Genomic DNA, 92907 nt, shown 5'->3' with positions numbered 1-92907 from the left:
GGGGGTGGGGGGTGGGGCCCCCCGCCCCTCGGGTCGTCTCAGGTGTGTACCCGCACCTGCTGCGGGCGGACGACGCGCTCGTCCATGACGTAGCCGTGCCGCACGATTTCCGCGACCTGCCCGGCGAGCTCCGGGCTGGGCGCGGGTACGGCCGCGAGCGCTTCCTGGAGCGCTGGGTCGAACGGTCCGGCCTGGGCGGGCAGCCGCCGCATGCCGTACTTCTCCAGGATCGTCAGTAGTTCGGCGGCCACCGAGTCCGCCAGTCCGCCGCTGCCGTCGGCGGACCGCTCCACCCGGTCCAGCAGCAGGACCAGGTCGTACAGGAGCGGCTGGACGGTGCGTCCTTCTGCTGCTCGCCGGTGGTGTTCGAGCTCGGCGTGCAGGGCGTCCGCGGTGCGGCGCGCCTCACGGTCGTTCAGCAGTCTGCGCCGGAACTGGTCGTTCAGTGTGGCGAGTTCCTCGCGAACCCCGTCCACGGCATCGGCGACGACGGCGAGCGGGTCCGGTACGGACGCCGGGGGCGCGTCGGGCGCGGCTCGCGGTGGTGTGGGTGGCGTTGTCAACGAGGGCTCCCATTGGGTGGATTGAGAGAAGCGGCGGGCAGTTTGCGGCGGGTGTGCCACCAGCGGGGCTTCCACCCCATCCAGGCAGGCAGGGCGAAGACGGCGAGGAAGGCGAGCCAACCGACCAGCGTGCTGTCGAAGAGTCCGTTCACCACGAGGCAGGCGATCACGACGAAGACCATGCTCCGCCGCCCCTTCCATGTCTTCCCCATCGCGTGGACCGCCTGGGCCCGCGTGCTGGCGAGCCCCTCGCACAGCGCCTGGTCGGTGGGCTGGACGGCCAGCGCCTGATCGACGATGGGCAGGATGCGCTGTGCGGCGTCGGCGGAGGCGATCACATGCTGTCTGGCCTGCGGACTCCACACCTTCGCGCCCTCCGCGCGCAGCGCCCAGATCCGGGCGATCTGGTTGCGTACGCCTTGGTGTCCCGGCTGCTCGGCGAGGCACTGCTCGTAGTGCTGAAGCGCCTCGTCGTACCGTGCCGCCGCGTACAGCGCGTCGGCCGCCTCGACATGGCGCTCGGTGGTGGGATCCAGTTGCCAGGCCTTCAACCGCCAGTCGCTGGCCACTCGCTGGTTGCCCTGCTGGGCGTGGGCGGAACCGATCAGGGTGTGGGTGAGCGGATCGTCCGGGGCGAGTTCGAGAGCCTGGCGCAGCTCGTGCAGGGCGTCGCCGGTGTTTCCGGCGTCGAGGTTGAGCGCCCCCAACAGCCGCCAGGCCAGCGGATTGCGCTCGTCGTGGTGGACGGCCTGCCGGGCCTGGTAGAGGGCGGCGTCGATGTTGCCCTTGTCCGCCTCCTCGAACGCCTTGGCCAGCCAGTCGCGGGTGGCGTGCGGAGGCTGGGGCGGCGGTGTCCGCGGCGGTGGCTCGGTCGAGGGCTGGTCCTGCGTCCGCGCGCGCCGCTGGTCGTACGCCGCGCGCCGGGCGCGGTCGAGCAACTCCGTGCGGGCCTGGGCGATCAGCGCGACCTTGTCCTCCGCCTCGCGGCGCTTGTCCGCGCTGGGGGCACGGCTGGCCCGTGCGCCCCAGGTGCGCTGCTGGCCGTCGAGGAGCTTGCCGATCTCCTCGGCGGTGGCGTTCTCCGCGATGCCGAACTCGGCGTAGTAGTCGATGAATTGACTGTTCACGTGGCGGCTCCGCCGATCACAGGGCCGTGGTGCGTGCCACGCGGTCGGTCAGCTCGGCCAGCTCCTGGGAGCCGAGGTTGCCGGGGCGCTCGATCTCGAACTCCCCGAGCCACTTGCCCGAGGTGAGGTCCTTCACCTCGACATGGATGATCCCGTCCACGTCGTAGGAGTAGAACACCTCGAACGGCGCGCCCACCGGATACGGCGGAATGTCCAGGGTGCTCTCCCCGACGGTGGTGACGAAGTCGAGGTCCTCGTCATCGCCCTCGGTCACCGCCACCCGCAGCCTGGTCTGCTGGTCGGCGAGGGTGCGGAAGACGTCGCTCTTCCTGGCTGGCACCGTGGTGTTCCGCGGCACGATGACGGCGTTGTACTGGCGGCCGTGGTCGTCGGCGTCGGTGGCGACCATCCCCAGGGACTGCGAGGTGACGTCCTTGATGGACTTCACCCGGCCCTTGGTGAGCCGGGCCAGCCCGTCACCCGGCGAGGACGTCACATCGGCGCCAGCGCCGACGTACTTGCGCTTCTCGGCGGCCTGTTGGGCCCGGACCTGTGCGTCCAGCCCGACCAGCGCCGCGCCGAGCGCGACGACCTCGTCCTGGTTGATGCCGCGCTCGGGTTCCCTGCCGGACAACCGCTGCACGAGGGCGTGCACCATCGGCATCCGGGTCGATCCGCCGACCAGCAGCACTCGGTCGATGCCGTCCCAGGACAGTTTGGCCTCCTCCAGCACCCCCTCGGTGATGACCCGGGTGCGGTCCAGCAGATGCGCGGTGATCTCCTCGAACTTCTCCCGGGTGACCCGGATCTGCTCGTGCCGACCGTCAGCCGAGAGCACCACCACGGCCTGCGGCGCGTTGGACAGTGTTCGCTTGGCGATCTCGGCCTTGTCGCGCAGTTCCGCGAGCAGCGCTCCGTCGTCCGTGAGGTCGCGGCCGCCAGCCGCCATGAAGGTCTGGTTGAGGTGCTCCATCAGCGCACCGTCCCAGTCGAACCCGCCGAGGTTGCGGTCGCCGTCGGTGGCGATCACGTCGTACTCGCCGTCCTCGACGCGCATCACCGTCACGTCGAAGGTGCCGCCGCCGAGGTCGTAGACGAGTACGGTGCCGATCTCGGCGGTGTCCTCGGCCCGCTCGATGCCGTACGCCAGGGCCGCCGCGGTCGGCTCGTTGACGATGCGCAGTACGTCAAGTCCGGCGATCCGCCCGGCGTCCTTGGTGGCGTTCCGCCGCGCGTCGTCGAAGTAGGCGGGCACGGTGATGACGGCCTGGTCGACGGTTTCGCCGAGCATCATCTCCGCGTCCTCCTTGAGCCGCTTGAGGACCAGGGCGGATATCTCCTCGGGGCGGAACGGAACGCCGGACTCCGAGGTGTAGACCGGGTTCGGCTCGCCCATGTACCGCTTGACGAACTGCACGACGTGGTCGGGAGCGGTGGCCGCCGACCGCTTCGCCTGGGAACCGACGATGACGGTCTCGCCCTGGAACATGACGACGGACGGGGTGATGTTCTCCCCTTCGCGGTTGCGGACGATGGCGGCGCTGCCTCCCGCGTCCGCTACGGCGACCGCGGAGTATGTCGTGCCCAGGTCGATGCCGACTACGCGTGACACTCAAGTCCCCCTGAGAGGCTGTGGGTTGGAATAGACGCCCATCATGGCGCATGGCGGGGGAGCGGCGCAGGGGAGATCGGTTGGGGGGTGGGGCGGGGCGGGGTGTCAGTGCGGCGAAGTGCGGATCTCCCCCACCGATCCGGCTGATCCGACTGATTCCCCTCATCGGGCGGCTCGACGGCCGGGGAACGCGGCTGTTGAGGCGGCGACGGACGCGTCACTCTGGCGGCAAGATACGGCCGCGCGAAAGCGATGACCCTGGCGTGGTCGTGACGACCACGCCAGGGTCACTCGGCGCGCTCATACATGCCGTCAAGGCGGGGGAGTTCGACGGTCTCCGATAGGAGGCGAGATCTCTCGCCTCACCCTGTCGGGTGACCTGCACGTCCTTCTCGAGCCCGTCAGGCTGACTACTTCCTAGCGTGGCGGTGTCGCTTGTGCCGCACGGGCACACCTGCCCAAACTTGAGGAGGAGGTGCTTCGCGCCATGACCGCTCTCGCCCACGCGGCTCCGATGGAGGTGCCTGAGGCCATGCCCCCCGCCACGTTGGATGAGGCCCTGTGGCAGGCGTGGAAATCCATGGAACTCCCCGAGGGCTTCCGCGCCGAGATCGTCGAGGGGTTCATCGAGGTGTCGCCGACCGGACGTTCCCGTCATGCCCAGACCGTCAACCGGTTGCGTCGGGCCTTGGAGAGGCATCTGGGCGACGGCGAATACGCGGTGCACCACGACTGGAACGTCATCCGCGGTCTGAAGGCATGGGTTCCGGACCTGTTCATCGCGCCGGAGGACGACGAGGAATTCGTCACCGAGGATGGCCTGGGGTTTGTTGATTCCGCTGTCAGGCTCGTCGTTGAGGTCGTCTCTCCTGGCTACGAGAATCAGCAGCGCGACCGGGTCCGCAAGCGTCGGGCCTACGCCGGGGCGGGTATCCCCGTGTACGTCATCGTGGATGACTTCGACAACCACGGGACCGTCACCATCCTCACCTCACCATCGCCGGAGGAGGGGATCTACGCGGCCGAGTCCCGTACGCCGTACGGCACGGAGGTGCAGATTCCCGAGGGCCCGGCGAAGGGTTTCGCGATCGGCAAGTCCATCACCGGGCCAAGCCGTTCGTGACATCGGCTGCCCGTCGGGGCCGTGATCGTCGAAGGACGCGGCGAGCTTTCTGCCCGACGAGCCCCTGCTGATCGTGGAAGTGATCTCCCGGTCGAACGGGGATACCGACCGGGTGATCATGTGCTGACGGTACGCACAGTGCCGGGCTCCGCTCTACCTGCTGGTGGACCGGCGGGAGCGCAGTTGGACGCTGTACTCGAAGCCAGGCGGGCTCGGCTACGAATCCGCGGACGGGCCGTACCCGTTCGGGACGCCGATCCGGTTGCCGGAGCCGTTCGGGGGCACGGTCGACAGCGGTGGTTTCTGAGCCGGTGGCCTCAGCCAACCCGCCCCATCGCTGAGGTGAGGGCGATCTCGATCGCCACCCGGGCGGGGTTGGGCTGTGTCTTGCGCTGGTAGCGCTCCTCGTAGCGGCGGACCGCCTCCGCGATGGCGGAGGGGTCGGTGCGGACCGTTGCCACGCCCTCCAGGGTGGCCCAGCGGCCCTTGTCGATCTGGCAGAGGGCGACGCGGGCGCCGGACGGTCCGGCGGCCAGGATGTTGTGGACCTTGCGGCTGGTCTTGCGGGTGATGACGCGGGCCAGGCCCGTTTCCGGGTCGTATGTGGCGCCCACCGCGACGACGTGGGGGGTGCCGTCGGGGCGGGGGGTGGTCAGCGTGCAGTAGTGCGGTTCCCGCCAGAAGGCTTCGAAGGCCGCGCCTGGCTCTCGGGGGTTGATCGGCATTCGGTGATTTTCGCATCCGGTCCTCGCGCGGGGCCTCGGTCCGGGTCCGATCAAAGGCTGGCGGCTAATCTTGAGTCCGAGCGACTCAAGTTGTCTTACACTTGTTGCGGCAGGACGATGGCGACGCCACAGAGGAGGTCCGCGCACGTGAACGCAGAGCTGACCAACAAGAGCCAGGAGGCGCTCAGCGGCGCCAACAGCCGGGCGGTGTCCGCGGGGCATGCGGACCTGGTCCCGGCGCACCTGCTCGTCTCGCTGCTGGAGCAGCCGGAGAACGACAACGTCAAGGACCTGCTGGCCGCCGTGGGCGCCGATCCGGACGCACTGCTCAAGGGCGCGAGGGCCCAGCTGGACGCCCTGCCCACGGTGCAGGGCTCCACCGTCGCCCCGCCGCAGGCGAGCCGTGACCTGCTCGCGGTGATCGCCGACGCCTCGCAGCGCGCCAAGGAACTGGGCGACGCCTATGTGTCGACCGAGCACCTGCTGATCGGGCTCGCCGCCAAGGGCGGCCCCACCGCCGAACTACTGGACCGCCAGGGCGCCACGGCCGCGGAGCTGCTGGACGCCTTCGAGACCGCCCGCGGAGGCGCCCGCGTGACCACTCCTGACCCGGAGGCCACCTACAAGGCCCTGGAGAAGTACGGCACCGACTTCACCGCCATCGCCCGTGAGGGCAAGCTGGACCCGGTCATCGGCCGGGACAACGAGATCCGGCGGGTCATCCAGGTGCTCTCCCGCCGTACCAAGAACAACCCGGTGCTGATCGGCGAGCCGGGCGTCGGCAAGACCGCCGTGGTCGAGGGGCTCGCCCAGCGGATAGTGAAGGGTGATGTGCCCGGCGCGCTCAAGGGCAAGCGGCTGGTCCAGCTGGACCTGGGCGCCATGGTCGCGGGCGCGAAGTACCGTGGTGAGTTCGAGGAGCGGCTCAAGGCCGTGCTGGCCGAGATCAAGGAGAGCGACGGCCAGATCATCACGTTCATCGACGAGCTGCACACCGTCGTGGGTGCGGGCGCCGGTGGGGACTCGGCGATGGACGCGGGCAACATGCTCAAGCCGATGCTCGCCCGCGGTGAGCTGCGGATGGTCGGCGCGACCACGCTGGACGAGTACCGGGAGCGGATCGAGAAGGACCCGGCGCTGGAGCGCCGCTTCCAGCAGGTGATGGTGGCCGAACCGAGCGTGCAGGACACCATCGCCATCCTGCGCGGCCTCAAGCCGCGCTACGAGGCGCACCACGAGGTGCGGATCGCCGACTCCGCGCTGGTGGCCGCCGCCAACCTCTCGCACCGCTACATCACCTCGCGCTTCCTGCCCGACAAGGCCATCGACCTGGTCGACGAGGCCGCCTCCCGGCTGCACATGGAGGTCGACTCCTCCCCGGTGGAGATCGACGAACTCCAGCGCGCCGTCGACCGGTTGCGGATGGAGGAGGAGTCGCTGCTGGCGACCTCCGGGGCCAAGGACAAGAAGGCCAAGAAGCAGGCCGAGAAGGAGGAGGCGCTCGCGCCGGACGCCCGTGAGCGGCTGGACGCGCTGCGCAGGCAGCGGGAGGAGAAGGAGGAGGAGCTGCGCGGGCTCACCGCGAAGTGGAACAAGGAGCGTGAGGTCCACAACCGCGTCGGTGAGCTGAAGAAGCGGCTGGATGAGCTGGAGAGCGAGTTCCAGCGGGCCGAGCTGAAGGCCCCGGAGACCGGCGACTGGGTCACCCCCGGCCGGATCAGGACCGAGCAGATTCCGCAGACCGAGAAGGAGCTGGCCGAGGCGATCGAGGCGCAGCGGCAGCTGGAGGGCATGGTCGGTGAGGAGGTCACCCCGGACGACATCGCCCAGGTGGTCGCCTCGTGGACCGGCATCCCGGCCGGACGGCTGCTGGAGGGCGAGACCCGCAAGCTGCTGCGCATGGAGGAGGAGCTGGGCAAGCGGCTGATCGGGCAGAGTGAGGCGGTCTCCGCGGTGTCGGACGCGGTGCGCCGGTCGCGTTCCGGCATCGCCGACCCGGACCGGCCGACGGGCTCCTTCCTGTTCCTCGGCCCGACCGGTGTCGGCAAGACCGAGCTGGCCAAGGCGCTGGCCGACTTCCTGTTCGACGACGAGCGGGCGATGGTCCGCATCGACATGAGCGAGTACGGCGAGAAGCACTCGGTGGCCCGGCTGGTCGGCGCCCCGCCCGGCTACGTCGGCTACGAGGAGGGCGGCCAGCTCACCGAGGCGGTGCGGCGGCGGCCGTACACGGTGGTGCTGCTGGACGAGGTGGAGAAGGCGCACCCGGAGGTCTTCGACGTGCTGCTGCAGGTGCTGGACGACGGTCGGCTGACCGACGGCCAGGGGCGGACGGTTGACTTCCGCAACACCATCCTCATCCTCACCTCCAACCTCGGCTCACAGTTCCTGGTGAACCCCGAGCTGTCCGAGGCGCGCAAGCGCGATGCCGTACTGGAGACCGTTCGGGAGTCCTTCAAGCCGGAGTTCCTCAACCGGCTGGACGACATCGTCGTCTTCCACTCGCTCACCGAGGACGAGTTGGGCCGGATCGCCGGGCTCCAGCTGAACAGGCTGCGCGACCGCCTCAAGGACCGCCGCCTGGAGCTGGACGTCTCCGACGAGGCCCTGGCCTGGCTGGCCCGGGAGGGCAACGACCCGGCCTACGGCGCGCGGCCGCTGCGCCGCCTGGTGCAGACCGCCATCGGCGACCGGCTGGCCAAGGCGATCCTCGCCGGCGAGGTGCACGACGGCGACACCGTCCGTGTGGACCGCGAGGGTGAAGGGTTGACCGTGCGGCCGCTCCGATGAGGGCGGGGCTTGCCATACCCGGGCCGGGATGGGGGAGGATGGCGGCAATCGTCGCGAAGGGAACCACACGGTGAGCATTGACCCGTCCTCCATCCCGAACTTCGGCCAAGGCCCGTCCAACCAGCCACCGGCCGGGCCGCCGGGTGGAGGCGTGATCCGGCCGAACCAGGACCTGGTCAAGCAGTTGCTGGACCAGATGGAGCTGAAGTACGTGGTGGACGAGGAGGGAGACCTCGCCGCGCCGTGGGAGGACTTCCGCACGTACTTCATGTTCCGCGGTGAGGGGGAGCAGGAGGTCTTCGCGGTCCGTACCTTCTACGACCGCGCGTACTCCATCGAGGACAAGAACAAGCTGTTGGAGATCGCCGACGGCTGGAACCGGCAGACGCTGTGGCCGAAGGTGTACTCGCACACCCACGACGACGGCTCGGTGCGGCTGATCGGCGAGGCCCAGATGCTGCTGGGGCTCGGCGTCGGCCTGGAGCACTTCGTGTCGTCCACGGTCAGCTGGGTGCGGGCGTCGGTCGACTTCGACCGATGGGTCACCGAGCAGCTCGGGCTGGAGAAGGACGCAGAGTCCGACGGCGGTGAGGACGAAGGCGACGAGGACTGAGCCCTCGTTGACCAAACGGACGCCGCGGCGGGGAGCTGACCCCTGCCGCGGCGTCCGTCTCGTCAGCGCCCGCTCACAGCGCCAGCGGCGCGATGGTGAGCAGATACGTTCCGTAGAAGAACGAGAACCCGGCCAGTGAGATGACCGCCACCCACGCGGTGCGCGGCCTGGCTCTGGCGAGCGCGATCGCGGCCGGGATCAGCAGCGGGAACGCGGGCATCAGGAACCGCGGCTTGCACTGGAAGAAGCCCGCGCCGCCGATGCCGATCAGCATCAGCACCCCGCAGTACGCCAGCAGCGCCACCGGGATCCGGTCGGTGATGCACAGCGCCAGCAGGATCACCGCGGCGGCCACGATGGCCGCGGCCACGTAGTACGCGAAGTAGTCGGTGCCGGTGACCAGGTGCTTGAAGAACCGCAGCGCGCTCCAGCCGAAGTCGAACCGCGAACCCCAGCGCGCCTGGACCTTGAAGTAGCCCTTGATGTCACCGGTCTGCCAGCCGACCCACAGCACGTACCCGAACCAGCCCAGCGGCGCGATCGCCGCCCCGATCCAGGCCCGCCAGTCCACCGGCTTGCCCGCCCTGCGGCGCCGCCAGTAGTCCATGGCCACGCCCGCCACCACCGCGGCGGCCACCGCGACGCCGTTGGGCCGGGTGCAGCCCGCCAGGGCGGCCAGCACGCCCGCGTACAGCCAGCGGCGGGTCAGCACGGCGTACAGCGACCAGGCGGCCAGCGCGGTCATCACCGGCTCGGTGTACGCCATGGTCTGGATGATCGCGTGCGGCAGCAGCCCGTAGAGCAGTACCAGGGCGATGCCGACCCGGCGGCTGTACAGCCGCGCGCCGATCAGGTAGATCGCCCACACCGACAGCAGCGTGGCGGTCCAGGCGACCAGGATCGCGACGTTGATGATGCCGATCGGGATGATGTACGAGACCACCCGCACGGTCATCGGATACAGCGGGAAGAACGCCAGGTCGTTGTAGAGGATGGTGTGCTGGGTGGCGGACGGGATCAGCGTGCCGTAGCCGTACTCGGCCACCCGGAAGTACCAGCGCGCGTCCCAGGCCAGGCCCAGGATGCTGCGCGGATGCTGGCCCGCGTACCAGGCGTAGGCGGACAGGAACAGCAGGCCGGTGGCCCGCACCGCCGCGTACACCATGAGCGCGGGTGCCGCGCGCCGCAGCGAGGCCCTCGCCCGCTCAAGGCGGGAGCGGACCTCGGGTCTCGGGGCGGTGGATCCCCCCGCCGCAGCACGAGGAGGGGTCGAGACCGGCTCGGCCGTATACACCTGTTCCGCTCCTCCCGGGGCGTCCGTTCATCGGCACCGTACTTGACGACAAGCCTGAATCACTCTGTTCTTGCCTTGCGCGCATTGTCGGGTTGTACGGGTCCGCCGTGCCGAGTAGCGCAGCAATCCACCCCCACGGGTGAAAGACGACCGAAAGTCAGGATGGGTTGCCTCAGGAGCGTAGCTGCTTCAGACGCGAGATCGCATCGTTGAGCACCTCTGTTCGCTTGCAGAACGCGAAGCGTACGTAGGGAGTTCCCCTTTCCTTCGCGTCGTAGAACACCGCGTTGGGGATCGCGACCACCCCGCAACGTTCCGGCAGGGAGCGGCAGAAGTCGAATCCGTCGGTTGCGCCGAGTGGGCGAATGTCCGTGGTCACGAAGTACGTGCCAGCCGGGCGGAAGACCCCGAAACCAGCCTCCCGCAGGCCGTCCGCCAGCAGGTCGCGCTTTGCCCGCAGGTCGGCGGCAAGATCGTGGAAATAGCTGGTTGGCAGCCGCAACGCCTCGGCCACGGCGTATTGGAACGGACCGCCCGAGACGTACGTGAGAAATTGCTTCGCCGTTCGCACGGCGTTCACCAGATCGTGTGATGCGGTGACCCATCCCACCTTCCAGCCGGTGAACGAAAACGTCTTGCCGGCGGAAGAGATGGTCACGGTTCGGTTGCGCATTCCTGTGAATGTGCTGAGCGGCAGGTGTTCGCCGTCGAAGACCAGGTGTTCGTACACCTCATCGGTGATCACCAGAAGATCGCGTTCCACCGCCAGTTCGGCGATGGCGGCCAGTTCGGCACGGGTCAGTACGGTGCCGGTCGGATTGTGCGGCGTGTTGAGCAGGATTAGCCGGGTGCGGTCGGTGACCGCGGCGCGCAGCTCGTCCAGGTCCAGCACGAACCGCGATCCGTCCGGGCGCAGCGTGACCGGCACCCGGGTGCCGCCCGCCATCGCGATGCACGCGGCGTACGAGTCGTAGTACGGCTCCAGCGCTATCACCTCGTCGCCCGGCTCGACCAGCGCGAGCAGCGCGGCCGCGATCGCCTCCGTGGCGCCCGCGGTCACCAGCACCTCGGTGTCCGGGTCGAACTCCAGGCCGTACCGGTCGCGCTGGTGCTCGGCGATGGCGGTGCGCAGCTCGGGCACGCCGGGGCCCGGCGGGTACTGGTTGCCGCGGCCGTCCCGCAGCGCCCGTACCGCCGCCTCGCGCACCGCCTCGGGGCCGTCGGTGTCGGGGAAGCCCTGGCCCAGGTTGATGGACCCGGTGCGGGCGGCGAGCGCGGACATCTCCGCGAAGATCGTCGTGCCGAAACCGTCGAGGCGCCGATTGAGCAGAGGCCGAGTCATGCCAGCTATCCTCCGGCGAACCTCTGGACTTCCTCAACTCCCCATTACCGGCGCGCCGTCGCGGGCATGAACCGGGGCACAGCGAAGCGCCTCGTTTCGGGGGAGTTCGGGGGAGCCGGGGAAAGTGAGGTGGGCGGTATGCCCTACCTGGTGGGACTGATCATCTGTGCGTGCATCGCGTTCATGGTGATCGCGGCCATCGCGTCGGCCACCCGGCCGGATCTCGACGCCGCGGCACCGCGCCCGGAGCGCGCACCGGCCAGCGGCGGCTCATCCGACGGGGCGTCAGGCGCGCGGTAGCCGAAGACCGGCCACAACTGCGGGTGGTCTTTGCCGCTTCGCATATGCCGCACGAGCGGATGTGGTGAACACCTGAACAGGTACGTGCCCGTGGGGATGTAAACCGCACCTGAATGGGTAAAACCGCTACGCGCACTACGAAATTCATGATTCCGTATTGATTCCCGGACCCCCCGTGGACACGGACCGGCGGACGTCCCCCTGGGTCGGTCCTCCACTACATGCCCTCCCGCGCGCCCCCGCGAGGGAGCAGGGGACGGCCTGGCCCACCCGCCCTGCGTGAACCCTCCCGTGCTTGCGGAGCCGACCCATGCTCACGACCCTAGAAACCGCCTATATCGACACCCGTGCCGGGGACCTCGCATGGCGGCTCGGCAAGGAGCCGCTGCCCGCGCTCGCCGTCGTCAACCTGGAACTCGACCTGGGGCGCCGCCGTTCGCGTACCGCTGGAGATTGCCGAATTCAGGTGCAGATGCGGCTGCTTGGCGCCTCCCACCAAGTGCTGCTCAACGCCCCCGACGGCTGTTGTTCGGAGACCGTGGCCTGTATGCCGGGCAGCAGGACCCCGCTGCCGCTGGGCGTCGCGGAGCGCGTCGGGGACTGGGAGTACGAGTTCGCGGCGCGCGTGGAGACGCTCTCGCGCGGCTCGTTCGCGGGCCGCGCCCAGGAGTTGCTGGCGTTGGTCGCCGACCATCCGCACGGGCTCGCCGGGCGCTTCCCCGGCGACCCCAACGCCTTCACCGCGATGCTGGTGCAGCGGGACCCGGACGGCGCGGGCGAGGTGCACTGGCGCACCTGGCACGCCTACCCGATGGAGGGACGGCTGGTGACCACGAGGTCACGGGTGACGGGGTTGCGGTGAAGGCGCCTTCGCCGGGCGTTGCGCGGGGCGCGGCCCGGATTGCGACTGACCGTCAACGCGCCGTCCGCGACGCCCAATTGCACCCCTGTGGGTGACCGGGGCGACGCGCAGAGTGACGTAGCGTGCACTCATGATCGACGTGCCCCCGTCCCTTGCCCGGTTGCCGGTCTCGGTCAGCCTCGGGCGTGCGCTGGTGCTTGGCTCGGTCTTCGTCTGCGCCGCCTGTGGACTGGTCTACGAACTCGAACTCGTCGCGCTCGCCTCGTACTTGGTGGGCGACTCGGTCACCCAGGCGTCCGTCGTGCTGTCCGTGATGGTGTTCGCGATGGGGGTCGGCTCGCTGCTCGCCAAGAGCATCCGGTGCCGGGCCGCCGTCGGCTTCGCGCTCATCGAGTCGCTGCTCGCGCTGGTCGGCGGGCTGTCCGCGATGGCGCTCTACGCGAGCTTCGCCTGGCTCGGCCAGTGCGGCTCGGCGATCACGGTGTTCGCCTTCGCGATCGGGCTGCTGATAGGCGCCGAGGTGCCGTTGCTGATGACGCTCATCCAGCGGATCAGACGGCAGGACGCGGGCGGCGCGGTGGCCGAGCTGTTCGCCGCCGACTACGTGGGCGCGCTGGTCGGCGGGCTCGCCTTCCCGTTCGTGCTGCTGCCGTTCCTCGGGCAGGTGACCGGTGTGCTGCTGACCGGGGCGGTGAACGCGGGGGCTGGCGCGGCGACGGTGCTCGGGCTGTTCCGGCGGGACCTCAGTGGACGGGCGCGCGGCTGGCTGATGGGGGTGAACGTCGCGGTGCTGGTGGTGCTGGCCACCGCCGCGGTGTTCGCCGGGCCCTTCGAGCGGGCCGCGCGGCAGGCGGTCTACGGGGGCGACGTACGGCTGGCGGTGCGCACGGACGTGCAGGAGGTGGTGCTCACCGGCTCGCCCGCGGGGCGCCCGCTGCGGTTATTCCTGGACGGGCGGCTGTCGGACTCCGGGCGCGACGAGTACCGGTACCACGAGGCGCTGGTCCACCCCGCGATGGCCGGGCCGCACCGGCGGGTGTTGATCCTCGGCGGCGGTGACGGGCTGGCGCTGCGCGAGGTGCTGCGGTACGCGGACGTGGCGTCGGTGACGCTGGTGGACGTGGACGCCCAGCTGGTGGAACTGGCGCGCCATGACCCCGGGCTGAGCGCGCTGAACCGTCACTCCTTCGCCGACCCGCGGGTCGAGGTGGTGACCGCGGACGCCTTCGACTGGTTGTGGGAGCGGCGGCGGCTCGGTGCGTACGATGTGGTGATCGAGGACCTGCCGGATCCGCGCATCTCCCGTAGCGCCAAGCTGTACTCGCAGGAGTTCTACGGGTTGGCGGCGGCCGATCTGGCGCCCGGCGGCCGTCTCGCGGTGCACGCGGGGTGCGGGCCGCGGTTCTGGACCGTGGACGCGACGGTCCGCTCGGCGGGGTTGCGCACCACGCCTTACTGGCTCCCGGCGGGCGACTTCCTGCTGGCCGCCCGCACCCCCGTCGCCGCCCGCCTGGCCGCGCCCCGCCTACGCTCCCTCACGCCCGCCGCGCTACGGCACGCCGTCCAGACGGCAGCCCTGTCCCGCCCGCCCGCCTCTCTTCCGCCTTCCACGCTGATGCGCCCGCGATATGGCGGGTGAGCCCTCCGCCGCGACGGCGCGCAATCCGCGCGGCGCAGCCCGGCGGTGAGAAGCGACCGTCCCCCCGGGGTATCGGGGCCGAGCCCCGTGGTCGGTGCTGGGGGCGGAGCCCCGTCAAGGGCGGGCGGGTGGGAGAACGGGGCGACCGGGACCACGCCGGGACGCTGCCCATGTCCGCAGCGTCCCGGTAGGCTCCAGCGGTATGGAGCACGAGTCATACGTCCCATTTCCGGTCGAGACCGTGCGGCGAGCACTGAGCGACCCCGACCGGGTCGCCCGGTGCGTCTCCGCCCTGCAGCGCGACGCGGCCGCCGCCGTGCCCGGCGGCATCGCGGGGCGGCTGCGGCTGCGCATCGGAGGCTCCACCATCACGTACCGCGGCAGCCTGCGGATCGCCGCCTGTGACGGCGGCTTCGAGATCGAGGGCGAGGGCGCCGAAGCCCGCGGCGGCGGCGCGGTCAAGCTGGCCCTGGTCATCGGGCTCGATCCGGAGGGCAACGGCACCCGGCTCGGTTTCTCCGGCGCCGTGCAGGCCGAGGGGCGGCTGACCGAGTTCGACCAGCCGACCGTGGAGGCCTCCGGCCGCCGCCTGCTGGATCGTTTCGTTTCCGACCTCACAACGGATCTGGAAGCCGAACCGCCCGCCGAGTTCGCCCCGCCCGCGCAGGAGGCCTCCGCACAGGGCGTGCTGCTGCCGGACGTGATCGACGTCGAGGACGCTGACGACGCCGTGGACGCCGAGGAGCTGGAGCTCGCCGAGTTGCCCGAACCCGCCGACGGCGAAGAGGAGTTGGAGCTGGTCGAGGTCGATGTGCCGGAGACCCCCGCCGGTCTGGAGGACGAGCCGCGTCCGCGTACCGACGCACCCGCCGAGGCCGCGCACGCCCGCCGCACCATGATCGGCCGCAGCGCGGAGGAGGTCGACCACGCGCCGCCGCGCGGCCGCTACGCCCCGGTGCCCGCACCGGCCACCAGCACGACCAGCGACACCCTGCGCTGGGCCGCACCGGCCGCCGCCGCACTGCTCGCGTCCGCCGTGGTGGTCGGCCGGGTACTGCGGCGCCGTCGCTGAACGGCGCCGTACAAGCCCTAGATTCGTGCGCATGCACCAGACATCAGAATCGGTCCGGCTCATCGCCGGTGACGTCGAACTGACCGTGCGGCCCGAGGCGGGCTGCGGTATCAGCAGTCTGCGCGTCGGCGGTACCGAACTGCTGCGGCAGGGGCCGCGTTACGGCTCGTTCGTCATGGTCCCGTGGTGCGGCCGCACCGAGAACGGCCGATTCCGCAACGGCGGAGTGACTCACCAACTGCCCATCAACGCCGCCCCGCACGCCATCCACGGCACCGGCCGCGACGCGACCTGGACGCGGTCCACGCAAGACGAGCGCACCGCCTCGTTCTACTACGACCTCACCGACCCCTGGCCGTACGCGGGCCGCGTCACCCAGGTCATCGAGCTCGCCGAGAACGAGCTGCGGCTCACCCTGGGAGTGGAGACCGCCGAGGTGTCCTTCCCGGCGCAGGCGGGCTGGCACCCGTGGTTCCTGCGCAACCTCGGCGCGGGCGGCCAGGACGCCACCATCGGCTTCGCGCCCGCCTGGCAGGAGGAGCGCGGCGACAACCACCTGCCGACCGGGCGCCGGATCGACCCCAAGCCCGGCCCGTGGGACGACTGCTTCGGCATGCCGGACGGCGTCGACGTGACCCTGACCTGGCCCGGTGAGCTGCGGGTCAAGGTGACCAGCCCGGCCGAGTGGGTGGTGGTCTACGACGAGCAGCCGGAGGCGATCTGCGTCGAGCCGCAGTCCGGCCCGCCGAACGGTCTCAACACGCATCCGCGGCTGGTCACCCCGATCGACCCGCTGGAGATCACGACGGTCTGGGCGTGGGAACGGCTCGGCTAGTCTCATGGGCATGACTGACGCCCGTGACGCCCTGCTGCAGCAGATCAAGGACAAGGCCGTGGTGCACGGCAAGGTGACGCTCTCCTCCGGCAAGGAGGCCGACTACTACGTCGACCTGCGCCGGATCACCCTCGATGGTGAGGCGGCTCCGCTGGTCGGTCAGGTGATGCTGGACCTGACCGCCGACCTCGACTACGACGCGGTGGGCGGGCTGACCCTCGGCGCCGACCCGGTCGCCACCTCGATGCTGCACGCCGCCGCGGCGCGCGGGCGCAGGCTGGACGCGTTCGTGGTCCGCAAGACCGGCAAGGCGCACGGCCTGCAGCGGCGGGTGGAGGGTCCGGACGTCAAGGGGCGCCGGGTGCTGGCGGTCGAGGACACCTCCACCACCGGCGGCTCGGTGCTGACCGCGGTCGAGGCGCTGCGCGAGGAGGGCGCCGAGGTGGTCGGTGTCGCGGTCATCGTGGAGCGCGGTGCGGCCGGGGCCATCGCCGAGACCGGGCTGCCGTACCTCCAGGCGTACAGCCTGGCCGACCTCGGCCTGGAGTGATCGTCGCAGCACGCCTGTGACCTGCGCTTATCTGTGAGGGGTGGCTGTTTCACGTGAAACAGCCACCCCTCACGCGTAAGACGGCCACCCTCACGCCACAGTTTCTGCGAGCTGAAGGCTCTCATTTGAGGGTGGTGGTGGGCGACGGGCGGGGTTTCTGCGAGCTGAAGGCTCTCATTTGAGGGTGGTGGTGGGCGACGGGCGGGTGTGATAGCTGCCGTATGGAGGTTGGACGGGAGTCTGCGAAGATGAGGGCGACGATGACGTCGCCAACGTCAGTACGACCCGCGGACCCCCAAGGAGCGGACACATGCCCATCGCAACCCCCGAGGTCTACAACGAGATGCTCGACCGGGCGAAGGCAGGCAAGTTCGCCTACCCGGCCATCAACGTGACCTCGTCGCAGACGCTGCACGCCGCGCTGCGCGGCCTCGCCGAGGCGGAGAGCGACGGCATCATCCAGATCTCCACCGGTGGCGCGGAGTTCCTGGGCGGTCAGTACAGCAAGGACATGGTGACCGGCGCGGTCGCGCTGGCCGAGTTCGCGCACATCGTCGCGGAGAAGTACCCGGTCAACGTCGCGCTGCACACCGACCACTGCCCCAAGGACAAGCTGGACGGCTACGTCCGTCCGCTGCTGGCCATCTCCCAGGAGCGGGTGGCCAAGGGCCTCAACCCGCTGTTCCAGTCCCACATGTGGGACGGCTCGGCGGAGATCCTCAACGACAACCTCGCCATCGCGCAGGAGCTGCTGGCCGAGGCGGTCAAGGCGAAGATCGTCCTCGAGGTCGAGATCACCCCGACCGGTGGCGAGGAGGACGGTGTCTCCCACGAGATCAACGACAAGCTGTACACCTCCGTGTCGGACGGCATCCGGACCGCCGAGGCGCTCGGCCTGGGCGAGAAGGGGCGGTACCTGCTCGCCGCGTCGTTCGGCAACGTGCACGGCGTGTACAAGCCGGGCAACGTCGTGCTGCGGCCGTCGATCCTGAAGGAACTGCAGATCGCGGTGGGCGAGAAGTTCGGCAAGGCCAGCCCGTTCGACTTCGTCTTCCACGGTGGTTCCGGCTCGACGATCGAGGAGATCAACGAGGCGCTGGACAACGGCGTGGTGAAGATGAACATCGACACCGACACGCAGTACGCGTTCACGCGGCCGGTGGCGGCGCACATGTTCAAGAACTACGACGGTGTGCTGAAGGTCGACGGCGAGGTCGGTAACAAGAAGACCTACGACCCGCGTACCTGGGGCAAGCTGGCCGAGGAGGGCATGGCCGCGCGCGTCGGCGTGGCCGCGCAGAACCTGCGGTCCGCGGGCAACAAGCTGAAGTAACGCGTGTTTGGGGGGTTCCGCCCCCACCCCCCTTCTGGCGCTTCGTCCCCGGTGGGGAGTGCAGCCTTTCTCCCCGGCCGCTCGCGGCCGGGGAGCAGGCAGACTGGGGGTATGGCCATTCATGAGAACCTGCTCGGGGGGCCGCCCCCGACCCATCTGCCCGACGATCCGGAGCCGCGGGAACTGCTCGCCTCGGGGACCTCGCCGACGGATGTCGCCGCGAAGTACCCCGCATCCTCCCTGGCCTGGGCGCAGCTCGCCGATGACGCCTTCGAGGCGGGCCGGGTGGTGGAGTCGTACGCCTACGCCCGCACCGGATACCACCGCGGCCTGGACGCACTGCGCCGCAACGGCTGGAAGGGCCATGGGCCGGTGCCCTGGGAGCACGAGCCCAACCGCGGCTTCCTACGCGCCCTGCACGCCCTCAGCCGCGCCGCCCAGGCGATCGGCGAGGACGACGAGCACGAGCGCTGCGCCACCTTCCTGCGCGAGTCCTCCCCGACGGCGGCCGACACGCTGACGTGATCGGCACAGCCTGATCCGCCGGGCCTGATCCGCTCGGCCCGAGCCACACCACGAGACCTGCCCGGCCCCGGCCGCCGGGCAGGTCTTGCCGTAGCCCGGCCCTTCCCCGCATGATGCGCATGGGCCAGCGGCACGTCGACCGTGTGTGCGGGCCCGAGGGGACCGGAGCTCCGATGCCGAACAGGAAGGAGCGGACCGCTACCCGGTAGCGCGGATCAAGGAGACAGCGATGTCCCAGCACCCCGAGCCGGACGGAGTCGGCCCGGACACCCCGAATCTGGACTTCGAGGGCACCACCCCGTACGACGACTACGTGAAGGCCGACGTCCTCACCCATCTGCAGCACCCGCTCTCCGACGACCCGGGTGAGATGGTCTTCCTGGTGACCACCCAGGTCATGGAGCTGTGGTTCACCGTCATCGTCCACGAATGGCAGACCGCCGCCACGGCGCTGCGCCAGGACGACCTGCCGACGGCGCTGGCGGCGCTGCGCCGCAGCACCTACGAGCTGGAGTCGCTGAACGCGTCCTGGAAGCCGCTGGCCCACCTGACGCCCGCCCAGTTCAACTCGTACCGCGGCGCGCTCGGCGAGGGGTCCGGGTTCCAGTCGGCGATGTACCGCCGCCTTGAGTTCCTGCTCGGCGAGAAGTCCGGCTCGATGCTGGTCCCGCACCGCGGCGCGCCGCGCGCGCACGCCGAACTGGAGAAGGCGCTGCAGGAACCCAGCCTGTACGACGAGGTGTTGGGCTACCTGGCCCGCCGCGGCCACGCCGTGCCCGCCGCGGCGCTCAACCGCGACCCGGCCCAGCGCTACGAGGCCGACCCGGACGTGGAACGCGTCTGGCAGCGGATATACGCGGGGCCACAGGACACCCCGGAGATGCGGCTCGGCGAGGCGCTGACCGAGGTCGCGGAACTGGTGTGGCGCTGGCGCAACGACCATCTGGTGGCCACCCGGCGTGCGATGGGCGCCAAGCAGGGCACCGGCGGCTCGGCGGGCGTGGCATGGCTGGAGAAGCGCGCCCGCAAGAACGTCTTCCCCGAGTTGTGGACGGCCCGCAGCCATGTCTGACGACCTGCTGAGCCGGGCCGAACGGCTCGACGCCGACGACCAACTGGCCAAGATCCGCGACCGGTTCGCCCTGGACACCCCACCCGATCAGGCGGCTGGCGCCGCGGAGGTCTACCTGGACGGCAACTCGCTCGGTGCGCTGCCGCACGGCGTGTCCGCCCGGCTGAAGGACGTGGTGGAGCGGGAGTGGGGGCGGCTGCGCATCCGCTCCTGGGACGAGAGCGGCTGGTGGACCGCGCCGGAGCGGGTCGGCGACCGGATCGCCCCGCTGATCGGCGCCGCGCCGGGCCAGGTGGTGGTCGGCGACTCCACCAGCGTCAACGTCTTCAAGGCGCTGGTCGCCGCGGTGCGCATGGCGCCGCAGGACCGGGACGAGGTGCTGGTCGACGCGGCCACCTTCCCGACCGACGGCTACATCGCGGCGTCGGCGGCACGGATGACCGGCCGCACGGTGCGCCCGGTGCCCGCCGCCGACATGGCGGCCGAGGTCGGGCCGCGTACCGCCGTGGCGCTGGTCAACCACGTCGACTACCGCACCGGACGGCTGCACGACATGTCCGGCACCACCGCCGCCGCGCACGCCGCGGGCGCGCTGGTGGTGTGGGACCTGTGCCACAGCGCCGGGGCGCTGCCGGTAGGGCTGGACGCGGACGGCGTGGACCTGGCCGTCGGCTGTACGTACAAGTACCTCAACGGCGGCCCGGGCGCGCCCGCCTACCTCTACGTCCGCCGGGAACTGCAACCGCGGTTCGACTCCCCGCTGCCCGGCTGGAACTCGCACGCCGACCCGTTCGGCATGCGGCCCGACTACCAACCGGCGGACGGGGCGCTACGCGGCAGGGTCGGTACCCCGGAGATCTTGTCAATGCTCGCGCTGGAGGCGGCACTTGAGGCGTGGGACGGGGTGTCGATCGAGGACGTTCGGCGCAAGAGCCTGGCGCTGACCGACTTCTTCCTGGAGTGCGTGGCCGCTGAAGTGCCGGACGGACTGGTCGAGTCGATCACGCCCGCCGACCACGCGCTGCGCGGCAGCCAGGTCTCGCTGCGCTGCGAGCGCGCGGGCGAGGTGATGGCGGGGCTGATCGAACGCGGCGTGGTGGGCGACTTCCGGCGCCCCGATGTGCTGCGGTTCGGTTTCACCCCGCTGTACACCCGGTACGTGGACGCGCTGCGCGCGGCGCGCACGCTCGCGGACGTGCTGCGATGAGGCCGCAGGACGAGGAGGCGGCGCTGTTGGCGCTGCCGCCCGCCGCGGCGGAGGACAGCCGCGCGTACGGGCCGCACCCCTCGCAGGTCATCGACTACTACGGGGTGGGCGGCGGGCGTCGGCTCACCGTGCTGCACGGCGGCTTCTGGCGGGAGGCGTACGACCGCGCCCATCTGTCGCCGCTGGCCGCGGAGTTGGCGCGGTGCGGGTACGCGGTGGCGCTGGCCGAGTACCGGCGGGTCGGCGGGGGCGGCGGTTGGCCCGCGACGTTCGACGACGTGGCCCAGGCGGTGGAGACCGCCTGGGACGGCGCGGAACACGTGGTGCTGGGCCACTCGGCGGGCGGTCAGCTCGCCCTGTGGGCGGCCGCGCGGGGCGGGGTCAGCGGGGTGGTGGCGGTGTCGCCGGTCGCGGATCTCGGGTACGCGCGGGAGTTGCGGCTCAGTGACGGCGCCGTCGATGAACTCATCGGCGCCGAGGGTGATCTGGCGGCCGTCGATCCGGTGCGGCTGCCGCCGCTCGGCGTTCCGGCGGTGCTTGTGCACGGTACGGCGGACGTTGACGTTCCCGTCGAGGTCTCACGCCGGTACGCGGGCGTCGCTGGCGCGCGGCTGCGTGAGTTGCCGGACGTCGGCCATTACGCGCCGCTGATTCCGGGGTCCGCGGCGTTTCCGGAGCTGCTGGCGGCGCTGGCCGAGGTGGAGGGTCACGACGTACCGCCCGGCGGTGCCGAAGCAGCCGCGACCCAAGCACCCGTACCGCGTAGCAAGGAGTGACCCGCGATGGAGTTCGATCCCCGGTCGCCCGAGTTCGTCGCTGACCCGTATCCCGCGTACAGGCGGCTGAGGGAGAGCGGGCGGGCGATCTGGTACGAGCCGACGGGCCAGTGGCTGGTCCCGCACTACGCGGACGTCAGCGCCTGTCTGCGGGACCGCCGCCTCGGGCGGACGTATCTGCACCGCTTCACGCACGAGGAGTTCGGGCGCACTCCGCCGCCCGCCGAGCACGAACCGTTCCATGTGCTCAACGACAACGGGATGCTCGACCTGGAGGCCCCGGACCACACCCGGATCCGGCGGCTGGTGGCCAAGGCCTTCACCCCGGCGACGGTACGCGGTCTGACCCCCACCATCGAGAGGCTGGCCGCCGAACTCGTCGCCGACCTGTGCGCCGACGGCGGCGGTGACCTGCTGGCCAGGGTGGCGGAACCGCTGCCGGTGGCCGTCATCGCCGAGATGCTGGGCATACCGGCCGCCGACCGGGGGTTGCTGCGTCCCTGGTCGGCGGCGATCTGCGGGATGTACGAGCTGAATCCGGACGAGGCGACGGCGACCGCCGCGGTCCGCGCGAGCGTCGAGTTCTCCGCGTACCTGCGGGAGTTGATCGCCGCACGGCGCAGGGACCCGGGCGAGGACCTGATCAGCGCGCTGATCGCCGCGTACGACGAGGGGGACCGGCTCTCCGAGCAGGAGATGATCTCCACCTGTGTGCTGCTGCTGAACGCCGGTCATGAGGCGACCGTCAACACCACCGCGAACGGCTGGTGGACCCTGCTGCGCCACCCCGACCAGCTTGAACTGCTGCGCAAGGACCCCCAGTTGCTGCCCACGGCCATCGAGGAGCTGTTGCGGTACGACACCCCGTTGCAGCTGTTCGAGCGCTGGGTGCTGGACGACATCGAGATCGGTGGTACCACCATCCCGCGCGGCAGCGAGGTCGCGTTGCTGTTCGGCTCGGCGCACCGGGACCCGGCCCGCTTCGCCGACCCCGACCGGCTGGACCTGGCCCGCGCCGACAACCCGCATCTGGCGTTCGGCGCGGGCATCCACTACTGCCTGGGCGCACCGCTGGCCCGGATCGAACTGGCCGCGTCCTTCGGGCAGTTGCTGCGTTCGGCACCGGGCCTGCGGCTGGTGCGGGAACCGGAGTGGAAGCCGGGCTATGTCATCCGGGGGCTACGGGAGCTGCTGGTCGAGGTCTGAGACCGGTCACCCGAGGTCGCGGCCAGGGCCTCCGGCGGTTTACCGGTTGGGGTTGCGGTGGGTTGGGGGATGAGCGGCTAACGCGGCACCGTCAGCCGCCACGCGTCGGCCTGGACCGTCCAGGTCCGGGTGCGCACCGGGCCGGTCGGCGACTCGTCGGCGTGGTAGCGGAAGTCCCGGCCGGAGATCGTCACCGCCTGCGCGCGCACCCGCAGCGGGCGGCCGGAGGCATGCTGGACGCAGACGTCGGCCAGACCGCCGGTCGGGGAGCGCACCGACACCTCGTGCACCGGACGGTCCAGGTCGGCCAGCACCACCCCGTCCGCCTCCACCCGCAGCCAGTGGCCCGGCGTCTGGCCGGGGCCGCCGGTCAGGGTGCGCAACAGCGAACGGGCGCCGCGCTCAAGCCAGTTGCCCCGGGACGCCGGTGCGGCGCGGCACGGGATCCGCAGCGCGCCCAGCACGATCCCGCCGCTCTCGTCCCGCAGCAGGTCCAGATCGCGCACCGCCCCGTTCAGCGCCGCCCGGGCCGCGGCCACCGTGGACGCCGGTACCCCGAGCCGCCGTGACAGCGCCAGCGCGGAGCGCTGGCCGACCGGCACCATGGACAGCGCCGCGTCGCTCAGCGCACCCTCCCGATGCAGCAACCGCACGGTGCGCAGCAGGGCGTGGTCGTCGCCGATCACCACCGGGCGGCGGCGGCCGCGATGCGCCAGCGCTCGACGCAGTTCCTCGGCGTCGTCCGGAAGACAGATCTTCAGCGACGACGCGCCCGCCCGCAGGACGTCCTTCGCGATACGCACCGATTCACCGTCCAACGTGCGGGCCGCGGGGTCGATGACCACCAGCAGCGGAAGCCCGGCCGAGGCTTGAGCCGACACCTTCGTCCTTCCTCAGGTAAAATCTCGGTGCAAGAGCCCCTTGCGCCTTTGCGCCAGGGGCTTCGTCTATTCCGGGGCACCGGTTCGACGGCTCTTACGCACGTTGGACATGCCCCGCCCGGAAGGGGTGTACGCCTGTGCCCGCACTTGTGCTGCTCGGTGCTCAGTGGGGTGACGAGGGCAAGGGAAAGGCCACCGACCTGCTCGGCGGCTCGGTTGACTACGTGGTCCGCTACCAGGGCGGCAACAACGCCGGTCACACGGTGGTCGTCGGCGACCAGAAGTACGCGCTGCACCTGCTCCCGTCCGGGATCCTCTCCCCGGGGTGCACCCCCGTCATCGGCAACGGAGTCGTCGTGGACCCGGCGGTCCTGCTTTCCGAGCTGAGCGGGCTCCAGGCGCGTGGCGTGGACACCTCCAAGCTTCTGATCAGCGGCAATGCCCATCTGATCACCCCGTACCACCAGACCCTGGACAAGGTCACCGAGCGCTTCCTGGGCAAGCGCAAGATCGGTACCACCGGTCGGGGCATCGGCCCGGCCTACGCCGACAAGATCAACCGGGTCGGCATCCGGGTGCAGGACCTGTTCGACGAGTCGATCCTGCGGCAGAAGGTGGAGGCCGCGCTGAACGACAAGAACCAGGTGCTGGTCAAGATCTTCAACCGCCGGGCGATCTCCGCCGAGAAGGTGGTCGAGGAGTACCTGGGCTACGCGGAGCAGATCCGCGACTACGTCGCCGACACCACCCTGGTGCTGAACCGGGCGCTGGACGAGGACAAGGTCGTGCTGCTGGAGGGCGGCCAGGGCACGCTGCTCGACGTGGACCACGGCACGTACCCGTTCGTCACCTCGTCCAACCCGACCTCCGGCGGTGCCTGCACCGGTTCCGGTATCGGCCCGACCCGGATCTCCCGCACCATCGGCATCCTCAAGGCCTACACCACCCGGGTCGGCGCGGGTCCGTTCCCGACCGAGCTGTTCGACGAGGACGGCGAGAAGCTGCGCATCATCGGCGGCGAGCGGGGCGTCACCACCGGCCGCGACCGCCGCTGCGGCTGGTTCGACGCGGTGATCGCCCGGTACGCCACCCGGGTCAACGGACTCACCGACTTCTTCCTCACCAAGCTCGACGTGCTCACCGGCTGGGAGGAGATCCCGGTCTGCGTGGCGTACGAGATCGACGGCCAGCGGGTCGAGGAACTCCCGTACAGCCAGACGGACTTCCACCACGCCAAGCCGGTCTACGAGACGCTGCCGGGCTGGAACGAGGACATCACCAAGGCCAAGTCCTTCGACGACCTGCCGAAGAACGCCAAGGCGTATGTGAAGGCGCTGGAGGAGATGTCCGGCGCTCCGATCTCCGCGATCGGCGTGGGTCCGGGCCGGGACGAGACGATCCAGATCAACCCGTTCATCTAGGCCGCTAGGCCGCTAGGCGCTGCCGACCTGTGCTTCGGCCACTTCCGTTGACAACGTGTCGAGGGGAGTGGCCGAAGCCATACAGGCTGGTCGTTCCGGCCTGAACAGGTGGCTCCCTACGCTGGGCGGCATGGCCCACCCCGTTGATGTTCCCGTAGACCCCGAGCGCGGCGCCGCCGTCAAGGCAGCGGACCGTGCGCATGTCTTCCACTCCTGGTCCGCGCAGGCGGTCATCGATCCGCTCGCGGTGGCCGGGGCGCGAGGTTCGTACTTCTGGGACTACGAGGGCAACCGCTATCTGGACTTCTCGTCCCAGCTGGTCAACACCAACATCGGGCACCAGCACCCCAAGGTGGTCGCCGCCATCCAGGAGCAGGCCGGGAAACTGGCCACCTTCGCCCCGGCGTTCGCGATCGACGTGAGGTCCGAGGCGGCGCGGCTGATCGCCGAGCTGACCCCGGGCGACCTGAACAAGATCTTCTTCACCAACGGCGGCGCCGAGGCGGTGGAGAACGCGGTACGGATGGCCCGGCTGCACACCGGGCGGCACAAGGTGCTGTCGACCTACCGGTCGTACCACGGGGCGACCGCCGCGGCGATCAACCTCACCGGTGACCCGCGGCGCTGGGCGTCCGATACCGGCTCGGCGGGGGTCGTGCACTTCTGGGGGCCGTTTCTGTACCGGTCGCAGTTCCACGCCAGCACCGAGGCGGAGGAGTGCGAGCGGGCGCTGAGGCATCTGGAGGAACTGATCGCGTTCGAGGGTCCGCAGACCATCGCCGCGATCATCCTGGAGACGGTTCCCGGCACCGCGGGGATCATGGTCCCGCCGCCCGGCTATCTGGCGGGGGTCCGGGAGATCTGCGACCGGTACGGGATCGTCTTCATCCTCGACGAGGTGATGGCGGGGTTCGGGCGCACCGGCAAGTGGTTCGCCGCGGACCACTGGGGGGTGACCCCGGACCTGATGACCTTCGCCAAGGGCGTCAACTCCGGTTACGTCCCGCTCGGCGGCGTGGCGATCAGCGAGCGGATCGCGGAGACGTTCGCCCATCGGCCGTACCCCGGTGGGCTCACCTACTCCGGCCATCCGCTGGCCTGCGCGTCCGCCATCGCGACGATCAGCGCGATGCGCGACGAACGGATCGTGGAGAACGCCGCCGAGATCGGCGAGCGCGTGCTGGGGCCCGGGCTGCGGGAGCTGGCGGCCCGGCACGAGTGCGTGGGGGAGGTGCGCGGTATGGGCGTGTTCTGGGCGCTGGAACTGGTCAGGGACCGGTCGACCAGGGAGCCCCTCGTGCCCTACAACGCCTCCGGCGCGGACGCGGCTCCCATGGCCCGGTTCGCGGCTGCCTGTCGGCAGGGTGGGCTTTGGCCGTTCGTGAACATGAACCGGACGCATGTCGTGCCGCCATGCAATGTCTCCGAGGCGGAGGCCAAGGAGGGGCTGGCTGTTCTGGACGCGGCGCTGTCGGTGGTCGACGGGGGTTAGCCCACCCGCCCTCGCGCGGGTGCGCCCCAAAGGGGGGCGGGGCTGTCTTCATGTGCGGCTCCGCCGCGTGGGCGCGACCAGCCACAACGGCGCCGCGGACGACCGAAAGCACATCGCCGCACTCCCAGCGGAGCGTCTAGTGCAAGGAGGCCAGGAGGTCTTCCAGAGGGACCGCCGGATACATGTCGACCCGGGCCTTCAGTTCGCGGAACAGCGGTTCCGTCAGCGCGTTCAACTGCGCCGGGTCTGCCAGGTCGAAGACCAGGACGACCGTCCGCATGCCGTCCAGGCACAGGACGTAGGACGCCTCCGGCCGTACCCGGTCGGCCAGCCGCCGCAGCGTCTCCCGTAGCGTCCCGGACTCCAGCGCCCGGCTGCCCGCCTCGGCCTCGATCCGGATCGTCATCAGCGTCCGCACGTAGCCATCGTCAAGCCGCGCCGCGCCCCGCACCTTCCCCGAGGGCCGAACGGGTGGTGAGCCTGGTCACGTAGCGGAGTCCCGCAGGTTATGCGGGGTAGCCGCCTCGCATATCTTGTCCCGGGCGCATCAGGACGCCGGAGACCAGGACCGATCGAGGAGGCTGCATGCCGGGCAGTACACCGGTCCGTCGCAGCAGTCTGCGGCAGCAGATCGCCGACGCGCTCCGCGATGAGGTCCTCACCGGACGGCTGGCCGCCGGACGGCATTTCACGGTGAAGGAGATAGCCGACCTGTACGGCGTCTCGGCCACCCCGGTGCGCGAGGCCCTGGTCGACCTCGCGGCGCAGGGTCTGCTGGACGTGGAGCACCACCGCGGCTTCCAGGTACGGCGGTTCACCCACGACGACTACCGCGGCCTGGTGGAGGCCCGGGTGCTGGTGACCGAGGGGATATTCCGTCGGCTGGCCGCACATGGCCCGCTGCTGCTGTCAGAGGAGGGCATGGCGTCGGTGCGCCGCCGCGCGGAGGCCGCCGCCAGTGCCGCCCGGGCCGGTGCGCTGGACGTACTGATCGGCTGTGACCTGCGCTTCTGGCGGGAACTGGCGGTGCTCACCGCCAACGAGCACGTGTGTGACTTCCTGGACCGGCTGCGGGTGCAGTCCTGGGTGTTCGCGGTCCCGCTGCTGCGCCGCGAGCCGGACCTGGCCGGTGTGTGCTGGACCGAGCACGTCGCGCTGGCCGACGCCATCCGGGACGGCGACGCGCTGGGCGCGCAACGCATCCTGGACGCGTACAACGAGCACTCGCTCTCCTTGATGCGGCAACTCGTCGACCGCCATGGCGACGGACACTGACTGCTGGCTGACTGCCCCCTGACGCACTCACGACGTACCCCTGACGCGACGCCGGGCTCCGGTTACGCTGGCGGCCCTGCCTCCTACCACCTCCTGGAGCGCCCGTGGCCTGCGACCTCTGGTTGGTCCCCCTGGTCGATGTGCTGTGTCACAGCCCGGAAAACCCATTCGCGGAAGAGATCGGCGCCTACAACAAGGCACTTGGCGAGGCCGGGCTGCCACCGGTGCCCATCCATGGGTACATGCCCGGACTGTCGGGGGACGTCGCCCCGGTCGCGGGGTTCGACTACGCCGCGCTGCACTTCCTGCGCCGGGCGCACATGCTGATGCTGTGCGGGCTGGAGGTGACGCCGGTCGGTGAACTCGGCGGTGACTACGAGCAGTTGCTGGAGATGTTCGAGTCGGCCGCGCAGCAGTCGCACCTGGTCTGGCACTACGACCACGCGGGCGCGTACGTACCGATGGACTTCCCCGTTCCGGTGGTGAACGACGAACTCCTCGCGGGCGGCGGCCCGTTGGGGTCGGTCCATGGGCTGCTGCGCGAACTGGAGTCGGTGGCCCCGGCGATCGGCATCGACCCGGCGAACCCGCCCCTGGCGCCCGCCCCGCCGGAGCGGCCGACGGCACTCGACGAACCGGCCGCACAGTTCTCCTACGAGGACCACCCCTTCGCCCGGGAGCGGCACGTCTGGCTGGGCCTGCACGCGGCAGCGACCCGCAGCCTCGCCCAGGGCTCCATGATCATGTTCAGCTAGGGCAACGGGGTTTGGGGCTCATCCCAAGAGGGGTTTGGGGGCTTGCTCCCAGTAAGGGGGTCTGGGGGGCTTGCCCTCCAGCGAGGGGGCCTGGGGGCTCGCCCCCAGCGAGGGGGGCTTGGGGGCTCGCCCCCAAAGAAGATCAGAGGGACCTCTCACCTCACCGGCCAGGCCCCTCGGGCGGCCGCTGCCGCGGCATATTAGGGCGGTTTCCGTGCGGCAACTGAAACCGCTGTTGCTGCCCGCCCTCGCCGCGCCGCCAGGACACCAGCGCCTGGGTGCGCAGCGGCGCGGTCCCGGCGCCGAACTCGACCATCCACTCGGCGGTCTCGCCGCGCACCAGCTCCGAGACGTCCTCGCTGAACCCGCGCAGCACGGCCAGGCACCGCTCGGCGGCCTCGCTCGCGGTGCCCTCCGTGGGGCCCAGCACCTCCCGTACGCTCTCCGACGCCCAGTCGAACCGCAGCTTCTCCAGCCGCCGTTGCACCGCCTGCGCCGTCGCCACGTCGCGCATCCAGCCCGAGGTCAGCCCGAACCACCGGTCGACACCGACGCACACGGCGGCGGCCAGCAGACCGAGATACCCCCAGCCCGCCAGGTCGTTGGCGGTGTGCGTCAACTGCACCAGCGGCAGCGCCAGTCCGGTGGCCACCCCGAGCACGGTGGTGACCCGCAGCGCGCGGGCCCAGCGGCGCTTCCACACCCGGTCCGCCAGGTACCAGTCGGCGGTGCGCAGCGCGCTGTCCTCCGCCCAGCGGTACAGCTCGCCGAGGCGGCGCGCCGGGTCCCCCCAGTCGCCGAGCGGGAACGGGACGCCCCGCAGGTCCCCCTGCGGTGGTCCGCCGCGCCGGGGGGCGCCGTCCACTCGCCCCGCGGGCGGCCGACCGGCCGGTGCCGCCTCGCTCGCCCGGCCGAGCGGCCACAGGCCGCGCCCCGGGCCGTGCCCCGGGCCGTGCCCCTCCTGAGGGGTCCCCTCGGGGTGCTTGTCCGGTTGGCTCACCCGTAGAACTCCCTCGCACTCGTGTTGTCCCCGCCGAAATCCCCTTCTTACCGCCGAACGGCTGACCACGGGGGCGTGATCAGTGGAATTCCGCCTGAAAGTGCCATGTGGTCGGGTATATGCGCCTCGCGCCATTACTCGAAAGAGTGAAGCGAAGGAGAAAGGGCGGCTGGGTGGCGGAAGACCACCACAACTAGGCTGACCCCGTGAAGGTCCTCGTAATCGGCGGTGGCGCCCGCGAACACGCCCTGTGCCGCGCCCTCTCCCTCGACCCCGACGTCACCTCCCTGCACTGTGCGCCCGGCAACGCCGGAATCGCCGAGATCGCCGAGCAGCACCCGGTGGACGTGCTCGACGGCGAGGCCGTCGCCGACCTGGCCGCACGGCTCGCCGCCGACCTGGTGGTCGTCGGCCCGGAGGCCCCGCTGGTGGCGGGCGTCGCCGACGCGGTGCGCGCCCGCTCCATCCCCTGCTTCGGACCGTCCCGCGAGGCGGCCCAGCTGGAGGGGTCCAAGGCCTTCGCCAAGGACGTGATGGCCGCCGCCGGGGTGCCCACCGCCCGTTCCTACGTGTGCACCACCGGCGAGGAGGTCGACGCGGCGCTGGCCGCCTTCGGCGCGCCGTACGTCGTCAAGGACGACGGGCTCGCCGCGGGCAAGGGCGTGGTGGTGACCGAGGACCTGGCAGCCGCCAGGGAGCACGCGCTGGCCTGCGGCCGGGTGGTGATCGAGGAGTTCCTGGACGGCCCCGAGGTCTCGCTGTTCGCGATCACCGACGGCACCACCGTGCTGCCGCTGCAGCCCGCGCAGGACTTCAAGCGGGCGTACGACGCCGACCAGGGCCCGAACACCGGTGGCATGGGCGCGTACTCGCCGCTGCCGTGGGCCGACGCCAAGCTGGTGGACGAGGTCATGGCGACCGTGCTCCAGCCCACGGTGGACGAACTGCGCCGCCGCGGCACGCCGTTCAGCGGACTGCTGTACGCGGGGCTGGCGATCACCTCGCGCGGAGTGCGGGTGATCGAGTTCAACGCCCGCTTCGGTGACCCGGAGACCCAGGTGGTGCTCGCCCGGCTGAAGACCCCGCTGGCGAGCGTGCTGCTGAACGCGGCGACCGGACGGCTGGACGAGGAGCCGCCGCTGCGGTGGAGCGACGGCGCCGCGGTGACCGTGGTGATCGCCTCGCACAACTACCCGGGCACACCGCGCACCGGCGACCCCATCGAGGGTCTGGAGGCGGTGGCGTCCAGCGACCCTCATACGTATGTACTGCACGCGGGTACGAAGCGTGATGCAGAGGGGCGCGTGGTGAGCGCGGGTGGCCGAGTACTGTCCGTGACCGCGACGGGTTCGGATTTGGCCAAAGCTCGGGAGCGCGCCTACGCCGGTGTCGAACTGATCCACTTGGACGGATCCCACCACCGGACGGACATCGCCAAGGCGGCGGCCGGGGGTTGAAAAAGCGGCGGCCGGGGGGTTGAAAGGGCGGCGGCCGGGGGCTGAACCGGAGCTTCCTGCTCCGGAACGGCTGGTCTGAACCCGCCCCTCCCGGCCCGGAGCGCCACCATCGGGTGAGCCCTTGGCCATCCGGCTGACGCGGCCCCCGCCCGCAACTAGGGTGCCCCGCATGCGGACTCCAGCCGTGCCCGTTGGGGCAACTGGCCGCACCACATTGCGATGTCAGTGGGCAGTGCCACAGTGGGTGGATGAAGCAACGCCGTCGGCGTCTCGTTCCTCGCGGGGCCTTCTCAGCTAGGGGGTGAACAGCTCGGTGGCCGGTGAAGACGCAGCACGCACCCGCGCCCTCGCGGTGCTCCGCATCCGCGGCACCGCGCTGGCTGTCGCCCTGCTGCCCGCCGCCTTCGCGGTGGTGCTGCTGGTCGCCGGTGCCACCGGCCGGATCGGCGGCGGGGGCTGGGACGCGCTGCGCTGGACCGTACTGGGCGGGGCGCTGGTGGTACTGGTGCTGGCGGGCGGGGTGGCCGGGGTGGTCGTGCGGGCCAGACCCGCGGTCAGCCCGACCGTCCCGGTGCCCGAGGCGTCCGCGCCCGAGCTGTACCGGATGGTGCGTGACCTGGCCGGACGGCTCCAGGTACCGGCGCCGTCGGCGATAGCGCTCACCCCGGACTGCGACAGCTGGCTGGAGGACCGCAGCCACCAGCGGCGCCGGGCCGGGCGCGGCGGCCGCCGGCTGGTCCGCCGGGTGCCGCAGGCTCCGGTGCTGGTCATCGGGTCGCCGTTCATGTGGTGGATGCGGGTGGCCGAGCTACGCGCGCTGCTCGCCCCGGTCGTCGCGGGCACCGGCCCGTCCGCGGACCCGGACATAGCCGCCGCCCGGCGCTTCGTACGCGGGCTGGACGCCGCCGTAGCGGTGTCGGCGCAGGGCGCCACCGCGCCGGATGGAAACGGCGGGCTGGCCCGGTTGGTGCGGCGCCCCGCGCTGGCGTTCGTCGGCTGGGTGGCCCGGCTGCTGCTGCGCGGCTGCCGGGCGCACATCGCCGAGATGGAGCGCGCGGTCGCGGCGGCGGCCTCGGAGCGCGCGCAGGCGGTGGACTACGGCCTGCGGATCGTCGCCCAAGAGCAGGTCGGCCTGGCGTACGCCGGTTGGGACCGGCTGCTGACCCGGGTCGCGCTGCCCGCCTGGCGCATGGGCCGCTGGCCGTCCCGGCTGGACGCGGGCGTGGTCTCAGCGCTCACCGAGCTGTCCCGGCGGGACCGGCTGGCCGAGGGCTTCGAGAGCAGGCTCGGCGAGAGACCCGCCTGTGACCTGCTGGAAGAGCCCGGCGCGATCGACGAGGCAGCCTCCCTGCTCGCCGCCCGCCTCTTCCACGGCGTCCCGGCGCACCCCGCCACCGGCTGGTCCCCGGTCGCCTGGGAGGCGTACCCGGAAGAAGTGGTCGACCGCATATGGCGCAGCGACGCCGCGCGGCTGCACCGGGTGCTGGACGAGCTGTCACCGCCCGCCGGGGTGTCCGGGAGCGCCGGGGTGACCGAAAGCGCCGGGCTCGCCGAGGGGCCCGGCCCCGCGAAGGCGACCCTGGCCCGGGTGCTGGACCGGCTCTCGCAGGGCGGCAGTGAGGAACTCGCGGCCCGGATCAGCGTGTTGCAGGCGCGCGAGGAGCGTGCGCAGGCCCAGGCCGAGCCCTTGGTGCAGGCCACCGCGCCGACCGCCGCCGTCGGCCCGGAGGGCGACCCGGCCACCCCGGTCTACCAACTGCTTCCGCCGCGCACCGGCCGTGAGCTGCTCACCGAGCACGTCACCGCGATGGTGTGCTGCGCGGCCGTGGACACCGCGGGCGCCGTCCCCGGGCTGGACTGGCTGGACGGCCCGTCGCTGCTGGTCGGCGGCACACCGCGGTCCGACCTGTCCTGGCCGGTGCTGCGGCTGGTGGAGAACGGGGACGCCGCGCCGCTGCGGTCCTGGCTGAACGCGGTCGGGGTGCGCCTGGAGAAGCCGGTGCGGCTTGTCTGATTCAACGGCTGGTGGCCCAGCGGAAGGCCCGCTAGCGGGCGCCTCACTGGCCCATCCGCGTCACAACGGGCCCACCAGTCGCGTTTCCGCACACAGCACGGATGACCGGAACTGGACCCTTCACCGCGAATCTGTTCCGATAATTAGCCACTAAGGGTGATGGACGGACCGCATTGTGTGATGTGCTGGGGCAAACAGCAGGCGCACCGCCAGCAGCACAAGGCGGGGAGGGGATTTTCGTGGGGACGGACCAGATCCGGCGCTGGGACTCCGGGGCCCTCGCGCACGCCGTGACCGACCCCTTCGGCCAGGGGCCACTGCCCTGGCTGCGCGGCCGGGAGTACTACCTGGAGGGATCGGGGCAACTGCTGCCCTGGTACGTCGAGTTGGCGGCCATCGACGCCCTCGACGGCGATCGGGTTCCCGAGCAGCGCTCGGTGCGCAGGCATGTGTCGGGCCCGCGCAACGCCGATGACGTGCGCCTGCAGATCAAGGGCTTCACCTCGTCCGGCTCGGTGGTGCCCGGCGGGAGCGTCGACTTCCACATCACCGTCGACCCACCGCAGCAGTTCAGCGTCGACGTCTACCGGATCGGGCACTACGGCGGCGACGGCGCCGCCCACATCACCACCAGCCCCCGGCTGTCCGGCATCGTCCAGCCGCCACCGCTGGCCGCGGGCCGCACCGTCTCCTGCCACCACTGGTGGCTGTCGTGGCGGCTGCAGGTCCCCTCGTACTGGAACACCGGCGCCTATGTCGCGGTGCTCACCACCGCTGACGGCTACCGCAGCCACGTCCCGTTCACCGTCCGCGACGGCCAGAGCCTCCCGGCCCACCCTTCTGACGAACCGTTCCACACCGCCCCCGGCTACTCCGCCGACCTGTTGCTCGTACTCCCCGACATCACCTGGCAGGCCTACAACCTCTACCCCGAGGACGGCCGCACCGGCGCCAGCCTCTACCACGCGTGGGACGAGGAGGGCCGACTGCTCGGCGAGGAGGCGGCGGCCGTGACCGTCTCCTTCGACCGCCCCTACGCGGGCGCGGGCCTACCGCTGCACGTGGGCCACGCCTACGACTTCATCCGCTGGGCCGAACGTTACGGCTACGACCTCGCGTACGCCGACACCCGCGATCTGCACGCCGGACGCATCGACCCCGGCCGCTACCGGGGCATGGTCTTCGCCGGGCACGACGAGTACTGGTCGGTGGCCATGCGCCGGGCCGTCGAGCGGGCCCGGGACCAGGGCACCTCGCTGGTGTTCCTGTCCGCCAACACCATGTACTGGCAGATCGAGTTGGGTCCGTCTCCCGCGATGGCCCCGAACCGGCTGCTCACCTGCCGCAAGCGGCGCCGCGACCCCGGCGACCCGCGCGGCCGCACCGCGCTGTGGCGGGACATGGGCGAGCCGGAGCAACAACTGCTCGGGGTGCAGTACGCGGGCCGGGTGCCCGAGCCGTCCCCGCTGGTGGTGCGCAACGCCGACCACTGGCTGTGGCAGGCCACCGGCGCGCAGGAGGGCGACGAGCTGCCCGGGCTGGTGGCGGGCGAGGCGGACCGTTACTTCCCGCGCACCCCGCTGCCGGAGTACACCGACCGGATCCTGCTCGCCCACTCCCCGTACGAGGACACCCAGGGCGCGCTGGTGCACCAGGAGACCTCGCTGTACCGGGCGCCCAGCGGCGCGTACGTCTTCGCCTCCGGCACCTTCGCCTGGTCGCCCGCGCTGGACCGGCCCGGGCATGTCGACCCGCGGGTGCAGCGGGCCACCGCCAACCTGCTGGACCGTATCTGCAAGCGGGACTGAACGGGACTGAACGGGGCTGAACGCCGGGTCGGTACGCAGGACCCACCCCGGGCCGCGCGCCCGGACCGGGGGTAGGAAAGAATCAGGGCACTTGGACCAACCTACGTGGAGGAACCGTGTCCGGATTCGTCGAGAAGCCCGAGCCCGAGCAGGTGCCGGGCCTGGTGCATCTGCACACCGGAAAGGTCCGCGACCTCTACCAGGACGCCGAGGGGCGGCTGGTGATGGTCGCCAGCGACCGCATGTCGGCGTACGACTGGGTGCTGCCGACGCCCATCCCGGACAAGGGGCGGATCCTCACCCAGCTCTCCCTGTGGTGGTTCGAGCAACTCGCCGACGTCGTCGCCAACCACGTCGTCTCCACCGACCTGCCGCAGGGCGCGCCCGCCGACTGGGCGGGCCGCACGATGGTCTGCAAGTCCCTGCGCATGGTCCCGGTCGAATGTGTGGCCCGCGGTTACCTGACCGGTTCCGGCCTCAAGGAGTACCAGCGGGACCGTACGGTCTGCGGGCTCGCGCTGCCGGAGGGGTTGGTCGACGGTTCCGAGCTGCCCGCGCCGATCTTCACTCCGGCCACCAAGGCGGCGGTGGGCGAGCACGACGAGAACGTCTCCTACGAGGAGGTCGCCCGGCAAGTGGGCACCGAGACCGCCGCCCTGCTGCGGCAGACGACGCTCGCCGTGTACGGGCGGGCTCGGGACCTCGCCCGGGAGCGGGGGATCATCCTCGCGGACACCAAGTTCGAATTCGGCTACGACGGCGAGGAGTTGCTGCTCGCCGACGAGGTTCTGACGCCGGACTCCTCGCGGTTCTGGCCGGCGGACGGCTGGCAGCCCGGCCGCGCCCAGCCGTCGTTCGACAAGCAGTACGTGCGGGACTGGTTGACCTCGGACGCGTCCGGGTGGGACCGGGGGGCGGACGTGCCTCCTCCGGCGCTGCCGGAGGAGGTCGTCGAGCGCACTCGCGCCAAGTACGTGGAGGCCTACGAACGGCTCACGGGGACGGCTTGGTCCTAAGGGGCTCGGGGATGCCGGGCGCGCTCGCCCGTGGAACCCGTGGCCGGGAGACCTACGTCAGCCCTGACGGGGTCGTCGCGGGGGCCTCGGCGGAGGTGGAATCGAAGCGGATGCCCCGTGCCTCCTTGCCGAACGCGCTCAGGGCGATGACGACGGCCAGCGTCGGGAAGATCGTCATCATCAGGGCCGTCGGGTAGCTGTACTGCTTCGCCAGCGCCTCCTGGATCGGCAGGTTCAGCGCGGCGATGAGGTTGCCGAGCTGATATGTGACGCCGGGATAGAAGCCCCGGATCGCGGCCGGGCTGAGCTCGTTGAGGTGCGCCGGAATGACCCCCCAGGCCCCCTGCACACACACCTGCATCAGGAACGAGCTGAACGCGAGCCACCCGGCGGCGGTCGACAGGGCGAAGACCGGAACGACCAGCAGCCCCGCCGTTGCGGCGATCATGATGATCCGGCGGCGGCCGAGCCGCTCGGAGTACGCGCCCAGCAGCGGTCCGCCGATCATCGCCCCGATGTTGTAGATGATCGCGATCGCGATCGCGGTGTCCGCGGACATCCCCAACCCCTTCTTGATGAAGGTCGGGTAGATGTCCTGCGTGCCGTGCGACATCCAGTTGAACGCGGTCATCAGCGCGACGAGGTACACGAACCGCCGCAGCACGGTCGGGTCGCGGAAGATCTCACGGGCCGGTGTGGTGTTCAGCCGTACCGTGCGCTCCCACACCTCGCTCTCCTCGACCTTGGTCCGTACGAACAGCGCCACCAGCGCCGGGACCAGGCTGAAGGCGAACAGGCCGCGCCAGCCGAAGACCGGTTCGATGAAGAGGAACGCGACGGCGGCGAGCAGATAGCCGAAGGAGTAGCCGCCCTGCAGCATCCCGGACCAGAAGCCGCGCTTCTCGGCCGGGATCTTCTCCATCGCCAGCGCCGCGCCGAGCCCCCACTCGCCGCCCATGCCGATCCCGTACAGCAGCCGCAGCACCAGCAGCACCGTGTAGTTCGGGGCGAAGGCACAGGCGAAGCCGACCACGGAGTAGAACAGCACATCGACCATGAGCGGTACCCGGCGCCCGCGTCGGTCGGCCCACAGGCCGAAGACGAACGCGCCGACCGGCCGCATGACCAACGTGACGGTGGTCAGGAAGGCCATGTCGGTCAGCGAGACGTTGAACTCGTCGGCGATCTCGCTGTAGACGAGGACCACGAGGAAGTAGTCGAAGGCGTCCATCGCCCAGCCCAGATAGGCAGCGACGAACGCGTTGCGCTGGTCCTTGGTCAGGCCGCGCGCTTGCTCCCGCACCGTACTCAGCATCTGCGGAAACTATGCCTGGGTCAGGCCCATGTCAACGCTCTGATCATGGCGGCGCGGAAGCGGAACACACGGAAGGCCCTACCCGACCTTGTCGGCTAGGGCCTTCCTAGGGGAGCGGACGACGAGGCTCGAACTCGCGACCTCAACCTTGGCAAGGTTGCGCTCTACCAACTGAGCTACGTCCGCGCGCGCTGCTGTGCACCATCATAGCCAACCCTGGGACCGTGCGATGCGCACTGCCGCGTGCCGGTTCTCCGCGGAGAGCTTGGCCGCCGCCGCCGACAGGTAGTTACGGACTGTTCCGGGCGACAGCGCGGCGCGCTCGGCGATCTCCGCGATCGGCGCACCGTCCGCCGCCAGCTCCAGCAGCTGGGTCTCCCTGGTGGTCAGCGGGGAGTCGCCCGCGCTGATCGCGTCGGCCGCCAACTCCGGGTCCACATAGCGGCCTCCGGCGTGCACGGTTCGGATGATCTCGGCGAGCCGCTGTGCCGAGACGGTCTTGGGTACGAAGCCGCGCACCCCGGCGGACAGTGCGCGCTTGAGGTGGCCGGGGCGGCCGTGACCGGTGACGATCATGGTCCGGCAGCCGGGGAGTTGGGACCGTAGCGATGTGGCCACCGTCACACCGTCCGCGCCCGGCATCTCCAGGTCCAGTACGGCCACGTCGGGCCGGTGCGCCCGGGCCATCGCCAGCGCCTCGGGACCCGAGGCCGCCTCCGCCACCACCCGTAGGTCGTCCTCGAACGACAGCAGCGCGGCCAGCGCGCCCCGGATGAGGTGTTCGTCGTCGGCCAGCAGCACCCGTACCGGTTCGCCCTGCCCGTTCATCCCGCCCTCCCTGCCGCGTAGTCCCGGTACGGCCCCTGCTCGTCCGGCGAGGCGGGCCGCGGCACCTGGGCGGTGAGCCGGAACACCCCGTCGGAGCGGCGTTCGGCGGTCAGCGTGCCGTCCACCGCGGTGAGCCGCTCACGCAGTCCGTCGAGGCCGTTGCCCTTGCCCGGCGGCCGGTCGTCCACCCCGTCGTTCTCCATCGTCAGCACCGCCGCGCCGTCCGGGCGGGCCCGCAGCCGTATCGCACAGTGCTGCGCCTCGCCGTGCCGCAGCACGTTGGTGGTGCCCTCCCGGACCACCCAGGCCAGCACCGACTGCGCCTCGGCGGGCAGCGCGGAGGCGTCGTCGCCGTGCACCGCGCAGTCCACCCCGGCGGCGCGCAGCACCGACAGGGCGCCCACGAGTTCGGTGTGCAGGTCGGCGGTGCGGTAGCCGCGGACCACCTCACGCACCTCGCCCTGCGACTCCCGGGCGATGCGCTGTACCTCGATCATCTGCTCCACCGCCTCCGGCCGCTGCCGACGGGCGAGTTGGACCGCCAGCTCGCTCTTGAGCGCGATGACCGACAGGTTGCGGCCGAGCACATCGTGCAGGTCCCGCCCGAACCGTAGCCGCTCCTCGGCCACCGCCAGCCGCGCCTGCACGTCACGCGCCTGCTCCAGTTCGCGCAGCACGGACAGGACCCAGCCGCACCCCCGGGAGGAGCAGGCGAACGACAGGCAGCCCACCGTGCCCATGAACAGGCTTCCGGCCAGCGGCGCCACCCCCCGCCCGGTGGCCTCCACCATGACCGACACCGCCACCACCGCCAGCACGCAGACCCACGCGGTACGCCGGATCGGCATCAACAGCGAGAACGGTCCGGCGAGCAGGGCCATGCTGAACATCACGGTCTCCGACACCCACACCGTCGACAGCGCCCCGACCGCCTGCGACGCCGCCGTACACGACAGCGTCGCCGCGGACACCGCGGTCACCCCGACCGTCAACCGGCGGCTCGGAGTCGGGCGAAGCCCGAGGTAGTGGTCGAGCGCCTGGGTGTTCAACACGATGGCCAGCCCGCCCTGGCAGAGCAGCAGGAGCATCGTCAACGGTGTGAGCACCAGAGCGTAAGGGTGCTGCCGTACGGTGCCCAGCCCCGTGACGAGCATCGTCAGCCCGCCCAGCGTGAACAGCCCGAACGACACGTGCAGCGAACAGCGGCTGTACAGCTCCACCCGCCCGGCACCGCTGCGCTTCCCCCAACCCCACACCGGAACTACCCCCTCAACGCCTCGGCTCCCAGCGGAACCACCGTCGCACAGCCCATCCCGCCACACCGAGCCAGACCCCCGCGGTCAGCACGTCCCGCACCACCCGCATCGCGTCGGCGCCGCCCAGCCAGCCAGTGCGGAACAGGTCCACGACCGGGGTCATCGGCAACAGGCGGCAGACATCGGCGAGTTGGTGCGGCATGATCTCCAGCGGCACGAACAGCCCCGATCCGGCGAGTGTGATCATCCACAGCGGCATCGTGGTCAGCTGGGCGACCTCGGCGCTACGGGTGACGACGGTCGTCACCGCGGCGCAGGCCACCATCAGCGGTATGCCCAACGCTGCGCCAAGCAGCAGCAGTTCCGGCCGCTGGGGTGCCGACAGGTCGAGCACCGCGGTTCCGGCGACGACCAGTGCGGCGCACTGCGCGAGGGCCACCACCACCGCGGGCAGTGCGGTACCGGTGAGGATCTCCAGGTCCGTCGGCTCTCCGGTGCGCAGCCGCTTGAGCACCAGCTGCTCGCGGCGGGTGACGTAGGCGGGCACCAGGTTGGCGTAGACGACGAGGACCAGGATCATGCCGATCCCGCCGGTCACCGACACCGCGGTGGCGGTCATGCCGATCTTTCCGAGGTGCATCCGGGCGGTGGTGGAGTGCATCGCGTAGATCATGATCAACGGCATGGCCAGGGCCATGAACGCCGCCGACCGGTTGCGCCACAGCAAGGTCGCCTCGGCGCGGCCCAGCGCCGCCAACCGCCTCATCCTGGTCGTCCTCATGCGGCCAGCTCCTCCCCCTCGCCCGTGGCGATGTCCAAGAACGCCTCTTCGAGCGAGGCGGACCGGGCGTCCAGCCCGACGAGTTCCAGTTGTTTGTCCCTTGCCCACAGCAGGAGTTCGGTCAGCGCCTCCTGCAGCCGTTCGGTCCGCACCTCCACCCGGCGGCCGTGCACCGCCGCGGGTACGGACAGCGGCAGCTCGCCCGCCGAGACCGCGGGCGGCAGTTCGAACCGGATCCGGGCCGGGCGCGCCGCGGTCACCTCGGCGGGGGTGCCGGAAGCCACGATCCGGCCCCTGCGCATGATCGCCAGCCGGTCGGCGAGCGCCTCCGCCTCGTCCAGGTAGTGAGTGGTCAGCACGATGGTGGTGCCCTGGTCGCGCAGGTGCCGCACCAACTCCCAGGTTTCCCGGCGCACTTCGGCGTCCAGGCCGGTGGTCGGCTCGTCCAGGAACAGCAGCTCCGGGTTGCCGAGCAGGGCCAACGCCAGGTCCAGGCGGCGCCGTTCGCCTCCGGACAGCATCTTGACCCGCACCTCGGCGCGGCCGGTGAGGCCGACCATCTCCAGCGCTTCGGCCGCAGGACGGGCGTCTGTCGTGCACCCCGCCCACATGCGGACCGTCTCCCGCACGGTCAGGTCGGACGGGAACCCGCCCTCCTGCAGCATCACGCCGATCCGCGGCCGGACGGCGGCGCGGTCCAGGTACGGGTCGTGCCCCAGCACTCGCACCTGGCCGCCCGAGGGCGCGGCCAGTCCCTCCAGCAACTCGACGGTCGAGGTCTTGCCCGCGCCGTTGGTCCCCAGCAGCGCGAACAGTTCGCCCCGGGCCACGGTGAAGGAGACGCCGCGTACGGCCTCGAAACCGCGGGTGGCGGTGGGGCTGGTGTTCGCGCTGTTGCGTTTGGTGGCTTTGGAGCCGGAGGCTCGATAGCGGCGGCGGAGGGCGGTGGCCTCGATCACATGCCGGTCAGTGGCGGTGTCGGTACGCATGCCTCCAGCGTTCCGCCGTGCCGGGGCGCTGGGCGGTGCGCGGTGTCATCAGTGCTGATGACATTTGTCATTGGGAGAGTGCAAAGGAGCGCAAAGCAGCGCAAAAAAGAAGGGACCCGCCCCTTGCGGGGTGGATCCCTTTCGCTGGAGCGGACGACGAGGCTCGAACTCGCGACCTCAACCTTGGCAAGGTTGCGCTCTACCAACTGAGCTACGTCCGCATGTTGCCGCCGAGCGGCTTTCACCGCCCGGTGCGCTGACCACTCTACCTGATCGAATCGACCGGTAGGGCCGTCGGAGCGGGTGACAGGAATCGCACACTGCGCCTCCCCTTTGGAAAAGGGGCGCTCTACTACTGAGCTACACCCGCGCGGTTCGGTGGCTTCGGCCTTTCGGCCTCGCCCCCGGCGCGCTTCAGACTTTAGCTGATCACCGGGGGCGTCTGTCCAATCGAGCCGCCAACTCCGTGCGGGGAGTTGGCATATGGGGGTGTGCGTCCGGATTCGCCCGGCGCCTGGTCGTGACGCCCCCCACCCTCCGTCGCCCGAAGGCCGGGGCGAAGCCCCAGGACCGCTACCGGGCGGCGTCGAACGCCTCGTACACCTTCTTGGGGATCCGCCCCCGCGGCGGCACGTCGAACCCGTGCGAACGCGCCCAGGCGCGAACCGCCGCCGGGTCCGGCGCGACCGACGTCCGCTGGTAGGTCTTGCCCGACCGGCTGCGGCGGCGCCCCGCCTTCAGGTAAGGCATCAGCGCGTCGCGGAGCTTGTCCGCATTCGCGGCGGACAGGTCGATCTCGTAAGTCTTGCCGTCAAGGCCGAACGCGACCGTTTCCTCTGCCTCGCCGCCGTCGATGTCGTCGGAGAGGGTGACCACCACGCGCTGCGCCATGGATATCGGTCCTTTCGTGCGGCAACGGCTGCATTAGGTGCCTATCGGTACCCATGTCGTCCGCCCTGACGTGCGGAGATGTGCCGCGGCCGGCTGGTCGGGGTCAATGCGTTTTGATTTGCCCAATGGACGGTATTGCGAGTGGAAGCTGTGGCACATTTCCCTGCTTCATCGCACCGCAATCGGGACCATACGGTTTTCCTTGCGTTTTCCACAGAGGTTACCCCGGTCGATGCATAACCGTGATGGGGCGACGGGGATATCTATGCGCGTAGATTTTCCAGGCGGGTACGCTGAGAGCACTTCGGAGGTCGCCACAGCCGTCACCTTCGAGGTCACCTCACGCACCACACCACCGGGAGTGCACGTGGCACGCGTCGTAGTCGACGTCATGCTCAAGCCGGAGATCCTCGACCCCCAGGGACAGGCGGTGCAGCGCGCACTTCCTCGCCTGGGCTTCGAAGGCATCTCGGACGTTCGTCAGGGCAAGCGATTCGAACTCGAAGTAGAGGGGCCGGTCGACGACGACGCCCTCGCACGTATCCACAAGATCGCCGAGAGTTTCCTCGCCAACACCGTGATCGAGGACTTCACCGTGCGGGTGGAGTCGTGAGTCGGGTCGGTGTCGTCACCTTTCCCGGTTCGCTCGACGACCGGGACGCGCTGCGCGCGGTGAAGCTCGCCGGGGCCGAGCCGGTTTCGCTGTGGCACCGCGACAAGGACCTCAAGCAGGTCGACGCGGTCGTGCTGCCGGGTGGTTTCTCCTATGGGGACTACCTGCGCTGCGGCGCCATCGCCCGGTTCTCGCCGATCATGGAGCTGATCATCGAGGGCGCCAAGCAGGGACTGCCGGTGCTCGGCATCTGCAACGGGTTCCAGATCCTGTGCGAATCCCACCTGCTGCCCGGCGCGTTGACCCGCAACGACCACCTGCACTTCATCTGCCGCGACCAGAAGCTGCGCATCGAGAACGCCTCGACCGCCTGGACCGCGGACTACACGCAGGGCCAGGAGATCACCGTCCCGCTGAAGAACGGCGAGGGCGGCTACGTCGCCGACGAGCGCACCCTGGACATGCTGGAGGCCGAAGGCCGGGTCGTCGCCCGCTACCTGGAGCTGAACCCCAACGGCTCGCGCCGCGACATCGCCGGCATCACCAACGAGGCCGGAAACGTGGTCGGCCTGATGCCGCACCCCGAGCACGCCGTCGAGCCGCTCACCGGCCCGACGACCGAGGGCCTCGGATTCTTCACCTCGATCCTGAAGCAGTTGGTGAAAGCGTAATGACCCTCGACACCGTCAAGAACGCGGAGCAGACCCCCGACACCGCCCTGCCGTGGGCCGAACTCGGCCTGAAGCCCGACGAGTACGAGCGGATCACCGGCATCCTCGGCCGCCGCCCGACCGGCGCCGAGCTGGCCATGTACTCGGTGATGTGGTCCGAGCACTGCTCGTACAAGTCCAGCAAGGTGCACCTGCGGCAGTTCGGCGAGAAGGCCCCGGCCAGCTCGGCGATGCTGGTCGGCATCGGCGAGAACGCGGGCGTGGTCGACGTCGGCCAGGGGTACGCGGTGACCTTCAAGGTCGAGTCGCACAACCACCCCTCGTACATCGAGCCCTACCAGGGCGCGGCCACCGGTGTCGGCGGCATCGTGCGCGACATCCTGGCGATGGGCGCCCGGCCGGTCGCGGTGATGGACCCGCTGCGGTTCGGCGACCCCGACGAGGCCGACACCAAGCGCGTCGCGCACGGCGTGGTCGCGGGCATCGGCGGCTACGGCAACTGCCTGGGCCTGCCCAACATCGGCGGCGAGGTCGTCTTCGACCCCTGCTACCAGGGCAATCCGCTGGTCAACGCGCTGTGCGTGGGCGTGATGAGGCACGAGGACATCCACCTCGCCAAGGCCTCCGGCCCCGGCAACAAGGTGATCCTGTACGGCGCCCGCACCGGCGGCGACGGCATCGGCGGTGTCTCGGTGCTGGCCTCCGAGACGTTCGAGTCGACCGGTCCGACCAAGCGTCCGGCCGTCCAGGTCGGTGACCCCTTCCAGGAGAAGCTGCTCATCGAGTGCACCCTGGAGATCTTCCGGGAGAAGCTGGTCGTCGGTATCCAGGACCTCGGCGGTGCCGGACTGTCCTGCGCCACCAGCGAGTTGGCGTCCGCCGGTACCGGCGGCATGCGCATCGAGCTGGACACGGTGCCGCTGCGGGACGCCACGCTCAGCCCCGAGGAAATCCTGATGAGCGAGTCCCAGGAGCGGATGTGCGCGGTCGTCGAGCCGCACAACGTCGACCGCTTCCTGGAGATCTGCGAGAAGTGGGACGTCATCGCCACCGTCATCGGCGAGGTCACTGACGGCGACCGGCTGGAGATCTTCTGGCACGGCGAGCAGATCGTGGACGTACCGCCGCGCACCGTCGCCCACGAGGGGCCGGTGTACGAGCGGCCGTACGCCCGTCCGCAGTGGCAGGACGCGCTGCAGGCCGACGACGCGAACAGGCTGCCGCGCCCGGAGAACGCTGACGAACTGCGCGACGCCGTACTGCGGTTGGTGGCCAGCCCCAACCAGGCGTCGAAGTCCTGGATCACCGCGCAGTACGACAAGTACGTGCTGGGCAACACGGTGCTGGCGCAGCCGGAGGACTCCGGCATGGTCCGCATCGACGAGGAGACCAACCTCGGCGTCGCGGTGGCCACCGACGGCAACGGGCGCTATGCCAAGCTCGACCCGTACGCGGGTGCGCAGTTGGCGCTGGCCGAGGCGTACCGCAACGTCGCGGCGACCGGCGCCAGGCCGCTGGCCGTCTCCGACTGTCTCAACTTCGGCTCGCCCGAGGACCCGGGCGTGATGTGGCAGTTCGCCGAGGCGACGCGGGGGCTCGCCGACGCCTGCCAGGTGCTGGGCACTCCGGTCACCGGCGGAAACGTCTCCCTGTACAACCAGACCGGCGAGACCGCCATCCACCCGACGCCGGTGGTCGCGGTGCTCGGGGTGATCGACGATGTCACCCGCCGCACGCCGATGGCGTTCGCGGAGGAGGGGCAGCTGATCTACCTGCTGGGGGAGACCCGGGAGGAGTTCGGCGGTTCCGCATGGTCGCAGGTCGCGCACGGCCACCTGGGCGGGCTGCCGCCCAAGGTCGACCTTGAGCGGGAGAAGCTGCTGGCCGAGATCCTGATCTCCGGCTCGCGGGACGGGATGATCGACGCGGCGCACGACCTGTCCGACGGAGGGCTGGTGCAGGCGCTGGTGGAGTCCTGTCTCAAGGGCGGCAACGGCGCCCGGATCGTGATCCCGGAGGGGGCTGACCCGTTCGTCGCGCTGTTCTCCGAGTCCGCGGGGCGGGCGGTGGTCTCGGTGCCGCGCAGCGAGGAGCTTCGGTTCACCGACATGTGCCGGGCGCGCGGCCTGGCGGCCACACGCATCGGCGTGGTGGACGGCGACGCGCTGGAGGTCCAGGGTCAGTTCAGCATCACGCTGGCCGCGCTGCGCGAGGCCTACGAGGGCACGATCCCGGCACTGCTGGGCTGAGGCGCTTTCCGGGGTGCGGTGCCCGCGGCCGGAGGCCGCTGATGGGCGCTGCGGCACCGCCGGGCCGGTCGGGTGTGGTTGCTCGCCGTCGCGGCGGAAGGAACTACCCGCCCCGAGCGCGCGGGGTGCCGGGGGCTTGGCCCGTACGCCTTGCGGGGGTGCGGGGGGCAACCCCCCGCACCCCATCCCGCCGCAACGGCGAGCAACCGCGACGGCGGAGACCGGCGGTGCCGAACTGCCATAACCCCGACGGCACTTGGGGCTGGCCCCAAACGGAACCGCACCCCCCGCGGGAGGCGGATACGCTGCGCGTATGCCACCCCGTACGCGCAAAGCCCGGTCCTACGACCCCGACAAGACCCGTCACGCCCTCGTGGCGCAGGCGCGGGCGGTGGCTGAGGCGGTACGGGGGCTGGCCCCCGAGGCGCTCCAGCAGCCGACGCGAGTCGGCGGCTGGACCGTGCGGGAGCTCGTCGCGCGCATCGCGCGGCAAGCGGAGGCGACGTCTCACGCGCTGACCGCGAAGGCGCCAGCCGTAGCCGACCTCGCCGAAGTGCTGGACACCGACACCCGCGAGGCGGCCGAGGAAACCGCGGATGTCACCGATCGGCTGGCCCGTGCCGTGGGCGCGCTGGAAGCCGACCTGACCGGGCCGCTGCCTGACCGGATGGTCCGCTTCGCGGTGACCCGGTTGGCCGAACTCGTCGTGCGCACCGACGACCTCGCCGACGCCACCGGCCTCGACATCCCCCTCGACCGTCAGGCGCTGGCCGCCACCACAAGGCTGCTCGCCGACGCGCTCGCCGAGGCCGTGCCCGGCAACTCCGTCGAGGTCAGGGTGCCGCCGTACGCGGCCGTGCAGTGCGTCGAAGGGCCGCGGCACACCCGCGGCACACCGCCGAACGTGGTGGAGACCGACCCGCTGACCTGGATCCGGCTGGCCACCGGCCGCATCACCTGGGCGCAGGCGCTGGACCGCGCGCTGCTGACGGCCAGCGGTGAACGGGCCGATCTGTCGGGATGCCTGCCAGTGCTGGGGTGACCTGGCGTCCCGGTCGCGTCACCCTCCGGGGTCGCATCGATCCCCGGTTCGGACCATGGGAGGGCCTGCCCTAGACTCGGTGTCGTGCCACGTGGTGACGGACGACTCAACCACGATCTCCTTCCCGGCGAGAAAGGCCCCCAGGACGCTTGTGGCGTCTTCGGCGTCTGGGCCCCGGGCGAAGAGGTCGCCAAGCTCACCTATTTCGGGCTGTACGCCCTGCAACACCGCGGACAGGAGTCCGCGGGCATCGCAGTGAGCAACGGCTCCCAGATCCTGGTCTTCAAGGACATGGGCCTGGTCTCCCAGGTCTTCGACGAGACCTCCCTCGGCTCCCTCAAGGGCCACATCGCCGTCGGTCACGCGCGCTACTCGACCACCGGCGCCTCGGTGTGGGAGAACGCCCAGCCGACCTTCCGGGCCACCGCCCACGGCTCCATCGCCCTGGGCCACAACGGCAACCTGGTCAACACCGCGGAGCTGGCCGAACTGGTCGCCGAGCTCCCGCAGGGCGACGGTCGGGCCACCAACGTGGCGGCCACCAACGACACCGACCTGGTCACCGCGCTGCTCGCGGGCCAGGTCGACGAGGACGGCAAGCCGCTGCCCGTGGAGGACGCGGCGCGGCGGGTGCTGCCGCGGGTCAAGGGCGCGTTCTGCCTGGTCTTCATGGACGAGCAGACGCTCTACGCGGCCCGTGACCCGCAGGGCGTCCGCCCGCTGGTGCTCGGTCGGCTGGAGCGCGGCTGGGTGGTCGCCTCGGAGACCGCCGCGCTGGACATCGTGGGCGCGACCTTCATCCGCGAGGTGGATCCGGGCGAGCTGATCGCCATCGACGAGAACGGTGTGCGCTCCTCCCGGTTCGCCGAGGCCAGGCCGAAGGGCTGCGTCTTCGAGTACGTCTACCTGGCGCGCCCGGACACCGACATCGCGGGCCGCAACGTCTACCTCTCCCGCGTGGAGATGGGCCGCAGGCTGGCCAAGGAGGCGCCGGTCGAGGCCGACCTGGTGATAGCGACGCCGGAGTCCGGCACCCCGGCCGCCGTCGGCTACGCCGAGGAGAGCGGCATTCCGTACGGCTCCGGCCTGGTGAAGAACTCCTACGTCGGCCGAACCTTCATCCAGCCCTCGCAGACCATCCGCCAGCTGGGCATCCGGCTGAAGCTCAACCCGCTCAAGGAGGTCATCCGGGGCAAGCGCCTGGTGGTCGTGGACGACTCGATCGTCCGCGGCAACACCCAGCGCGCGCTGGTCCGGATGCTGCGCGAGGCCGGTGCGGCCGAGGTGCACGTACGGATCTCCTCGCCGCCGGTGAAGTGGCCCTGCTTCTTCGGCATCGACTTCGCCACCCGCGCCGAGCTGATCGCCAACGGCATGTCGGTCGAGGAGATCGGCAAGTCGCTGGGCGCCGACTCGCTGGCCTACATCTCCATCGACGCCATGGTCGAGGCGACCACGATCGCCAAGCCCAACCTGTGCCGCGCGTGCTTCGACGGCGAGTACCCGATGGAGCTGCCCGACCCGGAGCTGCTGGGCAAGCAGTTGCTGGAGACCGAGCTGGCGGGCGGCCCGGACGCCGCCAACGCGCTTCGTCGGCCGTAGGCCCGGGCTCGTAACCCCTCACACGAAAGATCTCAAGGCAATGTCTTCAGAGACCACCGGTGCGAGCTACGCCGCCGCGGGCGTCGACATCGAGGCGGGTGACACCGCCGTCGAGCTGATGAAGGAGTGGGTGCGCAAGGCCACCCGCCCCGAGGTGGTCGGCGGACTCGGCGGCTTCGCCGGGCTCTTCGACGCCAGCGCGCTCAAGCGCTACGAGCGTCCGCTGCTGGCCTCGGCCACCGACGGCGTCGGCACCAAGGTGGACATCGCCCGGCGGATGGGCGTGTACGACACCATCGGCCACGACCTGGTCGGCATGGTGGTGGACGACCTGGTGGTCTGCGGCGCGGAGCCGCTGTTCATGACCGACTACATCTGCGTCGGCAAGGTCCACCCCGAGCGGGTCGCCGCCATCGTCAAGGGCATCGCCGAGGGCTGCTCGCTGGCCGGGTGTGCCCTGGTCGGCGGGGAGACCGCGGAGCACCCCGGGCTGCTGGGCGCCGACGAGTTCGACGTTGCGGGCGCCGGTACCGGCGTTGTCGAGGCGGACCGCCTGCTGGGCGCGGATCGCATCCGAAAGGGGGACGCGGTCATCGCGATCGAGTCCTCCGGACTTCACTCGAACGGGTACTCACTCGTCCGCCATGTGCTGTTCGACCGGGCGGGCTGGGCGCTGGACCGGGAGGTTCCGGAGTTCGGCCGGACGCTGGGCGAGGAGCTGCTGGAGCCGACCAGGATCTACGCGCTGGACTGCCTGGCGCTCACCCGTACCACCGAGGTGCACGCGTTCTCGCACATCACCGGTGGCGGGCTGGCCAACAACCTGGCCCGGGTCATCCCCGACGGGCTGCACGCCGTGGTCGACCGCTCGACCTGGACCCCGGCCCCGGTCTTCGACCTGGTCGGCACGTTGGGCGCGGTCAGCCGCCCGGAGCTGGAGAAGACCCTGAACATGGGGGTCGGCATGATCGCCGTGGTGCCGCGGGAGTCGGTGGACGTGGCGCTGGCCACGCTGGCCGACCGCGGGGTGGACGCCTGGGTCTGCGGTGAGATCACCGAACGCGGGGATCGGGCCGAGGCCGTGGCGCTGACCGGCGACTACGCGGGGTAGGCGCTGCGCCGGGGCGTTGGAACACGACGAAACCCGGTCCGGGCTGGGGCCCGGACCGGGTGGGCGAGACATAGGGTCAAGCGCGACGACGCTGCTGCGACGAGTGTTGCCCCTCGGCGTCCTCGTCCTCGTCGTCTTCGTCGTTGTAAAGATCCGCGTACCGTGCGTACGGGTCGTTGTTCCGCTCATCGTCATCGTGCTCCGGCTTCACCGGTCGCGTCGGCGACGATGCGCCCAGCTCCTCGGCCAGACGTGAGAGATCCGTTCCGCCGCTGTTGTACTTCAGCTGGCGGGCGACCTTTGTCTGCTTGGCCTTGGCCCGGCCGCGCCCCATGGCTCGACCCCCTCAACGGCGGGGCTCGACGGCCCCGAGTCTTGACACGCGTTCATGAATGGGAACGGTCTCCATAGCGAAGACCGGTCCGTAGGGCTTCAACGGTACCTGCTTCCGCGCCCACACGGTACGTCGCCCGCACGACGCGCGTCGAAGCAGGGGCCGTTAACGCCCCCGTCCTAGCTGGTCAGCCACGATTTTACCTTCTTTCGCGGCAGGACGGCGGCCGGGTCGTGGTACGGGTCACCCCATCAGTCAACCGTTGGGCGCAACCAGCTCTCGGCGGGGGTTCGGTCGGCCATCCGCTGCTCGGCCAACCGGTCCGCGGCGGCGGCTGGCGGAATTCCATCGCTGGCGGCGCGTTCGAATATTGCCAAAGTTGTGTCAAAGATCTTGGTGGCCTTTGCCTTCGCCCGGTCGAAATCGAACCCGTGCAACTCGTCGGCCACCTGGATCACGCCACCGGCATTCACCACGTAGTCGGGGGCGTAAAGGATTCCGCGATCGGCCAGATCCTTCTCCACGCCGGGGTGCGCCAGTTGGTTGTTGGCGGCGCCACAGACCACCGAAGCTGTGAGATTGCGCACGCTGTTGTCGTTCAAAGCGCCACCAAGCGCACACGGTGCGTAAACGTCCAGCCGCGCGGCGATCAGCTCGTCGGTGGTCGCGACGGCCTCGACCTCGGGGTGAGCGGCGCGGATCCGCTCCACCGCCTCGGCGCGCACGTCGGTGATCACCACGGCCGCGCCGTCCGACAGCAGGTGCTCCACCAGGTGGTGGCCGACCTTGCCGACGCCCGCGATGCCCACCCGGCGGCCGCGCAGCGTCGGATCCCCCCAGCGCACCTGCGCGGAGGCCCGCATGCCCTGGAAGACGCCGTAGGCGGTGAGCACCGAGGAGTCGCCCGCGCCGCCGTTCTCCGGGGAGCGGCCGGTGGTCCACTTGTTCTCGGTGGCGACGACGTCCATGTCGGCCACGTAGGTGCCGACGTCGCACGCGGTCACGTAGCGGCCGCCGAGCGAGGCGACGAACCGCCCGTAGGCGCGCAGGAGTTCGGGCGTCTTGTCGACCACGGGGTCGCCGATGATGACGGCCTTGCCGCCACCGTGGTCCAGGCCCGCGAGGGCGTTCTTGTAGCTCATGCCGCGGGCGAGGTTCAGCGCGTCCTCGACGGCCTCCTCGTCGCTGGCGTACGGGAAGAAGCGGGTGCCGCCGAGCGCGGGGCCCAAGGCGGTGGAGTGGATGGCGATGACGGCCTTCAGGCCGCTGTCGCGGTCCTGGCAGAGCACGACCTGTTCGTGTCCCCCCTGCTCCGATCGGAACAGCTTGGAGACCACGGAATCTGATGGACGTACGTCGGTCACGGTGGTGACTCCCGAGGTCGGTGAATAAGCCCTCCGGGAGGGTAGGGGAGGGCCCGTTGAACAGAAGACTAGGCCTGTTCACACGCTGTAGCGCCCCCCGTGTCACGGATCACTCCGGCGGTTGACGAAAGCCTTGCCCGGCGGGCCGGTGGGTGGGAGACGGAAGGGCGGCCGCCGTGGCACGATGCGGCATACAGACGGCGACGAGGGAGCTGGTGTGGGCTTGTCTGCGGTTGCGGTGCCGTACGCGTCGTATCTGCGCGTCTACGAGCCTCTCGCGGCCTTTCCCGAGCCCGAGCGCAGCCACTGGAAGCGGTACGCGGCGGCGGGTCATCTGCCCACCGCCCAGGACGAGTTGCGCCAGTCGCTGGCCGACCTGGTGCCGGTGCCGCCGGTTCCGGTGCCGGTGCACGAGAGCCGGGACGCCTTCGTCGCGGTGGTCGACGAGGTGACCCACATCTGTCCGTGGCGCACCCGGCTGCGCGCCTGGCTGGCGCTTGAGGAACTTCAGCAGGAGCTGCCCGCTCCGGTGCTGGACGCGGTGCTGCCACCGGTCGTACGGCGCCAGACGACCGCGGACCACGAGCAGTGGCGGGCCGCCAACCCGGACGCCCGGCCGTGGATCCGGTCGGCCACCTGGCACGTGCCGGTGCGCTGGTTCGCCCTCTTCGACGACGCGGAGCGGGAGTTCGAGCCGGGCAGTGTGGCCGAACCGGACGACGGCGGCGACGAGAAGCGGCGTACCGCCCCGGTGCTGCGCTACCGCGCGCCGATGGTGCAGGCGCGGCGCCGGGTGGCGCGGGGGCTGCGGGTGCTGCGGGACAGCCTGGAGGAAGGGCCGCTGATCGACGGCCTGGTGGACGTCGGCCGCTGGCTTGAGGAGTTCCATCCGCGCTCGCTGGTGGAGTTGGACTACGGCGGCCTGGTGCACGCCATTCCGGAGAGCCGGCTGGCGGGCGACCACAGCGCCGCCGAGGTGGCGGAGGGGCTGGCGGCGCTGCGCGAGGGGGACGGCGCGCGGGCCGCGGAGACCTACGCGAGGTTGACCGCTCGCTGGCGCGGGGTGCGCGAGCTGCAGTACGCGAGCTGAACGCGCGTTTGACCCGCACGGGGTGATGTGTACCCTTACCGAACGCTTATCCCGGGAACGGGATTTGGACAGGACCCTGCCCGGGTCCTTGGTCCTGATCCCGGCCAATTGGTCAAGCGTGATGGAGAGCACGTTTCCTGACTCTTGCCTCCATAGCTAACCCTCGTGTCAAAATAGGACAACTTGCGTGTTCTTGTGTCCCCCCGGTCCTTTGATCTCACTGTGACTGATCGTCACGCCTGCGTGACTGTCCGTTATGGCCCGGTCCATCGGCTTCCGCCGAGCTTGAACACCTGAGAGGGCAATTCCATCGGTTTGGCCGACACGGCTGGACAGATGGTGTAGTTGTAGTGCCGAGGACAAGCCGTTCGTCCTATTACCGACTCGGCTCGCGTCCGCCATTTCGGGCAACGCGGGTCAAGGTGCAGAATTTAGAGGAAAGAACCGTGATGGTTCGGTTCTCCCGAGGAGGCCGCTCATGACCGCTCGCACCCCTGATGCCGAGCCGCTGCTGACCCCCGCTGAGGTCGCCACCATGTTCCGTGTGGACCCGAAGACGGTCACGCGCTGGGCAAAGGCAGGCAAGCTCACGTCCATCCGCACGCTCGGTGGCCACCGCCGCTACCGCGAGGCGGAGGTCCGGGCCCTGCTCGCGGGCATTCCGCAGCAGCGTTCCGAGAGCTGAAACACCCCAGAACAGCTGATTCCGGGTCCCCCAGCCCGGAACGCCCAAGCACTTCCTGACCCCTGTCCCCATCAGGGTTCGCCTCCAGATCGCGTCGGACTCCGCCGGGTCCGACGCGATCTTTTTGTGCTCGAAAACGGCTCGTAAGGCTGTTCGGGCGGCTATGCGACGGGAGTGCAATTTCACATATTAAATTGACGGCATGCGGAAGGGGTGGAAGTTCCACCTTCTCCGTAACTGTTCTGGTGACTCCCGTCACATGTGACGCTATTGCCGCCCGATGTAGGGATGCGGTAAAGGGGGCTCTGTCGGTTTTTGGGTCAGCTGCGGGTGTCTGTGGACTGCGGTTCCGAGGTCGACCGCATCGCCAGGCGGAGCAGCCGGTGGCAGATCGGGCAGTGGCGGGTCAGGTGACCGTGGCCCGCGGCGGCGGACAGATGGGCACGCAGCAGTGCCCGGGTTTGGCGCTGTGCGTCCCCTGAAACGGATGTCGACATCCGGATGCACCGCCTTTCGCTGCGGCGTTCGCTGCGCTTATGCCAGAGGTACTCGCCGCTCCCTCGCGCGTCAAGGCCGCATGGCGGCCCAGGAGTTGTGCCCAGCCGCCCACCCGATCGCCGCCAGCCCCTGGGCGCCGTGGCGCGCGCTCGGCGGTGGGCGGCGCGCGGTCTCCGCGCTGCGGCACGGCTGTCCGGGCATGAGAAACGCCCCGCATCCACAAGGATGCGGGGCGACTGCGGTCCTGACGGGATTTGAACCCGCGGCCTCCACCTTGACAGGGTGGCGAGCACTCCAAACTGCTCCACAGGACCAGGTTTCGCAGCTGTGAGAACTTCCTGCGCTGCGATGAAGACTGTACAGCAGCACAGGCCCCCAGGTCGAACTCGCGATCCCGAGGCCGCCCGGCTACGGCCAGGCCGCGTCGATCGCCTTCAGGATCCGCTTGTCGGACACCGGATACGCCGTGCCCAGCGCATGCGCGAAGTAGCTGACCCGGAGCTCCTCCAGCATCCAGCGGATCTCCCGTACCTCCGGTGGCACCGGCCGCCCGGGCTTGAGGGCCGCCAGCAACTGCGCGTACTCGTCCCGCATCTCGTGGACCTTGTCCATCCGGGTGCGGTCCCGCTGGGCGCTGGTGGGCATCTGCTGCAGCCGCCGGTCCGCGGCCACCAGATAGCGCAGCAGGTCCGGCAGGCGGCGCCAGCCCGCCGCCGTGACGAAACCGGGGTGGATCAAGGCCGCCAGCTGCTCCTTGACGTCGGTGAGGCCGGGCAGCAGCACCGGGCTGGTGGTCGCCTTCAGCCGCCGTTCGCACGCCTGCCAGGCGGCCAACACCTGCCGTACCTTGGCGATCGTGTCGAACGTGGTGTCGACCACATCCGCCCGCACCTTGTCGAACAGCTTGCGGAACCCCTCCTCGTCCCACGCCGGGCCGCCGTGGTCGGTGATCAGCTTGTCCGTGGCGGCGGTCACACAGTCGTCGAACAGCGCCTGCACACTGCCGTGCGGGCTGCGGGAGAGCGCCAGCTTGTCCGCGTTGCCCAGCTTGGACTGGGCGAACTTGGCCGGATTGGACGGCAGGTTGAGCAGGATCAGCCGCCGTGTGCCGCGCCACATCGCCTCGGCCTGCTCGGCCTCGGTGTCGAACAGCTTGACGGCGACCGACTCGCCCTCATCCACCAGCGCCGGGAACGCCCTGACCGTGTGCCCGCCGCGGCGGGTCTCGAAGGCGGCCGGAAGCGTGCCGAGCGTCCACTGGGTGAGGCCGCTGCGCTGTTCGATGCCGATGGAACCGGCGGCCTTGGAGATCGCCTCCCGGGTCTTCGGCTTCAGCTTCAGCTTCAGCGCTTCCAGGTCCTTGTCCTCGGCGAGCTTGCGCCTGCGTTCGTCGACCACCCGGAAGGTCATCTTCAGGTGGTCGGGCACCTTGGACCAGTCGAAGTCCTCCGGGTGCACGTCCACCCCGACCATCCGGTGCAGTTCGTCCGCCAGCACCGAGGTCAGCGGCTCGGGACCGGCCACCGCGCGCTCCAGGAACGCCCTGGCGTAGTTGGGCGCGGGCACGCACATCCGGCGGATCGGCTTGGGCAGCGAGCGGATCAGCTCGGTGACCAGGTCCTCCCGCAGCCCCCTGATCTGCCAGTCGAAACCGTTCGGGGTGACCTGGTTGAGCACCTGGAGCGGGATGTGCACGGTGACGCCGTCCGCGTCCGCACCCGGCTCGAACTGGTACGTCACCTTGAACTTCAGCCTGCCCTGGCGCCAGGAGTCCGGGTAGTCGTCCTTGGTGACCGCCTCCGCGGCCTCGTTGATCAGCATGGAGTGCTCGAAGTTGAGCAACTCCGGTTCCTCACGCCGCTTGTGCTTCCACCACGCGTCGAAGTGGGCGCCGGAGACCACGTGTTCCGGCAGCCGCTCGTCGTAGAAGTCGAACAGCGCCTCGTCGTCCACCAGGATGTCGCGGCGGCGCGCCCGGTGCTCCAACTCCTCGACCTCGCCGAGGAGTTTGCGGTTGTCGTGGAAGAACTGGTGGTGGGTGCGCCAGTCGCCCTCCACCAGGGCGCTGCGGATGAACAGCTCGCGGGAGACCTCGGGGTCGATCCGGCCGTAGTTGACCTTGCGCTGGGCGACCAGCGGTACGCCGTACAGCGTGACCCGCTCGTAGGCCATCACCGCGGCCTGCTTCTGCTCCCAGTGCGGCTCGCTGTAGGTGCGTTTGACCAGGTGCTGGGCGAGCGGCTCGACCCACTCCGGTTCGATCCTGGCGTTGACCCGCGCCCACAGCCGTGAGGTCTCCACCAGTTCGGCCGACATGATCCACCGCGGCGGCTTCTTGAACAGCGCGGAGCCGGGGAAGACCGCGAACTTGGCGCTGCGCGCACCGAGGTACTCGTTCTTTTCCGTGTCTTTGAGCCCGATGTGCGACAGCAGGCCAGCGAGCAGCGAGACGTGCACCCGCTGCGGGTCCGCGTCCTGCTCGTTGACGTGGATGTCCATCGACCTGGCGACGGTGCGCAACTGGCTGTAGATGTCCTGCCATTCGCGTATCCGCAGATAGTTGAGGAACTCCGAGCGGCACATCCGGCGGAACGCGGAGGAGGACAGGGTCTTCTGCTGCTCTCGGACGTACCGCCACAGGTTGAGGAAGGCCAGGAAGTCGCTGGTCTCGTCGGCGAACCTGCGGTGCTTGTCGTCCGCCTGCTGCTGCTTGTCCGAGGGGCGCTCGCGCGGGTCCTGGATGGACAGCGCGGCGGCGATCACCATGACCTCGCGCACACAGCCGTTGCGGTCCGCCTCCAGGACCATCCGGGCCAGCCGCGGGTCGACCGGCAGCTGGGAGAGCTTGCGGCCGATCGGGGTGAGGCGCTTGCGGACGTCCTTCTGCTGGGGGTCCAACGCGCCGAGCTCTTCGAGCAGTTGGACGCCGTCCTTGATGTGGCGGCTGTCCGGCGGATCGATGAACGGGAACTTCGCGATGTCACCCAGACCCGCGGCGGTCATCTGGAGGATGACCGAGGCCAGGTTGGTGCGCAGGATCTCGGCGTCGGTGAACTCCGGGCGGGAGTTGAAGTCGTCCTCGGAGTACAGCCGGATGCAGATGCCGTCCGAGGTACGGCCGCAGCGGCCCTTGCGCTGGTTGGCACTGGCCTGGCTGATCGGCTCGATGGGCAGCCGCTGCACCTTGGTGCGGTGGCTGTAGCGCGAGATCCTGGCGGTGCCCGGGTCGATGACGTACTTGATGCCGGGGACGGTCAGCGAGGTCTCGGCCACGTTGGTGGCGAGCACGATGCGGCGGACTGCTCCTTGGGCGGGTCTCTGGAACACCCGGTGCTGCTCGGCGTGCGACAGCCGCGCGTACAGCGGCAGCACTTCCGTCAGCCTGAGGTTCTTCTTGTTGAGCGCGTCCGCGGTGTCGCGGATCTCCCGTTCGCCGGAGAGGAAGACCAGGATGTCGCCGGGCCCCTCGCGCTGCAGCTCGTCCACGGCGTCGCAGATAGCGGTGACCTGGTCGCGGTCGGCGTCCTCGCCGCCCTCCTCCAGCAGCGGCCGGTAGCGCACCTCCACCGGGTACGTACGGCCGGAGACCTCGATGATGGGGGCGTCGCCGAAGTGCCGGGAGAACCGTTCAGGGTCGATGGTCGCCGAGGTGATGACGACCTTCAGCTCGGGGCGGCGGGGCAGCAGCTGGGCCAGGTAGCCGAGGATGAAGTCGATGTTGAGGCTGCGCTCGTGCGCCTCGTCGATGATGATCGTGTCGTACTGGCGCAGCTCGCGGTCGGTCTGGATCTCGGCGAGCATGATGCCGTCGGTCATCAGCTTCACCAGGGTGGAGTCGCCCACCTGGTCGGTGAAGCGGACCTTCCAGCCGATCGCGGAGCCCAGCGGCGTGTTCAGCTCCTCCGCGACCCGCTCGGCCACCGTGCGGGCGGCGAGCCTGCGCGGCTGGGTGTGGCCGATCAGGCCTTTGACGCCGCGGCCCAGCTCCAGGCAGATCTTGGGGATCTGGGTGGTCTTGCCGGAGCCCGTCTCGCCCGCGACGATCACTACCTGGTGGTCCCTGATCGCCGCCAGGATCTCGTCCTTCTTCTGGCTGACCGGAAGCTGCTCGGGATATGTGATCTTGGGCACGCAGGCGCGGCGCCGGGCGACCCGGGCCTCGGCCTCCGCGAGCTGCGCGGTGATCTCCGCGTAGACGGCCGCACGGGCCTCGGGCTTGCGGATCTTGCGGGCACCGTCGAGTCGGCGGCCGAGGCGGTGCTGGTCGCGCAGCGTCAGTTCGGGCAGCCGCTCGAGGAGGGCTGTCAGGGCGGGGGCAGGCGCAGTGGACATACGGCTCCCAGGATCTCACCCGGCCGACGAATGCCGCGAACGGGTTTCACGGCGTGCGCGGCGCGCGGCGGACCGGGAGGGTGGGCCGCATGAGCGAGCGACGGGATCACCGGATCGCGGAAGCGTGGCGGACGTTCCGCGTGTCGCCGTTCCTGCCCGCTGTGGTGATCACGTTCATCGTGGCGGTGGCCGCGGGGTTGTTCGCGGGCTCCTACACCTACGCCATGGCGAACCCGACCCCGCGTCACATTCCGGTCGCGGTCACCGGAGTGCCTGCTTCCGAGGTGCAGCGGGCGCGGTTCGTCCAGGGCATGGAGAAGGCGCTCGGTGCGTCCCTGGAACTGCACCACTATCCGACGTACGCGCAGGCGCTGGAGGCGGTCAACCGGCAGCAGGTCTTCGCGATCCTCCAGGAGCGCAGGGGCACCGGGGAGCTGGACCTGTCCGGTGCCTCCGGTGCGTCCGTGGCCCAACTGCTGGCTCAGGCGGCGCCACGGGTCAGCGCGGCGGTCGGGGTGCCGCTGGTGGTGCTGGACATCAAGCCGTTGCAGCGGGGCGATCCGCGCGGCCTGGCCATCTTCTACGTCTCGCTGGCCTCGGTGATCGTCGGCTTCATCGGAGCGGTCCAGTTGACCGTGCACGCCAAGGCGCTGGGGCCCGCGCAACGGATCGCCTTCACCGTGGTCTACGCGCTGCTCGGCGGGTTCTCGATCTGCGCGGTGGTGGACTGGGGACTGGGCGCGCTGCGGCTGCCGTTCGTGGAGTCCTGGCTGATCCTGGCGCTGACCATGTTCACCTCGGGCATGGTCTTCAGCATGTTCGACGTCCTGGTCGGCCGGTGGGCGCTGCTGCCGACCTGGGGTCTGATGGTGATGCTCGGCAACCCGTCCTCGGGCGGCGCGGTCTCCTGGCCGCTACTGCCGTCCCTGCTCGGCACGATCGGCCGCTGGCTCCCACCGGGCGGCGCGGTCAACGCCCTGCACACCGCCGTCTACTTCCGCCACTACCAGCACGCCTTTCCGTTCGCCGTCCTCGCGGTCTGGGCGGTCGCGGCCAGCGCGGTCTTCTGGGGGTGGCGGGGGAGGGATCGGGGTGGGGGTTAGTCGGCGTCGCGGCCGACGAGGTTGGTCAGCAGGTCGACGAGAGTGGCGTTGATGGAACGCTGTTCCGCGTTCATCGCCTGCTGCTCGGTGACGAACGCGTCGAATTTAGCGTTCGTCGCGCGCTGCTCGGTGACGAACGCGTCGAACTTGGTGCCCAGCGTGTTCAAGTCGCGACGGATCTCTGCCACGTCAACCTTGAGGGATAGTACGTCGCGCTTGATCGTCTCGATGTCGGTGCACGTGTCCTCGTAGCGACGAGTGAGCGCAGCGATCTCGTTCTCCGCGATGGGGTCGGCCATGCGAGCGAGTGTATGGGCGGAGGGTTTGCCGCAGCCATGTCGATCTACTCGTACTACTCATACGAGTGAACGCCAGAGCGATGCCATCCCCAACAACGACGAAGACCCCGCCGTAGCGGGGTCTTCGTCGTGCGGTGGCTGGGGCCGGGGTCGAACCGGCGACCTACCGCTTTTCAGGCGGTCGCTCGTACCAACTGAGCTACCCAGCCGCAGCGGTCCTGACGGGATTTGAACCCGCGGCCTCCACCTTGACAGGGTGGCGAGCACTCCAAACTGCTCCACAGGACCAAGCTTTGTGCGAGAACAAGTCTCGCACATGGTGGTGCGTGCCCCCAACGGGATTCGAACCCGTGCTACCGCCTTGAAAGGGCGGCGTCCTGGGCCACTAGACGATGAGGGCTGATGGCCCGCCGGGTCACCCCCGCTTCCGCGAGGACGGTTTGACCGTCGGGGACGTGAGAAGCATATGGGATGCCGAGCGGTATCGCCAAAACGGTTCCGAGCCGGGACCGCGGGCGGGCTCAGCCCCAGCCCAGCTCGTGCAGCCGCGCGTCCTCGATGCCGAAGTGGTGGGCGACCTCGTGGACCACCGTCACCGCCACCTCGTGCACCACTTCCTCCGGCTCCCCGCAGTGCCGCAGGATCGGCCCCATGTAGATGGTGATCCGGTCCGGCAGCGCGCCCGCGTACCACTCGCCGCGCTCGGTCAGCGGGGTCCCCTCGTACAGGCCCGACAGCTGTGGTCCGGCCGGGTCGGGCTCGTCCTCCACGAAGACCGCGATGTTGTCCATGGCCTGGGCCAGCTCAGAGGGGATCCGATCGAGCGCGGACGCGACCAGCTCCTCGAACTCCTCGCGCGACATCTTCAGCACCCCGCCATTCTCCCGGACCGGCGCGCCACCGCGAGCAGGACGAGCGCCGCGGCCTGTGTCGCGGCGACGGTGATGACCAGCACCGGTACCGAGTACCCGTACAGCGCCCCGGTGAGCGCCCCGCCGACCAGCGTGGCCGCGCCGAGCACCCCGGCGAAGACCCCGTAGGCGGTGGCCCGCCGGGCGGCCGGGACCAGATCGGCGACGGCGGCCAGCAGGGTGGACTCCTGCACGCCCAGCGCCGCGCCCCAGGCCACCGCGCCGCCCACCGCCATCGCCACCGTGTCGCGGAACGCCAGCGCGGGCACCGCCGCGGTCAGCAGCGGCAGCGCCACCAGTGCCCGGGCCCCGATCCGGTCATAGGCCCAGCCGACGGCCAGCGCGCTCAGCGCGTCGGCCAGCATCACCCCCGCGTACAGCACCGGCACCGCGGCGACCGGCAGCAGGTGGCGGTGCACCAGGTGGTAGGAGAGCACGCCGAAGGTGGCCAGTCCGCAGGTGGTGACCCCGGTGAAGGCGGCGTAGAGCCAGAACGCGCGGGGGAGCGGCGCCGCGGCGGGTGCCGAGGGCGCCGGGGCCACCGGCTCGTACGCCGCCGGGTTCGGCACCCTGGCCCGCAGCCACAGCAGCACGGCCACCACGGCGGCGCCCGGCGCCGCCAGGACCAGCAGGGCGGGCGCGTAGTCGCCGCCGGTGGCGGCCAGTACCCCGGCCACCGTCAGCGGGCCGATCAGCGCGCCGGTCTGGTCCAGGGCCTGGGCCACCGCGAAGCCCCGGCCCCGGCCGGTGGCGGCGGTGGCGTGCGAGAGCAGGGTGTCCTTGGCCGGGCTGCGCACCGCCTTGCCCACCCGCTCCGCGACCACCAGCACACTGGCCGCCCACAGCGTGCCCACCACGCCCAGCGGCGGCACGCTCACCACGGTGAGCAGGTACCCGGCGATGGTGAGCGTCCAGAACCGCCGGGTGCGGTCGGCCAGCGGCCCGGAGACCAGCCGCAGCCCGAGCGCCGCCGCGTCCCCGGCACCGGTGACCACGCCGATCACCACGGCCGAGCCGCCGAGCGAGCCCAGCAGCGGCCCGGTGACCGAGCGGGCGCCCTCGTAGACGAAGTCCGCCAGCAGGCTGACCACGCCGAAGGCGACCACGAAGCGCCAGGGGCGAAGCGGTGGCCTGGCGGCCGTCATCCCCACAGGATCCGGGCCAGCCCCGCACCGGCGAAGGCCGCGCCGACCCCGGCGGCCACGCTGGCCACGAGGTTGGCCACGGCGAACAGCCGGGCGCCCTGCTCGGCCAGCCGCAGCGTCTCGTAGCTGAACGTCGAGTACGTGGTCAGCGCCCCGCACAGGCCGGTACCGAGCAGTAGTTGCAGCTGCGAGGAGGCGGCCCCGGCCGCGACCGCCCCGGTGAGTGTGCCGAGGATCAGACAGCCGACCACGTTCACGGCGAAGGTGCCCCAGGGGAAGACCGTGTCGTGCCGGGACTGCACCGTGCGGTCGGTCAGATAGCGCAGCGGAGCGCCGACCACCGCTCCGGCGATCACCAGTAGCCAGTTCACCGTCGCTCCTCGCGTCCCACGTAGCGGATGACCTCGCACTCGTCGAGAACCACCAGGCCCTCCGAGACCAGTTCGTCGAGTTGCGGCAGGAACGCCCGTACCCGCTCCTCGGTGTCCACGATCACCACGGCCACCGGCAGGTCCTCGCTGAGCGACAGCAGCCGGGAGGTGTGGATCAACGAGGAGGCGCCGAAGCCCTCAACTCCCTTGAAGACGGAGGCGCCGGCGAGTCCGGCCGCGTGGGCGCGGTGCACGATCTCGCTGTGCAGCGGTTTGTGGTGCCAGGTGTCGTTCTCGCCGATGAAGATCGTCACTCGCAGTGCCGGACCGGTCAGTCGCATCGTGCCTCCCGCCGCTTCAGGAAGCGGCGGGTCACCGCCGCCGCCGTCCACACCGACACCAGGGCGGTCACCGCCGTCCCGGCCAAGTAGCCCAGCGCCGAGCCGACCTGACCAACCGTCAGTAGACGTTGTATGTCGACCGCGTACGTGGAGAACGTGGTGAACCCGCCGAGCACACCGGTGCCGAAGAACGGCCGCACCAGGTGGTGCGCCGTGAGCCCCTCGGTGATCACCACCATGAACGCCCCGATCACCGCGCAGCCGACCGCGTTGACCAGCAGCGTGGTCCACGGGAACGCGCCGTGCGCGGTCGGCCACAGCAGCGAGGCGCCGTAGCGGGCGCACGAGCCGATCGCGCCGCCGAGCGCGATCACCGCGAGCGTGGGCAGTTGGCCGCGCAGCGGCGATCGGCGGGTGGGCGGGGTGAGGGTGAACCGCGGGCCGGGTCGCCCCGCGGTCGGGGCCGTCGGCCCGGATCCGGTTCCTGGCATGGACGCTTCCGCTTCCACGTACGCCTCCTACTCGCACGGCGCTCGCAGGCCACCAGACTGGCCGCGGGCGCGCTCCATCAGCAAGTAGGGACCGTTGGCGGCTGACGCCGCGGTTCGGGTACGGCGGGCCCCACCGCCGCGCGGTCGCCTCGGGGCCGCGAACCGCTGTCACCCACCCTAACGGGCCGCCGCCGGGCACACCCGCCCTGCTCCCGTGTCCTCCGGCTGGGGGAATGCGTTGGGTAGGCCGTGACTCGACTTTCCGCGCGCGCCCGTAGGGCCGCCACCGCGCTGCCGCTGGTGTTCCTGCTCGCCGGAACCGCGGGTTGCCTGCGGTTCTCCGAGCCCGGCCGTCCGCAACCGCACGGCTCGACGGCGCCCTCGGCCGGTGCGGGCAGTGCGAGCGTGGACCCGGACGACGACGCGGCCCGGATCCGCCGGGCGGCGCCGGGCGCGCCCGGGGACGCCTCGGTCTCGCCGGGGGCGGCCCCGGTACAGGCGGCGCCGTCCGCCGGGCGCTCCGCGGACCAGTCGGCCTCCTCCGGGGGCGCGCGGCCGCCCTCCGCGCCGCACGGTCCGGCGCCCCGGCCGTCGGCGGTGCGGCCGAGCCCGCCCGCGGGGCCGCCGCCGGTGTCCAGCCCGGTGTCCACCCCGACGCCGACGCCTCCGCCGTCCACGGGTGGGGCCTCGCCGTCGCCGGGTGCCCAGCCGAAGGCGGGCTGAGGGGGCGGTGGCGCAGGGGATTTGGCGTTGCGGGTGGTGTGTCGGTATGGTGGTAGATCGTTTGTCCCATTGCCCGGCGCCATACCGAAGCGCGCCGCGTGGCGCGTTCCTTATCTCCTGTGGCTGACCGCATCGAGGCGGTGTAAAGCAAACCCCCGGAGCTGGCGCGTGCCGAGTCTCCGAGAGGTTCAGCTTCAGCATGCCTATTGACACTGCCGACCGTTCCACCCTGCCCGAGAGCGCCGAGAGCGCCGAGGTCGAAGCGGTCGACACCGCCGCCGAGGACGCCGCGAGCGTCACCTTCGCCGACCTGGGGCTGCCCGAGCAGATCGTGCGCAAGCTCGCGCAGAACGGTGTGACCACCCCGTTCCCGATCCAGGCCGCCACCATTCCGGACGCCCTGGCGGGCAAGGACATCCTGGGCCGTGGCCGTACCGGCTCCGGCAAGACCCTGTCGTTCGGTCTTCCGCTGCTGACCACGCTGGCGGGCGGCCGCACCGACGCCAAGCGCCCGCGCGGAGTGATCCTCACGCCGACCCGCGAACTGGCGATGCAGGTCTCCGACGCGCTCCAGCCGTACGGCGACGTGCTCGGGCTGAAGCTCAAGGTGGTCTGCGGCGGCACCTCGATGGCCAACCAGATCTACGCCCTTGAGCGCGGTGTCGACATCCTCGTCGCCACCCCCGGCCGACTGCGCGACCTGATCGACCGTGGCGCCTGCGCCCTGGACCAGGTGCGGATCGCGGTGCTGGACGAGGCGGACCAGATGGCCGACATGGGCTTCCTGCCCGAGGTCACCGAGATCCTCGACCTGGTGCCGTCCGGCGGCCAGCGGCTGCTGTTCTCCGCGACGCTGGAGGACGAGATCGACACGCTGGTCAAGCGGTACCTGGTGAATCCGGTCACGCACGAGGTGGACCCCTCGGCGGGCGCGGTCACCACCATGACCCACCACGTGCTGGTGGTGAAGCCGAAGGACAAGGCGCCGGTCACCGCCGCCATCGCCGCCCGCAAGGGCCGCACGATCATCTTCGTCCGCACCCAGATGGGCGCCGACCGGGTCGCCGAGCAGCTGCGCGACGCGGGCGTGCGGGCCGACGCGCTGCACGGCGGCATGACCCAGGGGGCGCGCACCCGCACGCTGGCCGACTTCAAGGACGGGTACGTGCACGTCCTGGTCGCCACCGACGTCGCCGCGCGCGGTATCCACGTCGACGGCATCGACCTGGTGCTGAACGTGGACCCGGCCGGTGACCACAAGGACTACCTGCACCGCTCGGGCCGTACCGCCCGTGCGGGCCGGAGCGGCACCGTGGTCTCGCTCGCCCTGCCGCACCAGCGCAAGACCATCTTCCGTTTGATGGAGGACGCGGGCGTCGAGGCCTCCCGGCACATCGTCGGCGGTGCGGGCGCGTTCGACGAGGACGTGGCCCGGATCACCGGTGCCCGTTCGCTGTCCGAGGTCCAGGCGGACGCGGCGGCCAACGCGGCGCAGCAGGCCGAACGCGAAGTCGCCGAGCTGACCCGGGAGTTGGAGCGGGCACAGCGCCGGGCGACCGAACTGCGCGAGGAGGCCGACCGGTTGACCGCCCGGGCGGCGCGCGAGCGCGGCGATTCGGTCACCCCCGCCGAGGAGGCGGAGCAGCCGGAGGCGGATCTTCCGGTGCAGGCCGCCGCTCCGGTGGAGGAGCGGCCCGAACGCCGTAACGAGCGGGGCGAGTTCGAGCGCCGGGAGCGGTCGGAGCGGTCGGAGCGGTCCGAGCGGGCCGAGCGTCCGGCTCGGGGCTCCTACGAGCGCCGTGACGACCGCAGGGACGACCGGCGCGACGACCGCCGTGACGACCGGCGTCCGTTCAACCGGGACCGCGACCGGGACCGTGACCGCGGCTTCGAACGGCGCGACGACCGGCGCCCGTTCAACCGCGATGACCGGCGCGACGACCGCCGCGACGATCGCCGCGACGATCGCCGTCCGTTCAACCGGGACCGCCGTGACGACCGCCCGTCGTTCGGCCGCGACCGTGACCGGGGCTTCGAACGGCGCGACGACCGCCGTCCGTCCAACCGCGACGACCGCGAGCGCCGCTCGTTCGACCGCCGGGACGACCGGGGCGGCTTCAACCGCGACCACCGCGAGCGCCGTGACCACCGGGGCACTGACCGTCCGTTCAACCGCGACCGGCGCGACGACCGCCCGTCGTTCGGCCGGGACCGGGACGACCGCCGCCCGTACGGCCGCCGGGACGACCACCGCGGGGCGTCCGGTGCCGCTGCCCGTGGCTTCGACCGCCGTGCGGACAAGCCGCGTTGGAAGCGCAACGGCTGATCCGCTGACGTAGCAGACCCGGACGACGTACCCCGTCGTCCGGGTCTTGTCGTTTCCGGCCCGCGCGGTAACGGTCTGGCCACCGGCTATGACGCCTCCGCCCATATGACCGAGGAGACGCGTGACGCGGCGGTCGCGGGACCACGCGGCATCGTCCGCTCGATCTGGCTGTCCTGGATCGCCGGTCTCGTCCTGCTGCTCGGCTTCACCTTCGCCATCCAGTCATGGGACGGCACGCTGAACACCAAGACCGGGGTGCCGCCCGCGCAGATCCTGCTGGACGCGGTCGGCGCGAGCGGTGGCAAGCGCACGGGACGGCGCGCTGCCGTACTCCCGGATCTGGCAGCGCATCAACCCGCGCACCCGCACCCCCGCCAACGAGGTCTGGCTGGCCGCGCTCGGCGCGCTGGCGCTCGGTCTGCCGTACCTGATCAACTCCACCGCGTACGGGGCCGTGACCTCCATCGCCACCATCGGCCAGTACATCGCCTATGTCATCCCGATCTACCTGCGACTGCGCCAGGGCGACCGCTTCGACCGCGGCCCGTGGCACCTGGGCCGCTGGAGCCGTCCGATCGGAGTGGTGTCGGTGGCGTGGGTGACGCTGATCACGATCCTGTTCATGTTGCCGCAGTCCAGCCCGGTGACCGCCGAGACCTTCAACTACGCGGTCATCGCCGTACTGGCGGTGCTGGGTTTCGCCGCCACCTGGTGGCTGCTGTCGGCCCGCGGCTGGTTCCTGAAGGACCCGCGGGCCACGGACGCCATATGAGATCGAAGCCAGGGGCCCCGCCCAGCTATGCTGCGGGGTGCGGGCCATTAGCTCAATTGGCAGAGCAGTGGACTTTTAATCCATTGGTTCAGGGTTCGAGCCCCTGATGGCCCACCGCGCGAGGAGCGCCTGACCTGCGGCGGAAGCTGCGGGGAGGGCGCTTTCGCCCCCGCTGGAGCGGCTTGGAGATCGTTAGCTCGGCCGATGCTCGGCCGAAGTGCGGACGATCATGGCCTGGGTAGCCCGCTCCGGCTGCCCCTGTTGCCGCACATCCGGCTCCGGCACCCCGACGGAGCCAGGGCGAGTAGCAGCGTGGCTGTGTGTAATGAGCCACTTCGCAGTACGGAGGCTCGGCGTACACCTCCTCGGAGGCGAGGGAGGATCGCGTCCAGCTGCTCGGATGCCTCCGCTGCCTCCCGGCGTTGGAGCCTCACCTCGGCCATGGCCTCTCCCTCAGCGAACGTATTCGGTCAGTGCGTCGACGGACTCCCGCGCCGCGTCCGCCTCGGCGAGCAGGTCACGAAACTCTGCGAGCAGCGATGAAAGCCCCACCCAAGCGGGTGGGGCTTTCATCGCTATTTGCTCTGCAGTCCCTGAATGCACGGCACGCCGGGGGCTGGACCTGCTTCCACCCTGAGGCGGTGCTACCTCCGTATGGCTCGACAGGCATGCCAGGAATTAAAAAATGACCCTGATCGCTGCGATGCCGCCCTGATCGGATATTGCAACTGGGAGCCTTCAGGCCCTACCCTAACCTGTCAGACTTCCTGCCCTGAACCAGCAGATATCGATGAAATCACTCGGGTCGTCACGCTTCGCCATTTCTTCGGCAATACGATTCAGCACCTCGCCTTTGGGTATCACCCATTCGATGAGTTCCTCGTCTGGTCGAGGGCTCGGGTCTCCGACTCTCACGCCCCGATCGATCATATCGGCGATGATCCTCAGAGTGGAGCTCTGCACTTGGGATTCCGTGCTTCCCGGGCCCGAAATTTTTTCTGCGGCATCCCGCACGATATCGAAGTAGACCAAGGACTGGCGTGCGTAGTCTACGAGGTAGTCGAGCTCCTCGGCATACACATCATCTGACACCATCAGGGCTCCTCCTAGTGTTTGGCGTGATACCGCTTGAAGCCGAACTCTTTTCCTACGTCTCCGGTGAGGTCGATTGTGTAGTCGCTCTGGCCGCCGGAGCTGCTGAAGTTGCGGTAGTTAACGTTACCGCCCTCGAACTCCCAGGTCTCGACGGTGCCCTTGCCGGGAACCTCTCTGAGCTTGTCCGGCTCGCCAAACTGTTGACGCATGTCTTGAGCCATCTTTTGCAGCTCGTCCGGAGTTATTATCTGGACGCCCTTGCTGTCTTCGTACCCCAGTGGCTTTCCGCCCGGCAGCAGAATGTCCTTTGCCCGGCCGAGCTTGGCGAGACGCGAGCCTTCGACAACCCCTTCAACACCTTCCCTCAGCTTAGCGAGGGCTTCGATTTTGCCCACGGGGAGGACCATCATGGCGAAGGTGGCGCATTTGCCGAGGGTGGGTTGGGTGACGCAGTCCTTGAGGTCGTTGAGGCCGAGGAGTTCCCAGGTGATGGCGGTCAGGGTGGGGTCGGGTGGTGTGGTGTCGATGACGAAGTCGCCTGGTGCCAGGGCGCAGGGCAGGAGTCCGGCGATTTCGTGGTTGGGGCTGGGGATGCAGCGCCGGGGTTGCTTGGCTGCTTCGGCCTTGCGTGCCTCTTCGGCCTTGCGTCGCGCTTCGGCTTCCTCGGCGCGGCGCTTGTCCATGGTGGCCTGCCACGCCTGGGAGGCCAGGGTCTGGGCGTCCTTGGCGCTCTTGCCTGCCGCTTGGGCGGAGGTGCGGGCGTCGTCGGCGGCTTGGTTGGCCTGATCGGCGGAGGTGCGTGCGTAGTTGGCGTTGAACTCGGCCTGGGCGGCGGAGTCGGTGGCGGCGTCGGCGTCGCGGTCGGCGGCGTCGGCGGCGTTGCGGGCGGTGGCTGCTGACTTCGCCGCCTGTGTCGCGGAGTTTTCCGCGTTGCTGGCCGCGGTGTCGGCGTCGTGGGCGTAGCCCTGGGCCTGTCTGGCCGAGTTGGCTGCCTGGGTGGCTGCCTTCTGGGCCTCGGTTGAGGCTCTGTGGGCGTCGGCTGCTGCCTTGGCGGCGAGCCAGCTGTTTTGCCGGGCCTTGGCCGCGATCACGGATGCCTGTGCGATCAGGCTTTCCATCTGGGCGTTGTGGGTTGCGGCGAGCTGGTCCTTGCGGTCGGCCATGTACTGGCCGGCCTGGAGGAAGTCGTGCAGTTGGTCCGCAGAGCCCGAGAGGGCGATCTTGGCCGCTGCCTTCACTTCCGGTCCGCCGTCGTTGACCAGTTTGGAGGCGGCGACGCGTTCGTCATCGTTACGGGCGATGTATTGGCCGTTGGCGATGAACACGGCAAGCGCTTTGGGGTCGTTGGTGGCCAGGGCGGCCTTGGACGCTTCCTTCACCCCTGGTCCGCCGGCGTTGTTGATCTGGGAGACCTTCACCCGAAGGTCGTCGCTGGCCACGGTGTACTGGCCTGTGGTGTAGAAGTCCGCGACTTGCTGGTCACTGCCCTTGACCGCCTCGGCCGCGGCGGTGCGTACCGTCTCGTAGGGGCTTTGGCTGGTGAGTTGGAAGACCTTCTCGCGGGTGTCTTGTGCCTTGGCGTTCTGCCAGCCGGTGCGCAGGTAGTCCAGGACATCGTCGTCGGTGCCGGACAGGGCCCGCGCCGCCGCCTCTCGGCTGAAGGGGTCCAGGTCCTTGAGCGCCTTCAGGGCCAGTTGGCGTCCCTGGGTCGCCAGAGCTTTGGTGTCCGGGTTGGGGTTGGCGGCTTGGGTGGCCAGTGTTCGGGCGACCTCGTCCAGGCCGCGGGCTTCGCTCAGGCTGGCGGCGGCGTCGGAGGTGGCCTGGTCGTCCTGGTCCTTTTGTGAACGGGCGCGTTCGATGGCGGCGTTGGTGCGGGTGGTGAGGTCTTCCGCCTCGCTCTTGCGGGCGATGTCGAAGACCTTCTTGGCGGTCGCCGCGGCGGTCTCGGCGGTGTCGGCGGCCTTCTTGGCGGCGTCGGCATGCCGGTCGGCCTGCTTGGCGGCGTCGGCCGCCTGACCGGCGTGCTTGGCCGCGTCCTCGGCCGCGTCCGCGGCCTTGTTCGCATGGTCGGCGGCCGAATTGGCCGCATCACGTGCGGCGTAGGCCGCGTCCGCGGACTCGTCCGCCAGCGCTTGGGCGGCGCCTGCCGCCCGGTTGGCCTCGGCCGCGTGCCGACGTGTCTCCGCAGCCGCCTGCGCGGCCTCGTCGGAGTGGACCCCGGCCGCATCCGCCGCCGCGTTCGCCTCGTCGGCCGCATCCGCGGCGGCGTTGGCGTCGGCGCCCGCGGTCAGCGAGTCCTGCGCGGCGGCCTTGGCGGCCCGCGAGGCGTCCCCGGCCGCCTGGGCGGCCTGTGCAGAGGTGGCCGCGAGCCCCGCCGCCTTACGCGCGGCGGCCGCGGCACTCTTGGCTTCCGCCGCCTTCCCCGCATTACCGGCGGCCGCGGCAGCGGCATCGTAGGCCCGTGAGGCGGCGTCAGCCGCGGCCGCTGCCGCGCTGGCGGTCTGCGCGGCCGCCATGGCAGCGACCCGCGCCGACTCGTTCGCCGCGCTCGCCGCACCAATCGCCTCCTGCGCAGCGTCGGCCGCCGCGCGGGCGGCGGCCGCCGCCTGCCCGGCCTTGGCCGCCGCCCGCTGCGAGTCGCCCTTGGCCGCCTGCGTCTCCCTCGCCGCCCGCTGCGCGTCCTCCTTGGCCAAAGCCGAGGCCGCCTTGGCCCGGGCGGAGGCCGTCTTGGCGGCATCAGTGGCGGCCTGGGCCCGTAGCCCGGCCTTTTGCGCCTGTTCGACGAGTTGGTCGATGGTGGCGTGTTCCTGGTCCTTGTGGCGGGCCACGAACTGCCCGACCTCCAAGAACTCCACGACATCGTCCGGGGTGCCCTGCAAGGCCAGCTTGCCGGCCGCCTTCACCGCCGGCCCGCCATCGTTGATGATCTTCGAGACCTCGACCCGGTCATCGGTCTCACGCGCCTGGTACTGGCCGACCTTCAGGAACTGGGCAACATCGTCAGGACTGCCCTTCAGGGCTGCCATACCGGCCTGCTTGACACCGGGGCCACCGAAGTTGATGACCCGAGAGGCCTCCACCCGCTGGTCCTCCTGCAGCGGGGACTTCCAGCCGTCGATGAGGAATGCACGCAGTTGGTCCGGGGTGCCCTTGAGCGCGTTCTTGGCGGCTTCCCGCACCGCGAGGCCGCCGACGTTGAAGATGCGGCTGGCGTCGACGCGGTCGTCGTCGTTTTGCGCGCTGTCCTTCTCGGAGAGGAACTTCTTGACGTCCTCGTCCGAGCCCACCAGCGCCTTCTCGGCCGCCGCCTTGATACCGGGGCCACCGTTCTGCCACAGGTCAACGACCAAAGCGCGATCGGATATCCCGTACCAGTCCTCGTCGTCCGCGGCGGCCGGGCTGGCGCCGAGGAGGCTTGCGGCGAGCGTGATCGGCAACAGGATGGCGCATGCGCCGCGCAGGCCGGACATGTGTCTGTTGGGTCCCGCTGGTTTTTTCTTCGGTGGCGCTCCTGGCGAGCGCGATGGCCGTTTCACAGGCCCATTCCCCCTGAGGAAATAGGTGAGTTCAGTCATAGGGCGGCACACCTGCAGGTGCGGCTGGTCGGGCCTGCACCGGTGGTCGCCAGTGAGCCAGCGCTGGCTGACGGGGCATCAGCTAGGGCTTGGTGAAATGGCGTTGACGTGTGCCAGTAGCATCCTATGCACAGGTTCTACATAGTCAGTTCACAGGTACTTCACTGCTGTGCTGTCCCACCATGGGGAAGGAAAACACCGTGATACCCACTGGCAGACGGCTCGTCATGGCGAGCGTTGCCGGGGCGCTGGCCATCAGCGCCGCAGTCGCGACCCTGACCACCGCACACGCCGCCCCAGCGGACCCCACCCCGTCCCCAGCCCCGTCCGTCTCCGCTACGGCTTCTTCGGGCGATGACACGATGCCTTCGGCCGTGGAGGACTTCGCCTACCCGGGAGCGGCGAAGATCTTCCAGGACAAGCAGATCCTCCTCAAGCGGGGCGACGGCCACATCCTGCTGACCGACTGCAAGTCCTCCTACGCGATCATGGTGGAGTCGCGGACCGCACAGAAACAGTTCTGCTTCGCCGTCAGTGGCAGGCAGGGCGAGTTGACCCTTGAGTTGCCCGATGCCTACGGCATCTGGACCCAGGACCACCCCGTCCAGGCCACGGTCAAAAGCGATGACAAGGAAACCGTCATCGAAGCCGCGAAGAACGACTACAAGCCCTTCGGCGAGTCCGGCACCAGCGGGAAGCGCGCCGTCCTCGTCGAACTGCGCGTCACCGGCTAACGCCGCCTCCGCTTGCGTCAGTTCGCCCCTTTGACCGCCTCCATTTTCCTGAAAGACGCACACATGCTTGGCAGACGTCCACGCGCCGCGTGGCTCACCGCACTTGTCACCACCACCACCGCCACCGCGATGGCCGGGCTGTTCACCGGGACGGCAGCCCATGCCGTGGTAGGTGATCCAGCCCAAGACGGCGCCTACCCGTACCTGGCGAAGCTGGACATCACCGTGGGCGACGCCCAGCGCTCGTGTACGGGCACTCTCGTGGACGACCAGTGGGTCCTCACCGCGAGCAGTTGCTTCGCCGACGACCCCCAGCAAGGCTCCACGGTCCCCGCCGGGGCACCGAAGGGGAAGGCCACCGCGACCGTCGGCCGCGCCGACCTGTCCAGCAGCACCGGCGCCGTCGCCGACATCACCCAGCTGGTGCCACGCCCCGACCGCGACCTGGTCATGGCCCGCCTGGCCAAACCCGTCACCGGGATACCCATCCTCCCCATCACCTCCACCGCCCCGGCGACCGGCGACGACCTGACGGCTGCCGGATACGGCCGCACCAAGGACGAGTGGGTACCCAACCACCCTCACACCGGGGCCTTCACCGTCGATACCCCGCAGCACACCACCCTCGCCGTCAACGCCAAGCCCGGCACCCAGGCGGCCCTGTGCAAGGGCGACACCGGCGCACCCCTGCTCCGCCAAACCAGCGGCGCAGGCGCCGAGTTGGCCGCGGTGGCCACCCGCTCCTGGCAAGGCGGCTGCCTCGACTCACAACAGACCCGCACCGCGGCACTGGCCACCCGGGTCGACGACCTCGCCGCCTGGATCCAACAGATCCGCTACTCCAGCACCTTCGCCAAAGCACCCTGGAAGTACGCCCAGCAGATGACCGCTGGCTACTACACCGGCGGATCGGCGGGAGGCACCCGCCACATGGACCTCATCGTCCAATGGACCGACGGCGAGGTAACCCTGTACCAGGGCGCCGACGGCAACGATCCGGCCAGGCCCTTCGCAGCCGAGTACCAACTCGCACCACGAAAGGGCGCATGGGCCAAAGCCGTCTCCATCGACAGCGCCAACTTCACCGGCGGCACCACCGACGGTCTGGTCGTACGGTGGGACGACGGGAAGATCACCCAGTACACCACCGTCGACGCCAAGGGCTTCCACGGCGAGAAGCAACTCGCCGCGCCCAACACCACGTGGAAGGACGCCCGTCAGATGACGGTCGGCCGCTTCACCCCCGGCGGACGCAGGGACGACCTGATCGTGGTCTGGAAGGACGGCGAGACCTCTCTCTACACCGACCTGGCCACCAACGGCGTCAAGCGCGAGACGCAGCTGGCCAAGCCCAACACCACCTGGACCTACGCGGACCAGATCACCGCGGGTGAGTTCACCGGCAAGGAGACCGCAGATCTGCTCGTGCGGTGGAAGGACGGCGAGACCACCATCTACCCCGGCCTGAACGCCAAGGGCATCCCGAAGGAGGTCCGTATCGAGCAGGCCAAGTCCGCCTGGGCCAACGCCACCGTGGTGGCCGCTGGCGCCTTCACCACCAACACCGTCTCCAACGATGTTCTGGTGCGCTGGAACACCGGCCGCCTCTCCCTCTACCCCGCCGTCGACGCCACCGGCATCCACGACCAAATCACCCTCGCCCCCTAACCGCCTCGCACGGCAACGGACTTGAGGCCGACGCCTGCCAAGGCCACATCACAGGGCGCTGAGCGCGGCCGCCGCGCTGTGGGCGGCTAAGGCCCGTGGTAGGCGTCCTCTCCTCCGCCCAATGCCACGGGGCGTGGTCTTCGCCTTGCGCCGCGATGCCCCACTGACTGCTCGTTCCCCCGCCGCAGCGCATCCGGCGCTACGCCGACACCGCTCGCGCTGCAGGCGAAGAGTGCCGACTCGCCCCGGAACGCACGTAGTTCACCGTAGAGAAGGACCGTACGGATCACTTATGAAGAAGCTGATCATCACCGCTGTCGCCGCTGTGGCGCCAGCCATCGCACTGGCCTCGCCAGCGCTGGCCGCCACCACACCAACAACCCACACAAGCTGCGAGACGATCCCCGACAACCACACCGCAGGCGCATCCACCGCGCCAAGCACAACACCGCCCGCTACCGGCGCACCCCAGACCGCCGCCGACACGCCGACAGGACCAACATCCTCCCCGGAGGAGGACCGGGTCGCGATCCTGAAAGTCCTCGCCGACCCGTACAGCGGTCAGTACCTGCGCGAGGCCGCCCAGCATGCGCTGGACGGGACCGCGGCCGACATGCGGCACTTCCTGGAGACCACCCAATACATCGCGCGGTACAACGACGACCGCATCCGCACCGCCCAGATCATCAGCGTCGGCGGCCTCGCCGTACGCAAGGCCGGTGACCTGGCGCTTATCAGCGACGATCCCGAGAAGATCCGCTACTTCCTCGAAGTCGGCCAGTACGAGGCACGCAATGAGGACAACCGGGTACGCGTCAGCCAGATCATCAACGGCGGTGGCTCCATCGTCAAAGAAGCCGGCAAGGCCGCGCTGAGGGGCACCCCGCAGGACGTACAGCGCTTCCTTGACATCGGCCAGTACGAAGCCCGCTTCCAGGACGACCGCATCCGCATCGCCCGCATCCTCAGCGGCCCCGTCGGTCCCACCCTGCGGGAGGCTGGCGAAGCCGCGCTGGACAGCGACGACCCCGACACTGTTCGCAACTTCCTCGATGTGGGCCAGTACCAAGCCCGAGCGGTCGACGAAGCCCACGCACACGCTCACCACGCCAAGCCCGCCCCGACCCACCACGACAGCAGCGGCAAACACGCCAAACACAGCCCCCACCAGCGCACTGGCAAGCACGCCAAACCCACGCTGGACTTTTGATCCATTGGTTCAGGGTTCGAGCCCTGATGGCCCGCCGTTGGAAAAGCGGGGCACCCCTTCTGACCCGCTACGCAGCGTCCTGGTCGGCCTCGGCTGGCTGGGGCGCTGCGCCATTTCCGGCCGTCTGGCGGCCGGGGACGCCTCTTGTCGCCTCGCGGGCCTGGCGGATGAGGGTGACAGTGGGAGGAGCGGTGGGGGGAAGGCGGGGTGGTCATGGACCGGTACCCACTCATCGCCGACCATGGCCTGGTCGGCGACCTTCAGACAGCGGCCCTGGTCTCGTCCCAGGGGGTCGTGGACTGGTGGGCGACCCCGCGGTTCGACTCGCCCAGTGTTTTCGCCGCTCTGCTCGACCACGACCGCGGCGGCTACTTCCGGTTCGCGCCGGAGCCCCGGGGCACCGTCCGCAAGCAGCTCTACTATCCCGACACCGCGGTTCTGGTGACGCGGTTCATGTCGCCTGACGGGGTCGGCGAGGTCTTCGACTGGATGCCTGCGGACCACGCCGGCACGCCCACCGACCGGCATGTGCTGATGCGCGGGGTGCGGGCGGTACGCGGCTCGGTGCGCTTCGTCCTGGAGTGCCGACCGCGGCTCGACTACGGCCGGGCCGCCCATGAACTCGAGCTGCGGGATGGCACCGCCACGTTCCGGGCGCCCGGGGTCGCCGCGCATCTGCAGGGCACGTTTCCGCTGCAGCGGGACGGCGGCGATGTGCGGAGCACGGTCACCTTGAAGGCGGGTGAGGTGGCCGGTGCCGTCCTCACCGTCGACGCGCCGGACGCGCAGCCCCCGCCGTCCCCGACGGTGGACGGGGTGCTGCGGGAGTTCTGGGCGGCCGTGGAGTTCTGGCAGCGCTGGATACGCGTCTCGCGATACCGGGGCCGGTGGCCGGGGGTGGTGCACCGGTCGGCGATCACCCTCAAGCTGCTCACCTACGCGCCGACTGGTGCCCCCGTCGCGGCCGCCACCATGGGGCTGCCCGAGCAGATCGGGGGCGAACGCAACTGGGACTACCGGTACACCTGGGTCCGTGACGGGTCGTTGTCCGTGCGCGCCCTGCTTGACCTGGGGTTCGATGAGGAAGCGGCGCAGTTCACCCGCTGGCTGGGGGACCGGCTCCACGGCCAGGAGGGCGCCGGAGGTGAACCCCTTCAGATCATGTACCGCGTGGACGGGGACCCCGAGCTGCCGGAGGAGGTCCTTCCGCACCTGGAGGGTTATCGCGGCTCGTATCCGGTGCGGGCGGGGAACGCCGCGGCCGATCAGCTGCAACTGGACATCTACGGGGAAGTGCTCTACGCCCTGGCGGAGGGACGCGAGGTCGCCAAGCGGGCTGGCTACCACGGCTGGAAGAACCTCGCCCGGACACTGGACTGGCTCGCCGATTCCTGGGACCGCCCCGACGAGGGCGTCTGGGAGACCCGCGGCGGGCGCAAGGACTTCACCTTCAGCCGGGTGATGTCCTGGGTGGCCTTCGACCGGGGACTGCGACTGGCCGCCGATTACAGCCGTCCTGCCGACGCCCCGCGTTGGACCGCCGCTCGCGACGCGATCCTCGAGCAGGTGATGGAGCGCGGCTGGAACGACAGGGAACAGGCGCTCGCCCAGCACTACGGAGGCGACGTACTCGACGCCTCGCTGCTGCTCATCCCGCGGGTGGGGTTCCTGGCGCCCCGGACGGAGAGTTGGCTGTCCACGCTTGACGCCATGGAGCACACCCTTGTGTCGGACAGTCTCGTCTACCGCTACGACCCCGCGGCCTCGCCTGATGGCCTGCGGGGCTCCGAGGGCACGTTCAGTCTGTGCACGTTCCTCTATGTGGACGCCCTCGCCCGTGCCGGACGCCTGCGCCAGGCTCGGTACGCCTTCGAGAAGATGCAGACCTACGCCAACCACGTCGGCCTGTTCGCCGAGGAGATCGGCCCCAGCGGTGAGCAGTTGGGCAACTTCCCGCAGGCGTTCACCCACCTGTCGTTGATCATGGCTGCCACCACCTTGGACGATGCCCTCGACCGGCAACGTGACTGAAAGCCCCATGACGGGCTGCCCGCGGGACGACGGCGGCCCCCTCGCGTCGCCGACCAGCCGCTGCCGGGATGGCGGTGCGGCCATGGGAGTGGTGACCTCGGGGACGGGTGTCGCCGAACGGCCGGTCGCCCGGCGCCGCTTGGCACGATGGGGTCGGCGGCACACGCCCGGCTCATGCGGCGGTGGCCGCGACGGCGGGAGACTTCATGCGGGCGGTGAACGGACGGGCGGCGCGAGCGCTGCGGTCGCCACGCGCCGCGGGTGCGGCGGGGGTGGTGTTCGCGTTGCTGCTGAGCGCTGCTCTGGTCCTGGCCCGCATCGCGATTCCCGGCCACCCCAGCGCTTCGGCCGGTTGGCTCGGCGACCCCGGCCACCGCGAGGCGGTGCGTACGGCGCTCGGGCTGGTGCCCTTCGCCGGTGTGTCCTTCTTGTGGTTCATGGGCGCGGTCCGGGATCACATCGTGCACGGGCAGGAGGACAGGTTCTTCGACGCGCTTCTCCTGGGCAGCGGACTGTTGTTCATGGCGGTGGTGTTCGTCCTCTCGGCCTGGGTGAACGGCCTGATCGCAGTCGCGGGCACCTTCAACCTGACGGGCCAGTGGGCGTCGTGGGAGCTCGGACGCCACGTCACGCTGACGCTGCTGGCGAGTTACGCGATGCGCATGGCGGCGGTCTTCACGTTGTGTGCCACGACCGTGGGGCATCGGGTCGGTGTCTTCCCCCGCTGGCTCACCTGGCTGGGCTATCTCGCCGGGCTGGTCCTGCTGTTCCTCGTGAGCACGATCGCCTGGTCCGAACTCGTCTTCCCCGCCTGGGTGCTGGCCCTGAGCGGTCACGTCCTGTGGTCCACGTTCCGTTTCCCCGGGGCGCGAACTGCCCCGGGGAACAGGCGAACCACGTGAGACATGAGCGGGTACGGTTCAGTCCCTGATCCCGCTGACGGTGAGGGGCAGATGCCGGGGGCCGCGCAGGACCGCGTTGCGGCGGTAGGGGGGCGGATCCTCGACCAGGCGAGGGGCGTCGAGTCGGCGGACGAGTTCGGTGAGGGCCAGTTGCGCCTCCAGCCGTGCGAGGGGGGCGCCGAAGCAGTTGTGGAGGCCGTGGCCGAAGCCGAGGTGCTGGTTGTCGGTGCGGTCGGGGATGAAGCGGTCGGGGTCGGTGAAGCGCTGCGGGTCCCGGCTGCCGGAAGCGACCATCAGATAGAGCGGCGCGCCCTTGGGGATGATGGTCCCGGCGATGTCGATGTCCGCCAAGGTGGTGCGCTGCGGAAGCATCTGCACGGGGGGCTCGAATCGCAGCAGTTCCTCGACGAGCGGGACGGCAAGGCCGGGGTCGGAGCGCAGCCGCTGGAGGACGTCGGGATTGCGCAGCAGGGTGAGCATGCCGTTGGTGATGAGGTTGACGGTGGTCTCGTGGCCGGCGACCAGCAGCAGAGCCGCGGTGGTGATGATTTCCACCGGTGACATCTGACCGTCCGGGCCGTGGTCGGTGGCCATGGCGGAGAGCATGTCGTCGCGCGGTGCGCGGCGGCGCTCCTCGACGAGACCGGCGAGGTAGGCGGCGAGGTCGCCACGGGCTTGCCGGAGGGACTCCTGCTGGGCCTGGCGCTCCTCGTCAGTGCCAGGGGGGTCGAGACTGGCGGCGATGGTGTCGGCCCACTCGTGGAAGTGCTTCTCGTCCTCGCGTGGGACACCCAGCAGCCTGCAGATCACGGTGACGGGGAAGGGATAGGAGAAGTCGTCGACGAGGTCGATGGCATCCCGGTCGCGCAGGGCGTCGATGAGACCGGAGACGATCTCGGTGAGTTCGCCGTGCATGTCGAACACCCGGCGCGGGGTGTGCGGGGGGCCGAACGGGCGCATCGCCAGTCGGCGCAGCCGGTCGTGCTCGGGAGGGTCGAGTCTGATGAAGGCCGGTGGCAGGTTCGGGTCCTGTTCCAGATCAGTGCCCCTGGCTGCCTCGGGGGTCAGATTGCGGGCGTCGGAGCTGACCCGCGGATCGTGCAGCAGGCTCTTGATCTCCCAGTATGTGCTGACCAGGTAGGGGCCGTCCTCGTCGCGCACCACGGGTGTCTTGCGCAGTTCGGCGTAAAGGGGATACGGGTCGGGGCGGTTGGCGTAGTCGGTGATCTGGCGCAGGAGTGCGACCGACGTCATGGCGAGTTCCTTCCAGTGCTTCAGCCGGAGCGTCGTTGTCGAAAGCGCCCGGGTCAGGCGCGGTGCGGGGAGAACGAGACACGCCGGTCGGTCGGTGAGTGGCCGCTGAGGGTGACGGTGGGGCCGTGGCTGGGCAGCGAGGGGTCGGGGAATCCGGCCGCCACTGGCCGCATCCCTTCGGGACGCCGGTCGACGGTGGGGAACTCGGGTGGGAACGGGGCGGCCTGTTCGATCTGCCGCTCGTAGAAGTCCAGCCATTTCGCCTGGTCGAAGGTGACGGCGGCGATGACCCGCCCCTGGTAGCCGTAGGCCGCGGTGAAGCGGTGCTCGGCCAGCGACCCCTGGGTGACGAGGATCTGGTCGGCCATGGGCGGCACGCCGACGGACTTGATGTTGACACCGAACTGGGCGGACCAGAAGGACGGCATCCACAGGTGCGGGAGCCGGTCCGTGCTCGCGCTGACCATGTTGTGGGCCGCGATCTCGGCCTGCGCGACCGCGTTGCCCCAGTGCTCCAGGGAGAGGAACTGGTAGCCGAAGAGCGGGTGCGGGGAGCGGGCGACGTCACCGGCGACGAAGACGTCGTCGGTGACGATTCCCCGAACGTCGAAGGCCCGGCATCCGGCGTCGCAGGCGATGCCGCGCGGCCCGGCCCCAAGACCGGAGTCCGCGAGCCATTCGGTGTTGCGGGTCGCGCCCAGCGCGACGACCACCACCTCCACCTCGACCGCGGTGCCGTCCGAGAAGTGGGCCCTGCGCACCCGGCCCGCGGAGTCCCCCTCCAGCCCGGTGACCTGCACCCCGCACCGCAGATCCACGCCGTGCGCGCGCTGCAGCTCCGCGGCCACCTCGCCGACCACACCGCCGAGCGCCCCCACCAGCGGAGCGGCACCGCGTTCCGCCACGGTGACCGGCAGCTCCCGCTCCCGGCAGGCGGAGGCGATCTCGGAGCCGGTGAACCCGGCTCCGATGACCAGGACCCGATGCGGCCCGGCCTTCAGCCGGTGGTGCAACTGGGCGGCGTCGTCCCTGGTACGCAGCACGAAGACGCCGTCGAGGTCGGCTTCCAGTTCGTGTGGCCACGGGCGGGCCCGCACGCCGGTCGCGATCAGCAGCCGGTCGTACTCGACCGCGTCGCCATCGGCCAGCGAGACCCGCTTGCCCGCCAGGTCCAGTCCGGTGGCGGCGGTCCCGAGCCGCCACTGCGCGTCGACCGCCCGGCGCCGCGGCAGTGCCGTGTGGTCGGCGGGCACCTTGCCGAGCAGGACCTGTTTGGACAACGGCGGCCGGTCGTACGGCTCGTGGGGCTCGTCGCCGACCATGGTGAGCGTGCCGGTGAATCCCTCGTCGCGGAGCGCCTCGGCGGCCCGCAGGCCAGCCAGGGAGGCGCCGACGATGACGATGCTCCCCGAGCGCCGGAACGCCTCCAGGTATCCGTCAACCGACACGGGAGGCACCCGCCTTCCCCCCGGCCGCCGCCGCGTCCTCGGGCTCGACGGTGATGGCCTTGACCGGGCACGCGTCCGCCGCCCGCCGCACGTTCTCCCGCTGCCTGTCGTCGGCCTGCGGGTCGTACATCAGCGCCTCATCCCCGTGCATGGTGAACACCTCCGGGGCGAGGAACGCGCACTGCGCATACCCCTGGCACCGGTTGAGGTCAACGACAAGCCTCATGAGCTCTCCGCTTCCTCGCGGCTGACCGTGGCCCTGCCGCTGTTCCCGTCGGCGTGCGATCCGGAGACAGGCCGTCCCCGCTCCAGCATGGAAAGACCGCCCTGCGGGCGCACCTCCGCCGCGCCGACAGGGTGAGGCGCGGCGTTCCCCGCCCTTGAGGGCCGACGTCGGCGACGGCGGAGGCTGGTCACCTCCCCGCGAAGCCGCCGAAGAGGTGGTGCGGGAGATCGAGGGGTTCGGCGTGCGGGCCTACGCCCACGAGGCGGACGTGTCCCAGGAGGACCAGGTCGTCGACATGGTCTCCCGCATGGTCGACGAACTCGGCACGATCGACGTCCCTCTACGTCGACGGCGGCATGACACTCTTCCCGGGCTTCGCCACCGGCGGATGACCCCCGGAGCCTTCACCGGCGGATGACCCCCGGCACCCCCTCGAAACGAGACCGACGGCCGCCGTCATGCGGGTCACCGTCTCCGCAGTGATCCTGGGAGGCGTGGGACGGCGAGCCAACACGCACAACCGAGCGCACGGGGATGGCCCGACGCCGACTGCCGGGAGGCGGACCGACTACGCCGGTGCGGTCTACGGCTCGGTCCTCGCAGCGTCGGTGGTGGCCACTGCCGGGACGCTCGGCCCGTTCCCCCGGGTCAAGCTGGTGGCGTTGCTGCTCATCACCGGCGTCGTCTTCTGGGCGGCACATGTCTACGCGCGAGTCGTCGGCGAACGGCTGCTGCGCCAACCGCTTTCCGGTGTCGAGATCCGCCGGGTGGCTGTCAGCGAGTGGCCGATCGTCAAAGTGGCCGTCCCACCCGCCGTCGCGGTGGCGATCAGTCCGCTCTTCGGCCTCGGGGTGGAGGGCACCACGTGGTTCGCACTCACCGTCGCCCTGCTCGAACAGGTCGGCTGGGCATCCGTCCCGGTCATCCGCAGTGGCGCCCCAACGCGCATGGTGTTGGCCAACGGCGCTGTCAACCTCCTCCTCGGAGTGGTCATCGTTCTCGCCAAGGCCGTACTCCACCGCTGAATCGCAGCGGAACCGATTCCGCCGCATACGTGGCCAGCAGCAGTCGGCGCTGAGGGCCGAGTCGACAGCTGGCCCTGCAGTCGCGCGCGGTGGGCGCCCGGGACGCGCGGGTCACGCCGTACGGGGGGCGCCGGTGCCGCGTCGGTCCGAGGCGGCCAGGGGCTTGGGGTGGTGGGGCTTCGGGAGCTGCTTGGCGCCGGGGGTGCCGAGTTGCTGGGCGAGCCAGGGCAGGGCCTGGGCGAAGGCCCGGGAGCCGAACTGCCAGTCGTGGAAGCCGGGGGCCACGTTCACCTTGCAGCTGATGCCGTCCTTGGTGGCCGCCGCGCACAGCTTGTGGGCCTGGGCGATGTGCTTGCCCTCGTGGTCGCCGCTTTCGAACCAGCCGGTGACGTGCTGGTACCGGCCGTGGTGGGCCAGCACGGTCAGCGGGTCGTGGGCGCTCCAGGCCGCCGCGTCGCCGCCGTACAGCTTGCTGATCGTCTGCTGCTTGGTACCGGTGTTGGGGCCGATGTCCCCGGAGATGTCCTCGAAGTGGGTGAAGACGTTCGGGTGCTCGACGGTCATGTCGACCGCGCAGGTGCCGCCCATCGACCAGCCGACCACACCCCACTTACGGGCGTTGGTGCTGGTGCCGAAGGTCTTCTCGATGTACCTGGGCACGTCCTGGACCAGGTGGTCCTCCGCCATGCCCCTGGGGCCGTTGACGCACTCGGTGTCCACCTTGAAGCCGCCGGCGGGGTCGGCGAAGACCAGTACCGGTGCGAAGCCGTGGTGCTTTTCCGCGTACGCGTCGGCGGTCGCCACGGCGCCACCGGCCCGCACCCAGTTGTCGGGCTCGGAGAACTCCCCGCCGATCATCTCCAGCACCGGCAGCTTGGGCCGGGTCTTGCTGCGGAACCAGGCGGGCGGCAGGTAGACCAGCTCCTGGCGCGGGTGGAATCCGGCGTTGCCGGGTATGTCCACCGACACGATGCGGCCGGTCTTGGTCTTGCCGGTCACCGTGCCCAATTGGGACAGGGTGATCTGCTGCGGCAGCGGGCTGTCGGTCAGCTCACCGATGGCGTCGTCCACCGTCGGGTAGTAGCCGAGCGACTGGTTTACCGCGTTGGCCGCACAGAAGACGGCCAGCAGCATGGCGACCGGTGCCAGCAGCCGCCGCCACCAGCGGGCGCCGCGCCAGCCGACCACCAGGACCACCAGCGCGGTGATCGCCACCCCTGCCCAGATCCACAGCGTGAACGGCACCGGATCGGTGATCCCGGCCGCCCTGACCACGACCACCGCCAGTACGGCGGTCACCGCGGCGGACGCCACGACGGCCAGCGGCGCCCGACGCAGCCGCCAGTTCCGGTCCCGCCAGCCGATGGCGGCCAGGCAGGCCAGCGCGGCCACGATTTGGACGGTCCACGGAAACCAGCCGTCGAGCAGAGAGACGTTCATGGCGGGGAAGCGTAATCACGCAGGTTGTGCTTCTGATCGTTCTTCGCACTCATGAGCGATCTTGGGGCAGGGTTGCGACAAAAGAGATATGGCCGTGTCGATGAGCGGTTCACGGGGGCGGCTGTCAACCGGCTTGCGCGCGCGGGCGGTTGGCTGGCGGGTGGGGCTTGCCCTCCGGCGCGCGGCGGCGGCCCCGGGCGCGCGGGTGTGCGCGAAGTCACCGGTGCCCACGGCGGCGGTGGGGCGACTGAACCGGTGTCCGGCGCGCGACGTACCGTGATGTGACGCGGGACGCGCCGTAGCCTGGCGAACCCCGGGTACGGGAAGCTGGGGGCGGTCGCGGGCGCCCGGCGCGGGCGGGCGGAACGGACCTTTGCGTAACCGTGCAACAATGCCGCAGATCCCCACCTGGAATCGCTGGGCTGCGGGGACCGCAGGATCAAGGGAGGGCGCGTGGCTTCACCCATGGTGAATCGGCGCAGGAACACCGAACTGGTGCTGATAGTCGGCGCCATCGCGCTCGGCATGCTCGGCTATGCCAGCGCCTCGCTGGCGCTGAACGACACCGTGCCCGGCAAGCTGTACCTGGTCGGTGGTGTCCTCGCCGTGATGGCGCTGGCCGCGCACGCCGCGGTGCGGCGCTTCGCCCCGTACGCGGATCCGCTGATCCTGCCGGTCGCGGTGCTGCTGTCCTCCACCGGTCTGATGCTCATCGCCCGCCTGGACATCAGCTACCGGGTGGAGTTCCCCAAGAGCTTCTCCGCCAAGACACCGCAGCAGGTCATGTGGATGGCGATCGCGGTGGTGATGTTCATCGCGGTTGTGATCTTCCTCAAGCACCACCGGGTGCTGCAGCGCTACGCCTACATCCTGATGACGGTGGCCCTGGTGCTGCTGATAGCGCCGGTGTTCTCGCCCAGCGACACCTACGGCGCCAAGCGCTGGATCCAACTGCCCGGGGCGACCATCGAGCCGGACGAGTACGTCAAGCTCGCCATCGCCGTGTTCTTCGCGGCGTACCTGACGGTCAACCGCGACGCGCTGGCGCTGGTCGGCCGCAAGGTGTGGGGGATCAGCCTGCCGCGCGGCCGCAACCTGGGCCCGGTCATCGCCGTGTGGGTGGTCAGCCTGCTGGTGCTGGTCTTCGAGAACGACCTGGGCACCTCGCTGATCTTCTTCGGCGTCTTCGTGATCATGCTGTACGTCGCCACCGAACGCACCGGATGGGTGGTCGTCGGTCTGCTCATGGCGGTGGCGGGCGCCGGAATCGTGGGTTCTACGTCCTCCCACGTTGTCGGGCGCGTGGTCGCCTGGCTGCACCCGATGGACATCTTCCTGCCGCCCAGCCAGCGCCCTGCCGGTCTGGTCTCCGACCAGGCGGCGCAGGCGCTGTTCAGCTTCGGCAGCGGCGGCATCCTCGGCACCGGCCTCGGCCAGGGCCACCCGTGGCTGATCGGCTTCGCCGGGCAGAGCGACTTCATCCTCAGCACGGTCGGCGAGGAACTGGGCCTGGCGGGCATCACCGCCGTGCTGCTGCTGTACGTACTGCTGGTGGAGCGCGGCCTGCGGACCGCGATCGTCCTGACCGACCCCTTCGGCAAGCTGCTGGCCGCGGGCTTCTCGGCGGCCCTCGCCCTGCAGGTGTTCGTGGTGGCGGGCGGGGTCACCGGCCTGATTCCGCTGACCGGCAAGGCGTTGCCGTTCCTTGCCTACGGTGGCTCGTCCGCGGTGGCCAACTGGCTGATGGTCGCGGTGCTGATCAAGTTGAGCGACGCGGCGGGCCGGATCACCGAGGAGACGCTGAATCCGACGCCGTCGCTGGCCACTACCTCCGAGGCGCTGACCGCTGTGGTGCCGCGAGCTGCTGGCTGAGCCAGCCGAAGGCGGCCGGGTACTCGCTGGTCCACGTGCCGTAGTTGTGCCCGCCGGTGGAGAGCAGCTCGGTCTTCACCCGGACCGTGCTGCCTTCCGCGGCGCGGATGAACTGCTCGATGTAGAACGGTTGGCTGAAACGGTCCTGCTTCGAGGTGGCCAGGAAGATCCCCACGTCCGCCCTGGAGTGCCGGACCATGTCGGTCGGGCTGTTGAGACGGCGCAGTTCGGGGTCGGACAGAATCGACGGGTCGCCGGACAGCCGGTCGGGGTCGAGCGCGGCGCCCGCGCCGAACACCTTCGGGAACTGCAGCGGGAGCTTGGCGGCGCAGTAGCCGCCGGTGGAGAAGCCCATCACGCCCCAGCCCTTGGGGCCCGGGACGGTACGGAACTTGTCCCTGATCAGGCTCGGCACATCGGCCGACAGCCAGGTGGCGACCTTGCGGCCCGGGATGTCGGCGCAGTCGGTGTCGACGCTGCCCGGGTTGATCACCGGCATGGCCAGGATGAACGGATGCGCCTTGTTCGCGTCCACCAACTTCTGGAAGGCGGTGGGCATACCACCGTGCTCCAGCCAGGACTGCGGTGAGCCGGGCACCCCGTGCAGCAGCATCAGTACCGGGAACCTCATGTTCCGGTTCCTGGGGTCGTCGTACTCCGGTGGGGTCCACACGATCACCTGGCCGGAGAGCTTGGAGTGCGCGCCGTGGAAGTACGTGTCCAGGATTCCGGTACCGCTCCGGCTGAACTTGGCCTGCGAGGCGGGCGGTCCCGGCATGGCGGCGGCGTTGGCGTTGTTGTTCGTGCCCAGCAGGTCCGACCAGGACGCGTACAGCCCGTAACTGGTGTTGATCCACGCGGCGACCACGGAGATCGCCGTCAGCTGGCAGAGCAAAATCATGACCAGCCGCGACAGCCAGCGCACCAGTTGCGGTCCGGGGATACGGGACCACAGCAGCAGGGTGGCCAGGACCATCAGTACCGTCGCGGCGATCAGGACGACGAAGAACAACGTGCCGGTGAGACTCACGCCGTACTAGACGGGTGGGAAGGGGCTGGCGTTCCGCCGGATTCCGCCGGTTCACGTGGTTGACGCACTGTTCACCGCCCGCCCGCCGATCCGTTACCCGCGCCGCGGGCCCACCGCTGACGGCACGTGGGCCAGGCCCGGGGTGCGCGGGCGCCAACCGGCCTGTGCGGGCGCAGTTTTCCCCGAACGGGTTGGAAACAAGCCGTCGGGTCTATTAACGTTCGATAACGCAACGCCGAATCCCGCGCTCGGGCGCGGGAACCGGGGACCCATCCCGTGGGGTGAATCCGGCCTGTGCCAGGGCCGGTAGGAGACCTTCCTGCTTCCGAACCCGTCAGCTAACCCGGTAGGCGTGAAGGAAGGAAAGGAGTGCGCCACCAGTGGCGTCGCAGCAGCCCGCCCTCGCGGATCCCGCCCCCTCGCCCGACCCGGCCGCTCCGGTTCCCTCGGACGACCTGTCCGCCGGTGACGGGGGGCGGCACCGACTGCCCAAGCAGCGCTCCGTCTCGCGTGGTTCGACGGTGCTCGGCGTCGCCGCGATGGCCGCGGTCGGCGCGGGCGGGGTGGCCGCCGCACAGGGCAAGTCGCCGGTTTCCATTCCGGTTTCGGTCCCCGACGTACTGCCGCAGGTGATGCACGCCGTCACCGGTTCCGCCGCCGACCACACTCCGGCCACCGCCCCCGCGGCGTCCTTGGACCCGGGCGAGTCGCTGCGCACCCGGATCCTGGCCCAGGCGCAGGGCCAGCGGGCCGCGGCCGACGCCGCCGCACGCGAGGCGGAGCGCAAGGCCGCCGAGGAACGGGCCGCCAAGGAGGCCGCCGCGCGCAAGGTGCGCGAGGAGGTGGCGAAGAAGAAGGCCGAGGAGGACGCTCGGCGCAAGGCGGCCGAGGAGGCCGCCGCCAAGGCGGAGGCCGAGCGGGCCGCCCAACTCGCCACCAGCTACGGCAAACCCGTCATGTCCTACACCCCGACCGCGGGATTCGGCGCGGCGAGTTCGCTGTGGTCGTCCACCCACACCGGTCAGGACTTCGCCGCGCCGACCGGCACTCCCGTGATGGCCATCCACAGCGGAACGATCACTTCCGCTGGGTGGGCCGGTTCGTACGGGTACCGGATCGTGCTGACCCTCGATGACCGCACCGAGCTGTGGTACTGCCATCTGTCCTCGATGGTGAAGACCGGTGGCAAGGTCACCACCGGCGACGTCATCGGCCGGGTGGGCGCGACCGGCAACGTCACCGGGCCGCATCTGCACCTGGAGGTCCGGCCGGGCGGGGGCGGACCGGTCGATCCGCTGCCCTGGCTGCGGGACCACGGGGTATCGGTATAATCTTCAACAAGAAGGCGTACTGAGCGCCCGTTCAGCGCCGTTGGGTCGGCCCTGCCCCGCCCGATGCCGCGCCGTAGACGCCGTGCCGCTCGTGCGTCCCGTGTACTGCCGACGGCCCCGGTGCCATCCCCCGACACCAGGGCCGTCGGCGCACCACCTGTCAGTAGTTGCGGTCGGCGGCTATCCACGCCGCGGCCGCGACCGTGCCCGCCGCGGTGAGGACCGCGGGCCAGGCGCCGACCTTCTTCGCCAGCGGGTGCGAGCCCGCGGCGGCGGCCGCGTACAACCCGCTCAGCGTGGCGGCCGTCTTCAGCCCGGCCTTGCCGTTCCAGTCCCGCGCGGCGAAGGCACCCGCCACCGCCAGCGCGGCACCGCCCAGCGGCCGCTTCTTGGTCCAACGCGCCACGCCATAGCCGCCGATCAGCCCGGCCGCGGCCGCCACGGAACCCGGAATCCTGGGCATCCGCGCTACCTCCCGTTATAAACAACTTCTGTGTGGTTCCTGAGACTAACCCCGCCCGAATTGTCGCTGCGGGGCGGGCCGGGGCGTGCTGTCACGCCGTCCAGTTGCGCCCGAGCTGCCTGAGCCCCGCCAGGTCGAGGTCGGTGAACCGTCCGCCCCGACTGCCGCTGTAGCCGCCGTTCGGGCTGCACATCAGAGGGCGGAAACCCTGGGCGTCGGTGACGCACTTGAACGGGATGTCATTGCCCTTGGCGTCCTTGGCGTTGGGGTGGTCCAGGCCCACCAGGTGCCCTATCTCATGGACGACGGCGTTCGCCTTCCACCAGTCCGGGTCCTTCCAGGCGGGGGTCCAGTACTCGCTGTCTATCTTGGCTATGCCACCGAACGCCGAGTGGTCGACGGTGTCGTAGCAGGGCAGCGCCCGGCTCATTCCCTTCTGTCCGTTCAGTGGGCGGTAGTTGAGGCTCATCACCAGGTGGTGCTTGGTCGGGCAGTTGCCCGTGAAGTTCTCCACCGTACGGCTCAGGACGAACTTCGCGCCGGTGGCGCTGCTCAACTGGCCCAGCACCGGGGCGATGTACGGCGTCAGCCGGTCCCTTGCGGCGGCCGAGGTGAAGGTGAAGGTGTACGGCTTGGAGCGGTCGATGGAATGGATGCCCCAACTGGTCTCTATCGCCCAGCCCCGTCCCGAGTAGACCGGCGCCGCGGACGCGGTCGGGACGGCGGTCCAGGCCGCCACGGCCGTGACCACGGCCAGCAGCACGGCTGCGGTGCGTGTTCTCATGATGTCCCCCGTGTGATGTGCGTGCTCGGCACGCCGAACCGGTGAACCAGCCCCCGCCGGGCCCCAGTTCGACGCTGATCAAGACTCTGCTGATCAAGACTCTAGCGAGGGGGACTGACACTCCCCGACCCCCCACCGCGCGGTCCTACTCCAGATCCACGATCTCCTCGGCGTACACCGTCGCCAGCGGCTGCGGCCCCACGTACTGCTGGCAGTTGCACCGCCGCGGCTCGTAGCTGACTGGTTTCCGCTCCGCGTCCCAGGCGGTCGGCGCCTCGACCATTTCATGGCACTTGCCCTGTTTGTCATGCTTGGCCAGATGGTGTGTACACCCGCAGACCGGCTCCGGCGGCTTGTTGGCCGCGTCCAACGCCAGTTGCCTGCGCTCCTCGGCGGCCAGCCGCTGCAGCTTCCGCTCGTGCCGGGTCCGCAAGGCCTGCCGTACGCTCTTGCTGGCCCAGCCGCCCCCGACGGCGACCGCCCAGGCCACACCCCACCACGGCAGATCAATCATTGGTCCCCCCTGTGCCGGATCTCCCGCGCATTATCGCGACCCTCGTCCCCGCCCGGCCAAGTGGGCTGCGGGAACGGCGCTTTAGGCTGCGCGCATGATTCGCGCTGTGGTGTTCGACGTGGGCGAGACGTTGGTGGATGAGACCAGGGTCTTCGCGGGGTGGGCGGACTGGTTGGGGGTGCCGCGGCACACCTTCTCGGCGGTTGTCGGGGCCGCGGTGGCTCGGGGGGAGTCGCTGCTGTCGGCGATGCGGGTGTTTCGGGAGGACTTCGACTGGCAGGTTGAGGACGCCAGGCGGAAGGCGGCGGGGGAGTCGTGCGGGTTCGGCAGCGCGGACCTCTATCCCGATGTGCGGCCGTGCATAGCGGAGTTGAAGCGGGCGGGGCTCTGGGTGGGGATCGCGGGGAACCAACCGGTGCGGGCGCACGGTGACCTGGTCGCGTGCGAACTGCCGGTTGATCTGATCGCCACCAGCGAGGGTTGGGCGGTGAGCAAGCCCGATCCGGCGTTCTTCCGACGCGTGGTGGACGCGGCGCCGTGTGAGGCGGCGGAAATCCTCTATGTGGGGGACCGGGTCGACAACGACGTCATCGCGGCCAAGCAGGCCGGGCTCAGGGCGGGGCTGTTGCGGCGAGGGCCGTGGGGGTTCATCGAGCAGGGGCCGGACGGCGGCGCCGATGTGCGGCTCGACGGGCTGCGGGAGTTGCCCGGCTGGGTGGCCGCCCGGCGCTGAGGCTCAACGGTGAGGTTCAGCGGGGCGGGCCGTAGGGGCCGTAGTGCGGTGGCGGGAACTGCGGGCCCGGCCAGACCGGTGGCACCGGCGGAAGGACGGAGTACGCGGCCTGGACGAGCAGCGGCTGGGCCAGGGCCTTGCGCTGCCACATGTGGTGCAGCAACTCCTGCTCGCGGACGGTGAAGTCCGGGTCGGCGTCGCCCCGCGCGGCGCGGGCCCGCAGGAAGGCGAGCGAGGTCGCGAACGACTGGTACTCGCGCACCGCGCGGGCGGCGGCCGGGCCGCGGGAGCCGCGGGCCAGGTCACGGGCGAGCTTGCGGGCCTTCATCGAGGACAGGGCGACCGGTTCGAGCGGCGCGAGCCAGCCCGCCATCGCGTACACCGGCAACTGGGCGCGGATCGTGCGCAGTTCGTTGCCCCGCGACCAGACCGCCAGCCACGCCAGCAGGGTGAAGACCGGGAGCATGAAGGCCGCGTAGATCAGCAGGAAGCCGAACTGGCCGAGCGACGACGAACCGTTCCATATGCCGTGCAGCAGCATGGCTATCACCCAGCCGCCGAGCGGTGCCAACCAGCGGCGTGCCTGGCCGCGGCGGCTCATCGCCGCTATGCCGAAACCGACGCCGGTCATGCTGGTGAACAGCGGGTGGGCGAACGGGGACATGATCACGCGGATGAAGAAGGTGGCGATCGTGGTGGAGCCCAGGCCGGTTGAGCCCAGCACCTGGTCCTCGCCGAAGGCGTTGCCGATGTACAGGATGTTCTCGGTGAACGCGAAGCCGGTCGCGGTGATCCCGGCGACCACCACTCCGTCCACGATGCCCTGCACGTCGCGGCGGCGGAACAGGAAGATCAGCAGTACCGCGGTGCCCTTGCAGGTCTCCTCCACCAGCGGTGCGACGAAGGTCCCGCCCCAGGTATCGCTCTCCCCGGGGTGCGAAGTGAACGTCGTCGCCAGCAGATGCGTCGCATAACTGTTGGCGAGCAGCGCGACAAGCGTTGCCGCGCACGCCCCCCAGGCGAAACAGAAGACCAGGTTCCGCCAGGGCTGCGGTTCCACGCGGTCGACCCACAGAAACGTTCCGACGAGCAGCGGGACCGGCAGTACCGCCAACGCCAGGCCGACCAGGAAGCCCTCGGTGCCGGTCTGTTGGCGGACTATCGCCAAAATGACCAGGCCGCACAGCGCGAGCAGGGCGATCAGCGCACCGGCGCGCAGCGCCTTGCTCTCCCAGAACGCCCGACGCGGCTTGTACCGCCAGTGCTTGGGCAGCGCGAACTGCGGCTGCTGCTCGTAGGAAGGGACCGGGTGCGCGCCGTGGGTGTGGGGCCCCGGAGTGGGGTTCGTGCCCGGCGCCGGATAGGCCGGGCCGGTGGGCCCGTACCCGTTCGGCCCGGTGTGCTGGGACCCGACGGGACCGGGCGAATGCGGGTGCGAGTACACCCGTCGAGCCTAAGGCCGAACGGGTGGTGCGCGCGACGCCGCGTCGGACCGTGGCTGGCGGGCGCGCCCGGCGGTGGCGCGGTGGGGGCGCGCACGGTACGAGGCCGGTGCGGGCCGGTTGGGGTCAGCGGCGGGTGAAGACCAGGTCGTGCACGACGTGGCCCTTGGCCAGGCCCTGTCGCTCGAACTTGGTCATCGGCCTGAAGTCCGGACGGGGCGCGTAGCCGTCGTACGCGTTGCGCAGCTCCGGCTCGGCACCGAGCACCTCCAGCATCTGCTCCGCGTACGGCTCCCAGTCGGTGGCGCAGTGGAAGACGGCGCCGGGGGCGAGCCGGGAGACGGCAAGGGAGACGAACTCCGGCTGGATCATCCGGCGCTTGTGGTGGCGGGCCTTGGGCCAGGGGTCGGGGAAGAAGACCCGCAGGCCCGCGAGCGAGGCGGGCGGCAGCATGTCGCGCAGCAGGATGACCGCGTCACCGTTGGCCACCCGGATGTTGGACAGTCCGTTTCGCTCCGCGAGACACAGCAGGTTGCCCTGGCCGGGGGTGTGGACGTCCACGGCGAGGATGCCGGTGCCGGGGTCGGCGGCCGCCATCTGCGCGGTCGCGTCGCCCATGCCGAAACCGATCTCCACGACGACCGGGAGGTCGGCGGTGCCGAAGAGTGCCGCGAGGTCGAGCGGGGCGCCGTCGATGTCCAGGCCCCACTGCGGCCAGAGCCGGTTGATCGCGTCACCCTGCGCGGCGGTCACCCGGCCGCGGCGCGGGTGGAACGTACGGATCCGCTGCTCGTGGTGCGCGTTGGGATGCGGACGCGCCACCGGGCCGTTCGGGAACATCGGCCTGCCCCCGCGGGGCGCGGGGGTGTTCTCGGCGTCGACGGTGGACATAGTGGACACAGGGGCGCGGGACTCAGACACAGTGCACCCAATTCTACGGGGGCGGCGGCGAAGGCCCCGGGGCCGCGAGTCCGGGAGGCGAACGGTCGGCGATCGCCTCGCGCAACGCGGGGACGCCCTCGCGGCTACGCCGCGGCCAGTGCCGCCAGCGCCCGTCGGGCCACCTCCCGGCCGATGGGCAGGGACGCGGTCGCCGCTGGGGACGGCGCGTTCAGCACGTGGACGTACGGGCCCGTACCCGCGAAGAGGAAGTCGTCGGCGAGGGTGCCGTCTCGCAGTACCGCCTGGGCGCGGACGCCCGAGGCGGCCGGTATCAGGTCCTCCGGGCGCACATCGGGGAGCAGGCGCTGTACGGCGCGGGTGAAGGCGCGCTTGGACAGCGAGCGGCGGACCTCGTCGATCTCGTACCGCCAGTGGCGACGGGCTATCCGCCAGGTGCCGGGGAAGGCGGAGGTCTGCGCGAGGTCGCGCGGGCTCACCGTACGCCAGCCGTAGCCCTCGCGGGCGAGCGCCGGTACCGCGTTGGGCCCGATGTGGACGCCGCCGTCCACACCGCGGGTGAGGTGCACGCCGAGGAAGGGGAAGGCCGGGTCCGGCACCGGGTAGACCAGTCCCCGGACCAGGTCCGCGGCGGATGGCGCGAGCTCGTAGAACTCGCCCCGGAACGGGACGATCCGCATCGCTGGGCGCAGGCCCGTGAGGCGGGCGACGCGGTCGCAGTGCAGCCCCGCGCAGTTCACCAGCACCGTGGCGCGGAACTCCTCGTCGGCGCTGGAGACCACCACCTCGCCGCCGCGCTCGGTGATCGCCCGCACCCGCTGGCCGTAGCGCAGCTCCGCGCCCGCGTCCTGGGCGAGGCGGGCCAGCGTCTCGGTCACCGCGCGGAAGTCGCAGACGCCGGTGGTGCCGACGTGGACGGCGGCGATGCCGCGGACATGCGGCTCGTACTCGGCTATCTGCGACGGGACGAGCTCGCGCACCGGGATGCCGTTCTCCCTGCCGCGCTGCACCAGGGCGTGCAGCCGCGGCAGTTCGGCGCGGTCGGTGGCGACGATCAGCTTTCCGGTGACCTCGTGCGGGATGTCGTGCTCGGCGCAGAACTTGACCATCTCCGCCGCGCCCTGCACGGCGTAGCGGGCCTTGAGGGATCCCGGGCGGTAGTAGATCCCACTGTGGATCACGCCGCTGTTGCGGCCGGTCTGGTGCTGGGCCGGGCGGGGCTCCTTCTCCAGCACGATGACCCGGGTGCCGGGGGCGGTGCGGGTGATCGCGTACGCGGTGGACAGACCGATGATGCCAGCGCCGATCACCAGCACGGCGTCTGCGGTTGCCATCGCATCACCTCCGGGTCCCTCGGGTTGTGGATTCCATCATGGACCGGGGCACTGACAACGAGCCTTTCCTTTCCCGCC

The 92907-nt window shown here is 70.4% G+C and carries 81 protein-coding genes, 8 tRNA genes, 4 pseudogenes and 1 riboswitch; of the genes and pseudogenes, 47 read left to right on the top strand and 46 right to left on the bottom strand.

Annotated elements, in window-relative coordinates:
* Positions 1–38 precede the first annotated feature (38 nt).
* From grpE to NON19_RS19535, 3 genes are read right to left on the bottom strand one after another with little or no spacing between them, the layout of a single operon-like run.
* Complete coding sequence (gene grpE / locus NON19_RS19545; protein ID WP_255929822.1) at positions 39–563, bottom strand: nucleotide exchange factor GrpE; 525 nt, start codon at positions 561–563, stop codon at positions 39–41.
* Positions 560–1690, bottom strand: coding sequence for a tetratricopeptide repeat protein (locus NON19_RS19540; protein WP_255929820.1), 1131 nt, complete (start codon positions 1688–1690; stop codon positions 560–562). Before NON19_RS19540 ends, grpE begins: the two co-directional genes overlap by 4 nt.
* Positions 1691–1706: 16 nt before the next feature.
* Positions 1707–3302, bottom strand: a complete 1596-nt coding sequence (locus NON19_RS19535) for an Hsp70 family protein (protein WP_255929818.1) — start codon at positions 3300–3302, stop codon at positions 1707–1709.
* A 487-nt stretch (positions 3303–3789) separates the two neighbouring features.
* On the opposite strand from NON19_RS19535, the gene NON19_RS19525 reads away from it, so the two are divergent.
* Positions 3790–4425 (top strand): Uma2 family endonuclease, encoded by a 636-nt coding sequence (locus NON19_RS19525; protein ID WP_255929816.1) that lies wholly within the window; start codon positions 3790–3792, stop codon positions 4423–4425.
* Positions 4426–4588: 163 nt separating this feature from the next.
* A complete protein-coding gene (locus NON19_RS19520; RefSeq protein WP_255929814.1) occupies positions 4589–4732 on the top strand; it encodes a hypothetical protein in 144 nt (47 codons plus the stop codon).
* A 10-nt stretch (positions 4733–4742) separates the two neighbouring features.
* On the opposite strand, the gene NON19_RS19515 is transcribed toward NON19_RS19520, so the two are convergent.
* On the bottom strand, positions 4743–5150 hold the full coding sequence (locus NON19_RS19515; RefSeq protein WP_255929812.1) for a pyridoxamine 5'-phosphate oxidase family protein: 408 nt from the start codon (positions 5148–5150) through the stop codon (positions 4743–4745).
* 117 nt (positions 5151–5267) lie between these two features.
* Between NON19_RS19515 and NON19_RS33730 the strand changes: the two are divergent.
* The 3 genes and pseudogenes from NON19_RS33730 to NON19_RS19505 form a co-directional block, all read left to right on the top strand.
* Positions 5268–6569 (top strand): annotated as a pseudogene (locus NON19_RS33730) (Clp protease N-terminal domain-containing protein); the annotation flags it as partial.
* Between the two features lie 102 nt (positions 6570–6671).
* A pseudogene (locus NON19_RS33725) lies at positions 6672–7940 on the top strand (AAA family ATPase); the annotation flags it as partial.
* A 70-nt stretch (positions 7941–8010) separates the two neighbouring features.
* The gene (locus NON19_RS19505) at positions 8011–8553 is read left to right on the top strand and encodes a type III secretion system chaperone family protein (protein ID WP_255929808.1); all 543 of its coding nucleotides are present in this window, start codon (positions 8011–8013) and stop codon (positions 8551–8553) included.
* Positions 8554–8626: 73 nt separating this feature from the next.
* Here NON19_RS19505 and NON19_RS19500 read toward each other — a convergent pair whose 3' ends face one another.
* The 3 genes from NON19_RS19500 to NON19_RS19490 form a co-directional block, all read right to left on the bottom strand.
* Positions 8627–9847 (bottom strand): putative hexosyltransferase, encoded by a 1221-nt coding sequence (locus NON19_RS19500; RefSeq protein WP_255929806.1) that lies wholly within the window; start codon positions 9845–9847, stop codon positions 8627–8629.
* A 172-nt stretch (positions 9848–10019) separates the two neighbouring features.
* Positions 10020–11189 carry a pyridoxal phosphate-dependent aminotransferase gene (locus tag NON19_RS19495; protein WP_255929804.1) on the bottom strand — a complete coding sequence of 390 codons (1170 nt, stop codon included), beginning with the start codon at positions 11187–11189 and terminating at the stop codon, positions 10020–10022.
* A gap of 143 nt (positions 11190–11332) precedes the next feature.
* Positions 11333–11533 carry a hypothetical protein gene (locus tag NON19_RS19490; RefSeq protein WP_255929803.1) on the bottom strand — a complete coding sequence of 67 codons (201 nt, stop codon included), beginning with the start codon at positions 11531–11533 and terminating at the stop codon, positions 11333–11335.
* A gap of 266 nt (positions 11534–11799) precedes the next feature.
* Here NON19_RS19490 and NON19_RS19485 point away from each other — a divergent pair, with 266 nt between their 5' ends.
* From NON19_RS19485 to NON19_RS19435, 11 genes are all read left to right on the top strand, one after another.
* Positions 11800–12351, top strand: a complete 552-nt coding sequence (locus NON19_RS19485; protein WP_255929802.1) for a DUF2617 family protein — start codon at positions 11800–11802, stop codon at positions 12349–12351.
* Between the two features lie 130 nt (positions 12352–12481).
* Positions 12482–13990 (top strand): polyamine aminopropyltransferase, encoded by a 1509-nt coding sequence (locus tag NON19_RS19480; protein WP_255929801.1) that lies wholly within the window; start codon positions 12482–12484, stop codon positions 13988–13990.
* Between the two features lie 202 nt (positions 13991–14192).
* Positions 14193–15062 carry an SRPBCC family protein gene (locus NON19_RS19475; protein ID WP_255929800.1) on the top strand — a complete coding sequence of 290 codons (870 nt, stop codon included), beginning with the start codon at positions 14193–14195 and terminating at the stop codon, positions 15060–15062.
* Between the two features lie 31 nt (positions 15063–15093).
* Positions 15094–15897, top strand: coding sequence for an aldose epimerase family protein (locus tag NON19_RS19470; RefSeq protein ID WP_255929797.1), 804 nt, complete (start codon positions 15094–15096; stop codon positions 15895–15897).
* Between the two features lie 4 nt (positions 15898–15901).
* The gene (gene pyrE / locus NON19_RS19465) at positions 15902–16447 is read left to right on the top strand and encodes an orotate phosphoribosyltransferase (RefSeq protein WP_255929795.1); all 546 of its coding nucleotides are present in this window, start codon (positions 15902–15904) and stop codon (positions 16445–16447) included.
* Positions 16448–16757: 310 nt separating this feature from the next.
* Complete coding sequence (gene fbaA, locus NON19_RS19460) at positions 16758–17780, top strand: class II fructose-bisphosphate aldolase (RefSeq protein WP_255929793.1); 1023 nt, start codon at positions 16758–16760, stop codon at positions 17778–17780.
* A 111-nt stretch (positions 17781–17891) separates the two neighbouring features.
* The gene (locus NON19_RS19455) at positions 17892–18305 is read left to right on the top strand and encodes a DUF3151 domain-containing protein (RefSeq protein WP_255929791.1); all 414 of its coding nucleotides are present in this window, start codon (positions 17892–17894) and stop codon (positions 18303–18305) included.
* 229 nt (positions 18306–18534) lie between these two features.
* Positions 18535–19377, top strand: coding sequence for a tryptophan 2,3-dioxygenase family protein (locus NON19_RS19450; RefSeq protein WP_255929789.1), 843 nt, complete (start codon positions 18535–18537; stop codon positions 19375–19377).
* Positions 19370–20584, top strand: a complete 1215-nt coding sequence (gene kynU / locus NON19_RS19445) for a kynureninase (RefSeq protein ID WP_255929787.1) — start codon at positions 19370–19372, stop codon at positions 20582–20584. The genes NON19_RS19450 and kynU overlap by 8 nt, the downstream gene beginning before the upstream one ends.
* A complete protein-coding gene (locus tag NON19_RS19440) occupies positions 20581–21360 on the top strand; it encodes an alpha/beta hydrolase (protein WP_255929785.1) in 780 nt (259 codons plus the stop codon). The genes kynU and NON19_RS19440 overlap by 4 nt, the downstream gene beginning before the upstream one ends.
* Before the next feature lie 6 nt (positions 21361–21366).
* On the top strand, positions 21367–22566 hold the full coding sequence (locus NON19_RS19435) for a cytochrome P450 (RefSeq protein WP_255929783.1): 1200 nt from the start codon (positions 21367–21369) through the stop codon (positions 22564–22566).
* 77 nt (positions 22567–22643) lie between these two features.
* On the opposite strand, the gene NON19_RS19430 is transcribed toward NON19_RS19435, so the two are convergent.
* Positions 22644–23447, bottom strand: coding sequence for a diacylglycerol kinase (locus NON19_RS19430; protein WP_255929781.1), 804 nt, complete (start codon positions 23445–23447; stop codon positions 22644–22646).
* A 137-nt stretch (positions 23448–23584) separates the two neighbouring features.
* On the opposite strand from NON19_RS19430, the gene NON19_RS19425 reads away from it, so the two are divergent.
* Positions 23585–24868: an adenylosuccinate synthase gene (locus NON19_RS19425; protein ID WP_255929779.1), complete on the top strand. Its 1284-nt coding sequence runs from the start codon at positions 23585–23587 to the stop codon at positions 24866–24868.
* 130 nt (positions 24869–24998) lie between these two features.
* A complete protein-coding gene (locus tag NON19_RS19420) occupies positions 24999–26360 on the top strand; it encodes an aspartate aminotransferase family protein (protein WP_255929777.1) in 1362 nt (453 codons plus the stop codon).
* Positions 26361–26496: 136 nt separating this feature from the next.
* Here the strand turns inward: NON19_RS19420 and NON19_RS19415 are convergent, their stop codons facing one another.
* Positions 26497–26778, bottom strand: coding sequence for a hypothetical protein (locus NON19_RS19415; RefSeq protein WP_255929775.1), 282 nt, complete (start codon positions 26776–26778; stop codon positions 26497–26499).
* A 167-nt stretch (positions 26779–26945) separates the two neighbouring features.
* On the opposite strand from NON19_RS19415, the gene NON19_RS19410 reads away from it, so the two are divergent.
* Positions 26946–27635, top strand: coding sequence for a GntR family transcriptional regulator (locus NON19_RS19410; protein ID WP_255929773.1), 690 nt, complete (start codon positions 26946–26948; stop codon positions 27633–27635).
* A 104-nt stretch (positions 27636–27739) separates the two neighbouring features.
* Positions 27740–28390, top strand: coding sequence for a putative DNA-mimic protein (locus NON19_RS19405; RefSeq protein ID WP_255929771.1), 651 nt, complete (start codon positions 27740–27742; stop codon positions 28388–28390).
* A gap of 160 nt (positions 28391–28550) precedes the next feature.
* On the opposite strand, the gene NON19_RS19400 is transcribed toward NON19_RS19405, so the two are convergent.
* Complete coding sequence (locus NON19_RS19400) at positions 28551–29390, bottom strand: SLATT domain-containing protein (RefSeq protein WP_255929769.1); 840 nt, start codon at positions 29388–29390, stop codon at positions 28551–28553.
* 206 nt (positions 29391–29596) lie between these two features.
* On the opposite strand from NON19_RS19400, the gene purD reads away from it, so the two are divergent.
* The 4 genes from purD (at position 29597) to NON19_RS19380 (ending at position 35685) form a co-directional block, all read left to right on the top strand.
* Positions 29597–30847 (top strand): phosphoribosylamine--glycine ligase, encoded by a 1251-nt coding sequence (gene purD, locus NON19_RS19395; protein ID WP_255929767.1) that lies wholly within the window; start codon positions 29597–29599, stop codon positions 30845–30847.
* Positions 30848–31160: 313 nt separating this feature from the next.
* Positions 31161–32861, top strand: a complete 1701-nt coding sequence (locus tag NON19_RS19390; protein WP_255929765.1) for a hypothetical protein — start codon at positions 31161–31163, stop codon at positions 32859–32861.
* A gap of 239 nt (positions 32862–33100) precedes the next feature.
* A complete protein-coding gene (locus NON19_RS19385; RefSeq protein WP_255929763.1) occupies positions 33101–34669 on the top strand; it encodes a N,N-dimethylformamidase beta subunit family domain-containing protein in 1569 nt (522 codons plus the stop codon).
* Between the two features lie 116 nt (positions 34670–34785).
* Positions 34786–35685, top strand: coding sequence for a phosphoribosylaminoimidazolesuccinocarboxamide synthase (locus NON19_RS19380; RefSeq protein WP_255929761.1), 900 nt, complete (start codon positions 34786–34788; stop codon positions 35683–35685).
* 52 nt (positions 35686–35737) lie between these two features.
* Here NON19_RS19380 and NON19_RS19375 read toward each other — a convergent pair whose 3' ends face one another.
* From NON19_RS19375 to NON19_RS19335, 9 genes are all read right to left on the bottom strand, one after another.
* The gene (locus NON19_RS19375; protein WP_255929759.1) at positions 35738–37000 is read right to left on the bottom strand and encodes an MFS transporter; all 1263 of its coding nucleotides are present in this window, start codon (positions 36998–37000) and stop codon (positions 35738–35740) included.
* Between the two features lie 113 nt (positions 37001–37113).
* Positions 37114–37186: transfer RNA gene (locus NON19_RS19370), tRNA-Gly, on the bottom strand.
* Between the two features lie 18 nt (positions 37187–37204).
* Positions 37205–37828 (bottom strand): response regulator transcription factor, encoded by a 624-nt coding sequence (locus NON19_RS19365; RefSeq protein ID WP_255929757.1) that lies wholly within the window; start codon positions 37826–37828, stop codon positions 37205–37207.
* Complete coding sequence (locus NON19_RS19360; RefSeq protein ID WP_255929755.1) at positions 37825–39048, bottom strand: sensor histidine kinase; 1224 nt, start codon at positions 39046–39048, stop codon at positions 37825–37827. Before NON19_RS19360 ends, NON19_RS19365 begins: the two co-directional genes overlap by 4 nt.
* 49 nt (positions 39049–39097) lie before the next feature.
* Complete coding sequence (locus NON19_RS19355) at positions 39098–39865, bottom strand: ABC transporter permease (RefSeq protein ID WP_255929753.1); 768 nt, start codon at positions 39863–39865, stop codon at positions 39098–39100.
* On the bottom strand, positions 39862–40854 hold the full coding sequence (locus NON19_RS19350; protein ID WP_255929751.1) for an ABC transporter ATP-binding protein: 993 nt from the start codon (positions 40852–40854) through the stop codon (positions 39862–39864). Before NON19_RS19350 ends, NON19_RS19355 begins: the two co-directional genes overlap by 4 nt.
* A 145-nt stretch (positions 40855–40999) precedes the next feature.
* Positions 41000–41075: transfer RNA gene (locus NON19_RS19345), tRNA-Gly, on the bottom strand.
* 77 nt (positions 41076–41152) lie between these two features.
* Positions 41153–41224 (bottom strand) — tRNA-Gly (locus NON19_RS19340).
* Positions 41225–41427: 203 nt separating this feature from the next.
* Entirely contained in the window at positions 41428–41745 is a 318-nt protein-coding gene (locus NON19_RS19335; protein WP_255929750.1) for a histone-like nucleoid-structuring protein Lsr2, read from the bottom strand.
* Between the two features lie 367 nt (positions 41746–42112).
* Here NON19_RS19335 and purS point away from each other — a divergent pair, with 367 nt between their 5' ends.
* The 6 genes from purS to purM all read left to right on the top strand — a co-directional run bounded on the left by purS (position 42113) and on the right by purM (position 49033).
* The gene (gene purS, locus NON19_RS19330; RefSeq protein WP_255929749.1) at positions 42113–42358 is read left to right on the top strand and encodes a phosphoribosylformylglycinamidine synthase subunit PurS; all 246 of its coding nucleotides are present in this window, start codon (positions 42113–42115) and stop codon (positions 42356–42358) included.
* Complete coding sequence (gene purQ, locus NON19_RS19325; RefSeq protein ID WP_255929748.1) at positions 42355–43029, top strand: phosphoribosylformylglycinamidine synthase subunit PurQ; 675 nt, start codon at positions 42355–42357, stop codon at positions 43027–43029. The genes purS and purQ overlap by 4 nt, the downstream gene beginning before the upstream one ends.
* The gene (gene purL / locus NON19_RS19320; RefSeq protein WP_255929747.1) at positions 43029–45278 is read left to right on the top strand and encodes a phosphoribosylformylglycinamidine synthase subunit PurL; all 2250 of its coding nucleotides are present in this window, start codon (positions 43029–43031) and stop codon (positions 45276–45278) included. The genes purQ and purL overlap by 1 nt, the downstream gene beginning before the upstream one ends.
* Before the next feature lie 313 nt (positions 45279–45591).
* The gene (locus tag NON19_RS19315; protein ID WP_255929746.1) at positions 45592–46320 is read left to right on the top strand and encodes a maleylpyruvate isomerase family mycothiol-dependent enzyme; all 729 of its coding nucleotides are present in this window, start codon (positions 45592–45594) and stop codon (positions 46318–46320) included.
* An 84-nt stretch (positions 46321–46404) separates the two neighbouring features.
* Positions 46405–47922 carry an amidophosphoribosyltransferase gene (purF, locus tag NON19_RS19310; protein ID WP_255929745.1) on the top strand — a complete coding sequence of 506 codons (1518 nt, stop codon included), beginning with the start codon at positions 46405–46407 and terminating at the stop codon, positions 47920–47922.
* Positions 47923–47962: 40 nt separating this feature from the next.
* Entirely contained in the window at positions 47963–49033 is a 1071-nt protein-coding gene (gene purM, locus NON19_RS19305; RefSeq protein ID WP_255929743.1) for a phosphoribosylformylglycinamidine cyclo-ligase, read from the top strand.
* Between the two features lie 76 nt (positions 49034–49109).
* Here purM and NON19_RS19300 read toward each other — a convergent pair whose 3' ends face one another.
* Entirely contained in the window at positions 49110–49367 is a 258-nt protein-coding gene (locus tag NON19_RS19300; RefSeq protein WP_255929741.1) for a DUF3073 domain-containing protein, read from the bottom strand.
* A gap of 251 nt (positions 49368–49618) precedes the next feature.
* Positions 49619–50731 (bottom strand): Leu/Phe/Val dehydrogenase, encoded by a 1113-nt coding sequence (locus NON19_RS19295; RefSeq protein WP_255929739.1) that lies wholly within the window; start codon positions 50729–50731, stop codon positions 49619–49621.
* A gap of 184 nt (positions 50732–50915) precedes the next feature.
* On the opposite strand from NON19_RS19295, the gene NON19_RS19290 reads away from it, so the two are divergent.
* Together NON19_RS19290 and bldC are read left to right on the top strand one after the other, a co-directional pair.
* Positions 50916–51821, top strand: a complete 906-nt coding sequence (locus NON19_RS19290; RefSeq protein WP_303653999.1) for a DUF8083 family protein — start codon at positions 50916–50918, stop codon at positions 51819–51821.
* Between the two features lie 478 nt (positions 51822–52299).
* The gene (bldC, locus tag NON19_RS19285; protein WP_003980577.1) at positions 52300–52506 is read left to right on the top strand and encodes a developmental transcriptional regulator BldC; all 207 of its coding nucleotides are present in this window, start codon (positions 52300–52302) and stop codon (positions 52504–52506) included.
* Positions 52507–52826: 320 nt separating this feature from the next.
* Here bldC and NON19_RS19280 read toward each other — a convergent pair whose 3' ends face one another.
* The 3 genes from NON19_RS19280 to hrpA all read right to left on the bottom strand — a co-directional run bounded on the left by NON19_RS19280 (position 52827) and on the right by hrpA (position 57336).
* Entirely contained in the window at positions 52827–53003 is a 177-nt protein-coding gene (locus tag NON19_RS19280; RefSeq protein ID WP_255929734.1) for a DUF6274 family protein, read from the bottom strand.
* Between the two features lie 240 nt (positions 53004–53243).
* Positions 53244–53318: transfer RNA gene (locus NON19_RS19275), tRNA-Asp, on the bottom strand.
* A 94-nt stretch (positions 53319–53412) separates the two neighbouring features.
* Entirely contained in the window at positions 53413–57336 is a 3924-nt protein-coding gene (gene hrpA, locus NON19_RS19270) for an ATP-dependent RNA helicase HrpA (RefSeq protein WP_255929732.1), read from the bottom strand.
* Positions 57337–57425: 89 nt separating this feature from the next.
* Here hrpA and NON19_RS19265 point away from each other — a divergent pair, with 89 nt between their 5' ends.
* Complete coding sequence (locus NON19_RS19265) at positions 57426–58439, top strand: ABC transporter permease (protein ID WP_255929730.1); 1014 nt, start codon at positions 57426–57428, stop codon at positions 58437–58439.
* On the opposite strand, the gene NON19_RS19260 is transcribed toward NON19_RS19265, so the two are convergent.
* The 9 genes from NON19_RS19260 to crcB (NON19_RS19220) form a co-directional block, all read right to left on the bottom strand.
* Positions 58436–58738: a hypothetical protein gene (locus NON19_RS19260; RefSeq protein WP_255929728.1), complete on the bottom strand. Its 303-nt coding sequence runs from the start codon at positions 58736–58738 to the stop codon at positions 58436–58438. The two genes, NON19_RS19265 and NON19_RS19260, sit on opposite strands and share 4 nt — an antisense overlap.
* Before the next feature lie 135 nt (positions 58739–58873).
* Positions 58874–58947: transfer RNA gene (locus tag NON19_RS19255), tRNA-Phe, on the bottom strand.
* Between the two features lie 4 nt (positions 58948–58951).
* Positions 58952–59026 (bottom strand) — tRNA-Asp (locus NON19_RS19250).
* Between the two features lie 39 nt (positions 59027–59065).
* Positions 59066–59138, bottom strand: a tRNA-Glu gene (locus NON19_RS19245).
* A gap of 121 nt (positions 59139–59259) precedes the next feature.
* Positions 59260–59610 (bottom strand): metallopeptidase family protein, encoded by a 351-nt coding sequence (locus NON19_RS19240; RefSeq protein WP_255929727.1) that lies wholly within the window; start codon positions 59608–59610, stop codon positions 59260–59262.
* Positions 59604–60794 carry an MFS transporter gene (locus NON19_RS19235; protein WP_255929726.1) on the bottom strand — a complete coding sequence of 397 codons (1191 nt, stop codon included), beginning with the start codon at positions 60792–60794 and terminating at the stop codon, positions 59604–59606. Before NON19_RS19235 ends, NON19_RS19240 begins: the two co-directional genes overlap by 7 nt.
* Positions 60791–61165 (bottom strand): fluoride efflux transporter CrcB, encoded by a 375-nt coding sequence (crcB, locus tag NON19_RS19230; RefSeq protein WP_255929725.1) that lies wholly within the window; start codon positions 61163–61165, stop codon positions 60791–60793. Before crcB (NON19_RS19230) ends, NON19_RS19235 begins: the two co-directional genes overlap by 4 nt.
* A complete protein-coding gene (locus NON19_RS19225; protein WP_255929724.1) occupies positions 61162–61506 on the bottom strand; it encodes a DUF190 domain-containing protein in 345 nt (114 codons plus the stop codon). The genes crcB (NON19_RS19230) and NON19_RS19225 overlap by 4 nt, the downstream gene beginning before the upstream one ends.
* Positions 61497–61997 carry a fluoride efflux transporter CrcB gene (gene crcB / locus NON19_RS19220; protein ID WP_255929723.1) on the bottom strand — a complete coding sequence of 167 codons (501 nt, stop codon included), beginning with the start codon at positions 61995–61997 and terminating at the stop codon, positions 61497–61499. Before crcB (NON19_RS19220) ends, NON19_RS19225 begins: the two co-directional genes overlap by 10 nt.
* Before the next feature lie 249 nt (positions 61998–62246).
* Between crcB (NON19_RS19220) and NON19_RS19215 the strand changes: the two genes are divergently transcribed.
* The 4 genes and pseudogenes from NON19_RS19215 (at position 62247) to NON19_RS19200 (ending at position 65932) form a co-directional block, all read left to right on the top strand.
* Positions 62247–62720, top strand: coding sequence for a hypothetical protein (locus tag NON19_RS19215; RefSeq protein ID WP_255929721.1), 474 nt, complete (start codon positions 62247–62249; stop codon positions 62718–62720).
* 199 nt (positions 62721–62919) lie between these two features.
* Positions 62920–65046, top strand: coding sequence for a DEAD/DEAH box helicase (locus NON19_RS19210; protein WP_255929719.1), 2127 nt, complete (start codon positions 62920–62922; stop codon positions 65044–65046).
* 81 nt (positions 65047–65127) lie between these two features.
* A pseudogene (locus NON19_RS19205) lies at positions 65128–65818 on the top strand (amino acid permease); the annotation flags it as partial.
* A 41-nt stretch (positions 65819–65859) separates the two neighbouring features.
* Positions 65860–65932 (top strand) — tRNA-Lys (locus NON19_RS19200).
* A gap of 636 nt (positions 65933–66568) precedes the next feature.
* Here NON19_RS19200 and NON19_RS19195 read toward each other — a convergent pair.
* Together NON19_RS19195 and NON19_RS19190 are read right to left on the bottom strand one after the other, a co-directional pair.
* Entirely contained in the window at positions 66569–66913 is a 345-nt protein-coding gene (locus tag NON19_RS19195) for a hypothetical protein (RefSeq protein ID WP_255929717.1), read from the bottom strand.
* 11 nt (positions 66914–66924) lie between these two features.
* On the bottom strand, positions 66925–70383 hold the full coding sequence (locus NON19_RS19190; protein WP_255929715.1) for an ALF repeat-containing protein: 3459 nt from the start codon (positions 70381–70383) through the stop codon (positions 66925–66927).
* Between the two features lie 332 nt (positions 70384–70715).
* Between NON19_RS19190 and NON19_RS19185 the strand changes: the two genes are divergently transcribed.
* From NON19_RS19185 to NON19_RS19165, 5 genes are all read left to right on the top strand, one after another.
* Positions 70716–71222, top strand: coding sequence for a hypothetical protein (locus tag NON19_RS19185; RefSeq protein WP_255929713.1), 507 nt, complete (start codon positions 70716–70718; stop codon positions 71220–71222).
* Between the two features lie 63 nt (positions 71223–71285).
* Complete coding sequence (locus tag NON19_RS19180) at positions 71286–72890, top strand: S1 family peptidase (RefSeq protein ID WP_255929711.1); 1605 nt, start codon at positions 71286–71288, stop codon at positions 72888–72890.
* A 292-nt stretch (positions 72891–73182) separates the two neighbouring features.
* A complete protein-coding gene (locus NON19_RS19175; RefSeq protein ID WP_255929709.1) occupies positions 73183–74100 on the top strand; it encodes an ALF repeat-containing protein in 918 nt (305 codons plus the stop codon).
* Between the two features lie 213 nt (positions 74101–74313).
* Positions 74314–76131, top strand: a complete 1818-nt coding sequence (locus NON19_RS19170; protein WP_255929707.1) for a glycoside hydrolase family 15 protein — start codon at positions 74314–74316, stop codon at positions 76129–76131.
* 206 nt (positions 76132–76337) lie between these two features.
* Positions 76338–77033: a hypothetical protein gene (locus tag NON19_RS19165; RefSeq protein WP_255929706.1), complete on the top strand. Its 696-nt coding sequence runs from the start codon at positions 76338–76340 to the stop codon at positions 77031–77033.
* Between the two features lie 18 nt (positions 77034–77051).
* Here the strand turns inward: NON19_RS19165 and NON19_RS19160 are convergent, their stop codons facing one another.
* From NON19_RS19160 to NON19_RS19150, 3 genes are read right to left on the bottom strand one after another with little or no spacing between them, the layout of a single operon-like run.
* Positions 77052–78287 (bottom strand): cytochrome P450, encoded by a 1236-nt coding sequence (locus NON19_RS19160; RefSeq protein ID WP_255929705.1) that lies wholly within the window; start codon positions 78285–78287, stop codon positions 77052–77054.
* Between the two features lie 53 nt (positions 78288–78340).
* Positions 78341–79735 (bottom strand): NAD(P)/FAD-dependent oxidoreductase, encoded by a 1395-nt coding sequence (locus NON19_RS19155; protein WP_255929704.1) that lies wholly within the window; start codon positions 79733–79735, stop codon positions 78341–78343.
* Positions 79725–79961 carry a ferredoxin gene (locus NON19_RS19150; RefSeq protein ID WP_255929703.1) on the bottom strand — a complete coding sequence of 79 codons (237 nt, stop codon included), beginning with the start codon at positions 79959–79961 and terminating at the stop codon, positions 79725–79727. Before NON19_RS19150 ends, NON19_RS19155 begins: the two co-directional genes overlap by 11 nt.
* Positions 79962–80157: 196 nt before the next feature.
* Between NON19_RS19150 and NON19_RS19145 the strand changes: the two are divergent.
* A pseudogene (locus NON19_RS19145) lies at positions 80158–80298 on the top strand (sugar dehydrogenase); the annotation flags it as partial.
* 157 nt (positions 80299–80455) lie between these two features.
* The gene (locus tag NON19_RS19140) at positions 80456–80986 is read left to right on the top strand and encodes a hypothetical protein (protein ID WP_255929702.1); all 531 of its coding nucleotides are present in this window, start codon (positions 80456–80458) and stop codon (positions 80984–80986) included.
* Positions 80987–81097: 111 nt separating this feature from the next.
* Here NON19_RS19140 and NON19_RS19135 read toward each other — a convergent pair whose 3' ends face one another.
* A complete protein-coding gene (locus tag NON19_RS19135) occupies positions 81098–82426 on the bottom strand; it encodes an alpha/beta hydrolase (protein WP_255929701.1) in 1329 nt (442 codons plus the stop codon).
* 465 nt (positions 82427–82891) lie between these two features.
* Between NON19_RS19135 and NON19_RS19130 the strand changes: the two genes are divergently transcribed.
* Complete coding sequence (locus NON19_RS19130; RefSeq protein WP_255929824.1) at positions 82892–84298, top strand: FtsW/RodA/SpoVE family cell cycle protein; 1407 nt, start codon at positions 82892–82894, stop codon at positions 84296–84298.
* Here the strand turns inward: NON19_RS19130 and NON19_RS19125 are convergent.
* Positions 84252–85328 (bottom strand): alpha/beta hydrolase, encoded by a 1077-nt coding sequence (locus tag NON19_RS19125; RefSeq protein WP_255929699.1) that lies wholly within the window; start codon positions 85326–85328, stop codon positions 84252–84254. The two genes, NON19_RS19130 and NON19_RS19125, sit on opposite strands and share 47 nt — an antisense overlap.
* Before the next feature lie 223 nt (positions 85329–85551).
* Positions 85552–85696: riboswitch (cyclic di-AMP (ydaO/yuaA leader) on the top strand.
* 12 nt (positions 85697–85708) lie between these two features.
* On the opposite strand from NON19_RS19125, the gene NON19_RS19120 reads away from it, so the two are divergent.
* A complete protein-coding gene (locus NON19_RS19120) occupies positions 85709–86659 on the top strand; it encodes a M23 family metallopeptidase (protein ID WP_255929697.1) in 951 nt (316 codons plus the stop codon).
* A 160-nt stretch (positions 86660–86819) separates the two neighbouring features.
* On the opposite strand, the gene NON19_RS19115 is transcribed toward NON19_RS19120, so the two are convergent.
* The 3 genes from NON19_RS19115 to NON19_RS19105 form a co-directional block, all read right to left on the bottom strand.
* Entirely contained in the window at positions 86820–87122 is a 303-nt protein-coding gene (locus NON19_RS19115) for a hypothetical protein (RefSeq protein ID WP_255929695.1), read from the bottom strand.
* Positions 87123–87213: 91 nt separating this feature from the next.
* The gene (locus NON19_RS19110) at positions 87214–87906 is read right to left on the bottom strand and encodes a M10 family metallopeptidase domain-containing protein (RefSeq protein WP_255929693.1); all 693 of its coding nucleotides are present in this window, start codon (positions 87904–87906) and stop codon (positions 87214–87216) included.
* 145 nt (positions 87907–88051) lie between these two features.
* A complete protein-coding gene (locus NON19_RS19105) occupies positions 88052–88420 on the bottom strand; it encodes a hypothetical protein (RefSeq protein ID WP_255929690.1) in 369 nt (122 codons plus the stop codon).
* Between the two features lie 94 nt (positions 88421–88514).
* Between NON19_RS19105 and NON19_RS19100 the strand changes: the two genes are divergently transcribed.
* Positions 88515–89153 carry an HAD family hydrolase gene (locus NON19_RS19100; RefSeq protein WP_255929688.1) on the top strand — a complete coding sequence of 213 codons (639 nt, stop codon included), beginning with the start codon at positions 88515–88517 and terminating at the stop codon, positions 89151–89153.
* Between the two features lie 16 nt (positions 89154–89169).
* Here the strand turns inward: NON19_RS19100 and NON19_RS19095 are convergent, their stop codons facing one another.
* The 3 genes from NON19_RS19095 to lhgD all read right to left on the bottom strand — a co-directional run bounded on the left by NON19_RS19095 (position 89170) and on the right by lhgD (position 92829).
* Positions 89170–90597 (bottom strand): PrsW family glutamic-type intramembrane protease, encoded by a 1428-nt coding sequence (locus NON19_RS19095; RefSeq protein ID WP_255929686.1) that lies wholly within the window; start codon positions 90595–90597, stop codon positions 89170–89172.
* 124 nt (positions 90598–90721) lie between these two features.
* Positions 90722–91486: a tRNA (guanosine(46)-N7)-methyltransferase TrmB gene (trmB, locus tag NON19_RS19090; protein ID WP_255929684.1), complete on the bottom strand. Its 765-nt coding sequence runs from the start codon at positions 91484–91486 to the stop codon at positions 90722–90724.
* 134 nt (positions 91487–91620) lie between these two features.
* Complete coding sequence (lhgD, locus tag NON19_RS19085) at positions 91621–92829, bottom strand: L-2-hydroxyglutarate dehydrogenase (RefSeq protein WP_255929682.1); 1209 nt, start codon at positions 92827–92829, stop codon at positions 91621–91623.
* Between the last annotated feature and the right edge of the window lie 78 nt (positions 92830–92907).

It is taken from the genome of Streptantibioticus rubrisoli (genome assembly GCF_024436055.1).
Taxonomy (GTDB): Bacteria; Actinomycetota; Actinomycetes; order Streptomycetales; family Streptomycetaceae; genus Streptantibioticus_A; species Streptantibioticus_A rubrisoli.
This window is presented reverse-complemented; position numbering and strand designations above follow the sequence as displayed.

Bases quoted from the DNA above. Each gene is read 5' to 3' on its own strand.
- NON19_RS19525 (WP_255929816.1), top strand. From the start codon at position 3,790: ATGACCGCTCTCGCCCACGCGGCTCCGATGGAGGTGCCTGAGGCCATG.
- NON19_RS19515 (WP_255929812.1), bottom strand. From the start codon at position 5,150: ATGCCGATCAACCCCCGAGAGCCAGGCGCGGCCTTCGAAGCCTTCTGG.
- NON19_RS19495 (WP_255929804.1), bottom strand. From the start codon at position 11,189: ATGACTCGGCCTCTGCTCAATCGGCGCCTCGACGGTTTCGGCACGACG.
- NON19_RS19490 (WP_255929803.1), bottom strand. From the start codon at position 11,533: ATGCGAAGCGGCAAAGACCACCCGCAGTTGTGGCCGGTCTTCGGCTAC.
- NON19_RS19485 (WP_255929802.1), top strand. From the start codon at position 11,800: ATGCTCACGACCCTAGAAACCGCCTATATCGACACCCGTGCCGGGGAC.
- NON19_RS19480 (WP_255929801.1), top strand. From the start codon at position 12,482: ATGATCGACGTGCCCCCGTCCCTTGCCCGGTTGCCGGTCTCGGTCAGC.
- NON19_RS19475 (WP_255929800.1), top strand. From the start codon at position 14,193: ATGGAGCACGAGTCATACGTCCCATTTCCGGTCGAGACCGTGCGGCGA.
- NON19_RS19470 (WP_255929797.1), top strand. From the start codon at position 15,094: ATGCACCAGACATCAGAATCGGTCCGGCTCATCGCCGGTGACGTCGAA.
- pyrE (WP_255929795.1), top strand. From the start codon at position 15,902: ATGGGCATGACTGACGCCCGTGACGCCCTGCTGCAGCAGATCAAGGAC.
- fbaA (WP_255929793.1), top strand. From the start codon at position 16,758: ATGCCCATCGCAACCCCCGAGGTCTACAACGAGATGCTCGACCGGGCG.
- NON19_RS19455 (WP_255929791.1), top strand. From the start codon at position 17,892: ATGGCCATTCATGAGAACCTGCTCGGGGGGCCGCCCCCGACCCATCTG.
- NON19_RS19450 (WP_255929789.1), top strand. From the start codon at position 18,535: ATGTCCCAGCACCCCGAGCCGGACGGAGTCGGCCCGGACACCCCGAAT.
- kynU (WP_255929787.1), top strand. From the start codon at position 19,370: ATGTCTGACGACCTGCTGAGCCGGGCCGAACGGCTCGACGCCGACGAC.
- NON19_RS19440 (WP_255929785.1), top strand. From the start codon at position 20,581: ATGAGGCCGCAGGACGAGGAGGCGGCGCTGTTGGCGCTGCCGCCCGCC.
- NON19_RS19435 (WP_255929783.1), top strand. From the start codon at position 21,367: ATGGAGTTCGATCCCCGGTCGCCCGAGTTCGTCGCTGACCCGTATCCC.
- NON19_RS19420 (WP_255929777.1), top strand. From the start codon at position 24,999: ATGGCCCACCCCGTTGATGTTCCCGTAGACCCCGAGCGCGGCGCCGCC.
- NON19_RS19410 (WP_255929773.1), top strand. From the start codon at position 26,946: ATGCCGGGCAGTACACCGGTCCGTCGCAGCAGTCTGCGGCAGCAGATC.
- NON19_RS19375 (WP_255929759.1), bottom strand. From the start codon at position 37,000: ATGCTGAGTACGGTGCGGGAGCAAGCGCGCGGCCTGACCAAGGACCAG.
- NON19_RS19365 (WP_255929757.1), bottom strand. From the start codon at position 37,828: ATGAACGGGCAGGGCGAACCGGTACGGGTGCTGCTGGCCGACGACGAA.
- NON19_RS19355 (WP_255929753.1), bottom strand. From the start codon at position 39,865: ATGAGGACGACCAGGATGAGGCGGTTGGCGGCGCTGGGCCGCGCCGAG.
- NON19_RS19350 (WP_255929751.1), bottom strand. From the start codon at position 40,854: ATGCGTACCGACACCGCCACTGACCGGCATGTGATCGAGGCCACCGCC.
- NON19_RS19335 (WP_255929750.1), bottom strand. From the start codon at position 41,745: ATGGCGCAGCGCGTGGTGGTCACCCTCTCCGACGACATCGACGGCGGC.
- purL (WP_255929747.1), top strand. From the start codon at position 43,029: ATGACCCTCGACACCGTCAAGAACGCGGAGCAGACCCCCGACACCGCC.
- NON19_RS19315 (WP_255929746.1), top strand. From the start codon at position 45,592: ATGCCACCCCGTACGCGCAAAGCCCGGTCCTACGACCCCGACAAGACC.
- purM (WP_255929743.1), top strand. From the start codon at position 47,963: ATGTCTTCAGAGACCACCGGTGCGAGCTACGCCGCCGCGGGCGTCGAC.
- NON19_RS19300 (WP_255929741.1), bottom strand. From the start codon at position 49,367: ATGGGGCGCGGCCGGGCCAAGGCCAAGCAGACAAAGGTCGCCCGCCAG.
- NON19_RS19290 (WP_303653999.1), top strand. From the start codon at position 50,916: ATGCGGCATACAGACGGCGACGAGGGAGCTGGTGTGGGCTTGTCTGCG.
- bldC (WP_003980577.1), top strand. From the start codon at position 52,300: ATGACCGCTCGCACCCCTGATGCCGAGCCGCTGCTGACCCCCGCTGAG.
- NON19_RS19280 (WP_255929734.1), bottom strand. From the start codon at position 53,003: ATGTCGACATCCGTTTCAGGGGACGCACAGCGCCAAACCCGGGCACTG.
- hrpA (WP_255929732.1), bottom strand. From the start codon at position 57,336: ATGTCCACTGCGCCTGCCCCCGCCCTGACAGCCCTCCTCGAGCGGCTG.
- NON19_RS19265 (WP_255929730.1), top strand. From the start codon at position 57,426: ATGAGCGAGCGACGGGATCACCGGATCGCGGAAGCGTGGCGGACGTTC.
- NON19_RS19260 (WP_255929728.1), bottom strand. From the start codon at position 58,738: ATGGCCGACCCCATCGCGGAGAACGAGATCGCTGCGCTCACTCGTCGC.
- NON19_RS19235 (WP_255929726.1), bottom strand. From the start codon at position 60,794: ATGACGGCCGCCAGGCCACCGCTTCGCCCCTGGCGCTTCGTGGTCGCC.
- NON19_RS19225 (WP_255929724.1), bottom strand. From the start codon at position 61,506: ATGCGACTGACCGGTCCGGCACTGCGAGTGACGATCTTCATCGGCGAG.
- crcB (WP_255929723.1), bottom strand. From the start codon at position 61,997: ATGCCAGGAACCGGATCCGGGCCGACGGCCCCGACCGCGGGGCGACCC.
- NON19_RS19210 (WP_255929719.1), top strand. From the start codon at position 62,920: ATGCCTATTGACACTGCCGACCGTTCCACCCTGCCCGAGAGCGCCGAG.
- NON19_RS19195 (WP_255929717.1), bottom strand. From the start codon at position 66,913: ATGGTGTCAGATGATGTGTATGCCGAGGAGCTCGACTACCTCGTAGAC.
- NON19_RS19190 (WP_255929715.1), bottom strand. From the start codon at position 70,383: ATGTCCGGCCTGCGCGGCGCATGCGCCATCCTGTTGCCGATCACGCTC.
- NON19_RS19185 (WP_255929713.1), top strand. From the start codon at position 70,716: ATGGCGAGCGTTGCCGGGGCGCTGGCCATCAGCGCCGCAGTCGCGACC.
- NON19_RS19180 (WP_255929711.1), top strand. From the start codon at position 71,286: ATGCTTGGCAGACGTCCACGCGCCGCGTGGCTCACCGCACTTGTCACC.
- NON19_RS19175 (WP_255929709.1), top strand. From the start codon at position 73,183: ATGAAGAAGCTGATCATCACCGCTGTCGCCGCTGTGGCGCCAGCCATC.
- NON19_RS19170 (WP_255929707.1), top strand. From the start codon at position 74,314: ATGGACCGGTACCCACTCATCGCCGACCATGGCCTGGTCGGCGACCTT.
- NON19_RS19165 (WP_255929706.1), top strand. From the start codon at position 76,338: ATGCGGGCGGTGAACGGACGGGCGGCGCGAGCGCTGCGGTCGCCACGC.
- NON19_RS19160 (WP_255929705.1), bottom strand. From the start codon at position 78,287: ATGACGTCGGTCGCACTCCTGCGCCAGATCACCGACTACGCCAACCGC.
- NON19_RS19150 (WP_255929703.1), bottom strand. From the start codon at position 79,961: ATGAGGCTTGTCGTTGACCTCAACCGGTGCCAGGGGTATGCGCAGTGC.
- NON19_RS19135 (WP_255929701.1), bottom strand. From the start codon at position 82,426: ATGAACGTCTCTCTGCTCGACGGCTGGTTTCCGTGGACCGTCCAAATC.
- NON19_RS19130 (WP_255929824.1), top strand. From the start codon at position 82,892: ATGGTGAATCGGCGCAGGAACACCGAACTGGTGCTGATAGTCGGCGCC.
- NON19_RS19115 (WP_255929695.1), bottom strand. From the start codon at position 87,122: ATGCCCAGGATTCCGGGTTCCGTGGCGGCCGCGGCCGGGCTGATCGGC.
- NON19_RS19110 (WP_255929693.1), bottom strand. From the start codon at position 87,906: ATGAGAACACGCACCGCAGCCGTGCTGCTGGCCGTGGTCACGGCCGTG.
- NON19_RS19105 (WP_255929690.1), bottom strand. From the start codon at position 88,420: ATGATTGATCTGCCGTGGTGGGGTGTGGCCTGGGCGGTCGCCGTCGGG.
- NON19_RS19100 (WP_255929688.1), top strand. From the start codon at position 88,515: ATGATTCGCGCTGTGGTGTTCGACGTGGGCGAGACGTTGGTGGATGAG.
- trmB (WP_255929684.1), bottom strand. From the start codon at position 91,486: ATGTCCACCGTCGACGCCGAGAACACCCCCGCGCCCCGCGGGGGCAGG.
- lhgD (WP_255929682.1), bottom strand. From the start codon at position 92,829: ATGGCAACCGCAGACGCCGTGCTGGTGATCGGCGCTGGCATCATCGGT.